Below are 104,745 nucleotides of genomic sequence, written 5' to 3' on the forward strand. Positions count from 1 at the left end.
CGAAAGCTCTGAGAAAAGTTGTTTGAAGACGTGCAACGACCTCAAACGGAGGTTCCTCAGGGGTGTTCGCAGGGGTCTATCGCGGTCAGAAAGTGGCAAAACGATGTTCGGCGCGTCGCTCCGCTCCCAAAAAGCGACCTCCTGGAGCCTCAGAATGACCAAAGCTACGGTTCGGTGGAGCAAAACCGGAGCCTGCCATCTCGTAATTGTCGGATGGCGCACCGACATTTTTGCTTTTCTGCCTCCTCTATACCCAAAGCAGCCCTCTTTACCCTGGTCTTGGTGGGGCTCAAGGGCATGGCGCAAGCCCAAGTGGAACGGACGTGGCTCACCCCTCAGACCCACACGCCCGACGCGGTGGTAGTGAGTTGGCAGACGGCCACGCCGACAGAATCTGTGATTCGATACAAGGCCGGGGAAGGAGCTACCCAGGAAGAAGCACGTCTTCCGGGCACAAGAACGCTGCACCATGTGGAGATCCCGGTGAAGAAGCCTGACACGGCCTACTCCTACACAGTGGGCACGGGGAGCCAGGTCAGCCAGGAGGCCCGTTTCCAGAGCCTTCCCGCACAAGGAGAGCTCCGAGTGGCCATCGTGGGAGATTGGGGCTATACGCCGGGACGAGATCTCTCCGCTCTTAAGAACGACAAGGTGCACCTGCTCCTGACGGCGGGCGACAATGTCCCCAGCTTGCATGAGGCCGCTGCACCCGGTCTGAAGGCGTTTGGAGCCTTGATCGATCAGCAGCCTGATCTGTTCCGCAGCACCCCGTTCCTTCCTATTCTAGGCAATCACGATCGCGAAGTCCGGCCTCGCGGCCCCAAACCACCGGCAGAGCCCGTCTATGATGTAGAAGCCACGGCCTATCGCGAATTCTTCGCCCTGCCTGGGGAGGAATGGCGCTGGCACTTTGACATCCCGGCCTTCGACGTGCGCTTTGTCGCCCTGGACCTGAACCACATCTCCGACTTTGGTACCACCTGGCAGACCTGCCATGCGTGGGACGAAAGTTCCGACCAGTTCCAATGGTACAAGAAACTCATGGCCGAAACCATCAGCGGCTACGTCTTCACCCTGAACAACGAGCGCCAGTCCTCGCTCGCGGGCAAGACCAAGGGGCTGTGGCATGAACAGTTCCGCAAGGGCAGCGCGCTGGTCACCGGCTTTGGTTATTTCGCCGAACGCGCCGAGTTGGAAGGGGGCCTGCCGTATTTCAACACCTGCCTCAAGGGCGACGGCTCGCCGTACAAGGATGCCAGGTCCGCCTTCTTTGCCAGCCAGGACAACTACCTGCTGCTGACTTTCACTGCGGGATCAGACAAGATGAAGGTGCAGATCAAGAACCTGAAGGGCGAGGTGCTGGACACCCGGGAAATCACGAAACGGGGGATGGCAAAGTAGTTTCATCGATCTGGCCTGCGGCCCTGAGCGTCATTCGGTCATCGAACCTTGGACACTGTCTAAGGCTGATATCACGCCGGGCCTTTGGCCCTCAGCTGCCGCCATGCCACAGCGGGTCAGAGTGACTTGCCACTACAACGCAGATTGCAGCCGCTGATGGGGTTGCCGCCGCACGGCGGAGGGCGGGCAGCCATAGCGCCGACGGAAGACCCGGGAGAAATAGAAGGGACAGACAAAGCCGCAGTCTTGCGCGATCTCCGCCACGGCGCGGGGCGAATGCATGAGCTGTTGAACAGCAAGTTGAAGCCGGCGTTCGTTGAGCCACTCCATGGGGCGGCGGCCGGTCTCGCGTTTGAAGAGGCGGCCAAAGTACACGCCCCCCATGCCGGCAGCAGCAGCCCAATCGGACAGGGTAATTTCCTCTGCCAGATGCTCCATGGCCCACCGCTGGGCATGGAGGATGGCATCCAGTCCGCGTCGAGCGCCGGCGGTGCCCGCACCCTTGTGAAGCGGCGCGTGCAGGTGACGCATCAGATACGCCACCCACTGGAGCACCGCGCCATGCAGGGCAAATCCCTGCCCCACGGTCGTGCCACCCAGCACTGACAGCACCTTTTCAAACTCAGAGACGAACTCCGTATGCGAATGCCAGGAGCAGCGCCGCGGGAAGGCCCGCTGCAGGAGGATATTCGGTTCACCCCCCTGGGAGATGGCGAGACTGGCGCTGAGGCTCACGTGGGGAGCCTGGGCGTCATGTCCAAATTCAAACTCATCGCCCCCTTTGATGATGACGAAGTCACCCGTGGCCAGTTCCAGCCGGGTTCCATTGATCTCCGCCCAGCACGAGGAGCTCTCCACAAAGAAGAAACTCATCATGTGCGGGGCGAGCCGACTGCGCTCCACCGCCCACTCGGGGTACCCAGCATAGCGGCCAAACCAGTGCATTTGCAGTCCAAAGTGCCCGTCAGCCAGCAAAGGCCAGTCGTGGTGATAGGGCAAAACGTTCATGGTTGAAAAAATGCAGGAAATCACCGGGGGCCGTCCATTCCCAAAAGGACGACGTCACGCTCACATAACGGCAGCAAAACCACTCTTGATTCCACACGAAGCATGAAATCCTCCACCTCCCCAGACCGCCCCAGTCGCCGCCAATTTCTTGCCACCATCGCAGCGGGGGCTGCCGCCGGCATCGTCCCCATAGGCAACGCTGCAACCACCCCAGGCAAGAAAGTCCGCCTCGGCATCGCAGGAGGCCGCTTTGGCGCGACCTTCCACTGGCATGAGCATCCCCAATGCGAAGTCGCCGCCGTCACCGATCTGATTCCGGAGCGCCGCGCCCATCTGGTGAAGACCTACCGCTGCGACAAGAGCTACGCCTCCCTGGAAGAAATGGTGAAGGATCCCAACCTGGACGCCATCGCGGTCTTCACTGATGGACCCAAGCACTATGAGCATGCCGTGCTCGCGCTGAAACACGGCAAACATGTGATCTCCGCGGTGCCGGCCGTGATGGCCGCTACCGTGGCCGAAGCCCTGGACCAAGCCAACAGCCTGGAGGAAACGGCGCGAAAAAGCGGCCTGACCTACATGATGGCCGAGACGAGCTACTACCAGGACTTCACCATCAGTGCGCGGAAGTTCCATGAAGACGGCACCTTGGGCAGCCTCGTTTCCTGTGAGTCCGAGTACCTGCATCCCGGTCTACGAGTGCTGTACGGCTCCGCAGAAAAGCCCACTTGGCGCTACGGCGTGCCGCCGATGTTCTACCCCACGCACTGCACCGCCCACCTCGTGAGCGTCACCGGCGAACGGCTCGTGGAGGTGACCTGCTCAGGATGGGGCAATGATCACCCCGTCTGCAAGAAGAACGCGTTCGGCAACAACCCGTTTTGGAACGAGACCGCCCACTTCCGCAGCGACCGGGGCACGCCGTTCCCGGTGCGCATCTGGTGGGAAGGGCCCGTGTGGGGACGGGAGAGCGCCAACTGGTACGGCACGAAGATGAGCTTCGCAGCTAGTCCGGGACAGGGGCATGTGATCTGGCAGCCGGGCAAGGAGCAGGGGCACGATGACGCCGGCTTCCCGCTGGTCACGGCCAAGTTGACTCCTTATGAGCAGCCCGACTGGTGGAAGACCGACCTGCTCCCGGAACCGCTGCGCCACAACAGCGGGCACCACGGCTCCCATACCTTCCTCACCCACGAGTTCATTGATGCGCTGGCGAACGCAAGACGACCTACCGTGGACCTTTATGAAGCGCTCGCCTATACCGTGCCGGGCATCATCGCCCACCAGTCTGCCTTGAAGGGCGGGGAGTCACTGAAGATCCCGCAGTTCACCCGGCCCGCGTAAGCACCAAACAGGTCACCGGCCTGCGTTTCCCCAATCATTGGGGAAGCGCAGGCTCAATCACAAGTCTCGCAGAATCACGCCGGATAAGCCTTCACCACGTAGGGTGCGCGGTACTCACGCGTGAGCAGCTTGCTGGCGGCGGCGTTGCCGGAGGCGGTTTCGGCCGCAGGATCGAACTTCAGCACCGGGCCCAGCGTGAGCGGGGTGGCGCTGAGATCCACGGCATTGGCCTGGAGGTGCTGGAGCATGCGATCCAGCGTCTCCGTCGCACCCTGGCTGGAGGCGACCGCCTGCTTGATTTCCTCGATGCTCTTCTTCTCGCCGAGCTGGTAGGAGATGTTGCCAGTATGGCAGATGGCGGCGCTGAGGTGCCCATCGAGCAGCGGCGCGTTCAGCTCCGCAGGCTTGCGGCTGCGCACGGCCTTGATGAAGTTTTCGTAGTGGTTGTCCGCGCCTTCCCACTTCTTCACCTCCTTGCCCTCTTTGTCATAGGCGATGGCGCTGTAGTAGTCGGGCACCAGAACGTGACCATTTTCGCAATGGATGATGACGCCCACTCCAGCTCCCATGAACTTGTCCATGCCTTCACCCGCGTCCTTGGCGGTGGGGAGTCCGCGAACCTCAAAGATCAGCGGTGCCTTCTCATAGCCCTGGTACACGAGCTGGGTATTCGGCGTCTGGCCATCGTCTTGATATCCGAGGCGACCGCCCACGCTCCACGCCGTGGGGGCAATGGCGGTCTCACCAAGGAACCAGCGGGCAATGTCCATCTGGTGGACGCCTTGGTTGCCCAGATCGCCGTTGCCGTAGTCCCACTGCCAGTGCCAGTCATAGTCCAGGCGCGGACGGCGGATGTCCACAATGGGGGCAGGCCCGAACCAGAGATCACGGTCCACCTCTGCCGGCACGGGAAGAGGCGTCTTGCGCACCTTCATCGCGGGGCGGCTCTTGTAGCAGAGACCGCGGGCGAGGGTGATCTTGCCCAGATTGCCCGCCTGCACCCAGGCCACGGCCTCGCGGATGGCAAAGCTGCTCCGGCTCTGAGTACCGCCTTGGACAATGCGGTTGAGCTTCTTCTCCGCATTCACGATCTGGCGACCTTCCCACACATTGTGAGAGACCGGCTTCTCCACAAAGACATCCTTGCCCGCCTCCATGGCCCACTGAGTACCTAGGGCATGCCAGTGGTTTGGTGTGGCGAGGCTTACGGCATCGATGTCTTTGTCGGCTAGCAGCTTCCGGTAGTCCTGGTAGGTCTTCACCTTCAGGCCCTCCTTCTCCAGGCGGGCCGCCTCATCAGCGAGGTACTTCGAGTTCACATCGCAGATCGCGGCGATGCGCACTCCGGGAATTTTTTTGTAGCTCGCCAGATGGTCGCCACCACGACCCTTGAGACCCACCACGGCCACGTTGATGGCGCCGTTGGCCTTCCCTCCGCACGAGGTGAGACGGCTGCTGATGAAGAAGGCCCCGCCGGCAAAAGTGGCTTGGGAGAGGAATCGACGGCGGGAGGAAGGGGACGAGGGAGGCATGTGAAAGAGAGGAGGGGAACGACGCTGGATAAAACAGTTAAATGTCGAAAGGAGGGACTATCGTGACGCAAAGATCGTGTCCGCATCCAGATACGGCATTCCGTGGGCGTCGGCCACAGCGGCATGGGTCACCTGTCCGTCGAAGACGTTGAGACCATCAAGAAGATTGGCATCCCGCTGGAAGGCTCCGGGCACACCATGGTCTGCCAGCAGTTCGATGTAGCGGTAGGTCACATTGGTCAGGGCCTGGGTCGCCGTCCGAGCATAGGCCGCAGGCATATTGGCCACGCAATAGTGGGTGACCTCTTCCTCCACATAGGTGGGCTGGTCATGCGTGGTCGCGCGGGAGGTCTCGCAGCAGCCGCCCTGGTCAATCGCGATATCCACGAGCACACTGCCCGGCTTCATGACCTGCAGCATCTGGCGGGTGATGAGCTTGGGCGCCTTGGCCCCGGGCACCAGCACGGCTCCGATGAGCAAGTCCACGCTGGGCAACATTTCCAGGATATGGGCATGGTTGGAGTACAGCGTGTGGGCGGTGTGGAGAGTGATGTCGAGGAAGCGCATGCGTTCTACATCCACCTCCAGGATGGTGACATCCGCGCCCAGGCCCGTGGCCATGCGAGCGGCATTCACCCCGGCCGTGCCACCACCGATCACGACCACCTTGCCCGGCAGCACCCCAGGCACGCCACCGAGGAGAACCCCTTTGCCCCCATGATGCTTGGCCAGGAAATAGGCACCCACCACGACGCTCATACGACCAGCGATCTCACTCATCGGCTCCAGCAGAGGCAGACGGCGGTTCACTTCCACCGTCTCATAGGCGATGCCGGTGCACCTGGAGGCCAGGAGCGCCTCCGTGAGCGACTTGCTGGCGGCCAGATGCAGGTAGGTGAAAAGGATCTGTCCGGGCCGGAGCAAGGGATACTCCTGGGGCAGAGGTTCCTTCACCTTCACAATCATGTCCGCCTGGGCAAAGATGGCCTCATGCGTGGACAGGATTTCCGCCCCGGCATTGGCATATTCTTCATCGGGGAAGCCTGATCCTGCGCCTGCCTGGGTCTCCACCACCACCCGGTGCCCGCGCTTGACCAGTTGATAGGCAGCAGAAGGGAGCAGCCCGACGCGGTTTTCCTGTGCCTTGATCTCTTTGGGAACGCCGATGATCATGAGCCTACTTTGCGGCGACAGCGGGCGGTGGCGAGGAAAAAAGCGTGACGGATTCCAACCGGCGTTGCGTGGTGGTCCGCAAATCAGGGATGACGTTCAGCAGCGGCTGCCCTTGGAAATGGGCGATGAGGTTGTCATGGACGATGCGCGCCATCTCTTCGCGGTTCTCCTCGGTCCGGCTTCCCACGTGGGGAAGCAGCACCACTTGAGGCAGTCGGGTCAATTGATCAGGGACCAGCGGCTCCCGCTCGTACACATCCAGCCCTGCGGCCCGGATGGTGCCGGTTTCCAGGGCGTGCACCAGAGCGGATTCGTCCACCACCGAGCCGCGCGTGATGTTGATCAAGGTGCCGTCTGGCCCCAGCATCTCCAGTACGGAGGTATCCACCAGATGCCGGGTGGCGGATCCGCCCGGGCAGGCGATAATGAGGAAGTCGCTCCAGAAAGCCAGATCATGCAGCGACCTGAAGAACGGATAGCTCACCGTGAGATTGGGTCGCCGCGCCGCATAGCCCACCCGCATGCCGAGCGCCTCCAGCCGCCGGGCGACGGCCTGACCGACCCGGCCCAGCCCAAAGATGCCCGCGCGTTTGCCCCCTGGCTTGAAGCCCAAGGGGAAAGACATGGCTGGCCAGCCTCCGTCATGTAAAAAGCGATTGGCCTCCAGCAGGCGGCGGGAGGTCATCAGTACCAGAGCCAGAGCCACGTCCGCCATGTCCTCGGTGAGGACGTCTGGCGTGTGGGTCACACGGATCCCGCGGGAACGGCAGTAGTCCACCGGCACGCCCTCGTAGCCAGTACCAAAGACGGAGATGATTTCCAGGTTGGGCAGGATGTCCAGAAGGCCTTCTCGATACAGAGCATTGCCAGACCCCACCAGGCCCCGGATAGAGTTCTCCTCACCATCGTTGAGACTGGTGTGGCAGACAAACCGCTCCGCCAGGGCATGCGACAACCGCCCCGGGAGAGGAGCCAGGCAGAGAAGATGGGGACCCTTCGGCGCAGGCATGATCGCAAATTGAGGAGGGGAAACCCGGAAAGCAAGAAGGGTTGCAAGATTGCGATTTACTTTCGTATGGAGGCAATCCGAGGGGAAGGAATCCCCGTTGCATTTGAAGACGTTACGTTTTGGTTGGTGGTTACCCTTTTAAGCCCTTCATGAACCTGCCTGCCTCGCTCTCTGTCCCGGTGACCCGACTCTTTCGCGGGCAGCCGGACGAGCTGCTGCAAGACGAAGTGGCCGCAGAAGAACCTCTCGAACTAAGGGTGGAGGGGAAAAGTGTGGCAGTCGTCATGCGGACGCCTGGCCACGATGAAGAGCTGGCCGCAGGCTTCCTGCTGACCGAGGGTGTCATCACCGGGCCACAGGATGTGTTTGAGATCTCCATCTGCCCCAGCCGGTCCGAAGGCTATGGCGGTGTGGTGGACGTGTTGCTGGCCAAGGGAGAGGTGGACTGGTCCAGGCTTACCCGGCACGTTTTTGCCAGCAGCAGTTGCGGCGTTTGCGGCAAGGCCACCATCGAATCAGTGTTTCAGTCCTTCGCCCCCCGGGCATGGGACTGGACGGTGCCGCGCGAGTTGGTGTGGAGCCTTCCGGACAAGCTGCGGGCAGCGCAGCTCACTTTTGAAAAGACCGGGGGGCTGCACGCCAGTGCCATCTTTGACCTTGAGGGTCAGCTCGTGGTGGCACGGGAGGATGTAGGCCGCCATTCCGCTCTGGACAAGGCTCTCGGGTTTGCCCTCCGGCAGGACCGGCTGCCCCTGGACCGCCATGTGTTGCTGGTCAGTGGCCGCGTTTCGTTTGAACTGATGCAAAAGGCACTGGCCGGCGGCATCGGCCTGGTGGCCGCCGTCTCTGCCCCCAGCAGCCTCGCAGTGGACTTTGCCCGGGAGTCCGGCCAGACGCTGGTCGGCTTTCTGCGGGGTGGACGCATGAATGTGTACGCCGGGCAGGAACGGATCAGCTGGGATTGAGGAAACACCATGCGCGGCTACTTTGACTATAATGCGACCACGCCCCTGCACCCCGCAGCGCGGGCGGCCTGGCTGGAGGCGACGGACCGCTGCTGGCAGAACCCCTCTTCCCTCTACCGCGAAGCGGCTGCGGTGAAGCACCGCCTGGAAGAAGCACGGGAACGGCTGGCCGATCTGCTGGGCTGCGACCCGGGCCGCGTCATCTTCACCTCCGGCGCGACGGAATCCAACAACGCCCTGGTGCGATGGCTGGCCCAGAAGTCAGGGCCGGAGGGAAGGGTAGTTTCATCGAGCATGGAACACCCCAGCCTGGCGGAGCCGCTGGAGCATGAATTTCGCGGTCGCGTGATCAAGGTGCCGGCGCATGCGGACACCTCTCTAAATCTGGAGGCAGCAGACCGGCTGATCCAGCCAGAGAACACTGCCCTGGTGACCGTGATGGCCGCCAACAATGAAAGTGGCACCTTGAACCCGTGGCGGGATCTCGCCGCCCTCTGCCGGGCGAGACAGGTGCCCTACCACTGCGACGCGAGCCAGTGGATTGGCAAGATGCCTCTGATGGGCCTCGGCGAATGCGACTACCTCACCGGCAGCGCCCACAAGTTCGGCGGCCCCAAAGGCACCGGCTTCCTCGTGGTTCGAGATGAAAACGAGCGCCTCCATCTGGCCAGGGGCGGTCCCCAGGAGGAGGGGCGCAGGGCCGGAACGGAAAACTATCCAGCCATCGAGGCGACGGTGGCAGCGCTGGAGGCGGTTGAGGAAACCCTCGCAGCCGTGGCCCCGCAGCAGAAGGCTTTTCGTGATGCATTTGAAACAACGCTGTGTACGCTGATCCCAGGTACACGGATTGTGGGGCGGGAGGTGCCACGCCTCTGGAACACGAGCCTGATGGTTCTGCCCGCTCATGATCACCGGAAGTGGCTGGGACGTCTGAGTCAGGCTGGGTTCGCGGTGTCAACGGGGTCCGCCTGCAGCGCCGGGGACAAGGGCGCCTCATCCGTCATGCAGGCCATCCACGCCCCTGTGGAAGAGTGGCGCCGCGTACTGCGGATCAGCGGCGGCTGGGAGACGACGGAAGAAGAATGGAATGGCCTGGCAGACGCCCTCCAGAAGGTGGGGGCGGGACTCTGAGAATCGGCTCAGGGCCAATCCCTGCCACGCAACGGTGCCCCAAACCCCGATCCGGGGTTATGAACAAGAACACCAAGACCATCCTGACGTTGGCGCTGCTGGGTTTCGCAACGCTGGCCCAGATCAGTTGTTCCGCCAGCGGCTCGGGATCGATGCGCCACCACGGCCATTCGCATGGGGCTGGCGGCTCTGCCTCAGCGGGTGGCGGCAGCGCCTCGGCTTCCGGCTCGATCCACTGAAGACGGATTTGATCCTATCTGACCCAACGGGTCTGGAGTGAACCGCAAGATTTTGGGTGCTCCGGACCAACTCACACTGGTACGATGTCGGCCATGCACCGGCATCGTACCTTTTCACTGTTGATCACAGCGGCAGGCGCGCTGCTGTCGTCGGTTTTCCTCTGTGAACGCTCTCCGGCATTCGAATGGAAGCAGTCCGCCGTGGCTTCGGTGCATCCCCTGGCCACGGCTGCAGGAATCAAGGCCCTGGAACAAGGTGGCAATGCCGTGGATGCCGCGATCGCCACCGCCATCACGCTGGGAGTGGTGGATGGCCACAACTCCGGCCTGGGCGGGGGTTGTTTCATCCTAATCCGCGCCGCAGACGGGACGGTAGCCGCCATCGATGCCCGCGAGACGGCGCCCGCTCTGGCCAGCCGGGACATGTACCTGAAACCGGGCACCACTGAGCCACGCGAAGTAAATGCGGAGGCCAGCAAAACCGGAGCGCTGGCTGTGGCCACCCCGGGAGCCCTGGCTGGCTATGCCCTGGCGCTGGAGCGGTTTGGCAAACTGAAGCTGGCCGACGTGGCGCAGCCCGCTGCCCAGATCGCTGAAGAAGGATTTGCCCTCGATGCCGTGTACGCCCGCAAGCTGGCCGCCACGAAGAAGGAGCTGGCCTTGTTTCCTGCGACCAAGGCCCTCTTCTTTAAAGACGACGGCAGCGTGCTGAAGGAAGGGGACATCCTCAAGCAACCTGATCTGGCCACCACCCTGCGGGCTATTGCCGCCGGAGGGAGCCGGGCCTTCTATGAAGGCGACTTCGCCAACCGGGTGGGGGAATGGATGGCAGCCAACGGTGGCGTGCTGCGGAAGGGTGATCTCTGCGCCTACGCGCCCAAGCTCCGCGAACCGCTCCGCACCACCTATCGCGGCCATGAGATCATCGGCTTCCCACCGCCCAGCAGCGGCGGCGTGCATGTGGCCCAGATCTTGAACACGCTGGAGGGTTTCGATCTCGCGGCATTGCCACCTGCCGATCGAGTGCACACCACGGCGGAGGCGATGAAGGCAGCGTTTGCCGACCGCGCCTACTGGCTGGGGGATCCGGACTTCGTCCCGGTGCCCACCGGGCTCTTGGATAAAGAATACGCCAAGACTCTGGCCAGCCGCATCCAGCCTAGCGGCTCGGCCGTGACGGTGCCAGGGCATGGGACACCACCCCGGGCTGATACGGATGTGTTTGGCGACCTGCTCAAGCACACCACCCACCTGTCCACCGCGGATGCCGAAGGCAACTGGGTGGCGCTGACCCAGACGGTGAACACCACCTTTGGCAGCAAGGTCATTGTGCCGGGCACGGGCGTAATCTTGAACAACGAGATGGACGACTTCGCTGCAGCCCCCGGTGCGCCCAATGCCTTCAAACTCGTGGGTTCAGACGCCAACGCCGTAGCGCCCCGCAAACGACCGCTCAGCAGCATGAGCCCCACGATCGTGGTGAAAGACGGCAAGCCCTTCCTCAGCGTGGGTGCCGCCGGCGGGCCCACCATCATCAGCCAGACCCTGCAGAATCTGGTGAATGTGCTGGATCTCAAGCTGAGCCTGCAAAATGCCATCGCCGCGCCACGGATCCACCACCAATGGTCACCCGACGAACTGCGGATGGAGCACGCCTTCGGCCCCGAGATCCTGGACGCGATGAAACAACGCGGCCATACCGTCAAAGAAGCCGGCAGCGTCGGTATTGGTGTCAGTCAAGGGGTACGATGGGATGAAGTAAAGGGCGAGTTCGAGCCCGTGCATGATCCACGGGTGCCCGGAGCAGTGGGAGGGAGGTGAGGGCGCTGCGCAGGAGACACAAGACTGGAAGACGCAAGACTCAAGACCTGAGGTGCGGGCTGGTCCGCAGGCCGGTACAGGAGGCGGGGGTTCCCAGCCCCGCTCAGTCGCGCTTCTGGTGACATGACATGCCAGCCAATGGGTGGAACGGCCGTTGCTGCGACCCCTCCGGGGTCGGCGGAATTCTTTGACAATACCGGAGGTATCAGTCGCCACGCTCCTTCAACCATCCGGTTAATAGCTGGGATGCCTTCGGCATCCGAACCCCGGCGGTGACAGCCAGAATCAAGTATAGCCTGTAGATCGAATCCCGATGCTACCGATGTGGGGCCTCCAGGTTCAAACCATAGGTAACACCTGTGGGTCAAAACATGGGTAACACATAGCGTAGCAAAGGTGACTGACACAAGACCAGCGGACAGGTTTCTGCCGACAAGCCCGGCATCGGGCATGGGATGCCGAAGGCATCATAGATGGTAGCCGGGGGTCGAGGGAGCGTAGCGACTGATACCCCCGGTTGTCTGAGGGCATTGCATCCCGGATGGGATGCCAGCAACGGCCGACGCCGTGAACAGCTCCCAGCCATCCTTTGCAAGAGATCACGACGCGATCCCATTTCATCAACGCATTTCAACCAGCGTAGCGTCTCAACGGCCGCTTGCGGCCCCCGCCCCTAACGCCACAGCGCCTTCCAGAACTTGCCGAGTTCCGTCGGCCATTCTGCGCCCCACTTGCTCTCTGCCCACCAAACAAAAGCGACGGCCGCACCGGCCAGGATGCAGACAAAAAAGAAAACGCCCGCGAGACGGTCCGGGGAGAAGAACCGCGGGGAACCACCTGTCGCGAGGTGGGTGGTGGGTGTGGCAATGAGCCGGGCCGTGGGGGCATTCGCATCCACAGGCGGGCCGGGCGCAGGGCCAGCCGGCCTCGGGGGCACGAGCCGCGGTACCACGGGGCGAGGTGCAGACGCCTGAGCGCGACGGTTGAGCACCTCGGTGGCTTGAGACACCCAGCCCGGCCGATCCCGGGAATCGAGTTTCAAGAGCCAACCCAACCACTGAACAAAGGCGGGATCCACATCTGCGCGGAACGTGGTGATGGAGGCAGGATCAAACTGCTGCCAGGAGGCCAGCAGGGCCTCGCGTGTCCTCCCCTCTACCGGTTGCTTCCCGGTGAGAAGATACCAGATGGTCGCCCCCAGGGAGAAGAGATCGCCCGACACGGTCGCCGGTCCGCCCATGAGCCGCTCGGGAGCCATGAACTGCAGCGTCTCCACCGGCGGATTGGCCCGGCATTCCGAAAGGCCCCAATCCAGCACCAGCAAACTCAACCCTGCTGTGCCCTGATCGGTGATGATCAGATTGCTGGGCTTCAAATCGCCATGGGGCATGCCCGACTTTTCCCCGACCATGATGGCATCGCACAACTGCCGCGCCACCTCACGGGCTTCATCCGCATCCGCCAGAAGGCGCTGGGTGGGGAAGGCATTGCCCGCCCAACCAGCCTGATAGGCGTACACTAGCACGCACCCTTCAGGATCATCATAGGCATCCAGCAGAGTGGCAATGTGGGGATGCCGGATCTGCTTGAGCAACGGAGCCCGCTCCAGCACCCAGGCCGGGTCCATGGGATTCGACGTTTCCCCCGAGAGCAGCTTGAAAAGCACCTGCTGACCGGTGGCCGTCTCTATGGCCCGATACACGATCCCCGCGGTGCCAATCGCCACGCGTTCCTGCACGACGTATGCTTCCGTCGTGGGCTGCTCGGGCAGGGCATTTTGAGCCAGGGATTCGGGCATCATGCCGACTTGGGAGGGGATTGATGGTCCAACGGAACGCTAACCCGCTTCGCGAGAGACGCAAGGGCCGGGAGGTTCTCACTTTCAAGTTTTCGACCCCCGTTTTTTGGCACCCTATCCGCGATACGGCAAAGAAAAAACCGCATCCACCCAGAGGTAGATGCGGTTTGAAGCGGGATCTTGCGGAGACCTGCCGTTACGCCGCGGCTCCGGGAGCCTTCACGGACGAATCGGAGTCGTCCAGCGCATGGCGCTGGAGGCCGCGACCGGTGACCCGGCCATACCACAGCACCAGGGAGGAGGCGATGTAGATGGAGGAATAGGTACCCACCACGACGCCGATGATGATCGGCAGAGCGAACTCCTTCATGGAAGGACCGCCGAAGAAGTACAGCACGATCATGGACATGAGCACCGTCAAGCTGGTGAGCAAGGTACGGCTCAGGGTGGCGGAGATGGCCTCGTTCATGATGTCGCGGATGCTGCCACGATGGGTGCGGAGCATTTCGCGAATACGGTCGAACACGATGATGGTGTCGTTGATCGAGTAACCCGCCACAGTGAGGATGGCACCGATGTGAATGACCGAGAGCTGCTGGCCAAAGAGCACCGAGAGGCCGATGGCGATGACGCAGTCATGGAAGAGGGCTACGATGGCCGCCACAGCGAAGGCAAACTCATAGAAGACCACCAGGTAGATGAAGATGGCCAGCATGGCCAGGCCATAGGCGATGGAGGAGCGGATGGCCAGTTCCTTGCCGACGATGGAACCCACACGATCCGTCTGACCGCCGGAGAGTTCACCCTTGTACTTGGACTCCAGGAGTTCTTTCACCTTGGTCCCGTCGTCATACTCGCTGCGAACCGTGATGAGGTTGGCCGTGGCGTTGGAGCTGGCCTGGACAAAAGCACCCTGGATGTTGGATTCCTTGAGGAAGTTCTCAACGCTCTCGGTTTCCACCGTTTTGCCAGCAGTCACTTCAAAGCGGGTGATGGCACCACCACGGAAGTCAATGCCGATGGAGTCCTTGCCCTTGATGGGGAAGACCAGGAGGGACACGGCCGCGAGGCCGAAGGAGCCAATCACGAAGGGCTTGGACCACTTCAACATGTCGAACGTGCGGTTCGGGATGATGTGGGTGACGGTGATCTTCTTGAGGAGATTCGCGTCAATGAACCAGTTGAAGCACACGCGGGTGACGATGAGAGCGCCCAGCATGGTGCCGACAATGCCGACCGTGAGCGTGACCGCGAAACCCTTCACCAAGCCGGTGGCGAGGTAGAAAAGAATGACCGCTGAGAACAGGGTGGTGATGTTGGCGTCGAAAATGGCGGAGAAGGCTTTTTCAAACGCTGCTTCGAGCGCGGCGCCGAGTGTTTTACCTGCGACCATTTCCTCACGGAGACGCTCGTAGATCAACACGTTCGCATCCACCGCCATGCCGATGGTGAGCACGATACCGGCGATACCCGGCATGGTGAGGGTGAAGTTGAAGAGGGCCATGGAGCCGAACACCAGGAGCATGCAGACTACGAGACCGATCAGGGCGATGAGGCCCGCGAAGCGGTAGTAGATGAGCATGAACAGCGCGACGAGGATGGTGGAGACCCAGCCGGTCTGGATACCCTGCTGGATGGTCTGCTCACCGAAGGCGGCGGAGACGTTGCTCTCCTCAATGATCTTCATGGGGTTCTTGAGGGGGTTCTCAAGACCAGAGGCGAGTTCCTGGGCCTCTTCCTGCGTGAACTTGCCGGAGATTTCAGCATTGCCACCGGTGATCGCGGAGCGAAGCGTCGGGGCGGAGAGCACTTCACCGTCCACGATGATGGCGAGGTTCTCACCGATGTGGGCGCTGGTCAGGTCAGCGAAGGTCTTGCTGCCAGCGGAGTCCAGCTTGAGGTGGATGACCCAACCTTCGGGATTGAGAGCCGGCCAGGCCTGCACCACGTGCTCGCCTTCGAGATCCGCGCGGCTCTTCACCAGATAGCTGGCGACTTCGCGCTTTCCTTCCTTGTCTTTCTTACCAGGAAGCTCGGTGTAGCCGATGACCGGCTGGCCGGTGGCTTTCATCTGGGCCAGGGCTGAATCGCCCTGAGGATGCACGAGGCGGAATTCCAAATGTGCCACCTTCTGGATGGTCTCGCGAATCTTGCCGACTTCATCAGGATGCACGCCGGGCATCTGAATGAGGATGCGGTCCGTGCCCTGAGGAGCGGTCAGAAGGTCCTTGCCGCCATCGGGGTTGAGGCGCTTCTCCAGGATGCCAATGGCCTGCTGGACGGCAGCCGGAGAAAGGGGCACCGGCTGGCCTTTGTCATCGATGGAGGGCTGGAGCTGCACCGTGAAGGAGCTACCGCCCCCAAGGTCGATCCCCTTTTTGATGCCCAAGCCCGCGAACGCCCAGATGCAGAAGGCACTGACCCCGATGGTCAGAACCGTACCGATGATCTTTTTGGTCCGGTGAATGGTCGTGCCCAGATAGTAAAACAGCAGGAAGAGCAGGACGGCGCCCCAGATGAAGGTGATTTGCGGTGTATTCATGGCACTGACTTTGAGGATGCGGGATGAAAAACAAAAGGCGCCGCCCGGCGGGCCGTAGGGCCTGAAGGCGGCGTCATGAGACGGTGCAAAAGCTTATTTCTTATCGTCAACCAGCGTGGCTTCGTCGGCCTTGGCTTTCTTGAGGGCAATGGCGGTGCGGTCGAATTCGACTTTTCCTTCCGCGAACTTCACCACCACGGTCTTCTCTTTGACGGTGGCGACCACACCGTGAGCCCCGCCGATGGTGACGACTTCATCTCCAGCTGAGAGGGCCTTCTGAAGGGTTTCCTGCTCCTTCTGCTTTTTGCGCTGGGGGCGGATGAGGATGAAGTACATCATCACCATCATGAGCACCATCATGATGATCGTGCTGGAGCCTCCACCTGGCTGACCTGCGGGAGCTGCTTGGGCGATGACGATGATGCTTGAAAAACTCATGATTCCTTGTGGGGTTGGTATTTGGCGGTAAACTCAGTTCGAAACTCGTTGAAGTAACCCTCCTCGATGGCGGTACGGGCACGCGACATGAGGGACAGGTAGAAATGCAGATTGTGGAGGGAAATCAACCGCAATCCCAGGATTTCCCCGGCCTTGATCAGGTGACGGATGTAGGCGCGGGTAAATCCGCGGCAAAGTGGGTGGGTATCCTCGCTGATGGGACGGAAATCCCGGGCAAAAGTGCTGTTTTTGAGGTTGAGAGTGCCCTCGTCCGTAAAAGCCGTGCTGTGACGGGCGAGACGGGTGGGCAGCACACAGTCGAACATATCGATCCCGCGGGCGACCATCTCAATCATCTGGGGCGGGGTGCCCAATCCCATGGCGTAGCGGGGCTTGTCCATGGGCAGGTGGGGGATGCTGTGCTCCACCGCGGCCATCATCTCCGGCTCTGGCTCACCCACGCTGACGCCTCCGACGGCATAGCCGTCGAAGCCGATGCCGACGAGTTCCCGGGCGGACTTGGCCCGCAGTTCGGGATAGCTGGAACCTTGAACGATGCCGAAATGAAGCTGGGGTTTCCCATTGGTCATGGGCTGGTTCTTGTCCACCCAGTCGCGGCACCGCTTGGCCCAGCGCAGGGTGAGATCCAGACTCTTGGCCGCATACGCCGCATCACAAGGGTGGGGCGGGCATTCGTCGAACAGCATGGCAATGTCTGAGCCGAGGATGGACTGAATTTCCATCGCGCTCTCCGGGCCCAACATCATCGGTGAACCGTCCACATGGTTCTGAAAGTGAACGCCTTCCTCCTTGATCTTGCGCAGCTTCCCCAGGGAGAAAACCTGGAAACCGCCCGAGTCCGTGAGGATGGGCTTGTTCCAGTTGGCGAAGGCGTGCAAACCGCCCGCCTCACGCATGACTTCCATACCCGGCCGGACGGCGAGATGGTAGGTATTGCCCAAAATGATCTGGGCTCCGATGGCCTCCAGCTCCACCGGATGAACCGTCTTGACCGAACCCTGGGTGCCCACGGGCATGAAGATGGGCGTTTCGATCACCCCATGCGGAGTGACCAGCCGACCGCGACGGGCGAGGCTGTGGGGATCAGTACCAAGGAGGGTGAACATGCGGGGCGCACAGGCTGGCAAGGTAAGGGCGCGGCGCAACCGGGAAAAATGACACCAAGTGGACAACGGAGGACATGAGAGAAAGACGGGGCGGCCCATTTCGCAGAGAAATCGGGGTCGGACCGTCGTTCCCAGTCTGCACCGAGAACTCCTGTCATGCTCCGTCCCTTCCTCCTCCCTGCCGTCCTGCTCCTCCTTACCAGTCTGGCGGGGGCCGCCCCACCCAGGCAGCCGAATATTGTCTTCTTCCTGGTGGATGATCTGGGCCAGCGAGACCTCGCCTGCTACGGCAGCAGCTTTTACGAGACGCCTCATCTGGACCAGCTGGCGAAGGAGGGGGCGCTTTTTACAGATGCCTATTCCACGTGCCCGGTGTGCTCGCCGAGCCGGGCCAGCATTCTCACGGGCAAGTATCCCCAGCGCACAGGGATCACCGACTACATCGGTGCGCCCATGAAGCCCGAGCAATGGAAGCGCAACACGAAGCTGCTGCCCGCCCCCTATGGCGACAGGCTGGCGCTGGAGGAGGTCACGATGGCGGAGGCGTTGAAGACAGCAGGCTACGCCACCTTCTTTGCTGGCAAGTGGCACTTGGGTCCCGAGGGCTGGTTTCCAGAGGACCAGGGGTTTGACATCAACAAAGGCGGGATTGACCGCGGCGGCCCCTATGGGGGCAACAAGTACTTCTCTCCCTACGGCAACCCCCGGCTGTCCGACGGGCCGCCCGGAGAACATCTCCCTGACCGCCTGGCAACAGAGACGGCCAGCTTCATTGAAGCCCACAAGGACAAGCCGTTCTTCGCTTACTTCTCATTCTACTCTGTGCACACGCCTCTGATGGCCCGGCCGGACCTGGAGACAAAGTACAAGGCCAAGAAGGAAAAGCTGGGACTGAAAGCGGAGTGGGGCCAGGAGGACACCCGCCAGGTGAGGCAGGTGCAGGAACACGCCGTCTATGCGGCCATGGTGGAAGCCATGGACCAGGCGGTGGGCAAGGTGCTGGCCAAGCTGGACGATCTGGGGTTGAAGGAGAACACCATCGTCGTCTTCACCTCGGACAATGGTGGGCTTTCCACGAGCGAGGGGTCCCCCACCTCCAACCTGCCCTGGCGCGGCGGGAAGGGCTGGATGTATGAGGGCGGCATCCGCGAGGCCCTGCTGGTGCGCTGGCCGGGAGTGGTCCAGCCCGGTAGTGTGATTCATGAACCGGTGAGCGGCGCAGACTTCTACCCCACCCTGCTGGCGGCGGGAGGTGCGGCTCTGCCCAAGGGATATCCAGGAGACGGCGTGGATCTCAAGCCGGTGCTGAAACAGGAGCCCCAGGCGGCCGATGCGACGCCCCGCACGCTGTACTGGCACTATCCGCACTATGGCAACCAGGGCGGCGCGCCCGCCACCGCCGTGCGCCAGGGGGACTGGAAGCTGATCCACTGGTTCGAGGAAGATCGGTATGAGTTGTACAACTTGAAGATGGATCCGGAAGAGAAAACCAACGCGGCGGCAGCGCAGCCCGAAGTGGTGATTAAGTTGAAAGCGGCGATGGAGCGGCTCGTCAAAGAGACCGGGTCGCTGTTGCCGACGACCAATCCTGCCTATGACGCCAGCAAGCCAAGCGGTCGTGGGGCTGGCGGCGGGGGTGGTGGGAAGAGGAAGGAAAAGGAGAAAGCGAAGGAGGAGTGAGCGGAGGCGCAGATAGGTACCCGCTTGCCGCGCCCCCCTGACTGAGGCAACCGAGGCGGTCGCCCTACAACCCAGATCGTTGTTCGCCAGGAGGCAAGAACGTCTCCACTTGGTCCAAGATCCATTCTCCTCCCAAGGCCTCATTCTGTAGGGCGAGCGCTCCGCTTGCCGCGCCCCCCTGAGTAGGTCAGCCACCCAAAGAACCGGGACGGTTCTTCTACCTTGTCCCCTTCGCCGAACGCATCGTCCGAAACAAAAAGTTCTGTTGCCCCGTCACTCGGACTCCGGTTACGATCCCGCGAATTCTTCCGGCCATGATCTCTCCCTTTCCTGATCGCCCGCTCCGCGTCCGGAGTTCCTTCGCCACCAAGAAAACTCTCGGCGGTATCGCGCTGCTTCTGCTGGGGATTGGATTCCTGGCTCTCTTCGTCTTCGTAGAGAAGGAATCCATCACTCAGGTCCTGGAAGACAAGAAGATCTGGGACACCGGGGTGCCGGCCAGTTTCTCGGAGGTTCAAGGCAACGAACGGACGAAGAACTTCATCTTCCACGAGTACGATCTGGTGGTGCGGTATGGGGACAAGGAGATGCAGGCCCGTAGCGCCAAGGTGAAGTTTGACACGTTCCTGACAAGTGTGGATCAGGAGGGCCGGCAGGAGTCCCGCTATCTGGAAAGCGATCCCACCAAGGTCGCCCACTCCTGGGCCATCGATGCCCTGACAGGCCGGTGGCTGGCGATCAGCTTTATGGGAGTGATGGGGGCTTTAATCGGAGGGTTTTCTGCATGGAGCGGGTTCGCCCTGTTCGGCCAACTCAGTCTGGCCAAGCGCTGCGGCGAGCGCTCTGAGGTCGTGAACCTGGAGATCACAAACGTGACGCCCAACGTCGTGAACGGCAAGCAGGTGGGACTCGTTTACAACTACCAGGGCACGGATAGGGATGGCAAACTCCACCAGGGGAAGGCAGTCTTCACCATGAAGGAGGAGCCGCTCTTTGCGGACGAGGAGCGCAAATACCTCGTGGGTCTGCACAGCCCGGCGGCACCAGGGAAGTTTCTGGTGCCGCGGAGTGACCTCCATCCCTTCGTGTCGCCAGTGCGCCTCTGATCTGACCGGGGCCCGGAGGAACATCATCCCCAGAGGCCCTGGAGCCGCTCTGCGGCGGGCACGGTATAAGGAAACTGAGCGCTCAACCGATGGTCGGCGATGCCGGCCAGTTCGCGCAAGGCTCCATGAATGTGCTCCGGGCGCAGGCGGATGCCATTCCCGGCATCCGTGGACAGGGTGGCAGGATTCACGGGCACGCAGAACTGTTGATCATCCGTGGCACCGATGACGCGATTCCCCTGGATGCCGCGCCCCATGAACATGACGGAGCCGATGGACCAGTGGTCCTTGCCGTTGCCCTTGTTGTACTGGGGCGTGCGGCCCATCTCACTCTGGATCACCACCACCAGCCGGTCGCGGATCTTGAGATCCTCCGCCCGGCGCATGAGGTGGGCAATGCCGGCCAGGAACTCCGGGATGAGTTTCATCTGGTCCTTGTCGTTGTTCGCGTGGCTGTCGAACTGGCCGATGGTCAAGTTCGCGGAAACGCACACGCCCGCCTTGAAGGAGGCGAGGGCGATCTCCACCTGCTGGGCGAGACGGGCCTTGGGGATCTCCGCCGGGATGTATGGCGTCACCCGCTGAAGGGCCTTGGAATTGAGCTGGGCAGCGTAGAGCATGCTCTCGGCACGCTCCACCCGCGGCAGCACCTGACGGGAGAGCCGGGCATCGGTCTGCGCCTTCAGGGTGCGCTCGATGCGGTCCAGCACAAAGTCATCGTGATAGGGCGACCGCTGCTGGCCCTCCACGCTGTCCGCATTGGCCACCCGCTGGAGGGAGGGCAGGTAGGGGATGCGCGACATGGGCACGAGGTTGCCGGTGTTGGAGTAGTTGCCAAACGTGAGGTAGGCGAGGGGACACTGCGGCCCCCGACAGGCGGCGACCAGCGCGGCGAAGGTGGGGTAGGCCAGACTGTCGAGATGCCCGGTGGCCATGTAGCGAGCACAAGGGGAGTGGTTGTTCACCGAATAGTCCAGGCCGTTCACCACCAGGAGTTCGCTGCCGAACTCGGCAAAGAAGTCCTCATTGCTCATTCCAGCCCCGGCTTCCATGTGGGCCGCGTTGGGCGCAAACTTCAACTGGCCGCGGGTCTGGATGTCGCCGTTCCCATAGAGACGGTTGATGCCGTCGGTGCCTTTGGGATCCATGAGATAGGTCGTGTCCCAGCCGCCGGAGGCATTGAAGACCACGTAGTACGGCCCTTCAAAGGCGTCCGGGTTGGCGGAGGCACTGCGGGCTTCCTCTGCGGCGAATCCCAACCCGGGAATCGCCACGGGTGCCGCCACGCCCAGACCGGCCAGGCCGCACAGTTTTAGGAAATCACGTCTCATGTCATGGTGCTGGGTGGCTATTCGTAGAGGAAGTCCCGCTCCCGGAGCAGGCAGGTGACGACGGCGCGCCAGGCGCGCATGATGTAGCGGGGGTCCCTGATGCGGCCCACGCCCTCCACCCGGCAGGCGTAGATATCCAGCGGCTCCAGTCCCTGGCGCTCCCGGGCATCGCTGATGACGCCGGCAAAAAGATCGTAGATCCGCCCAACCTCCGGGGAGTCCGGGGCATCGTCCCGCCCGAGAATGAGGCGGTGCAGGTGCACAATCGCCTCCCGGATGCGGGCATCGGACTCGGGCGAGACACCGGGTTCGACATCCGGCTCGATCCCAGGAAACAACACTCGTGCGACAGGTGCCCTGGCGAAATCCACCGGCACATTCCGGCAGGCCACATCATTGGCCATGGCCCTCTGGATGGCCCCCATGGCACCGCTGGGGTCCGTGGCACGCTCCGTCACCTCCTTGGAGTCAATGCCACCGTACAGGAGCGCAAACTGCGGGTCTCGCAGCCGACCCCAGTCGCGGCCAAAGATGGCCGTGACTTTGCGCTCCAGCTGCTCTGGCATGAGCAGGCGGACCAAGCCCACGTCGGCCAACTCCGCCTGGCGATCAGCGTTCACCGCCAGATCCTGGGTGGCGAGCCCGTCCGCCCGGTAGAAGGGCGAGACGGCCCAGCCTTGGAGGATGGATTTGAAATTGTGGCCGGACTTCACAAACTCCGCGGCGATGCGGGCCACCTCCCGGCGCTGGGCCTGGTGGGCGTGCAGTCTGGCCTCATAGTGTGGCTCAGCAGGATCCTTGGGCGGCAGAAGGGTCTTGCGCCCTGTCAATACATAGAACCCATGTTCCACCATGGTGGTGGCGAAGCGCGGATCGCGCACCGTATGCTCACCCAGCCACTGCAAGGCCCGCCACCGCTGGTCGCCAGGCAGATCCTCGCCTTCAAAGCCGGGTGCGAAGACATCTTTGAACCAGCCATCCTTCCGCGGACCAAACACCCCCTCCAGGCTGTAGTAGTCCTGAAACACACCCGCTACGGGATCCAGTGTGCGATGGCACACCACGCACTCCGAGGCCTGCATGACGGGCACCTCAAACTTGGCCGACACCGCAGCAGCGTCTTTCACCCGAGCCGCCAGTTCCATCACGTCCACGCCCAGGAAATGCTGGTAGTACATGCGGGCCCGCAGGCGGTTCCGGTTGGTCTCCGTGGTGGGGTAGCGCCGCAGGTACTGAAAGAGGCTCATCATCCCGGCATGCGGGTAGAAGCCGGTGGGCGATTCCTGGTGGTCACGACCTGTGCGATTCTTCAATGATGGCAACCGGACCGGCACATACTCAAAGGGGTCCTCCACGTTTTTAAACCGGTCCTTCACCTCCTCAAACAGACCATAACCCCGCGCCGTGTACGGCGAGATCATGATGTAGTCTGCCGTCGCGAGCTCGGTGAAAGGCCGGTTCTCCCGCACCATGTGCTTCACCAGCTCCATGGGTTCGCGGAGTAACGCTTCGCGGTAGTCATCGGCCAGCTTGTACCGCGCCTTCTGGCGGGCTTTCTCATCGGCGATGCTCGTGAGATCGTGCTTCTGCGTCCAGTGCCGGGTGGTGCTGAAGTGATCGTACGACAGGGCACTTTCCGCCCCATCGCCATAGCCCCGCGTGAGGAAGATATCATTGAATGCCTCGGCCAGTCTGTCGTAGAAGGCCTCCTCCTTCATCACTGTCTCAAGCACAGCAGGCAGGGCTTTGAGCCCACCCTGACCGATCTGCCTGTCTTCGTCGGCAGTGGGCAGCCGTCCTGCGAGGGAGAGGGTCAGTCTTCGCAAGAGGCGGCGGTCGTCCACCATGGTCACGCCCGCAAAGAAATCAGTCTCCGGACCGGACAACTTGGCGGGCACCGACAAGGCAGCCTGCCAGGTGCCAGCTTGCACCCGCTGGACGAAATGCTCCAGCACCTGGAAGCGCGGCGAGCCCGGCTTCAGCACATCTTCTCCGCCATGGTCCAACCCTCCACTGGCCTTCATCAGGAGACGGGAGCCATCCTTTTCCCGGACACCTGCCATCTTCTGAAAGGTGGTTTGATTGTGCTGCCAGGACTCCTGCTGATGGGGGCTGGAGTCCTTGGCCGGATCGTGCAGAATGAACTCGCTGTCCTCCGCATCGCCCCCCTGCTTGTGACACTTCAAGCAGGACTGGGCTCCCACTTGAAGCCAGACCGTCTTAAAGGGATCGACCCCTTTTGCGGGGATCACTCCGGCAGCGCAGGGCGTGGCCTCCGCGGCGGCACTGAGAGGGTACACCGGCAGGCCGGCCAATGAAAGCATACCCGACCAGACCAGCAGGATCGACCTGGACCGGTTGAGTGAGAGCGGCAGCGGGGAGTCCATGGATCAAGGACAAGTCCGGACAAAATACGGCAAAGCTGGACATACGTTGCAAGTTCACAGGTATTGCATCCCGACTCCATCGTCAGGGCCTGGAAGCGTGTTTACCTCGCGATTGAGGCTTGAGCTTTCCAGGATTTTTGCTTTGTGGGAAGTGTTAACTCTTGCCCTTGAGTAAGTCCCTTTCTGCGATGGTGAATGAAGATGTCTGGCATCCCTCGCCCTCCGCCAAAACCCGCCCCCCACGATGAACTATCTAGTCCACAAGCACGGACAGCAGCTTGGTCCTTTTTCCGAAGCCACTCTGCGTCAGAAACTCGCGACCGGTGAATTCGCGCTGATGGACATGGCCTGGCGCGAGGGCCTGCCCGGCTGGATGCCGCTGAAAAACGTGCTTCCGCCGGAAATGGCACCCCTGCCAGGGACGCCCCCCGCTCCAGCGCCTCCGCCCCTGCCCCCGCGGCAGCCCGTACCGCAGGCCGCAGCGCCCCTGCCTGCTCCCGCAGACATCCCCCTGCGTCAGCCAGTGGCATCGCCAGCTCTTGACCGGACTTTCCCGGCGGGGGCAGGCAAGCCTGCGTTGAAGCGGCAACGCCCCCTCTGGCCGTGGGTGCTGGGGGCTGTGATCCTCTGCGGATTTGGCCTGCTCTTCACGATCGGTTTCCTCGTGCTGCAGAAGGTGAACAAGCAAGTCACTGCAGCCAGCAGCGCAGAGAAGTCTCTCTTTGAGGACCGGGCCGGACATCGCACGGTTTGGAAGAAGTCCTCGTACAAGGCATCGGGACCCGCCGAGGATCCACCTCAAGGAGTGTTTGAAAAAGTCCACTACCGGTCCGACGCAGGCTCCCTGGTGGCCTACATCACCCCCGACCCCAAGGATGGGAAGAAGCATCCGGCTATTGTCTGGGCCCACGGCGGGTTCGGCGGCATCGGCAGCTTTTTCTGGGACGATGCCTCCAAGTATGATGACCAGTCGGCCCGCGCCTTCCGCGAGGCGAGTATTGTGCTCATGACACCGTCCTGGCGGGGTGAGAACGACAACCCGGGAAGGTTCGAACTGTTCTTCGGCGAGGTGAATGACCTCCTGGCCGCCGTGAAACATGTGAAGACGCTGCCCTATGTGGACCCCAACCGCGTGTACATCGGCGGGCACAGCACGGGTGGCACGCTCACGCTCCTGGCCAGTACGGCCTCGGACCAGTTCCGTGCGGCGTTCTCCTTTGGCGGCATGCCGGATGGGCGCGAAGTGCTCTACGCTGGCGAGGGGTTTGGCAACACACCGTATGATTCGTTGAAGGAGCGCGAGAGCCTGCTGCGCAGCCCCATCCGGTACACCCGGTTCATCACGCGTCCCACGTTCTACTTTGAAGGTGAAGACAACCCCACCTTTGCCGAGAGCGCCCAGAAGATGGGCAGGCGGGCGGCCAACATCAACGTGCCCTTCCAGGCCTACACCTTGCCCGGCACCCACTTTGACATCGTGCATCCCGTCACTGGCCTGGTGGCGAAGAAGATCCTGGCCGACACCGGTGATACCTGCAATGTGACCTTCACTGATGCCGAACTGCGCACAGCGTACGATGAAGCGTTCAGTCACACGCTGGGCACCGTGCTAAGGGCCTGGCTCAAAGATGGCGGAGACCTTACCAAGGCGCTGAAGGATCTGAAGGCAGATGATACCGAGCCGCGCACGACCAACGATGTCAAACTGCTGACGCAGACCGTGGACAAGCTGCGGGGCGCACCCGCGAGTCCCGCCATCACCACCCAGATGGCTGCCCTCACCGAGATCTGCGACAGCGTAACAGACTCCGACATCTATGATGCCCTGATCGAGGAAGTGCTGCCTGGAGTTCATTCCTGGGCCAAGAAACGGCTGGGAGATTCGACCACGTTCGCTGCGGCCTCAGGCGAAGACCCCAGTGAGGCGGCCCAGTTCCTCCAGGTGCTGCAATACATCCTGGAGTATGGCGAGACAGGGAAAGCACGGCCCCTCGTTGTCGTGGCCGCCCGCAACGGGGTGGGACAGGAGGACTACACATGGACTTCATTGTTTAACACCTTCTCCGCGGACCCGGAGCAGATGACGCTGCTGATAAAGGATCTGAAAGGCAGCCTGCCACCAGGTTTCGCGGGGGTGGCGCTGCTTGACTCCGCGAACCAAGCCCGCCTGAAGGATAAGTGGAAGGGCGTCCACCCCTATGACACGGAAGCAGGCGTCACCCGGCTTCAAGAGTGGCTGGAGAGCCGCGATAAGGAAACCACCAGCTACGCCCACAGTACTGCGGTGGGACTGGCCTATCTCTCGCCGGCGAATCGAGCGAAACTGCTGCCGGTGGCCCTGGCTCATCCCGATGAAGAGGTGCGGCTGGAGGCCGCGTGGGCAGACCTGAAGAATGAGGGTACCACGGGCCTGGAAGTGCTCCAGAAGGCCTGCCTGGACGTCAACCGCTCCAGCACCGCCAAACGCTACCTGGAGGAACTCAAACACGCCGCTGACATCCCAGCCGCTGCAAAGGAACCGGAGTTCGCCGCGAAGGCCACGATGTCTGAATGGCTGCAACATCCCAACGAGCTCGGGTCCCCGCCGCTGAGCCTGGAGGTCTATGACAAAACGGAGCTCTACTGGCCCCCCCGGCAGAAGAAGATTCCGCTGTGGCTGTTTAAGTTCACCTATCGCTTCGACAGCGACGAAGGCGAGGCTGCCAAGGAGGTCAAAACCAGCTACGGCATGGTGGGCACCATGACGTGGTCCTTCTTTGCTGAAGACGCCGCCGCGCCCACGCCCGGGCACCTCTACGTCAAACACTGCGCCCTGGAACTGCAGCACCTGGCTGAAGACGATGAGGACGAAGAAGAAGAAAACAAGCCAGACAAGAAGAAACTGACCTCCGAGGAGTGGCAGGCCGAGGCGCGGAAACAGTTGGAGAAAGGCAATCCGGGCAGGAGTTTTGAATGACGGCGTAGGTTCGAAAGCGAGCGGGGGATGGCATTTGCGCGGTCCCTGCTCCGACCTGCCAAATATTTTTCCAAACTCATTCAACATTCACGCCGGTGGATGTTCAATGCTCTCCACTGACTGTTTGGTCTTGCTCACACGATGTGGAGTGTCCGGTCCATTTTATTCGGGACGATTGTCTCCTGGTTTGCCCTCGCTGGTGCCTGGCTATGCATCGCCGCAGGGCAGCCTGATGCTGTGGAGGCATCGCCCCCGCCCGCCTGGTGGGTTTGGAATCGCACCACATCGCTGACGGCGGAGGAAGCCGCGACGATCCAAAGGCACGGGGTCAAAGAGTTGCAGTGGAACCTGGGCACGCTGACGCGCAAAGGCACCCAGTGGACTGGCGCGGAGAAGTTGTACCTGCCTGCACGGGTGAAGGAGGTGTCCATCATCCCGGTGGTGCGTCTCCATCATGCACCTGCCACCATCGCGGAACCGGCGGCGGATGAAGCACTGGCCGAGCTGCTTTCAAGGCTCTGCGGACGTCTGGACTGCAAAACGCTGCAGTTGGACTACGACTGCCCTGACCGCTTGCTGTCCCGCTATGCGGAGGCATTGAGCAAGATCCGCAAGCGCATCGCCCCGGTGCGTCTGAGCGTCACCGCCCTGGCAGGCTGGCCCAGGGTGGCAGGGTTCGAGGAACTGTGCGCCAGCGCAGATGAACTGGTGCCCATGTTCTACGACCTGGAGGAGGACGCTGTCGCGGAGCGCCGGGCACCATTGCTCTCCGACACCACGGTGCGCGAGCAGATCCCGCTCTGGGCACGCTGCACAACGAACTGGAGGGCCGGGCTCCCCAACTTTACCCGTGTGACGGTGCTGGATGCGGAGGACAAAACCCTGGGACACGTGGACACCTGGCGCTGGGAGACGCTGGTCTATGATCCCGCGTGGGAGGTGCGGTCCTCCACCACCCAAGGCATGACGGAACTGCGCGCCAGATCCGCGAGCAAGGTGGGGCGCAATCCAGTGGCCCAGGGTGGCGGACTCCTGGTACGGTGGCCGGACCTGAAGGTGCTGCAAGCTGCCAGTGAGTCTGCCCGCGCCGCAGGGGCGCGTGGCGTGGTCCTGTTCAAACTGCCGCAGGCGGATTCCCCCAGCGGATGGAGTTTGAGCACCGTCCTTGGAGCTTTGAATGACAAAGCACTGAAGGAATTGCGGCCCGCGCCACAAGACTTCCGACTGCTGCAGGAAGGATCCCGGCTTACGCTGGTGCATCAAGGAAGCATGGATCTGCCTCCGCGATTTGGGCCAGCTTCACATGACTTGGATGCAGACTCCGCCCGGTCTGGCTGGAGCCTTGAACTCGACCTGCCTCCTGCCGCACTCGCTGAGTTCACCGCCGGTGACTTCGCAGGTCGCGACACGCAGCAGGAACAAAAGACCGGGCACGTCGTGGTACAACTTCCCCATCTGCGCAGCGGCGGCAGCCTCAGTTCTGGTTATTTCCAGTATCTCCATCCGCCGGCCGTGTTGCGCTGGCGCATTCCCCAGCTCTCACCTCTATGGCAAACCGCCGCTCCCTCCCACTAGCCTTGCTTGCCGCGGGCACCTGTCTGGCTGTTCCAGGCAAGGTGAACTCCTGTGGCCCGATGTACTATGCCGCTGCCCCAGCGCTGGCGGCGTTTCCCGAGCGGCATCCGGTGAAGACGATGCTGGATCTGTTTGCTGAGTCACAGAAGGCTGGCGCTTCCCCAGATCAGGAGCCCGTGCCATTGCTGGTGCGGCGCCTGCTGTCTCAAAGCAGGGAGGAGGCCATTCAGGCCATCGACCATGCCATGACGGTGAATCGCACGCCCGGATATTATCAAGCCCGCATGGCCAATCTGCTGTGGGATCTGCGCGACCTGCGTTTTGCCTGGGAAGGAAACTTCAACGACGAGGCCAAAGCCTACGTGGAGTGGCGGGTAAAGCAGTACGAGAGTGAAAAGCGTGGCCTTCCGCCCAGCATGGCGGCAGAGCATCGCAAAGTAGAGGAGGGTTGGTGGTTGTCTCCCCAGCAGAAGGTGGAAGAGGAGCGCAAGCTGGCGATGGAACAAGCCGCCATCAAAGCGGGAATTGAAGAAGGGGAACGCGCCATTGCCCAGGCATCGCCCGCGCTGGCCCCTCACTGGATGGTGGCGAGAGGTGGAGCAGCCTTCCGCCGTGGAGCGCTGGAAGAAGCGGCGGGATGGTTCGAAAAGGTGGTGCAGCAGCACGCAGGGCATCCCCGGCGGGAGACTGCGCTGTTCATGATAGCCCGCCTGAAGATCGAGGAAGCCCGGCGTATTTCGCGGAAACAACCCGAGGCGGAAGCGGGGCCTCATGACCTGCCCGAGAGGCTGTCCAACGCCCTGGAGGAGGCCGAACACGCTCTGGATGACTACGCCAAGGAGCATCCCAAAGGGCGCTACTCTGTCGAGTTGGCCGGTTGGCGGGGAGCCATACACACCCTGGCCGGGCAACACTGGCTCGCCCTCGGTGACTATGTCACGCAACTGGATCACGCAGACCATTCAGAAGTGCGTGAATCCGCCGGGCGTGAGATCGAACGCTGTCTCAAGGAGCTGTTGTTGTCGGACAAGGTCGAGGATGATCCAGAGGGCATCCAGACCGTGCTGGTTCTGCTTGCCGCCAGCCCACCAGCAACGCTCCGGGTCATGGGGTATCTTCTGGATGGTCCGGCCAATCTTGGCTATGAGGCCCGTTATTGGGACGAAAGCTATCTGAACCAGGAGAAGCTGGACAGGATCAAGACCATGCTGAACCGGTCCCGTCATACGGACATGCTGCAACAGCTGGCGGGTGCGGCCATCGACCACGAGAAGGCATTCAAGACAGCGAAGTGGCATCCTAAATTTGTGGCCTTGATGGCCTGGGCCGCGACGGAAGGAGGCGAACATGCCCAAGCCCTCCGCCTCTGCGAACGCCAGCCCGAAGCTCTGGCGGACAGCGACGACCTCCAGTACTGCCGCGCTGTCGCCTTGCAACGCCTGGGAGACGACGCCAGGGCTGCTGAGGCGTTGCAAGCCCTGCGGGCCCGCTTTCCCGGAAGTCCGCTCTCCAAAGGGCTGGCACTCCGGCAGGCCCAAAGTCTGCACCGGCTGGGACGTGATGGCGAAGCCATCGTGGTCCTGAACGTAGCCGTCGCGGCCATCGAGTCGGCGGAACGGGAGCCCCTTCCAGACGGTGAAAAACCCCCTGTCTTCCTGCACTCCTACGAGGAACTCCGCCAGTACTTGGACGTGCTGGAGCAGTTCTGCCCTGTGCCGCAACTGGAAGCAGCGCTGCAATCGCCACAGCTGACTAACCCCTCCGCCTTGCGCCTTCATCAGCTCACGGTGGCCCGCCTGCTGGCGGCTGAGGACTGGACCTCCCTGCGCCGGGTGCTGGACCATCCTCCCGAAGGAGCGGGTGCCCTCCAGGCAGATGAACTGGACCGGCTGGAACAAATCTACGCAGACTGGGAATGGCGCCAGCCCTCGCCGATGTATTTCTATGCCACCAGGAGTTTGCACGCCGGCCTTGGGCGGGCGTTTCTGTTATTGCATGAACCCCTGCGTGACAGCATGGAGCCTGGTCAAAAAGCCCTCTGGCACTGGAGCCTCGCCACGACTTGGGAAGCCTGCCGGGGCCAGCTGATCCTGTCCGCCGTCCACGCAGGCCCGGGCAGCTACATGGCCAGCGATCATCGCCAGATGGAGCTCCGCCTTCGCGCAAATGCCCTGGCCTTGGGATACCGATCCGACACCGTCAATCGAGAGCTGGAGTCGCGCGATGAACTGCGCCACTCCTACGATCACTGCCTTCAGGCTGCAGATGCAGCTCCAGGCACGCCACTGGCCGCCCGGGCTCTGTTCAAGGCTCTCGAAAGCCTGCGGCGGATGGCCGAAGTGACACCGTATGCCCAGGGACGGGCATTCGAAGCGGATTGGGGGAGCGTTTCCCGGCAGCTGTATGATCGCCTGCTCAAAGAATGCCCACAGTCACCCGAGGCCACGCGACTCGCCGCGTGGTGGGACTTTGCCGCCACTCCTGAGCTTCATGACTGGATGCCAGGAAACGGCTATCCGGCCGGGGAAGACTATACGATCCGCGATATCCTGGTGCCCGATCCGTCGGTGAAGGGCCGTGAACGTTGGGACCAGCAAACCTGGCAAAGAGAATCCGAACGCAGACGCCAGTTCGGTGTCCTGCGGGAGCGCATCCAGAAGCTCGGAAACTACTTAGAAAGCCGCGGTCTGGAGGCGGCCAGAACGGAATCCAAGGCCATCCGGGAGGCCCTGATCCCGCTGGCCGATGTCCTGGAATGGACGGAAGCCATCAATGCTTTGGATGGGACGGACCTCATGTTGAACCAGGCTTCACCAGACCTGGACGCTGTGAAACGTTATTTCCTCCACACCAGTGGTCCTCCGGTTGAGGAGCCCCCTGTCATTGCTGGCATTCCCGTGCGGACAACAGCGTCGGATGGAATGGAAGACCTTCGCGCCTACCAGACGGCTACGGTGGGCATGGAGGAGGATCGGAACAAGCCGGACCGCTGGAGCCTTCAGGAGACACGCTGGCAGAGCTATCTGGCCGCCTATCCCCAATCACTGAAACGTGAGGCAGCCCTGTTCCAACTGGCTCGTGCCGTGACCCGCCAGTACCGGACCTGGACTCATGTGCGAAATCGCAACTGGCCGGATGCACCGTTCATGGGAAGGTATGTCCACCTCGTGGTAGAGCGTGAAAAGCCGTTCGAAGCGGCCCGGCCCAATGCGGCTCTGGATGAATATCGCAAGGCCTATCCCAAGGGCCGCTATCTGGCCGATGTGCATCTGCTCCGGGCCGGTGTGGCGGTGGATGCCGGGGACTATCCTCTCGCCTTGCGTCTGCTCTGTGCTGCCCTGGCCGATGAGAACCACAAGGAACTGCATCTGGATGCTGCCCTGGCGCTCGCGCAATGCTTTGAGCTGCTGCACGATCCTGAACAACGTCGCGCCCTGGCCATCGCCATCGCGGCGGATCCCCTTGCCTGGGACCGGTTCACTGCCTTCACCCACAGTGCCAGCTGTGGCCAGCGGCTGAGGGTGTATGAGAATTGGGTGTCGAGCTTGAAGAAGTGAGGGGGCGGATGAGGGGAGGTACGGGCGATATCGGAGTTTTGGGAGATCATGAGCGGCTGAGCTTCTTTCAACCTGGCCCTTCCTCCTCACGCCAGTGTCTTGAAGTGCTGGCGGCTCGACGCCGCTTTCGCCTGCCGATGAGACGTTCTCTCCATCTCAATGCCATCGCCAGCAGGCAAAGGAGGCGGGGTCTCCGGCCCCGCTCAATCGAACGGCGACTGAGGGGGCACACGTGTTGAGCGGCTAGCCGTCGCGGGCCTTGAGCAGATCCATCCCTCCGCTCACCCGCGGGGCTGGAACCCCCGCCTCCTTTGTCCTCCCTGCTCCAGCGTCCGGGTTCTAGCTCATCACAAGGGGTGCCACGGCGGTGTCGGGCCACACGCACTCCGAAGACGCTTCGCGTGGCTGTCAGCGTTGGAGCATTTGAAGCTGGGCGACGGCTGGTCACTCTTCCGTCTTGCGCAATCCACATTCCTCTGCGCAAAATCGAGATCCTGCTCCCCCAACGATCTCGATGAAAAGGACGTCCTCCCCCAGACTCCCCGTCGCCATGCTCTGCCTCATTGCTGCGGGGCTTCTCACCATAGCTCACGGTGAAGAACCTGCCGGGTGGGTCACCAAATCCTTCCCCATGCGGTGGGAGGATGTCGCCCCTCCTGTCACGCCGGAAGGTGAAGTGCCACCACTTGTCCTTCCACCTCTGCCGGTCGGTCAGACTTCCGGCATGGAGTGGGAAAGGGTGATCAAGACATCCTCAGAGATGCTCACACGGATCATGCAAGACTACCTTCCGGTATTTCCGGCAGGCACCACGATGCTTTATGATCCTGCTACAGAGACACTCGCAGTTCGGACAACACAAGAGTCGATGCAAGTGGTTGAGATTCTAGCGCGGGAGCTTCTGCGAGGGCGTCCCTGGCAACCTGTACTGAGGGTCTTTGTTTACGAACTCGATCAGCCTGTGATGCGCGATCTGCTACTGGAAACTGCGGTCGCAAACGATCATGTCCAAGCTTGGAACAAGGTTGAGGCTTTGACTGCAAACAAGAAGGCAACGCTCCTAGATCAAATCCGGCTACCCGTGCGATCCGGCTTTCGCGCTTCGGCTGATTCGGGGTGTGAAAAACTGTTCCCTGAGGACAAAACGCCATTTAGAGGGCTGTCTTTTGAGATGGAGCCAGTGATCAACTCTGAAGGAAGGCTACTGACCTGCGACTATCGCCTCACTTGGAGTCCTCCACTCTTGGGTGCTATGCGTAAAGAGCATCCTTTGGTCACTTGGGATTCCTACACTTCCATGATTCCCGGACAGGTGCAATTGATTGGAGCCTGGAACGAACAAGCTGCTGCTTCAAAAAAAAGTCAGTGCGCTTTTCTTCTCTGCGGCAGGCATCCGGGGGTTCCCAAAGTGAACGAGGCGATACGACAGGTGCTCATTGATCACTCACCCCCCCCCTTGCCGGTTTCAAAAGCGACTGCGCCTGAAGCCGCACTGGGAATGAAGCTGGGCACTTATCGCGTACCTCGAAGTTACCTGGCACTCGATCAGGATCCAGTTTCGCCGCCGATGGACCCCTTTGCTACGTCTTCGACGACCGACAGCCTACGGCCAAAGACAACACGAAAACGTCCCCCAATCAAGGCCGCACAACATATCCTTGAAATGCAGGGCATCTTGTTCCCAGCAGGATCATTCGCAGCATTCCACCCGGGCGCGGGAGTGCTGCTGGTAAAGAATCAGGCAGCCAACCTTGATCAGGTTGAGGCTTTCGTATGGTCTCATCCACGTGTCTCTCCCACATCCCGGTTCACGATTCACCTGGTTGAAGCAGACAGCCAGCCATTGCGTGAGTTGTCCAGCGAAGCGGCCGAAGGTGGGGATCACACGGTTCTTTTGCAAAAGCTATCCAAGCTGCCAGACTTTCGATGGATCGAGTCTATCTTTGTGGACACCATGGCCGGCAGACGCGCGGGTTTCAGTTCGGGCTGGTTCAATGAGCCAATTGCAGCTGCTCCGCTCCCTGAGTCAAAAATTACCAGCAACGGAGAGGGGAATACCTCCGATCAGCCTGTCAACGAGAAGAAGCTTCTGCACTCTGGCATCCAAGTGAATCTGGATTCCGTTCTGGGGCCAGACGGAACAACCACCAACATTATCCTGGAGTTGGAGCAACGTGACGAGGAAGCAATTTCGCGATCAACTTCTGCAACAGGAGTCAAGTTGAATGTGTCTACCGTGATGACGGCTGGCACCACCCGATGGATCGCCACATGGCGCCCACCGGCGGGGAGCAACGCACCAGCTCGCGACAAACTGAGAGCCGTGTTTCTTACCTTGAACCAGATTTACTTTGACTCCGGATCGGACTTCTGATGAAACAATTCCAATTCTTCATGCTGAAACTGGGCCTCTTTGCCCTGGCCGTCGGCTCCAGGTTGGTTCACGCAGCTGAATCTGCTGAAGAAGACGACCCATGGGTGACCGAAGTTCTACGGGCGGATTTTTCGGCTGGATACCATCGCGACCTCGCAGCAGATCCTTTCACCTCCCCACCCTCGCCGGACAACATGCTCCCGCGTGCGGATGACTCGGAGGAAGCCTGGCAACGCTACGCAGTTGGGTCTACCAGAAGGCTCAGCCCATTTCTTCAGGAAATCGGTTGTCCCGTACCTGTTGGCACAGTGCTGATTCCGGATGCGTGGCAAGCCACGCTGGCTGTGCACACGCGACAAAGCGCCCTGAGCAAGCTCCGGCTCCACAGCCGAAGGCTTCTTACCCGTTTCCCTGAGACATTCGATCTGCGCGGAACGCTCTATGCCGGAGATGCGAGTTTGCTTTTTCCACTCGTGAACCAGGTCAGCTCTCAGGCGAGCCATAGTGAAGCGGTCGCACAATTGGAGACCCTTCTTAAAGGAGGGAAAGTCCAGTTGCTCGATGAGTGGCAATTGTACGCCAAACCGGAACAATCAACCAAACTCGAAAACCATACCGACAGGTCACACAGAAAGGAAAATGAAACAAGTGATTCTGATGCCGTTGCCATCGGGACCACCGTGGAAGCGAAGCTTTCCAATACCGTTGGTGACGGAGGAATAGCACTGTCTCTATCCTTCTCACACGCCGCAAGAACCGAAGTGTCCAATCCTGAAGACAAGACACGCATCGACCTCGCGGAAGCTCACGCGTCCAGCGTGAAGCTAAATATCTCGTCGATTCTGGCACCGGCAGAGCCGCACATTGTAGCGGCCTGGACGCCTCCGGAAACTGTACAAACGTCCGGTCAGAGGCAACTCCACCTCCTTGTTGTCAAAGCCCACATGAATAGAGTTTTGCCGCCAGGAAACGACGCGTTGAAGACCAAGCTGACCCAGGTGCTTCCCAAAGCAAAGGCCGAGTTGATCAAGACTGAAATGCAAAGTGCCAGTGAGGCAGAGCCCCCCAAACGGACACCACCTCCGGGAATGGAGACGCGTGTCATCAAGGTCCCGCCAAAGTTTCTGGAGAAACACCCGCCGGAACAGATTCTAAACGCCAATATCCCATTGCCAGAAGGTTCATCGTGCGTTTTTCATACACACTCCCGTACCTTGGAACTGGTCAACACTCCGGCTAATCTCGATGCCATTGCCAGGCTTGCTGCGGCACCTGAGTTCCAGAATGATCCGGTAATTCGCAAGACGGTGTACTTGGTTCGTGGTGACCGGCAGATGATAGGAAAGTGGGTGGAAGAGTTGGACACAAATCTTCTGCCTCAGTTGAAGTGGAAGGAGTTTCTTGAAGTCATAGCCCGCCTTCCTGAGCAGGCGAAGGTAGTGGAGGTGGCAAGCCTGGAAAGCAGGCCTGGGGAACGCAATGAACTCTTTGTGGAAGGGGTCGAACACGATTTGGCATGGATGAGCGACAGTGTCGCCGCCCGAACTGGCACCACCATGGACTGCAACCTGCTTTTTAACTATGCTCGAAAACTTCCGCTCCATGCAAAAGAGAGTCATAACAACCGATTGATGACCTCACTCATCTTGATACAGGGTACTCCATGTGTGATCGGAGAATGGATACCCGTGGCAGACACTGGTGCACCGGCAAGGGACCAACTACAGATAGCGGTGTTGAAGCTGGAAGCGGTGAGAAGACCAGTGACTGATGAATGAATCGCGGAGTTTTGCCCCGCTGAACGCCTGCTTTGGAGGCACTGTTTGTAGTTCAAACTTTTGTTTGCTCAGTGCACTATGTCTTAGCTCGACTCAGGCAAACTAAAGTTTGAACTACAAACGGCTTCCAGCATCGTGAACTCACGGCACCGAGCCATGCACCTGCCAGAGTGTCAGGGGTGCATCATCGACACCTCGCTTGGCAAGTTCCTTCAAGACCTCGACAGACACGTCTGGGTTGCCCGCCAGTTCACTGTCCGCAGTTCCTTCAGGGAGCTTCAGCAGATATTGACGAAGCTGTTCGGCCTCGGGCGAATCCGAGCCAAGTTGGGGGCTCCTGGCCACTTCCTCCAGCGAGTACTCGTCTCCCTCCAACCCCTTGGCGTGTTTCAACAACGCCTTGACCGGAGTCAGGCTGTGCATGCGGGCGCAGGATTTCAGGTAATCACTTTCGGTTTCCAGAAAAGCGGCCAGCACGGGGCCGCTGTCACCGCCGGGTGTGACAGCGGCTTGTTTCCATTTCTCAAAGCCTGGTGCGAACTCCACGCTGGCGCTGTCGATCACGGCGCGCTCAAGGATGACATCCAAGGGCATGTTCCGGCGGGGTTCCAGACGCCACACGCGTGGATAGACTTTGGCAATGATGCGCACGGCTTCTTCCGGAAGACGCGGATGCTCGAGCAGATCATGCACATCACCGGCGTGGTCGAGGTAATTTTCTGAACTGGTGTTCCACCAGTCTGCCGGCGCGGCTGCGACCCGGCGGGCTTCCTGGATGAGGAGAGCGGGCGGGACCGCCAGATTGTCTAAGGCGAAACGCCGCACGTACTTGTCCGTATCCTTCGCCAGCGTTTCCAGGGACTTCTCGTCCCGGACCGCAGCGGCCAGCGTCCGGCGGATCTGGTCCGACTTGTCTGTCAGGAAGCGCTCGCGATTCTCATTGAGGAACGCAAAGAGCCCGGCAGGCGCACCTTTTTTCAACGCTGCCTCGCGCACGGCCAGGCGTTCATCGGTGAGGTCCTTCTTCCAGTCGCCCGGCGTCATGGTAGGGTCGGATGAAACGGCCTCGTCGCCCTCATGCTGCACCGCCCAGGCGACGAGATCCTCATCCTTGGCCTCCCGCAGTTCCTTTACCCACGCAGCGGTGACGGGCAGGTACCGCAGCGCACGGAGCCGCACCGGCTTCTCCTCATCCTGCAACAGCTTGCGCCGCTGGGTGTCTGTCAGGGCGGGATGGGAGCCGCAGGCCCGGCGGATTTCAGGAGAAGGGTCCACCACCAAGGCATCCAGGAAAGGGGCACCATGAATCGACGCCGCGAGCTGGCGTCGCACGCCGGCATCTTTGTCTGTGGAGAGGGCCGCGGCCTCCTTCTCAGGCAACGCTGCCTGATGCACTAGCGCCCGTCGCACCGCCGGCTCTGGATCAGCCGCGAGACGCACCATTCCTTCCGCAGTAAGTCGGGGATGGCCTGCTGCAACGATCCGATCCTGGACTTCCGTGCTGGAAGCATGGTCTGCCACAACTTTGACATTAGCGTTTGCATCAAGCCGCCAGTCCGGCTTTCCGGCTGGAGCAGTCACAAAAGGTGAATTCCCCGCCCAGCAGACTGTGGCTATTTCCTCGATCGATGCCGGAATGGAGCGCACGACTTTGAGCTTCTTCGCTGTGGCGGCATCCAGGGGCTCTCCATCTTCGTCCAGCCAGCGCAACTTCCCATCCTTCTTTTCACGCCGATAGACATTCGCGTCTTCATCCTGCCACCGAACGAGGGATTCCAGAAACACCTTCTCCGCCGCCCCTTTGCCATCGGCCTCATCGGCATTGTACAGATACTCTGCCAGATGTTGAGGAAGCGAAACTGAGCGGTCCGTGATGACCAGGGCGCGACTCTTGAAAGCGGGTCCCCAGACTTCGAACGCGAAGTCGTTGTAGTCAGCACAGATGACGCCACTGCAATGCATGGAACCCAGCACGACCAGCAACTGCTTGCTGAGAATGTGGTGGGCAAGGACATCTCCCGTCACGACCAGGGAAGTGGAGTCCCCCATGTCGCTCAGCGTGCCCCGCACGATCAGGTTGCCCTTCACCACCAGGTTGAGGTCGCTGTGAAAGTCCCCATCGATCATGAGGTCGCCCTCATGCACGTACCAGGATCCTTCAAAGGTGTCGGCCAGCTGGGAAGAAGATCCGCCATTGCGAGGAAAGCTCTGAAGCAACTCCTGGCGGGCCTCCTTTGGAAAAGGCAGGAGCCGGGCGGCCATGTCCCGGGTCTTTTGTGACTTCATGGAGCCGGGTGCAGGAACTGCAGTCTGGACCTGGGCCGAGAGGGGCCGGGGCATGAAGATACCTTCGACGGCCAGGATGCCAAGGGTGAGCGCGCAGGCACCGACGGCGAGGGAGCGGCGGCCGGGGGCCTTCCCAGATGGAAAGTCCGGGTGCTGGGGCTGGCGGCGATTCGACCAGAGGCGAGGGGGGCAGGGAGGAAAAAACATGGCTTTACCCGTGCATGTCAGAGCCGCCCGCCCTGTGACAAGGGCCTGCCCGGGCAGTCAAACCGGGGCAAACACGCGCACGCTGGCATGGCGGCCCTTGACCGTGCTTTCCGTGATTTCCTTAAACTTCAGTTCCGAGCCTGCGCGGTCCCGGGTCTCGCTGGAAAGCAGGATGTCCTCATTGTGCACCTTCGTGAGCTGCTCAATGCGGGCAGCAAGGTTCACGGTATCGCCAATGGCGGTGTACTCCCGCCGATGCGGGGCGCCGATGCTGCCAATGACGGCCATACCGGTGTGGAGCCCCACTCCCATGCGCAACAGAGGCTCACCCAGAGCGGCCCGCCGGACATTGATGTCCACAAGCGCGGCCTTCATGGCGAGCGCGCATTGCACCGCGCGTTCGGCATGGTTGGGCGTCGCGAGCGGCGCGCCAAAGTAGGCCATCATGCCATCGCCGATGTACTTGTCCAAGGTGCCGCCATGCTCGAAGACGAGGTGCACCATGTGCTCGAAGTACTGGTTGAGCAGCTTCACAATGTCGTGGGTGTCCAGCCGCTCGGAGAGGGTGGTGAAGTCGCGGAGATCGCTGAAGAGCACTGTCACCTCGCACCACTGGCCGTCGCTGAGGCCGGAGGTGCCTTTTTCGATCTCGATGGCCACCTGGGGAGAGAAATAGCGGCCGAGGCGCTCGCGCCGCACCTGCTCGTGGTAGAGGGCCTCAATGGCTGCGAGACGGTTGCGACGGGCAAAGTCGCACATGGCCGCCGCTACGAGGATGACGACCGTCCCGCCAAGGGTGCCGAAGGGTCCCTCGCCCGCGGCCCGATGCAGGGTGAACTGCAGACCTGTCGCGAGAACGCCCGCGAGATAGATCTGCCACCGCTCCAGGGAGCTGGCCGCCAGCATGATGAGCGAAACAAAGATCCCAATGGTGAAGTTCCCCGCGATGCGTGGGTCCGCCGCCATGGTGGCGATCAGATTCCACTGGCAGAAGAACACCATGGGCATGTCCAGAAAAGGCACCGCCAGGCTCCCGAGCCGGCCGATACGGGGCGAGTAGATGGTGCCCACCAGCAAGACCAGGACAAGGCCCCAATAGGCCAACAAGATGGCAAACGTGGAGGCCCGACCCTGCTCCGTCCAATGAATGCCATTGAGCCAAAGCTCCAGGACGAGAAACCCCGTCACGGCCACAAGACGGTACCAGTGGAAGGAGCGCGCGTTCTTCAATTGCTCCTGACGGAGCACGCGCAGATAAGCCCCACCCTCGATCGGGCCAAGCGAGGCATCAACGGCTGGGCCGCCGCCTTCCGGGGATGCGTTGTCCTCTTCAGACATGGTGGGGTGTTGCAATGCCAGTTCCCATCGGTTTCAATCAGTGACCGGCTGCGGTCCGTCCGGCCAGTCAGACGCCAGATCATCGGTGCCGCCGTTACTTCCATCAAACAGGAGCAGGATGCTGAATCAAGATTTCTTTGAGCGCGATGTGCTGACTGTGGCGCGTGAACTCGTCGGCATGGAGCTGGTATGGCATGGGTGCAGCGGCGTGATCGTGGAGACGGAAGCCTACGCCGTGGAGGGGGATGCCGCCTGTCACACGGCCACTCGTCCCAGTTCCCGGGAGTTCGTCCGCGTCATGCCAGCGGGAACGGCTTACGTCTATTTCAACTACGGGATGTACTGGCTCTTCAACCTGCTGGTGAAGGGCGGCAGACAGGACGGCTTGATCCTCATTCGCGCTCTGGAGCCCCGTGAAGGCATAGAGGTGATGCAGCAACGAAGGGGGCGTGAGAAAGCACGTGAACTCTGCTCGGGGCCCGGGAAGCTGGCCATGGCTATGGGCATCACAGGTGAGGCCCACGGCACTTTCATGGCAGGGCCTCATCGTCCTGACGGGGTGGGACTGCGACGGCCGGCCGTCCCACTGGCCCCGGGTCATGTCGTCGCAGAGGACATTCGGGTTGGGATCTCCAAGGCGGTGGATTTCCAATGGCGTTTCCTCGCGAAAGGACATGACCATGTGAGCGTGCCTCATGGTCGCGTGAAGGCTCCGGTCCCCGCATCCATGAACCCGAGGGGCAGAAAAAAGAAACCGCCGACCCGGAAGAAATCCCAGAGCGGCGGTTGAACAGACAACAGGGCATAAGCAGCCCTGCTGGCGAAGATGGGTTACTTCTTCTTCGCCTTCGTCTTGCTGTGGTCGTGGCCAGCGCCATCTGCACAGCAGGCGTCTTTGGCCTTGGCTTCAGCGGCAGGCTTGGTGGCACAGCAGGCGCTGCAGTCACCCTTCTTTTTCAGAGAGGCGCAGGAAGCAAGGCTCAGGGTGGCCACGGCTGCGGCGAGGGAGAGAATTCGGATCATGTTGGTGATGTCGAGTTGTTGGTTGTTTTGCATGTGCCTTCCTAACAGGACTGTTAAGCAGGCGCAAAATGAGACGCTTCGGGAACCGCAGTTATTCCAACTTGTGGACAGAAATTGCCCCGAATAGCAAAAAGGCGCGCTGGGTTGCCCCACCGCGCCTGATCAAAGTGCTAAACAAGCTGGATTACTTGCCGCTGTGCACGCCCATGTCCACAGGAGCGGGAGCAGGAGCGGGCTTCTTGGAAGCGCAGGAAGCCAGGGTAAGAGCGGCGGTAGCCAGCACGAGGGCGACGAGAGTGGATTTCATGATGATAATGTTGGGGTCGTTGGTGGTACTGTTTTGCGATGCCGGTTTTCACCATGCACCGCGCGGCGATATAACGTGAACTATTGCTTTTGCCAACTAGAAAGCAAGATCGCTGTGGGGACAGAAGGTCGCGTCTTTCCAAGGGCAACATCAACGGTTCGTGATTGCCCGGCGGCACGGTTGTCTTTTTCGGGGCATAGAGGTGTTACTTTTCGGAGGATTTGCATCCGGGCCGCAGTTGTGATAGGTGTTCAGGTGAGCAGCCCGTTTCAACTCAACTCGCACTACTCGCCCGAAGGAGACCAGGGCCAAGCCATCGCCAAGCTGGTGAAATCCGTCCGCGCTGGCAACCGGCACCAGACCCTCCTGGGGGTGACGGGATCAGGCAAGACCTTCACGATGGCCAACATCATCGCGCAGATCGGCAAACCGGCGTTGATCATGTCTCACAACAAGACGCTGGCGGCGCAGCTCTACTCGGAGTTCAAGAACTTCTTCCCCAACAACGCGGTCGAGTACTTCGTCAGTTACTTCGACTACTACCAGCCCGAGGCCTACATCGCGCGTTCTGACACTTACATTGAGAAGGACTCCAGCATCAATGAGGAGATCGAGCGGATGCGCCTCTCCACCATGGGTGCCCTGCTCACGCGCAAGGATGTCATTGTCGTGGCCAGCGTCTCCTGCATCTACGGCTTGGGCTCGCCCGAAGATTATGAGGGCATGATGCTGCCCGTGAAGGTGGGCGATGTGATCACGCGAGAGAGCTTCCTGACCCGTCTGGTGGACATGCTCTATGAGCGCAACGACATCGCCTTCGGCCGCGGCAAGTTCCGGGCTCGCGGTGATGTCATCGAGGTCTTCCCCGCCTACCTGGAGGACGAGGCCATTCGCGTGGAGTTCTTCGGCGATGAGATCGATCGCATGAGTGTGTTCAATCCGCTCACCGGCACGGCCACAGGCCAGCTGCCGGGTTATACCTTTTACCCCGCCAAGCAGTTCGTCACCCCGGCGGACAAACTGCGGCGTGCCATCAAGGCCATCCGGGAGGAGCTGGAGGCACGCATCGCGGAGTTTGAGCAGCAGGGCAAGCTGCTGGAGGCCCAGCGGCTGCGCATGCGCACCGAGTACGACATTGAGATGATGCAGGAGATGGGCTTCTGCCAGGGCATCGAGAACTACAGCCGCCACCTGGCTTCCCGCGAACCCGGCAGCACCCCGGGCACGCTGCTGGACTTCTTCCGCGATGACTTCATGCTCTTCCTGGATGAAAGCCACGTCACCGTGCCGCAGATCGGCGGCATGTACGAGGGCGACCGCTCCCGCAAGACGGTGCTGGTGGAGCACGGCTTCCGCCTGCCAAGTGCCATGGACAACCGGCCGCTGAAGTTCCCGGAGTTCATGAAGAAGATGCACCAGATCGTGTACGTGAGCGCCACACCCGCCACGTTCGAGGTGGAGAACAGCATCGTGGGCAACACCGGCTACATCCCGCACAAACGCGAACGCATCGGCGAGGACGAGGGTGTGCCCGCGATGGTTCCGGGTTCGAGGGCCAAACCCATCGCCCGCATCTCCGGCAGCGCGGAGTCGCTGGAGAAGTTCGACGTCAACGCGAAGGGACGCCATCTCATCGTGGAGCAGATCATCCGGCCCACCGGGCTGCTGGACCCCATCGTCACCATGCGCCCGCTCAAGGGCCAGATTGACGAGACCATCGAGCTCTGCCGCCAGCGCATCGAGAAGAACGAGCGCGTGCTGGTGACCACCCTCACCAAACGCACCGCCGAGGATCTTACCGACTACCTGCGGAACCTGGACCTGAAGGTTCGATACCTGCACAGTGAGATCGACGCCATCGAGCGCGTGGAGATTCTGCGCGCCCTGCGCGCCGGGGAGTTCGACATCCTCGTGGGCATCAACCTCCTGCGGGAAGGCCTGGACCTTCCCGAGGTAAGCCTCGTGTGCATCCTGGATGCGGACAAGGAAGGCTTCCTGCGCAGCGAGACCTCCCTGCTGCAGACGGCCGGACGCGCCGCCCGGCACGTGAACGGAGAGGTGGTGCTCTTTGCCGACCAGATCACCCAGAGCATCCAGGCCCTCATCAACATCAGCGCCTACCGTCGCGAACGGCAGGAAGATCACAACGAGAAGCACGGCATCACCCCGCAGACCGTGCAGCGCGCCGTGCAGGAGAGTCTGCACACCTACCAGGCCGGACGGAATGTTGAGGAAAGCATGGTCCGGGATGAAGCCGGCGGCTATGCCGTGACCGAGGTCATCCGCGAACTGGAATCCGAGATGGCCGAGGCCGCCGTGAAGCTCGAGTACGAACGCGCCGCCCTGCTGCGCGACCAGATCCGTGAGCTCAAGAAACAGGCGGGTATTGAAGACACCGGCATGATGCCCGCCCAGAAGAAGGTGAAGTATGGGGTGAAAAAAGGGTCAAGGGAGAAGGGAAAAGGGAAGAAGGGTTGAGCCGGTGCGTCAGTGGGCAGCAGGCAGTGCGTCAAGACGTTGGACCGTTGTTGTGGGGAGAACCTGGTTTCAGCCTCCGGGAACTGAATGCCGGGCGGGAGTTTGGGTTCGAGGAAGTTTTTAGCTGGATAGTGCATCTTGGAGGATGCGGCCTTGACCGCATCAATGCGGAACTCCAACCCACTCCGTTCCCGCTGCAGGGTCGGAGCTCCGCGTTTACGCGGGTCAGGAAATCTTGGTTGATGCGATGGCGGTGGTCGAGCGCTTGGGTGGCGGGATATCACAAGGGGTGCCAAAGCGGCGGTTCCCGCGCGCACTCCAAAGACGCGGCGCGTCCAGGTGTTGGAGGCGTATGGGTTCTAGGTGATTCTTTTGGGCCTGCAATGTCGAGGGGTGCACGTGACGAGAGCCTTGGAGAGGATGCGGGACGGTACTCCAACTCTCTCCGTTCCCGCTGGCAGGGTTGGAGTTCCGCGTTTACGCGGGTCAGTTCGCGAGCCCCCCTGAGGTTACAAGAATTGACCCTTCACAACGTCATCACACCTGAGATGTCATTCTGCCGTATGACATGATCGAAGCGGGTTGGAGTACCGACTTTAGTCAGCAGAAGCTTCGCAGTCGGTTCAATGAATCAAATAACCCTATCTCGCCCCAAAAGCGTGCCTGGCCCATGCACTCTTCCTCGCATCCTTCTGGTTGGTGACGTGAACCAGCAGTTTCTGTTTCAGTTTGGCGGGCAGCACGGCCAGTCTTGAGGTCGGCCAGCCAACCAGAAATCTGGCCGCGCCTTCGAGCTGGGCCGTTGTAAAATCGTCCCGCTGTCCAACGGTCACGAAATCCGCATCGCCGTACTCCTCCAGCATCAACTCGGGGGCTGACGCATAGTGTAAGTCCGATGCCCAGTCATCGTCCTGAGCATACCAGGTAAAGAGAGCCAGGATGCGGTTCTCTGCCTTGGGGAACTGCTTTGCCAGAAGCACCTGCAGCTTCTTCAGATCTCTCTTCTCGCCCTCCGCTTGCCAGGCCGCCCAAACTGGCCGGATTGACTCTGGCATACCTGCCAGCCACCGGGCTTTTCCTTCTGCAAAAAAATTCCTCTCCTTCTCCTCCATCTCATAGCTGCTATCCGAAAGAGGCACGCGGCCCGCTTTGAGCAGCGAGTTGAAGTACTCCGGTGAAGCCGTCAGCCCAACGGAGGAGAGCCGCTCCTGGTCACGATAAACGTCGACCCTTACACACTCGAAGCAGATCACGAGATCATAGTGATGCTCCCTTGTCGTGACTCGAAGGGCGTGTCTTGGGGCGAAGCAGAACGCCAGTCGATCGTGGCCTTCGGCAACCCCCTTTTTGATCAAACGGAATGCCGTCGCGGTTTGCTCCCAGGTCAGAGTGGTTTCACCCAGGACCCGTTCGTTGTGCAGACGCTCATGCTGCGGCAGCATCTCTCCCGTAGGTTCTAGGGAATACAGTTTCGTCGTCTTCGCCGCCTCGAAAGCCGCCACCACCTCGGCGGGAAGCGAGTCCGGGATCTTGATGTCTTCCGCATTTGCCGGGCGTGAAAACACGAGCCCCAGACAGATCCATCCACTGAGCTGAAGGCAATGCCTCACGATAGCTGACACATTCATAGGGCGGAGGGGTTGGGGGATGGAGACGCGCTTGCGCTCATCACATCAGTTTTTCTCCATGAAATCAAGCCTCGGATCCAACCTTCCCCCCAACAAAAAACCGGACAACCCTCTCGGGTTGCCCGGTTCTCAAATGATCTGTCTGTTGCCTGCTCAGGCTGACTCAGCTTACTGCGCAGCGGCCACGACGCTGTCGGCGGTGATGCCGAGCTCCTTCATGACGACATTGCCGGGGGCGCTGAGGCCGAAACGGTCGATGGCGATGATCTTGCCTTCGGTGCCGACGTACTTCCACCAGAGGGCGGAAACACCGGCCTCGATGGCGACGCGCTTGGTGACTGCGGGAGGCAGCACTTCATCGCGATAAGCCTGGGGCTGGCGGTCAAAACGCTCAAAGCAGGGAAGGCTGACGACGCGGACGCCTTCGCCAAGCTGCTTGGCGGCATCCACTGCATGCTGCACTTCGGAGCCGGTGGCGAGGAGGATGGTCTTCAGCGCGCCGGTTTCCTTCACGAGCACATAGCCACCCTTGAGGGTGCCTTCGCGGCGCACTTCGGCAGGGGTGCCGCCCTGGTTGGGCAGGTCCTGACGGGAGAGGGCCAGAAGCGTCGGGCCGTCATTGCGGCTGTAGGCAGCGGCGAAGGCGGCGGCGCACTCCTCGCTGTCGCCCGGGCGGATAACATCGAGGTTCGGGATCACGCGCAGACCGCTGACCGTTTCCACCGGCTGGTGGGTCGGGCCGTCTTCACCCACACCCACGGAGTCGTGCGTGAAGATGTAGGCCACCGGAAGCTTGGACAGGGAGGCCAGACGGATGCTGGGGCGGCAGTAGTCGGCGAACACCAGGAAGGTGGCACCGCTGATGCGGAAGAGGCCGTCATAGGCTACGCCGTTGCAGATGGCGCCCATGGCGTGCTCGCGAATGCCGAACCAGATGTTGCGGCCCTTCGGATTGGCGGCGGAGTAGTCGCCACCGTCCTTGATGTAGTTCTTGGTGGAACCGAAGAGGTCGGCGCTGCCGGTGATGACGTTCGGGATGGCCTTGGCGATGTGGTTCAAGATCTCACCACCGCTGTTGCGGGTGGCGGCCTTGCTCTCAGCCGGATACTCGGGGATGAGCTTCAGCAGCTCTTCGGCGGAGTGGTCGTAGTTCACGCTGTTGTCCAGCTCGGCCTTGAGCGCCGGGTTGGCGGCGGCCCAGGCGTCGAAGGTCGTGGTCCACTCGGCATGCGCGGCACCGCGCTGTGCCTTGAGGTCGGCAAAGTAGGCCTTCACCTCGTCGCTCACAAAGAAGTGCTGGTCAGCAGGAAGGCCGAGAGCCAGACGGGCGGCGTCGATGAACTTGGCACCGCCTTCACCGTGGGCCTTGGCCGTGCCGGCCACTTCCGGGATGCCCTTGCCGATGAGGGTCTTGGCGATGATGATCTTGGGCTTGCCATTGTTGGTGGCCTTGGCGGTCTCCACCGCGCTCTTGATGGCGTCAAGGTCGTGACCGTCGATGGTCACGGCGTCCCAGCCGAGGGCTTCGAAGAGCTTCTGGAAGTCTTCGCTCTGGGTCACCTTCGCCATGGCGTCCAGCGTGACGTCGTTGGAGTCGAAAATGAGGATCAGGTTGTCCAGGCCGTTGTGGGCGGCAAAAGCTACCGCTTCACGGGCCACGCCTTCCTGAAGGCAGCCGTCGCCGGCGAGGGCGAAGATGTGGTTGTCAAAAATGGTGTGCTCCGCGGTGTTGTATTTCGCAGCAGCCATCTTGCCGCTCAGCGCGAAACCGACGGCGTTGCCCACGCCCTGGCCGAGGGGGCCGGTGGTGCACTCCACGCCTACGGTCTCAAAGGACTCCGGGTGGCCGGGGGTGTGGCTGCGCAGCGCGCGGAACTTGCTCAACTCCTCAACGGGAAGGTCATAGCCGGAAAGGGCCAGCCAGGAGTAGATGAACATGGAACCGTGACCGGCGGAAAGGATGAAGCGGTCGCGGTTGAGCCACTTGGGGCTGGCAGGATCGCACTGCAGGGTCTCGCCGAAAAGCACGGCTCCTACTTCCGCGGCGCCAAGAGGCAGACCCAGGTGACCGGAGTTGCACTTGTGGACGGCGTCCATGGCAAGGCCACGGGCTTCATTGGCGGCTTTCGAGAGGATGGCTTTATTCATCGTGTTTTCTGCGGAGCAATAGATTCTGCAAAGGCGCGCTACATACCTTTCACGGGGCGGGATGCAAGGGCGAATGCTGGGCGGGGGCGACCGCTCCAGCGGACTTGTGAACAATCGGTCAAAAATGTGACTGAATTTCCAGTTCCTCGCAGGCGAGCAGGAATTCGCTGGCCGACCAGGCTTGCTTGATCTTGCCCATGGGGTTGCCAGTCCGGGCGTGCGCCCACTCGTTGAATTCCCAGTCGCCCAGAACGCCCCGCTGGTTCAGCCGGGCGAGTTTGAGCAACTCCTGCCGGGCCAGGACACGGAGGCCCAGACGGTTCACAAAGCGCACCCACGCTGCTCCGATGTACGGCCAGATGCCGCCGTTGTGGTAGTGGCCGGGGAGGTTGAGCAAGTTCACCGTGTAGTACGGACGCCAGTCGGGATCGCCCGGCTGCACCACCGGGTAGAGGTTGGCCACGGGGAAGGGGTCGTTTACCCCCACACCCCACATGAAACGGAAGGCGTGGCGGGCCCGATCCACATCCATGACGTTGAAGAGGAACGCGAGAATATTGCCGTACACGTCGCAGCGCCAGTTGAAGGCAAACGGGGTGACCTGGGCCAGCAGGTAGCTGGTATCACCCAGGCTGAACTGCATGTCCGCAAAGCTGCGCGGCGAGGCCTCCGGCACCGGGGCGGTGCTGGGCCAGAACCGCTGCATGATCACTGCCTTAATCGTCTGGGAGCGGCGCACATAGTCACCCGCACGACCAGAGACGCCCAGCATCTCCAGCAGACGACCAAAGGCAATGTTCGCCCGGTACCAGAGGACCTCGTCCAGCAGCACGTTGTAAGAGCGCCCGAAAAGGTCCGTCCAGTCGCCCGCCTCAGGGATCTCCAGGAGGCCGTCATTGTTGGAGTCATGCGCGCCAAGCCAGTCCATGGCCTTCTGCAGCGTGCCCACCCATTTCCTGGCAAAGGGAAGGTCCTTGGTGCTGCGCACGTGTTCATACGCGGCGATAACGACCCACAGACCGCTGTCGATGGCACAGATGCCGCCCACACCTGAATAGTCGGGCAGGCCGGTGTCGATGTTGACGTTGGCCGGGATCTGACCATTGGGCGAAACATTCGAGAGCAACGTTTCCAGGGTTCGCACCCGGCACTGGGCCACCTCGGCATCCTCCAGGCTCATGCAGCCGATCACGGTGATGGCACCGTCGCGCCCCCAGACGCTGCGGTAATTCGCATCCGTGCCGCGCACCTCGTTCTCCGCCAGGGAGCAGGCGGAGAAGCCCATGGGCGTGATGTTTTTCTTGAGCGTTTCCACCGCCTTTTGATAGGCCGTCTTGAGGAACTCCAGCTCCTCAGGTTTCAGCTCGTCCGTGGGAGCCTGCTGGAGCAGCTGCTGGATCTCCGGGGTGAACCGGTTGTGGCCAGGATCCTCGGGGACTGCTGCGGGCACCTCCTGGATGAGACCGTAGTGCTTCATGCCCTCCAGCACGCCGTCCGCGCAGATGGCGTGGGCCATGTAGGGGCGGGTGGCCAGCACCGCCTCCAGCAGCTCTGGCTGGGCATTCTCCACCACAATGCCGCGCACGTCCGGCAGGTGGAACATGGCGGCGTCGTTTCCTGTATCCCCGGCCACCAAGGTCTCCGCCGGGGAGATGTCCAGGTGGTTGAGCAGCCAGTCCAGCGAGTTGCCCTTGTCCGCCAGCATGGGCAGCACGTCCAGATCCCGGTCACTGGAGTACACCACGGTGGCCTGCAGACCGGCGGTTTCCAGTGCGGCGCGAAGGCCGTCGATGACCTCCATGGAGGCATGATGGAGATACCAGCTCGACTTGAACGGCGATTGAAAATGCGCAGGCTGCGGCACCGCATGCGTGGTCTGTGTGACCACCTCCACCGCCTTCGTGCGATTCCAGCCGCCACTCATGATTTCCGAGAACTCCTGCACCACCTCCTGCGTCTCGCGGCGGTAGATGAGGGTGCCGACGCCGCAGATGAGATAGTCAGGCGGCGGCAAATCCGTGCGGCGGAGCTGGCGCAGGCTGTCCGCCAGCATGCGGCCGGTGTTGTACACCAGCACGGGGCGGGTGTCTTCCGGCAGCGCCAGCCAGGCCCGCTGGAAGTTCAGGGTGGCGTCGGGCTTGCCCAGCAGGGTGCCGTCGAGATCGAAACAGGCGAGCCGGATGGGCAGGACGGGACTGGCAGGGGAGGTTTCAGTGGCGTCAGGCATGCAGAAGGTTCAAGGTCAAACAAACGAAGGCGTGGTGCCCCCCGGTACGAAGGAAGGGTGGGGATCCAGCAGGGATTCCGGTGAAAGGCGGTCCTCCAGTTCACGCAGCACCTGCTGGGCGATGCCCGTCCACGTGAAGAGGCTGCGAGCCCGCTGGCTGCCCAGGCGGCCCAGACGCTCCCGCAGGCGGTCGTACTTCGTGGCCTGGAGCAGGGCGATGCCGAACTCCTCCTTGTCCAGGGTGTCGGCATAAATCGCGTGAACCCCGAAGTCCAGCGCACGATAGAGCCCGCCGTGGGTGGTGACCACCGTGGGCGTGCCGCAGGCCAGGGCCTCGACCGCCGTCATGCCAAATGGCTCATAGCGGCTGGAGAGGGCAAACACGTCTGCCGCACGGTAGCGGTCCGCCAGTTCCTCATCGGACACGGAATCAGAAAGCACAATCCGATCCCGGTAGGGGCTCTGAGAAATAAGCCCCCGCATCTCCTCCAGCAGCGGGCTGTTTCCGGGGTCTGAGGAAACTTGCCCTACTGCGAGATGCAGCCACACATCGTCCTTGCGGGCGGCGGCCACCTCAAAGGCCGGGATCAGCAGATCAAAGCCCTTGTTCCGCGCCAGGCGGCCAAGCGAAAAGATGACCTTCCCCTGATAGCCAAATGACTCCCGCAGTGCCTGACGGCTCGCAGTGCTCACCGGGAAGAAGCGGGTGTCATCATATCCGGGCGGAATCATGCGAATGGTGTCCGCAGGCAGGTTGTAGTCAGAACGCAGGAGGTCGAACTGCTGCGGTGAGGTGGCCACGACCAGATCACAAGCCCGGTAAAGCGCCTGCTCCTCACGAATGCGCACGGGGAAGTTGTACTTCTTGTCGAGATCGGCCACCTCCTCTGGAGCATCGGCCTTCATCTGGCTGCGCTTCCATGCGCCAAGTGAGTGGGGGGTGTGCACATGCGGAATGCCGAGCGCCTCCGCCATCTTTTGCGAGGCCACACCAGCGTCCCAGTAGTGGCTGTTGATAAACTGGTAGGAATAATCATGCCTGTCAATATAGCGGAGCGCATGCTCCACCCATTCGGGCAGCTTGTTGACCAGTGTTTCTTTTGGAATGAAATCTTTCCCTCCGCAGGGCATCCGTAGAATGGTGACATTCTCATCCACCACCTCACGTTCAGGCTGTTCCTCGAACCTGCGTGTCCAGATGTCCACTTTGAAGCCCAGTTGGGCCAGCTTGCGGGAGAGCTCCAGCACATACACCACTTGCCCTCCCGTATCCGGTGCGCCCAGCGGTGGATTGGCAGCGACATAACCGTGGGTGGAAACCATGGCGATCCTCGGGCGGAGTCGTCGGCGACGGGCGGGCGTGGTCTTGGTGGTAAGTGTTTCCATTTCCATCATCATGGGGTACGGCCACCCTGTCCCCCGCACCATAAGCAAGGGCTTTAGAACCGCCTAAACGATCCTGTTTCTCTTTGCCAAGCAAGCAGGGGGCGCGCTGGCACAGAGGATCGTTTGCAGTGGGATAAGTGGATGTGTCCAGGCTGCATTCCTCCAAGACCGCAAGGCCTTCCGACACCTGATCCCACGCAGCTGAATTGGGGGACTGCGGTGAGAATCGCTTTGGCGCTCTTTGTGCTTTCCTATACCCTTCACCTTCCAGCAGGGCCAGGCATTGAACGTCTTCAGCCCCTCAGAGGCGCCATACAGCTTGCCACACCGTCATTCCCGGCAAGATGCCGGGAACAGCACGCAAGATGCGTGCGCTCCCCGAGCTTCTCGCAACCTTTCTACACCTTCTGCAGCCCCTCCAGCACCGACTTGACCTCGCTCCACGCCACTTCATGCGGGGCGCGTTTCGTCCGGGCCGCCACGGCAGCCGTGGCTCCCGCCGCTTCCCCCATGGCAACGGAGTTCCCCGTGACGCGGTAGCTCGCGTGGGCCGTGAAGTCGCCGCTGATGCAGCGGCCCGCCATGAGCAGGCCGTCCACGTCTTTCGCGATCAAAGCCCGCAAGGGGATGTCGTAGGGGTGGAACTTGAAGTCGGCGTGAATGATGGCCTTTTTGTCATTTGCCTCCTTGTCATGAGCGTGGATGTCCACGCCAAACGTGGCCTGGGTCACGGCATCATCATGTCGTGCACCTGTGGCCAGGTCGTCGCGGTTCACGGTATAACGGCCATGGATGCGCCGGCCATCGCGCACGCCGATCTGTTCTGGCGTGGCTACGATCTGCATACCCTCCCAGGGTCCACCGAGCTTGCGCAGGCCACGCACGACGTTGAACACCTCCGCACGGGCGCGGATGGTGGCCTCAGTGATCGCCGGAGCGTCAAAGGCCTTGATGCCATATTCGTGATTGATCATCACCATCACGAGGTTGTCCCGCACTTGGAAGAGCGTGGGCATGCCGTAGGAGGGTTTGAATCCGGCCCGGATGATTTCATTCTTGAAGCCCTCTGTGGCCTGGTGGTGCCAGTCCCACATGCTCTTGCGGTTCTCCGGGGTGACCTGGTAAAAGGAAATATAGTTCTTGAGCGCCTCCGCATCCTTCACCACGGCCAGGGTGTTCAGCGTCATGGGCTGGCAGGGACATTCCGCCCCACCTTGACCAATATCCCAGCCACAACGGGCCATGGCACCGAGGTCACCATCTCCCGTGGCATCAATAAAGACCGGGGCACGCCAGGCCTGACGACCCGACTTCGACTCCGTGATTACCGTGGTGAGCTTGCGACCATCCCGATAAGCGGCAGCGAGGCGGGTGTGCAGGTGAATCTTCACACCTGCCTCCACGCACATCTCTTCCAACAACACCTTCATCTCCTCCGGTTCATACACAAACTGGTCCGGCAGCTTGCTGCGGCGGGCATCCCGCTCGTCCAGTCGACGGATGATCTCCTGGGCGAGGCCGGGTTTGTTGAAGTCGAAGATGTAGGTCAGCAGCCCCGCAGTCCACACCCCGCCCAGGCAACCGTGAATCTCGATGAGGCGGGTCTTCGCCCCCGCCCGCGCCGCGGCCAATGCGGCAGCGATCCCGGCTGGCCCGGCCCCGCAGACGATGACATCCACGTCCTCACCTAGCGGCAGATCTTGCGCAGGCTCCGCAAAGACGCCCGTCTTCAACTGCGCCACCTCTGGAGTGGACGCCGCCTCGAGCCAGGGTCCCGAGGCCAGCGTAGCCGCCCCGGTCAGAGCGGAGCGCAAAAAGGTGCGGCGGCCATTTTCAGGGCGGTGAGGGGAAGAGGTGGATTCGGACATGGCAGAAGCAGTGAGAAGGGCGAACGCTGGTTTGTTCCCTAGAGTCCCCGATCCCGCCATGTTGGACAAATCGGTGCGATCGAGCACGCTGCTAAATTTTTAGCATTTAGCACTCGACAGTTGCACGTGACGAGTGCTAAAAAATTAGCATGAAGCGGAAATTGCATGAGCTCAGCCGACGCGAGCGGCAAATCATGGAACTCATATTGGTCAAAGGCTCCGCCTCTGCAGCCGAAGTGGAGGCAGGGATTCCCGATGCACCAAGCTACTCCGCCATCCGCGCCCTGCTGCGCATTCTAGAGGAGAAGGGCCATCTCAAGCACCGGGAGGAAGGGGGACGTTATGTGTACGAACCGATCGAGGCCCCGCAAACGGCGAGTCGGTCGGCCCTCCAACAGGTGGTGAAGACATTCTTCGGCGGCTCGTTGGCCGATGCGGTTGCCGCGTTCGTCGATGACAAGGACGGCAACCTCTCCAGCGATGAGTTGAAACGGCTGGAGGACATCATCAAAAAGGCAGGAAAGCCGGGCTCTGAGCCCCGGGCGTCTTGAGATCAACATCCTTTCACATCGGACTCACATCCCAAAACAGCGCCATGAATGCCATCACCCCCCTCATGATTGACCTTGGGCTGCGCAGCAGCGCCATTCTGATTGTCGTCTTTGCTTTGCTCGCTGTCTTTCGCCGTGCCTCCGCAGGCGCGCGCAGTGCCGCCTGGCGCGTGGGATTCCTGCTGCTGTCCCTGCTGCCCCTGACTTATTACTTCGAACCCCCGTGGTGTCTGACCGTGGCCGAAATGGCTCCGCCTCCGTCTCGAGAACGGTCGATCTTCAACGCACCGGAGGAGCTGGACCCGGCGAACAGCATCTATGGCGGGCGTTCCATGATGGAGTCCCTGGAAGAAACCAGCCCGGGAATCACGTGGATCGTCATCTGGATGGCAGGTGCCGGGGTCTTGCTGATGCGCCGTTTCATCTCCAGGCGGCAGTTGAGGAAGCTGGCGAGGCAAACCATGCATCTCACGCCCAAGTCACGGCAAGGACGCTTGTGCAAGCAACTGGCCACCTCACTGGGCATCTCACGTCGTGTCCGCCTGCGCCATGGTCCCACCTTGGCCGTGCCCGTCACCTGGGGCATTCGCAGACCCGTGATTGCGCTGCCGACGGCCTCGTCCGACTGGGATGAGGTTCGGCTTGAGGCCGCCCTGCTGCACGAACTGGGGCACATCCGAAACCGCGATGCCTTTTCCCGTCTCCTCGCCACAGCGGTGCAGGCATTCTACTGGCCCAATCCTCTGGTATGGATCGCCGCCAGGGCCTGGCGGACCGCCCAGGAACAGGCCTGTGATGATCACGTTCTCCTCAAAGGCACCCCAGCCGACACCTATGCCCACCAACTGGTGGAAGCCGCACGCAGCCTGGCCGTGGCACGTCAGCGCCTGGGCACAGCGCTGGCCATGGCACGCCCTTCCACTCTGGAGCAACGCATCACCGCCATCCTAAATCCCCGGGTGAACCACCAGCCCGTGAGCCGCAGCACCTGGTTCAAGATCTCCACAGCGGGAGTTCTGTGCCTGATCCTCCTGACCATGGTGCAGATTCGCGGACTCGCGGCACCCGCGGAAGACTCCAGCAAAGGCAATCCCACAGAAATACAAGATCTGGCTGAACGCACGGTGCTCCCCGAGCTGAAACTCCGCATGGCCTCCCTGGAGGAAGCGGTCGCCGCCATACGCCTCAAGATCGTCGAGGCATCACCGGAGAAGAGGCCGCTTAAGATAACGGTGACGCACCTGTCCGTGCGCGACAGACAAGCCAAGATGTCGGTAGATTTCATACAAATTCCCCTGCATGAAGCACTAAACTACATCACCCAACTGGCAGGGGTAAAGTTCCGCTACGTGGACAACGAGGTGCTGATTGAAGGGAACGAACCTGCCAGCGATTGACGGCATTCTCGCCCACGGTTCATGGTGACAACTCTTCCACCGGGAAAGAGTTGAACAGCACACACCAGTTCCACAGGGGATACGGTTGTCCGGCACGCGTCCCATACTCCCGATCTCCGAAGGCATAGACCGCCTTCTCGGGATCGGAATCCCGCAGGTTGCCGTAGGAAAACGCGCGATAGGCCACCAGCGTCTGCCCTTCCAGAAAAGGCACCTGATTGCGGAGTTCACGATTCTCAATCCGGATCACGATCTTCCCATCCTCATCCCGCAGATCCCGGATGGGTGCCCGGGTGGCGGCAGCAGCCGGGGCTTGGTTCGCGATGTAACAGGTGCCTTCGTCCAACTTCAAAGAGATCGATGAGCCCTCCCGTGCCACCGCCAGCTCCGTGGTGGCAGGCTGCCCTTCCACGACCGGCGTCAACCGCACGGCCGTGATGCGGCCGACCGCTCCAAGATAGGGGACACCGTAGCTGATCTTGATCTGGGCGCCCGGAGGCAACGGAGCCGCCAACTTGAGCCGGACTTGCGTAGCGGATGACAATTGCACGGCCTCAAGGGCGATGACCGCCCCTGATTGGTTGCGAAGCTGGAAGCCAGCCAGTGAGCCATACGTGCCCGGTTTTCCAGCAGCCGATTGCTGGCGCGGCAAAAACGCGTCATCCAGCACCAGGGGCGGACGCGGAACGATGAAGTCCACCAACACGGAGGAGCGTCCCGCCTCCGGTACGGCCCGCCGGGGACGCAGCGGCTGCCAGTCCTCCTTCTCGATCAGAACACGGCGCACCACCTTGGCCACTTGCTCGCCATACCAGCGTTCTCCATCTGCGGCCAGGTGAATGCCCTCCCCATGACGGCCCGCATAGCGGCTATTGATAGCGCTGGGCACCATGTAGTGCGGTCCCACCATGTACAGGTGCGGATCCTGGTCAGCAGCCATCAACTGGGCATGCCCGGCGGCCCCCAGTGTCTGATAGGTGAAGAGAGGGATCTCCCCGGCCTGACCGGTGATCGCCCGAAGATCATCCGACCATTGTTTCCGATAACTCACCAGCCGGTCGCGATACCACTCCTGTCCCTTCGGAGCCGGCAGTTCCGCCTCCCAACGGCTGGGCACGAGCCCGCCGGTGGGGCCGCCATTGGCCTCCCCCTGCATCCAGACCAGGGCGGTGATGGCGAAGTCCTGGCCCCGGGCTTTGGACAGGGCCACCGCCCGCCGGGCATCGTCCAGGCTGGTGACATAGAAGCCGCCGGCATGCCGCTTGGTCTCCGGGGAGCGCGGGTCTGCCGACTGGTTGGCAGAGGAAAGCTCATCGATGCCGCGGCCGCCCTGGCCGGCATAGGTCACGAGAAAATGCGGCGCCTCACCTGCCTGCGAAGCCACGCCGGGCAGGGTGGCCTTCAGGTGATCCGCCAGGCCATTGGCAATCGTCTCTCCGGTGCCGCCGTTCATGGATGCTTGCAGAGGCACCAGAGCAAAGTCCTCCGCCGGACGCCCCTCAGGCTTGGCCGACCACGGTCCATGCGCCCATGTACGCACTCCCCGCTGAAACATCCAGTTTCCCCATGGAGACGGGGTGGTGGTGACTAGGGGCAGGGACTCTGAGCCCTCGCACAATGACTGCCCCATGAGCCACAGGCCCTGCAGTGGGGGTGGGGGAGGAGGATCAGCATGACCTTGCATCGCAAGTCCCGTCATCATCAAGGCGAGGATCGGGCGAAGACAGATTCGGGGGGAAGAAGGAAAGCTCATGAAGGGGCAGGCTGGAAAAGGAACGGGGGACCGTCCTCATTCTTGCCAAACCGGTCTGGAGTCTGACAGGATCATTTTGTCCATCACGAGCTGGGGCTTCTTTGCAAGTTTGGTGCAAGCCGCCGCGTCTTGGCCTCACGCTTTCGCCCACCTTCTCCACCTCCATGCCCTGGCTTCAGAATTACGACCCCTTTGGCAACCCTTCCCTCTCCACCCTGGTCGCCGCCATTCCCGTGGGGGTCCTGCTCGGGCTGATCGCCTCGGGGAAACTGCGCATCCACCTCGCGGCGGTCGTGGCCCTCATCGTGGCGCTGGTCGTGGCCGTGGCCGGATTTCACATGCCTCTGACCGCCGCCACCGCAGCCGCAGGCTATGGCGCGGCCTTCGGCCTGCTGCCGGTGGGATGGATGATCCTGAACCTGATCTTCCTGTACCAGATGACGGTGGAGAAGGGATGGTTCGATGAACTACGGACCAGCTTCACCCGCATGGCACCGGACCCCGGCATCCAGCTCATCCTGGTGGCCTTCTGCTTTGGGGCCTTCTTTGAGGGCATTGCGGGCTTCGGTGCTCCGGTCGCGGTGACCTCGGCCCTGCTCATCCAGCTGGGGTTCCGGCCTCTGGAGGCCTGCGTGCTTTCCTTGATCGCCAACACCGCCCCGGTGGCCTTTGGCTCACTGGGCATTCCGATCGTCACCCTGAACAAGGTCACGGGCCTGGGTGAGCTCACCCTTTCTCAAATGGCAGGGCGGCAGCTGCCCTTCTTCTCAGCGATGATCCCGGCATGGATCATCGCCGTGCATGGTGGGCGGCCTGCTCTGCGACGCGCCTGGCCGGCAGCGCTGACCGCCGGCGTCTCGTTCGCCTTCATGCAGTTCATCATGTCGAACTATCACGGCCCCATGCTGGTGGACATTGTCTCCGCCCTCTTTGCCCTGGGGGCCATGGCCGTGCTGCTGCGCTTCTGGAAGCCCGCCGAAGCTCCCGCCAGCGCGCATGTCCAGAGCATCGCCGATACGGGAGCGCGCATCCGCAAGCGGGCCTGGCTGCCCTGGCTCATCCTCACCGGAGTGGTGTTTGTCTGGAGCCAGCCGGGCATCAAGGACAGCCTGGATGCCGCCTTCAGCCGCGATCTTCCGGTGCCCGGTCTGCACAACGAGGTGCTGCGCGTGCCGCCCGTGGTTCCTGAAACCCCGGCCGCGAAGCCTGAGGCAGCCCTGTTCAAGCTGAACCTGCTTTCCACCACCGGCACTGCCATCCTTCTGGCCGCCCTGGTCTCCGGTCTCATCATGGGATTCAGCCCGCTGCGCATGCTGCAGATCTGGCTGCGCACCATCATCAAGATCCGGCTCTCCCTCATCACCATCGCCTGCATGCTCGCTTTGGGCTTTGTCACGAAGTACTCGGGGGCCGACGCCACGCTGGGGCTCACCCTGGCAAAGACGGGTTGGCTGTATCCCTTCTTCGGCACCTTGCTCGGCTGGCTCGGCGTGGCTCTCACGGGCTCAGACACCGCTTCGAACGTGCTCTTTGGCTCCCTGCAAACGATCACGGCCCAGCAGGTGGGCGTGAGCCCGGTGCTCATGGCCTCTGCCAACAGCGTGGGCGGCGTGATGGGCAAGATGGTGGATGCCCAGAGCATTGTGGTGGCCAGCACCGCCGCCCAGGTCTTTGGCCAGGAGGGGGCCATCCTGCGCCGGGTCTTCTGGCACAGTTTGGTGCTGGCATCGCTGGTCGGCGTGCTGGTTTTCCTGCAAGCCTATGTCTGGCCGTTCACGGAGATGGTGGTGAAGTAAGCCTCGCAGAACAGCGTTGCCCCCCGGCCTTCACGGTCCGTCCAGGGCAGGCTTTGAATAATCATGATTCACTCAACGTCCATGTTACTCGACGTCACCACCTTCCTATGAAATCACAACACGTTCCCTCTCTGACATGGCTGGCTGCGCTTCTGATCGTAGCGGCTGATTTGCCTGTCTATGCACAGGAAGTACCAGCTGCGCCCGTCTCTGCGTCCGCGCCCGCACCAGCACCCAATCCCATTCGGCGACGGGTTACGGGCCCCGGATTCAACGAGGGGTCGGACATCCAGCTCAAGCAGAACTACCGGATTCACCTGACCATCGCGGGCGTCGGAGATAAAAAGCGCGAATGCTCCCTGCTCACTTCTTCCCGTCAGGTGAAGAGCAGCCTCTTCGCCGGAGAGCTGGGTGACACCTCTGCACAAAATGCCGCGACCCTGCCCTTGGGATTGCGCATCTCCTTCAGTGGCCTGCTGGATGAGGCGGATGAAGGCCTGCGCTTTCAGTACTCCCTCACCACTTCCATTCCCACACCCAACACCGTTCAGAATTCAGACAAAGGCACCACGATCACCTCCTACAGCTATACTGAGGAGGGCACGACCAGTTCCCTCCTGATGAAGCCGGGCAAAACCTACGAGGTGCTCAAGTCTGGCAGCCGCATCTACACGTTGAGCATTGAGGCAGTGAAGGAAGATCCGTAACAGGAGCAGGAGGGCTACCAATGGGTGTGCGGATTGCCACCCACGGGGGTAAAAGCAGGCATAATGCATGACCAAAGCTGCCTCGCGAATGCTCGATGAGATCGGGCACTTCGCTCAACGTGAGCACTTTATGCTGCCTTCGCACCTCCAGGCATGGGTTATGCGACTAACATGGGCAGCGCTGTGAGATGATCATCCGGGTGGATGACATCGACCAGCTAAAATCAAACCCATACCGCCATGCTTTCCTGGACTGTAACATTCTTGGTAGTTGCTCTGATCGCGGCTGTGCTCGGTTTTGGTGGCATCGCTGGTGCCGCTGCCGGGGTGGCCAAGATCTGCTTCTTTATCTTCCTGGTCTTCTTCCTGATCTCGCTGGTCACCGGTCGAAGAACAGCCCCGTGACGGGCCTGCCATCGGCCATCCCTGGCAGCGGGCCCCAACCCACATTTCATGATCAAACCCCCCGCGCAGGGCAGCCATAGGGCTGCCCTGGCTTGTTTGCAGGCTCAGGCCGGAGGGCCTGCGGGTTTGCTTTTCACGCATTCCGTGTTTTAATTGTCGGTTCGTTTCCCCCAGACCGCCTTCATGTCCAAGTTTCTGCTCATTATTGGCCTGCTGATTTTTGCCTACGCATGCCGCACTTTTCACAATCGCTACCTCAACAAGGCGGGTTGGGTGGCAGTGCTGGTGGCCAGTTATCTCGCTGCCTATTTCCTTACCGGAAGTCATGTCTGGGGCTGGCTGGCGCTCGCCCTGTGGTTCCTGTTCCCCTGGGTGGAGATCGTCGGCCGGGTGCGCAAGCTCCGCTTCCCCATTCACAGCCACGTGAAGCATCGTTTTCCCCCGTCCCGCGAGGTGTTTCCAGATCTGGACGAGATCACGAATGAAGTGGAAGAAGCGGGTTTCAGCAAGACGGATGACGCCGGCTGGAAGTGGGATGAGACTGACCATTTTGTCCGTCTCTTTTACAATGAGGAAAAGAAGCTCCAGGCCACCATCAGCGTCGCCCAGCAGGAGGCCTTTATCTTCTCCCACGCCAGCCTCACCACCCGCACCGCCGATGGTGAAACGCTGGTGACGACGAACTACCCCTTCAGCTTCACCATGAAGCTGTCTCCCCGTCAGCGTATGAACCGCTGCGACGACGCCGAGACCTTTGAAGACATGCTGGTGTCTCACGAGGCCTTCCTGGCCCGCCATGGCATCACCTCGGCCAAGACAGAAGCGCAGGATCCTGAAAACCTGCACACCGTCATCGAAGATGACCTCGTGCAGCAGGTCTCCCACAACCTCGATGCTGGCGTTATTGTCCGCACTGAAGGCGAGCAATTCCGCTATTCATGGAGAGGCTGCTTCTTCCTGTGGTGCCAGGTCGTGAAGGATATGCTCCGCGTATAGTTGACTCCAGCACCGTGCATCTTGTCTGGCGCATCTCGACGCCGGACCGTGGAAACAGATGCAAAAAGCAAGTATTTCGCCCGTTTTGACATGCAGTTTGCATGAAAACGGCCGGAGAACCAGGTTCGGCGCAATATGTCAACCCGTTGATAGCGAGCCAGTTATACACTGGCATCTCGAGTTGGAACCGAACCTGCAAGAGAGGGAAGGCAGTTGCGTGTCCCCGACGCGCCTCCTTCCATGAAATCGACTCTCTTCCATCCCATCGTCTCCATCATTGCAGGCATTTGCGTGCTGATCTTTCCCGCATTGCTGAACTACGTGGTGGGTATCTATCTCATTCTGACAGGAGTGCTCGCTCTGACGGGACGCCCTTCATGATTGGATTGAAGAAGTGAAGACCAAGCGAGCCCGTCATTTTCCGATCCCTTTCCCCAAGGCCTGAGATCAGATCAAAACAAAACCATCTACTACAAACCACACCCCTCCTTCTATGAAATACGACATGAAATCCAGCCTGTTGATCGCCGTCGCCCTCTTCCTCACCGGTGCTTCCGCCCTCTTGTTCACCAGTTGTGAAGAGAAGCCCCGCTCCGCCACCGAGGCGGTAAAGGACGGTCTCAATATTCGTGAAAACGAGAAGGCCAAAGACGCGGGCGAGGACCTCAAAGACGCGGCTAAAGACGCAGCTGAGGGCGTGAAAGATGCGGCCAAGGACGCCAAAGAAGCCGTGAAAGACGCCACCAACTGATTTGCAGGTCCATCCCGGTGCGCAGCCTCGAATCAGAGGGGCAGCGCGCCACCTGTCCCTCCTGGGGGCAGTAAAATGTGATCCCGGCCGCATGCCCGCCATGCGGTCGGGATCTCCTTTTTTTGACGCGGAAGCACCCACCTTCATCCCAATTTAGTTTCCATGATCCGCTCCTGGCATCGCTGGCTGTTCACCATCGCCGCCTTCCTGCTGCTGGTGGCCCTGGCCGCCAACATTCGCAGCGCCCGTCTCACCGAACAGAACATCACCAGCGTGCTTCACACGGATGAGGTCATGGCCCGATTCCTCCGTCTGCGTGCGCTGCTCAGTGAGACCGAATCCACCGCCCGGGGCTACGCACTGGCAGGCGACACCGTGAGTCTGGCCCTCATGGGGCAGAGTCGCGCCGACGCGCTGCTGGAGTTGAGGAGGATTCAGGAAATGACTCACGACAACCCTGTTCAGCAGGATCTGCTGCTCCGTGTGAGGGAGCTCGCCGAGTCCCGGTTCGCCGCGTTTGACCTGATGGTGACCCAACGGGGCAACGCGGTGGATCCGCGCACGATGATCCCGCTGGTGGACGAAGGCCGCGGCCTGAGCCGTGCCCTCCAGGCCCGCATGGATGAAGGCCTTGCGAGGGAACAACTGCTTTTTGACCGGCGCAACGCACGCACGTGGTGGCATCTGCATATGCTCCACCTCACGTCCATCGGGAGTGGGATCATGGCTATCATCACTGCCGCAGCAGGCCTGTTCCTCATGAAACGGGCCCAGAAGTCGGCACTGAAAGCAGCGGTGCTGGAGCTCGACAAGGCAAGGGTGGAACACATCGCGCAAAAGAAGAGCCGCTTCCTGGCCAACATCAGCCATGAGATCCGCAACCCACTGACATCTATCATTGGTCACGCCGAACTCCTGGCGAAGAGTCCCGACAGCAAGGCTGGACGGGAATCCCTGGTGGCCATTCAGGCGAGTGGCCGCTCGTTGCTGCGCCTGGTGAATGACCTGCTTGACCTCTCCCGCATGGAAGTAGGTCGCCTGAAGCTGGAACCTGGGCCGGTCAACGTGCGGGATGTGCTGCGTGAAGTGGCAGTGGTGCACGAGGGCGCGATTCGTGAAAAGGGCCTGGCCTTCATCTGCCGCACCTCACCCGAAGTCCCATCCCTGCTTGAACTCGATGCGGAACGCCTGAAACAGGTGCTGGGCAATCTGGTCTCCAACGCGTTGAAATTCACCACGGAAGGCAGCATTGCCCTGGAGGCCTTTGGCACGCGCGTGGCCGGCACCCATCCCAGGTTTGATCTTCAGTTCCGCGTGTCCGATACTGGCGTGGGCATCTCGGAAACAGATCAGAAGCGCATCTTCCGCGACTATGAACAAGTGGCGGAGAATACCGCTGGTCGTGGCACCGGTCTGGGTCTCAGCATCTCCCGCCAGCTCGTCCAGCTAATGGGCGGAACCATTGCATTGAAGAGTGAAACCGGCGAAGGCTCGTTCTTCACCATCAACCTCCCCGGCGTGCCCGTGGTGCCAGGGGGAGCAGTATCTGAAGGTGTTGAAGAAGATGTGAAGGCCGGGGCAGCAGCCGCGAGGTGAGGGGGGAGAGCCTACCGGTTTCGGTGAGTCCGCTGAAGCTCTTCCTCGAAGAGGATGCGGCGACAAGCCCAACGTTGGCGAGCTTCCAGCGAGTCTACGTTGGGTGCGTGGAAGAAGAAGCTCTACTCCGAAGGAGTTACGGCGGTCTGGATGGCTGTGGCGGCCACAAGGTGATCCCTCGTCCAACCCTGATCCCAGCGTACACCTTGGGCCTTCGTTCATCGGGTGAGCCACGCCGTTATATACAGGGAAATTTGTGCCTGCCAAGGAACCTGGGGGACTGACGTGGAGGTGTTGATGGCGGTGGGGAGAAAGCGGATTCTGTCGGCGTTCCCACCTGATCATCCTCCGCGGAGGTACCCAAGGTTGACTCGCTTAGGGCTCGTCCAACCTTGGGCTATGCTACAAATTCCTTACAGGGATTAGCTTCGGACTGAGCTAGAGCCGGTTCCTTGGCGGCCACCCCAAAAACGCGCGAGGTTGGTCCGTTCTCCTCACGTCGACAACTACGATCGGCGTTGTTTCTCATACCCAAATAGAACGTTTTGACGGCCAGCCAGTATCTAAGAGCGCGGGCCCGCTCCGCGGGGATCACCTGCCTCCATTTCCAGTCGCCCCAGCAGTTCCCCCTCTGCCACATCGCCTCCAACACCGGACGTAGTTGTTGACGTGAGGAGGCACTAACTGAAGCGTCTATGATGAGGATCTCGCGAATGAGGTCCGCGCCCCAGACCGCCGCAACTCCTTCGGAGTAGGCCCCAATCTCAGTCCACCCAACGTAGACTCGCTAGAAGCTCGTCAACGTTGGGCTTGTGGCCAGATCCTCTTCGAGGAAGAGCTTCGACTGAACCCGGGGTGATCCGGGCTCCTCCGCACTACCTCGAATACATGGTGCATTGCCCAAGCCTCACAAAGGATCCCTGTCCCAGAGGCGGCAGCACAGCCCCTGTCTACATCTTCCATATACTCCTAGAACTCTCTCCTCTCAATCCTCCTCACCCGCCTCCGCCTCCGCCTCCGCCTCCGCCTCCACGTTCCCGCCATCATCCAGATCCCGCAACCGCTGCCGTTCCTTCCGGCGGTCGGAGCGGTGCTCGATGGCACGGAGCTGTTTGGGCGTGAGCTCGTCCTTGCGGCGAATCCAGGGCGGTGGGCCAGAGTCGCCGGCCATGATGGAACCCAGAGGCTCAATCTCCGCCACCACATCCGCGAGCCCAAACTGCTCAATCTGCGCCTTCACCTGGGCCGCCGGCTTGTAGCCGAGCGGTGACTCGGACAAATCCGGTTTACCGTAGAACCAGCGGACCTCGATGCCGCGGGTGCTGTGCTCCAGCGCCTGCTGCACCCGTTTGGTATCAAGCTCGCCTTCATCGTTGCGATACTTCCGCATCATCGCGGTGCGTGACTGATTCCTCCCCGCACCATGCGGACAGAACGAAAGGTAGTCCTCGTTATCTCGCCCCAGCACCATGAGGATGGGGCTGGCCATGTTCAGTGGGATGAGCCCCAACAAGGGACGTCCTGCGTCATCTTTCCAGGCCGGGGTCGCCCCCTTGCCGTGGAGGAAGACATCACCGCGTTTCCAGACAAAGTTGTGCTCGTTGCCAAAGGCGGCCACGGCCACGCCACCCGTTCTTTCCAAGAACCGGGCGTGAATGCTCTCATGATTGGCCTTGGTCCAACGGGACACGTATTGCAGCGCCTCCCAATAGTCGCGCCCCTCCTGGGTGCCGTAGTCAAGCCACGCCGCCGGAGCGGGGATGTCGGCGGCATGACGCTTGACGTGAGCCAGCGCCGCCTTCTGCCCACGGGCATAAACCTTGGCCCCGAGCCCGCGGGAGCCGTGATGCGTTACAAGTACCAGACTTTCATCATGCCCTTCCAGCGCGGCTGCCAGTTCTTCATGGCCCGCTGTACGCAGTTGCTGGCGAACCTCATGGGAGATCCGGATCCTGCCCAGATAGGCAAAGTGGTTGCCATCGCCCTGGTCGGCCATGTGCTTGAGTGCGTCTTCCCGCAGGCCCTGGAGAAACGGATTCTGCCAGACATTCTCATGATTCACGGCGTGCGGCACATAGTTCTCCGGCCGTCGGCCCCCCATGCCAAAGCGGGTGGAAGCCATGAGGTCATCCAACATTTCCGTCACACCTTTTCCACATTGGAAGAACGTGGCGTGCATGGAGCAGCAAATGTCTGCGCTGTGGGCACTGGGGATGATGGCGTTCTGGACCGCCACGGCGCCTCCGACCGGAATGGTCGCGGGGACGGACCCGGCAGGACAAGCATCCGGCATGACCGCCCCGCGAGTCACCACCGGTGTTTGCAGCAGCTCGGTCATGTAGCGACGCACGGACTTGATGTTCCGCTCGTCCTCAGGGCAGGTGGCCTCGATGGCTTCTGCCAGGGGTGCGGCCGTCTCCCGCATGGTCAACTTGGGCGCAGTGGGAGGGAAGTCCCGACGCAACAGCTTCAGCAGATATGCCGGATCCGTGATGCCTTTGGCCTCATACTCGGCGGCTTTGACAAGGGCTTGTCCAATCTGCGGTCCGGGGGCCCATCCGGCCTCCAGAAAGTCTTCTCCATTTAACACTGACATTGAAGGAAACTGCCAGATGACGTGCGCCTTGTCGAGCGCCGTGGCATCAGGTGCCCTGACTCCCCAGTCAGGATGGTCACAATGTGAAATTGATGTTGCACTCTGTCCAGAATCCAACGCTGGAGTCGTATGGATATGCGACTCCCGCATGCCCGACCGCCCCGCGTTCCCACACAGCTTCTCCATCCGCCCGGTACGCCTCGAGGACGAGGCGGCGCTGGCGCAACTGCTGCTGACGTGTCGTGAAGACGCGTTTCACTGGCGGGCACCCGGCAGCTTCACGCTCGCGGACTTCGCGATAGAAACCGCAGGGGAGCGCATCTGGGTGGCGGAGGGGGACGACGGAACCGTCTGGGGGTTCATCTCCATCTGGGAGCCGGACAACTTCATCCACCACCTGTATGTGCACCCGGCCTGCCAGCGGAGTGGACTGGGAGAGGCGCTGATGCGCACCCTCTTCTCCTTCAAGGAAACAACGTGGACGTTGAAATGTGCGGCGGCCAATGGCCGCGCCCTCGCCTTCTACGAAAAGCACGGGTGGACCGTGGAGGGGCGCGGGGAGGATGTGGGCAGTGATTATTTCCTCATGCGATCTCCCGTCCCGGGACGGGAGGAGACGCCGGCCCCGGGGCCGGTGGCATGACGGGCCTCACTCGTGCCCGGGGCAATGCCAGTGGCGGCCGCGATGGTCGCACCAGTCGTGGCAGTGATGATGATGGTGACAGCCGCAGAAGCGGACGCCGCAGACGTGGCGCAGCTTCTGCATGAAGGTATCGCCCGGGGTGTTGGAGTTCACCGTGGAGGCTGCCATGGTGGCACCACAGGCAAACACAAGAACTGCAAGGGGGACAAACAGCATTTTCATGTTGGAGGCTTCTCGATGGAAGCAGCTGGAGGATTGAAGCAGTGCGGGTTTCAATAAACTATCCATGCCTCCGTCCGGCCGCCACCCGGCGGTCTCGTGAGGCAGGAGAAGAGCCAAAATCACCGACCGATCACGACATAGCCGACACCTGGAATGTAGATGGTGTGACCGCCATGGCCGTGTCCGTGGCCATGACCGCCGTGTCCGTGGCCATGACCGCCGTGTCCGTGGCCATGACCGCCGTGTCCGTGGCCATGGCCGCCGCCGTGGCCGTGGCCGCCGCCGTGGCCGTGGCCGTGGCCGCCGCCGTGTCCGTGACCGCCGCCGTGTCCGTGACCGCCGCCGTGTCCGTGACCGCCACCGTGTCCATGGCCGTGATCATGACCACCGGCAAAAGTCGCGGTGGGAGCAAAGGCAAGAGTGAGCGCGATAACGAGGGATGAGATGACGAGTTTCATTGGGTTTTTTGAGCCGCGCTGTTGCGTTGTGTTGTGCGTCGCGGTTCGTCAGATCAGACGAGGCTCATGAACCCTTATTCATCATTCCATGATCATTCTTAAAAATTGGCAGCCCCCTTCTTCGGGTCCTTCCGCCATGATCATTCCTGCAAACCGGTGGCGGCGAGAATGTCCTTCACGCAAAGTCCTTCAAGGTTCGAGTAGGCAACATCTGCCTGGCCCAGGCTCTCCAGCGGATGAGTGGTGGCCACCGCCACCACCTTCATGCCGGCCCGTTTGCCGGCTTCAATGCCGACATGCGCATCCTCAAACACCACACAGCGTGCCGGAGTGCGGGCGAGCTTTTCCGCCGCCTTCAAAAACACCTGGGGATCCGGTTTGCCGACAGTCACATCTTCCGCGCTGACAATGTGTTGAAAATAGCGATCCAACCCGGTCATGCCCATGATGGTCTCAATGTTCAGACGGGGCGTGGAGGACCCTACGGAGGTGGGGATGCCCAGAGAGAGCAACTCTTCCAGGAGCGTCACCACTCCAGGCAGCGGAACGATCCCATCCCGACGCAGAATATCGCGATACAGCTCTTCTTTGCGATCGCCCAGGCGGGCGATCTCTGCGTGATCTTCCGCCGCCACAAAGTCAAAGCACATGGGGATGATCTGCTGGTTGCGCATGCCAAAGGTGGCTTTGAAAAAGCCCTCTGGCATGGGACGGCCGAGCTCTTGAAACAGCAGCTGCCAGCTTTCCTCATGCTGCGCATGGGAGTCGATGATGACGCCGTCCCAGTCGAAGATGAAACCGGTGGTGGCGGAAAGGGAGATGTCGGGCATGGCACCAATGAAGGTGCCAAATGCCAAACTTCAAATCTCAATCTTCCCGCTTCAGTGACCCAGGCTGGAACGAAGTGTGTCAGCCTTTGACCCGCCGAGAGGCGAGGAGGCCGTGCCTTGGCGCAAAGACGAAGGCGAGGGCAAAAATCAGAGCCTGCACCAGCACCATGCAAGCACCAGGGGCGGCGTTCAGGAAGAAACTGATGTAAACCCCGGTCACACACGAAACGACCGAAGAGAGCGCCGCCACGACCAGCATGCGGTCAAAGCGATCCGTCAACAGATGGGCAATGCAGCCCGGTGTGATGAGCATGGCCACCACCAGCAGGATGCCCACGGCCTGTAGAGCCGCCACGATGGTACCCGCCAGCAGCGCGAGAAGCACATAGTAGAGAGCCTGCGTGTTCAGGCCAATGGTGCGCGCATGCGTGGGGTCGAAGCAGTACAAGAGCAGATCCTTTCGCAAAGTCAGGACTACGCCCAGCGTCAGCACAGCCGCCACCAGCGTCTGGATCTTGCTGCTGCGCTCAATGCCCAGGATGTTGCCAAAGAGGATGTGGTTCAGGTGCACGTCCGTCTGCACCTTCGTGAACATCACCAGTCCCAGGGCAAACAGTCCTGTGAAGATGATGCCCATCACCGTGTCTTCCTTGATACGGGTGTTGGCCTTCACCCAGCCGGTGGCGGTGGCGCAGAAGAGGCCGGTGACAAAGGCCCCCACGGCCAAGGGCAGGCCCAGCAGATAAGCACCCACCACACCAGGCAGCACTGCGTGGGAGATGGCATCTCCCATGAGGGACCAGCCCTTCAGCACGAGGTAGCAGGAAAGTACGGCACACACCGTGCCCACCAGGGCTCCGATGAGCATGGCATCCACCATGAAGGAGTAGCGGAAAGGTTCGAGCCAGTGCATGGGCAGGTCAGATTACGCAGAAATGGAGGACGAGGGCGGCTGCGACCCCTTGGCGGTAGAAGGTGCCAGGGCACCTGCGACGGCCCGGGCTTCCCGGCGACGGGTCCGTGCCGCGAGCAGCCCATGCTTGGGCGCCAGGACCAGGGCCAGAAGAAAGAGCACCGTCTGCAACACCACGATGCAGCCGCCGGTGGAGCCATCCAGGAAGTAGCTGGCATAGGCACCTGCAATACCGCAGAAAAGACCCATGCCAGTGGCCAGGAGAATCATGCGGCCGAACCGGTCTGTCAGCAGATACGCCGTGGCCCCAGGGGTGACCAGCATGGCCACCACGAGCACGGCGCCGACCGTCTGCATGGCTGCGACCGCCGTGGCGGAAAGGAGCGCCAGCAGGAGAAAATGGAGGAAAGTGGTGTTCATCCCCAGACTGCGGGCGTGGCTGGCATCAAAGCAATAGACGAGCAGGTCCCGCCACTTCACCAACAGCACCCCCAGCGAAAGTCCGGCGATGCAGATCACCTGGATGATGTCCTGGTCTGAAATACCCAAGATGTTGCCAAAAATGATGGTGCGCAGATTGATCGAGCTGGGAAACACCGAAAGCAGCAGCACCCCCAGCGCAAACCAGGTAGTGAACACGACGCCGATCACGGCGTCCTCCCGCAATCGGGAGCGGTGCTTCACCCAGCCCATGCCCACAGCCGCCAGCAGACCCGCCACAAACGCCCCCAACGAAAAGGGCAGGCCCAAAATGGAAGCCACGGCCACTCCGGGCACGATGGCATGCGAGAGCGCATCGCCCATGAGCGACCAGCCCTTCAGCGTGATGAAGCACGAGAGGAAGGCGCACACCGCCCCGATGAGCCCACTCAGAAGAATGGCCTTCACCATGTACTCGTACTGAAACGGAACGAGCAGGCTCTCCATCATTTCCGCGAATCCTCCACCAGCGGACCGGTTTTAGTGCCCACGCCGCTGCGTTTGGGGGCACCGTCCTGACCGAGGAGCAGGGGCCGTTCGTCATCCGAAAGCAAGAGAACCTCGTTCCGCGCAGAACCAGGCAGGTCCGTATGGTCAAACTTGAAGTGCCGCAACACGCCGCCGAAGGCCTTGGCCAGATTTTCCTCTGTGAAGATCTGCGCCGTAGGACCGGACGCCAGCACCGTGCGGTTCACGAGCACCACGCGATCACAGAACTCCGGCACGCTGCCGAGGTTGTGGGTGGAAACCAGGATGATGTGCCCGTCTTCCCGAAGTTCCTCCAGAAGATCGATAATGGCCGTCTCCGTCTTCACATCCACGCCGGTGAAAGGCTCGTCCAGGAGCATGATCCGGCCGCGCTGCGCCAGGGCCCGGGCCAGAAAGACACGCTTCTTCTGCCCGCCGGAGAGCTCGCCGATCTGGCGGTCCTTGTATTCCGACATGCCTACGCGTTCCAGACTCTCCCGCACGATGCGCCGATCTTCCTCCCGCGGGATGCGCAGGAAGTTCATGGAGCCGTACCGGCCCATCATGACCACGTCCCACACGCTCACGGGGAAGGTCCAATCCACCTCCTCACTCTGGGGCACGTAGGCCACCAGATTGCGCTTCTGGGCCTCCTTTACCGGCCGGCCCCCGATGCGCACCGTTCCTTTGGCAGGCTTCAGGAAACCCATGATGACCTTGAAGAGGGTGCTCTTCCCGCTGCCATTCACGCCCACCAGGGCGCAGACGGTGCCAGAGTGCAGGCTGAAGGTGGTGTCCCGCAGGGCCACATTGCCGTTGGTGTAGGCCACCGTGACATCGGTGACCTCAATCGAAAGCGGCGTGGAGGCGTCGGACATTGGGCGTTCTGGGGAGGGGACACCCCGCCGGAGCGACTGCGGTTCACCGCGCTCACCGTCCGGCAAAGCCTTGTACAATAGTGTCGGCATTGGTTTGGAGCAATTGAAGATATGTTGGGGCGGGGCCGTCATCGTTGGTCAGCGAGTCCACATAGAGAACGCCGCCGTATTTCGCCCCCGTTTCCTTCGCCACCTGGAGCATCGCCTTGTCACTGATGGTGCTCTCGGAGAAGACCACCGGGATCTTGTTGGAACGGACGCTGTCCACCACCTTCTGCACCTGCTGGGGTGTGCCTTCCTGATCCGCATTGATGGGCCAGAGGTACAGCTCTTTGAGTTCGTAGTTCCGGGTGAGATAGGAGAAGGCACCCTCGCAGCTCACCAGCCAGCGCTGGCCAGCGGGGATGGCCGCCAGCTTCTTTCGCACTGGCTCATCCACGGCCTTGATCTTGGCCGTGTAGGCAGCAGCGTTGGTGTTGTAGGTGGCCTCATTGGCAGGGTCCAGCTTGACCAGTGCCTTGCGAATGTTCTCCACATAGATCACGGCGTTGGCCGGCGACATCCAGGAGTGCGGGTTGGGCTTGCCGGAATACGGTCCTTCGCCAATCCCGACGGGCTCAATCCCGTCAGTCAACACCGCACTCGGCACACCCTTCACTTCCTGGAAAAACTTCTCGAACCAGCGTTCCAGGCCCATGCCGTTCCAGAGTACCAGGTCCACATGCTGTGCCTTCACCAGGTCCAGCGGTGTGGGCTCATAGTCGTGAATCTCGGCACCCGGCTTTGTGATGGATTCCACAATCGCAGCCTCACCGGCCACGTTCTGCGCCATGTCCTGAATGATGGTGAACGTGGTCAGGATGCGCTTGGTCCCAGATTTCCCGGAACCTCCGCCAGATGATGGCGGCCCGCAGGCGGTGATGCCGACGGCGGCAAATGCCGAGAGGGTCAAGGTGGTGATAAAGCGGCGTCGATAAGTCATGTCAGAGTTTTGGGGGTGCGGGTTGGAAAGAAAGGAGGATGCCAGTTGAATCGAAAAGTGGGCCGGGATTGCGAGGCTAGAACCTCATGGAAATGCCGAGGAAAGGGTTCAGATCATCTGCCGCGTCGGTCACCCCCACATTCACCCCTGCATCGAGTCGCACGTTTTCTGTGAGCGCATAGGTGAAGCCCACGTCCACCGTGCCGATCCATTCGCTGGTGTTTTCCGTCGGGATCTCGGAGAAAAACTCCACGTACATCCCCAGCTGCTCCGTCAGGTCATGACCAACCGTGATGGAATTCACCACATGAACCGAGTGACCGCTGCCGTCCTCATCATTCACAACGTCCAGCTCCGTCATCAGCCCAAGCGCCCAACCTTCCGCCAGCTCGATGGCGAGCGGGACGATGATGCCGGCCTCGGCATCCGGTACGCCGTAGTCACCGCTGGCGGTGGGGAGGGTGACAAAGGGCATGATCGCCAGCGCGGTGCGGCCGCCGTCGTTGCCCCAGACATTGAACTTCGTCCGCAGGGTCAGGTCACCGAAGCCTTCGTCCGTGCTCCGAACCTTGCCAGCGCGGGTGCGCTCGTAGTGATAGCTCTCCACCACCACCTGGAAGTCGATGGAGTTCGTGAGGCCGAGTTTGAGGTTCATGTTGGCCACGTCCAGGGCATCGTAGGTCACGCCGTGCTCCCGATCCCGGGTCCAGGTGATCAGGTCAGCCTCAATCTGAAAATGCCCGGCATCCACCGTGTAGGCACTCTCCGTCTTGTCCGGACGGTCCGTGCTCATCTCCCGCAGGGGTTTGGTCTGGCCGTTCGTGGCGAGGGCAAATGCGGGAACGGAGGGAACACCCCCCAACACGGTTGAAGCCGTGAAACTGGTGAACAGGAGAGCAGGGAGAAGAGCGGGTGGATTGAGTTTCATGAGTCGAGTTGCGCACACAGAAGGCTTTGCCTTGTCTATAAATCTTAGCCTGGACTAACTTCACCGGGAGCAACTTCACGTCAACAAGGAATTTTAGGTCAGGCTAAAATTGCTTCCTTGGGCTACAGCCTTTTCGGTTTCCCAGAATCCACTTCACTGCTAGGTTTCCGAGACCATGTCAGACCCCCGCCCCGTCCGATCTTCCAATGGTCAGTCCCGAGCTATCGAAGACTATCTGGAGCAGATCCATAACCTCATCGAAAGCAAGGGCTACGCCCGGGTGGTGGACATTGCCCAGAACCTGGGGATCTCCCAGGCCAGTGTGACGAACATGATCCAGAAGCTGGATGCGGAGGGCTACCTCGTCTATGAGCGCTACCGCGGCGTCACACTCACAGCCGAGGGCCGTCGGGTCGGCCAGGCCATCGCCAAGCGCCACGACGTGCTCACCCGCCTCCTCGCCGGCTTTGGCCTGGATGCGGAAACGGTGCATCGCGACGTGGAAGGCATGGAGCACCACATCAGCAAGAGCACGCTCAAGGTTCTGACGCTCATTCTGGAGGAACTGGAAGGGAATACGGAGCTGATGAGGCGGCTCAAGGAGAAGATGGAGTAGGGGCGGCGGAGGGTCCGTTTCTCTGTGCTACATGGCTCTTATGACCGGGCGGGACCAGTTGACTTTCCCGGCGCCACGGACATTCTTGCGGGGAATCCTCCACTCTCGCATGAAAAAACCCATTGTGGCTTTTCTTCTGAGCTTCTTCATTCCTGGAGCCGGCCTGGCCTACCTGGGAAACTGGAAGGGCGCCTTCATCAACTTCGGCATCGCCCTGCTGATCGGGATTGTTTGCGCCTTCCTGCTGCCGGATGAATTTTTTGCCCACTACGGTCGATACATCGGATTCGGCATTGCAGGCGGCTCCGGCGCGTTTGCGCGGCAGAAGGCGATCGAGTTCAATCAGACGGCCGGGGTTGTGACAGGCCGGGGCTAGAGCGCCGGACAAGCAGGGTGCAGTTTCATTATTTCACGGAACCTTCAGCTTTGAAGCATTCCTGCATGAAGCAGCTTGCGATATCGGAGGCCATCAGAATGGCCTTCCATGGAGCAACAGACACCCCCTGGATGCGTCCCGACGCGTCGGGATGGAGTGCGGCGAGAATCGCCGCTTTGGCTGTGCCTTGTGCCGGGCTAGAACCCTTCGCCACCCAACGAAGTCCCCGGCTTCCTTCGCTCCACCCAATCGGCCATTCTACCGGCACAGAACTCCCAAAAGCGGCGCTTCACGCACGCACTCCATAGTCCCGCATGCGGGACCCGTTGGACGTCACCGCCAGTTTATCGGCCAACCGGCTTCAAAACCACTTCTCCACGAGGCAGATCCACCCGAGTTCGTCCATCCACACCCTCTGCTGAAACTTCTCCATACAGCGCTGCGTTCCTCTGCACTCACCTCACCGATCCCTGCCATGCACCGCCTGCTTCCCGCGCTTCTCACCGGTTTGACCCTGCTCACTACCGTGTTCCCCGCACCAGCCGCCCAGCCCCTGGCCCAGGACTACACCCTCGTCTTCCGCAACCCCAACCCCGAATTCTATGTGGAAGGCCCCGGACTGACCCGGCTGGAGGATGGTACCCTTGTCGCGATCGTGCCCGTGGTGCCGCGCATGCAATGGAGTGAGGAAAGACGGGCGACCCAGAGCGTGGTGCACATCCTACGCAGCCAGGACGGGGGCAAGAGCTGGCAGGAGAGTTCCACGCTGCCCTATTATTCAGCCGCCCCCTTTGTTCACCAGGGCTCACTCTTCCTCTTTGCCAACAAGGGCGGCACGAAGTCCCGCAACGATGACCTGCTGCTGCTCAGGAGCCAGGACGGAGGCAAGACCTGGTCGGAACCCGTCACACTTTTCAAAGGCCACTACTGGAACTGCCACACGGGCATGGTGCAGCATCCTGACAAAATCTACTGGGCAGTCGATGATCTGAGCCTTGGCAAGAACCGCGGACCGCGCCTGGTGGCAGGGGATCTGTCCAACGATCCCATGAACCCCTCGGCCTGGCGCATCTCCGAGCCGGTGGCCTTCCCGGGCATCCCGGACATGATGTCCCTCCCGGAGATGGCGAATCTTGGCAATCAATACCTCGAACCCAATGTGATTGAAGTGGCCGGAAAACTGCGGGTGATGTGCGCGGTCAAGTTCCGGCGTCAGGCAGTCACGGGCATCAGCGGGATGCTGGAGGCCACGGACACACCGGAGGGACTGGGTCTGAAGTTTGGGATGTATCACGCCATGCCGGGTGGGCAGCTCAAGTTCTGCATCATCCGGGATGACGTGTCCAAGATGTTCTGGGCCACCGCCAATCTCCCGGTGGACAGCCTGGGCGTCTTCGACTGGTGGAAGGGGTTCAAGGAAAAAGGTGGCAAGCTGGTGGCCGAGCAGGCTCCGGGCGGCAACGACCGCCGCTTCCTCATGCTGCAGTACAGCATGGATGGCCTGAACTGGTTTCCTGCTGGCTGTATCGCCCAGGCCCCGAGGGTGACCCAGTCCTTCATGTATGCCCGGCCTGTGGTGGATGGAGAAGATCTGGCGATCATCGCGCGCTCCAACATCAACGGCCCCAATCATCATGATGCGGATTGCGCCACGTTCCACCGGGTGAAGAACTTCCGCAGCCTCGCACTGGATCTGGTGCCGGTGCCGGAGTAGCATTCCGGATCGCAACCACAGACATTAGGACACCCTCATGAGTTGGATCCCCATTGTTCTTGGCCCTGGAGAAGGGGAAAAGCTGCTGTTCAAAACAGGTCTGATGACATTCAAAGCCTCGTCTGCGATGACGGGTGACCAGTTCATGATTGCGGAGACCGAGCTTCCACCCGGCGTCAGCGTACCACCGCATTCGCACCCTGAGGCAGAAGTGTTCTACATCCTTCGCGGGGTGTTTGAATTTCTGGTGGGAGATATGGAACAACCACATGTTTGCACTGAGGGAGCCATTGTTTGCGTCCCACCCTATGTGATGCACTCTTTTCAGAATTGTCTCGATTCCAGCGGCAAGATTCTTGGAATGATGCTCCCTGGCGGCGGATCTGGTCTTGAGGGTTTCTTCCGCCAGATTGGCGTGCCAGTCAGGCCCGGGGATGAGCAGCCGAACATGAATCAACCTGCGGATCAACTCTTGCAGGACATCGCCCAAAGGCGCCTGTCGATCTCATGACCATCAGAGCTGGCACGATGAAACGACTGCTTTTTATCTGTTCCCAGAACAAGCTGCGCAGCCCCACGGGCGAGGCGGTCTTTGCAAACTCTCCTGGTGTCGAGACAGATTCGGCAGGCCTCAATCACGATGCGGAAGTGCCCCTCTCAGAGGAACAGCTGGAGTGGGCTGACGTGGTGCTGGTCATGGAGACCACTCATCGGAAGCGCCTGAACGAGCGTTTTGCTCATGCCCTTCGCGGCAAACAAGTGGTGGTGCTCAACATTCCTGATCGTTACGAGTTCATGGATCCTGACCTGGTAGAACTCTTAAAGGCAAGGTGCGCCCCGTATTTGCCGGGGTGAGAAAGTATCGGGCGGAGCGGTTCCGCATAGGACTAATCGATGCCCCTACATCTCAAACTAGACCTCCAAGCAGATGATGGATCCTGTGGCGCTGGTTGTGATCTTGGCAGTAGCCGCCGCATGGTGGGGTCTCCAGGTCTTGACCTGGATGCTGATCTTGCCAAGAGGAGGCGATTCTTCCCGAGTTCGAAGGCTTTTGCTGGTATTCGGCATCGCCGCACCCGTGTTCTTGCTTCTTGTGCTGGGAGCTGGGGACGTTCTTGGAGGACGGAAGATTGGAACCGAAACGTTGGTCATGCCGGCTGTTGCCTGTCTGGTAGTTTTCATATCCTGGCTGGGGCTCATCACTGCATCCAGGATCAAGCAATCTCACCGGTGACCCATCCCCTTCGCCATGGTCCACATCGTTCCAGTTGTAGAAACGCCACGGATAAAAGAGGGGGAGAAGGCCCCTTGGCCAGTGAGCGAGGTTCCGGGCTTGCAGTGGGCAACGCTTGAACCTTCAAACCTCGCATGTCTGGGAACTTTCATGCTGCAGCTCTGCTATGGGTTGGAGGTGCGCGGCGTGGATGAAGCCATCGAAGTCATTCGTGAATCCGATGAGCTCGGGGCGTACGGAGGTTTCCAGTTCACTCAGCAGGAGACGGTGATCAGCCCCTCGTGTTGCAGTGGTCTGGAGTATTGCCATGAGTGGCTCACGTTTTTGCATACCGGAGCTTCGCCCTGGATGGGGCATGAGCCTTTTGGCTGGGCTGAAAAGGTTGGCAACGAGGTCATCATCTGGAGCGACGGAAGCAGCACGTCACCCCGTCAGAAGCTGGGCCCTTCTATTGCGGCTCCCATCTCCGAGTTCGAGCTGGCATTGGCTTCCGCCGAACGGCTTCTGCAGGACTTTCTTAATAGCGTGCCAGGCTGGCTCTCTGCCGTAGGGCGAGCAGACGCCGCAGACATTGTCCCCAAGATCCTCGATCGTTTCTGCATGGATCCTGCGATTGCGGAAGCGCTGCGGCGCGATGTAGAATTGGATCGGGACCCATCTCTGGAAATGACTTTGGAAGAACTGCGGCGAAGTCTCGGGCGTTAGAAAAGTGGAGCACACCTCCCAGCCATCCAGCCACCCCTCCCGACCCCTTGACATTCAGCCCCCGGAGCCTGTATGCTCCGCCTTCAACCGTCATGACTTACACCGAACTCCACCGCCTCTACCACCAGCCGTTCTTTGACCTGCTCAAGCAGGCGCGTGCCGTTCATGAGGAGCACTGGCCGGAGCGTGAGGTGCAGCTTTGCACGCTGTTGAGCATCAAGACCGGCGGTTGCAGCGAAGACTGCGGCTACTGCGCCCAGAGCTCCCGCTACTCCACCGGGCTGCAGCGGGAGAACCTGCTGAGCAAGGAAACGGTCATGGAGCGCGCTCAGGCGGCCAAGGCCAACGGCTCCACCCGCTTCTGCATGGGTGCCGCCTGGAAGGGCGTCCGCATGGGGACCCAGAAGTTCGATCAGGTGCTCGATATCGTGCGGGACGTCAGCACACTGGGCATGGAAGTCTGCGTGACTCTCGGCGAACTGGGCCAGGACGAAGCTGTCGCGCTCAAGGACGCGGGGGTGACCGCCTACAACCACAATCTCGACACCTCCCGCGATCACTACAAAAACATCGTCACCACCCACACCTACGACGACCGTCTGCGGACCATCCGTCATGCCCAGGAAGCGGGCATGAGCGTCTGCTGCGGCGGCATCCTTGGTCTGGGCGAGTCCATTGATGACCGCCTGAAGATGCTGGAGACCCTCAGCAACTTCAACCCGCCGCCGGAAAGCGTGCCGATCAACAGCCTCATGCCGATCAAAGGTACGCCGATGGAGAACAATGAGCCGGTGGACGTGTTCTCCCTGGTACGCATGATTGCCGTCACCCGCATTGCCATCCCGAATGCCAAGGTGCGCCTCAGCGCCGGCCGCTATTCCCTCAGCAAAGAAGCCCAGGCGATGTGCTACTTCGCCGGAGCCAACTCCATCTTCTACGGAGACAAGCTGCTCACGACCGTGAACCCCCGGGCGAACGAAGATCTGAAGCTGCTCCAGGAACTGGGGCTGGTCGCTCAGGCTCCCAACCCGAGCATGACTTCCCCGGAAGTGGACCTCGACCGTCCGCTTTCCCCGTGCTGCCCCTCGGATGAGTGCCACGAACACGAGCCAGAACTCGTGGCCACTGGTTGTTCCAGCGGCGGCTGTGGGTGCTAGTTCCTTGAAACGCACAGTCAATCCTGTAGGCGGCTCTCCGGAGCCGCCTTTTTTTGGCCCTCATCGTCGGGCATTAGGTTTTCTTGTCAAAATGTCATGTTCTCTTGACGCCTCTTTATGTCAGGATAACATGACACCGAGTAAAGTAGACTTGACTATGAAAATGGAACTCACCGATATCCAGAAACCTCACCGTCAGTATGTGATCCGCACCGCGCTCTTCATGAGTGGCTATGTGGCTGTCAACGCAGCCGCAATTGCCGGGGCTTTTGATGATGTGAAAGGGAAGGGGGCCTGGGCCTTGGGGCTCGTCGTGTCTGCGCCTATTATTGGCCAACTCTGGGCTCTGCTCGCTTACATGCGGGATGCCGATGAGTACGTGCGGAGCGTGATGGCCCGGACCTTCATCATCGCCAGCGGACTCGCGATGGCGCTGTTCTGCACTTGGGGTTTTCTGGAGACCTATGCCAGTGCCCGCCATGCGCCAGCTTGGCTCATCGTACCCACCTTCTATGCAGCGTTTGGGCTGGTGACGCTTTTCACACGCAACTCCCGCTGACAGCCACCTATGAAGAACCGACTCAAAGTGCTGCGTGCAGAGCACAACCTGACGCAGGATGAGCTGGGGAAGATGCTGGGCGTTTCCCGCCAGGCAGTGAATGCCCTGGAGACGGAGAAGCACTCACCATCTCTCGATCTCGCCTACCGGATTGCGACCGTCTTCAAGCAGCCCGTGGAACAGATCTTCCAAAACCCGCATACCGTTGCGGAAGCGGAGGTTTGAAGTGACCGGGCAGGGGACATCTGACCTTCACAACTGACGCTTATGTTATTGTAGATCAGTTGGAAAATCCCTATGATCGGGCAGGCTTGGCCAGCAGTTTAACCCGATTCCCCGGAGAAGAAGATGGCTCTCCTACCTGACCGGCTTTCTCAAACCCTCCGTCGCTGCGAAGGCTACGGTGAGCTGGGCATGTGGCACCAGGCTTGGGAGGAGTTGGAGGACTTGCCAGATCAGGACCGCACCCGGCTGCCCGCCTTGATCTGGCGGGTGCGCACCCTGGTAGGCATGGGATTCCACCGCAACGCGGTCTCTCTGGGAGGCAGTCTGGTGAGGACGTTTCCTGCCAGCGTAGGGGTCAAGGGGGTCATGTGCGAGGCGCTGATCGCGCTGGCCAGATCAGAGACCCAGACGGGCGACCCGCAAGTGGCCAGAGAATGCCTCGCCCAATGCCTCGAAATCGACCCGGACCGCCGGCAGGGGATCTTGAGCATGCCGGAGTTCCGGCACTTTGCCTCGGCGCTTCTGGGCGACTGATGAACTCCGCCTCCGTCTGGCGGCTTTACACATCAATCTGTTGAACAAGGATCATCCCGTCACCACGGGTTTAAGGAAAGAACACAACGGGCATCCGCCTGAAACTTCAGGCAGGCTCCTCTGCATCTTTGACGGCAGTCAGGCCGCAATCCCCATGAAACAAGGCTTTCAAGCCATCACGAATCTGACAACGTGCGTGGAACACGCTGCATGAAGCATTCATCCACGATGTCGGATATTAGGAAATAATCTGTCGGCCGGCTCCATCCTCCCCGGAAAGACCAAGGGCCGGATTGTTGGAAACAACCCGGCCCTTGGTGGAGTATAGGAAACTATCTTTCCCCGCCTTAGAACATGCCCAGCACCTTGGCCACGACGACGTCGGGGTAGGGGAGCTGGAGCTTCTCGATTGGCGGGCTGTAGAAGGCCGGAGCGTCCAGGGAACCGATGCGCTGCACCGGGGCATCGAGGTCATCGAAGCAATGCAGGGAGATGCTGGCGGCAATCTGGGAGCTCACGGCGCAGAAGGGCTTGTTCTCATCCACACACACGGCGCGATGCGTTTTCCGCACGGATTCGAAGATGGTTTCTTCGTCGAGCGGGCGGATCGTACGAAGATCGACCACTTCGCAGCTGATGCCGTGCTCTTCTTCCAGGATGCGGGCAGCCTCAAGGCAGGTGTTCACCGCCCGGCCATGGGAGATAAGGGAGACATCTGTACCTTCACGTTTCACGTCTGCCACGCCGAGTGGGATGAAGAGCTCGCCATCAGGCAGTTCGGAATTTTCCGGCACCTCCCATTCCTGGCCGTAGAGCACGGTGCTCTCCATGAACATCACGGGATCATTGTCCCGGATGGCCGCCTTCATGAGGCCCTTGGCGTCATAGGCGTTGGAGGGGCACACGCACTTCATGCCCGGGAAGGAGGCCATGATGTTTTCCGGCGTGTGGGAGTGGGTGGCTCCCACGTTGGTGCCGCCGTTGGCAGGACCGCGAAGAACGATGGGGCAGTTGATCAAACCGCCGGACATATAGCGGACCATGCCGGCGTTGTTGATGATCTGGTCCCAAGCGACGGTATAGAAGCTCCAGAACATGAGCTCCATCACGGGACGAATGCCGAGCATGGAAGCTCCCACGCCCATGCCGATGAAACCGGCTTCGCTGATGGGAGTATCGATGATGCGCTTGTCACCCCATTTAGCCCAAAGGCCTTCGGTGACTTTGTAGGCTCCATTGTACTGGGCGACTTCCTCGCCCATGAGAACGACCATCGGGTCGCGGGCGAGTTCTTCGTCGAAAGCTTCGCGAAGCGCGTGGCGGTAAGAAAGACGACGCATGTCTTAGAAAGAGAAAAGGGTGGGAGAGAAGGGTTGCCGTCCGTGGATCAGGATCAGTCGTTGAAGAAGTGACGGCCGGTCTGGCCAGCTTCCGTCTGGTTGTCCACTTCCCAGTACACGTCGTCGAAGATTTCGGACGGATCCGGATAGGGGCTGCTGTCGGCGAAGTCAGCGGCGGCCTCGGCTTCTTTAAAAGCGGCCTGATCAATTTCCTTGGCTTGAGCCTCCGTCAAGACACCCTCGCGAACGAGGTGGCCCCGCCAGATGTTGATCGGGTCATGTTCCTTCTCGTAGCGCTCGATCTCTTCCTTGGTCCGGTACTTCTTATGGTTGGCGTCCGCCACGGAGTGACCGGTGTAGCGATAGGTTGCGACCTCAAGAAGGGTGGGCTTGCTCTGCTTGTGCGCGCGCTCGATGGCGGTCTGCACTTTGGCGCGAACTTCGTAGATGTCCTCGCCGTTGAACTGTTCCCAAGCCATGTCGTAAGCGACGGCGCGCTCAGCCAGGCAGGAAGGATAGGCGCTGGAGCGCTTCTGGCTGGTGCCCATCGAGTAACCGTTGTTCTCGATGATGAAGATCACGGGCAGCTCAAAGAGGGCAGCCAAGTTGAGGGATTCGTGGAAGGCACCCTGGTTCACCGCGCCGTCACCGAGGAAGGCCATCGCACAGCCGGTCAAACCTTTGTACTTCAGGCCAAAGGCGAGACCTGTACCAAGAGGGGTCTGGCCACCGACAATGCCGTGACCACCCCAGTAATTCTTGTCGGGGGCGAAGTAGTGCATCGAGCCGCCCTTGCCTTTGGAGCAACCGGTCTTCTTGCCGTAGAGTTCGGCCATGCACTCATTCATGCCCATGCCAACCGCGAGAGCGTGACCGTGATCACGATAGGCGGTGATCATGTGGTCGTTCTCTCCCATGAGGGAGGCACAACCGGCAGCCACAGACTCCTGACCGATGTACAGGTGGAGGAAACCACCCATCTTGCCCGCGTTGTAAAACTTCAGGGCAATTTGCTCGAAACGTCGGATGCGGCAGATGTCAGTGTAAAGCTTGATCTTCTGCTCCGCCGTCATCGAGGCGTTGATCGGAGCATCCGCGTATTTGAGAGGGGCTGTAGCGGTCTTTGCCATGGTAGGTAAGAGGGAGCGCGAAGTGTACCGAGAAAGGGGGGCAAGGCAAGCCCCGCTTCTCGGAGTCAAAAAAGACACACGAGGGTTTGGGTGCGAGGAGTTAGAAGTTGGGGATGAGGGACTCAGGAGAGGGGAGAACTGGCCAACCACCCCGCTTCTGACAAACGTCGGTCGAGGACCCGTTGCACCAACAAAACCGAGTTCGAATGGGGAAGTGGTCTCTCAGAATTCCCAACGCAAAGGAGAGTTGAGCGAACCCTCGAATATCACGCAGCGACCAAACAAGTGCCGACCAGTTTTCACGAGGTATGACGCATCGAGCTGGGAATTAAAGAAGTAGTCACAGGTGCCAACCTGTTCACTCATATGTCTCCTAATTCCCTCCGACTGCCGTTCTAAACAACCCAAGGCAGGCTGAGTCACAGTCCATCCGTTGTCCTGTGTTGACAATGGCTGTAGAGAATCTTCGCTCCAACGGCTTGGTACACAACAGTCCCACAGTCGCGAGGTCAGACCGCGAAGCGGTCACCACCCCGGGATAGCGATGGAACTCCAAGGGAGTTTTACCGACCGTTCAGAACACCCGGAGACGACTGTCCTGCATGCGGCGGACACCTCAGAGATGCGGTCGCGGGGTCAGACCGCGAAGCGGTCGGTTATCCCGCAAAGACGTTGAAACTCCAACGGAGCTCAATAAACCGTCCCATGCACGCTAAGACAACAACCCCGAATCTTCTCAGAGAATGACACCACGTTGAATGGATCTGCTGCCGGTCCACCCCCTGTGCTGGGAAGGGGGATGAGAGGCTTGGGGGGGAACCAGGCTGCCACCACCTCACAGGACGTTTTCATCCGTCAGCAACACCTCTTCTCCGTTAGCATTCATCAGAGACCTCATTACCTCCGCCCGAAATTGTTCCACGTGGAACAATCTCACCCCCTTCAGCCGCGCTGGAACCCCACCAAAAGCCATTCCCTTTATATAATAGGGGGGCATGCTATCTTTAGGGCTACCCATGAGCCTCTACACCTTTCCCAAAGTCTATGATGTCATTGTCTGCGGAGCCGGCCACGCCGGAGTCGAGGCTGCAATGGCGGCCGCACGATTGGGATGTGAGACCGCCATCCTCACCCAGAACCTGGACACCATCACTCAGATGTCCTGCAACCCCGCTATCGGGGGATTGGCCAAGGGGCACTTGGTTCGGGAGATCGATGCCCTGGGTGGGGTGATGGGCTCGAACACGGATGCCACCGGAATCCAGTTCCGGATGCTCAACGCCACCAAGGGTCCTAGTGTGCAGGCCCCTCGCGCACAGTGCGACAAGAAGGCCTACCAGTTCCGCATGAAGTGGTTGGTTGAGAACCAGCCCCATTTGGACCTGCACCAAGGGAACGCAGCCGAGATCCTGGTGGAGAATGACCAAGTCACCGGAGTCCGCACCAGCCTGGGACTGATCTATCGGGCGAAGTCCATCGTCATCAGTTCCGGCACCTTCATGCGAGGGCTTCTCCATGTGGGTCTGCAGAACCAGGCGGGAGGGCGTATGGGGGACGGGCTTTCCACCCTTAGTGACAGCCTCCGGCACCTGGGCTTCGAAGTGCAGCGTTTCAAAACGGGCACTCCCTGCCGTATCAACGGCAGAAGCATCGACTACTCCCAGTGCGAGGTGCAGCCGGGTGACAGCCCACCACCACGGTTCAGCTACCTTAGCGGGGTACTTCCAGACGATTCCGAGCTCTTCACCCTCAACAAATGGAGCCCAGAATTGTTCCACGTGGAACAATCTCCGTGCTGGATCACCTACACCAACCCCCGGACACACGACGTTATCCGGGCCAACCTCGACAAGTCTCCCATGTATTGCGGGGTGATTGAGGGGATCGGACCCCGGTATTGTCCCTCCATCGAAGACAAGGTGGTTCGCTTTGCCGAAAAGGAACGGCACCAGATCTTTCTAGAGCCAGAGGGGAGGCACACCCGCGAGTACTACGTGAACGGGGTCTCCACTAGTCTCCCTTTCGAGGTTCAATACGAGTTCATCCGCAGTATCAAGGGGCTGGAGAACGCCGAGATCATCCGCCCTGGGTACGCAGTGGAGTATGACTACTGCCCACCCACCCAGCTCCAGTCCACCCTGGAAACCAAGCGGGTCTCCGGCCTCTACTTCGCAGGACAGATCAACGGTACATCAGGCTATGAAGAAGCTGCCGGCCAAGGGCTTTGGGCAGGTACCAACGCCGCCCTCAAGGTGAAAGGGGAGGCCCCCTTCACTTTGAAACGGTCCGAAGCCTACATGGCCGTGATGGTGGACGACCTCATCACCAAGGGCACGACCGAGCCCTATCGTCTCTTCACGAGCCGAGCAGAGTACCGTCTGCTCCTCCGGCAGGACAACGCCGACCTCCGCCTGACGCCTAAAGCCGCTGAGCGGGGGATGGTCGATGCCTTCAGAAAAGCCCATACCGAATCCAAGATCGAGCAACTCGCCGAGCTGAAAAAGGTCGTGGCGAGCACCACCTACGAGAACACACGTCTCGCCCAATGGATCAAGCGACCCGAAAACGCTTTCGCCAGACTGCCTTCCGAACTACGCGGGACTTGGTCCAATGAGCTCTGGATGGTGGCCGAGAACGATCTGAAGTACGCTGGCTACATCACCCGGCAGGAAGACATGGTCGACAAGACCTCCCGGATGGAGGACAAAACCATCCCAGACTGGGTGGATTACTCCGCCATGAAGGGTCTAAAAAAGGAAGCCATGCTCAAGCTGCAGTCCATTCGCCCGGCCACTTTTGGACAAGCCGCCCGAATCCAAGGCGTCACACCTGCCGACTTGGCAGTCGTTTCAGTGGTGCTGAAGAAGGGTGGAGTGGAAGAAGCGAAGGCGGAGTAGGGGACGAAAGAGGGTGCGGAATGCTCGATGAGATTCCTCACCGGAGGTCCATCCTCCTCTCAGCCTTGGGCGCTGCCCAAGGGACGGATGGATCATAGGACATTGAGGCCACCAGGTTCGGCCTTCAATCTCTCAGATGCCCCAGGCAACTCTCGGCTCTTTCCCAAGTTGGCTTTCGGTTCCAAACCCCGCAGCTTGGGAGGGGAGTGAAGTGACTGCATCACTTGGCGTGGTCTCTGAACCTCCGCGAGAGCCTTGCCGCAGAAGATTCAGGTAGATCCTGCGAATGAAACCTTGGACGTGAAATGCGGTTAGACCGCCACAACTCCTTCGGAGTAGGACCCGCTAACACCCACACCCAACGTAGGCTCGCTGAAGCTCGCCAACGTTGGGCTTTTAGCCACATCCTCTTCGAGGAAGAACTTCGATTTGGTGACACCCCAAGACGCGCGCTGTGGGGGTCAAAGAACCACTTTATGGTGCCCGCCTCAGTTCGGAATTGATCCCCAGCGGGGATCTCTAGCACAGCCCAACGTTGGACGAGCCTAAGCGAGTCAACGTTGGGTATCCGCCACAGAGGGTGATCAGGTGGGAAGGCCGACAGAATCCGCTTTCACCACACCACCTTCAACGCCCCCATGGCATCAATGTTTTGTCGCACCTCGCGAGGCCACACGTTGACTGAAGTTCCCGGCAAGATGCCGAAAACAGCACGCAAGATGCGTGCGCTCCTCAAGCTTCCCTGGCACAAACCATTGTAGACCCGCCTCAAGATGGAGGGCATTTCAGACCATTTGCGGTAGGAGATCCAAGAGGCCCAGGCAATCTGGAACTACCAACAGTCTCGACTGACGATGCACACAACCTCCCTCTGCGTCAGATCGAAGTCCTTTAACCGAGCTTAGCTCACCGCACGACCACGCTGGCGAGGTCAGCGATAGTTCGCCTGCACCGCGGAGTTTGTCGCCGATCGTTGGAATGGATCCGTGCATAGACGAAGTGGTTGATCATTTGGCCGCGTATCCTGGTGGCGACTGAGCCGACGGGGACCGTCGGACTACACCGAAGCGCGACTCCGGAACATGTCACCACGTGCTGACTGCTTTGAAATCTGAAGAGGAACGCCCCGTGTTCGACGATGCCTCGACAAGATGATGCATCCAAGCCCCCAACTGACTGGCTTAAATTTCCTCGTATCCTGACCTGGGGTCATCCTACCTGCCGTCACCACCATCTGCCAACTGAATCCGAACCTCTGGGCACCGGCTCCGCAGCCCCGATTTCCTCAAGATTCCTTAGACAAAGTTTGTCCATACTACATCAAAAATCGCCTTTCAGAAACGCGTCTTTGGCGAATTCCAGCGCCCACACCCATGTCTAGAGTCATAAAAGGGCATCGACGCGTCAGAATCGATTTCTGAGCGATCTAGGGCAGGGGACTTTTGGCAAATTTCGCCAGTCCCCGCTTCAGGCCATCCCTCCCCCAATTTTTCAGGCGACCCGGCCCGGCCCCAAAATATTGTCCATCTTCACCCAATCTTGCCATTCCTATTTCACCCCTCCCGAACCGAGTGCGCCTCATACGCTTTTTGAAAATCGGCGTACGCTTCCTCAAGCCCCTCCTTCATTCCGATCTTCGGTCCCCATCCCAATGCCGACATGCGGGACACGTCCATCAACTTACGCGGCGTGCCGTCTGGCTTGGTAGTGTCGAACACAAGCTCACCTTCATAGCCGACCACTGATTTCACCAACTCGGCCAATGCGCGAATGGTGATGTCATCGCCGCAGCCGATGTTCACCCAGTCCGGAGGATTTTCCGACTCAAGCAGATGGAGACAACCGTCTGCCAAATCATCGACATGCAGGAATTCGCGCCGCGGGGTGCCGGTACCCCAAACGACCACTTCGGGCACTCCCTTTAGCTTCGCTTCATGGAAGCGGCGCAAGAGTGCGGGAATCACGTGTGAGTTCTCGGGGTGATAGTTGTCGCCTGGGCCATAGAGATTCGTCGGCATCGCCGAGTGAAACAGCACGCCATGCTGCGCGCGATAGTGCTGGCATAATTTCAGACCCGCGATCTTTGCCACCGCATAGGCTTCGTTGGTGAGTTCGAGCGGTCCCGTCAAAAGGGAATCTTCCGGCATGGGCTGCGGGGCCAGTCGGGGATAGATGCAGGAGCTGCCCAAGAACAGCAATCGCTTCACCCCGTTCTTGAAAGCCGCGTGGACGCAATTCGAAGCGATCATCAAATTGTCGTACAAGAAATCGGCAGGGTAGGTGTTGTTGGCGTGAATGCCGCCTACCTTGGCCGCTGCCACGACCACCACATCCGGTCGGTGCTTGGCGAACCAAGATTCCACACTCGCCTGGTTCACCAGATCCAGCTCGCTCCGTCCTGCCGTCAGAATCTTCTGATGCCCTTTTGCCTGGAGAGCCCGCACCAGGGCACCTCCAACCATACCGCGGTGCCCAGCAATGAAGACAGGAGAGGCCAGATCGAGTGAAGTCATGGGCAAAACCATGAACGGGGACGTTCTCGCGGTCAATCGCGACGCTTGTCTTGTCTCGAGTGCTTTCTCCCCAACGCCGACTTCCGTCGTTTCGCAATACCGCACTTGGCCTTCACCGAGGCTGACTCTTGCTCGCAGCGCAAAATGGATCCCTCTCCACCCGGATCGACTTGCATCACCACGCATTCGCATGACTCCGGTTTGAGCAGGTCCCCGACGACAGGACCGACTTCAAACTCATCGCGCCTTTCCCGGGCAGCGCGATACCTGTGACACCATTGATTCTTTCATTGAACCCACACCCATCAGGCCAAAGCCACGGCCCCTGTTCTCCCTGGAAAACGAGGGCAAAGGAGCCAACATCAACTCCCTGCCGAGGCCTGGAACCTTGGGAAAATCACCAGTGTACTGGTCTAGAACCTGACATCTACGTTACAGATCGATTCAGGAAACAACACTCAGCAGCAGCCGGTCACGGAAAACCCTCGAAAACACGCTTTGAAACTGCAACCGGACTGTTTCCTGGATGGACTGACCAAGGCAGCCCCCCCGGGGCTCTCCAGGCTTGTGGCATGAGAAGGTGAACCTTTGCGACCCTTCTGGACGCCGTCTTTTCAACCTGCCCATCTTGTTGCACTGGGCATCCCGGTTGTACCGCAAAACTGCCCAGAACGCCCATCCAGCCCCCAAATGCCGTCCTCCGGAGGAAATCTGCTCCTTGACTCCGTCAACTCCAACCATTCCGGCACCTTCTCCAGCCACTCTGCCAGCATGGCTGGCTCCTCAGGCAGGGAGAAACCTGAATCTGGACTCCCGGAAGATCCTCCAAACCTGGGACGAGAGGCGCTAGACAGCGAGGCCAGCACCTTTACAACACCCCTCTGCGGCCTCCCAGTCGGCCAAAATCACGTCGCAAAGACCGCGGGAGACCGCTCCCCGGCAGGCAACGCACCGTCCTCCCACACACTCTCTTCTTGCCCCGGGGCACAGCCGAGTCTAGGCTGCGCCCCCTCACTCCTATGGCAGATCGGCGTATTCTTGTAACCGGCGGCGCGGGCTTCATCGGCTCGAACCTTGTTCATTACCTTCTCGGCAAGGCCGAACAGGAGCACGGCATCACCGTCTCCAAGGTGGTCAACCTCGACAAGCTGACCTACGCGGGCAACCGCTCCAGCCTCGCCTCCCTGGTCGACGATCCCCGCCATGTGCTGGTGGAAGGGGACATCCAGAACAGTGAGCTGGTCGCCTTCCTCCTCAGGAAATACAATCTCAACGCCATCATGCACCTCGCTGCCGAGTCGCATGTGGACCGATCCATCGATTCCCCGGAGGAGTTCATCATGACGAACTTCGTGGGCACCTTTAAGCTGCTGGACACCGCCCGTGTTTACCACAAGGAGCGCCAGGCGGCCGGGCAGAGCGACTTCCGCTTCCTCCACGTCAGCACCGATGAGGTCTTCGGCTCCCTGGGCCCCAGCGATCCCGCATTCTCCGAGACGACCCCGTACGCACCGAACAGCCCGTACTCCGCCAGCAAGGCCGGCAGTGACCACCTCGCCCGGTCGTATGTGCACACGTTCCACCTGCCTGTTGTTACCACGAACTGCTCCAACAACTACGGCCCCTTCCAGTTCCCGGAAAAACTCATGCCCCTCATGATCCAGAAGGTCATTCGCGGGGAGAAGCTGCCTGTGTACGGCGACGGCTCCAACGTGCGTGACTGGCTCTATGTAGAGGACCACTGCCGTGGCCTCACCCTTGCCATGCTGAAAGGGGAGATTGGTGAGACCTACAACATCGGTGGCAAGTGCGAGATGAAAAACATCGAAGTCGTGCACGCGCTCATCAATGCCGTGAACGCCGAGCGCCCCGATCTCAACCGTGATCCGGCCGAGCTCATCACTTTCGTCAAAGACCGCCCGGGACATGACCGCCGCTACGCCATCGACTGCACGAAGATCGGTCGCGAACTCGGCTGGCAGCCCCAGGAAACCTTCGACAGCGGCATGCGCAAGACTGTCCGCTGGTACCTCGACCATGCGAACTGGATCGAGGAAATTGAGCGCAAGTACCAGCTCGAACGTCTCGGTCACGCCTGAGTCCAGCCAATCATCCTTCCCGTTCGATCATCCATGAGACGACCGATTCCAGGCGGATTGCTCATCGCCATCGAGGGCATCGACGGTGCGGGGAAGACCACGGTCTCCGCCACCCTCGCCCAATGGTGCGGGGAGCGGGGTCTCCTATGCGCCCTGTCCAAGGAACCCACCAGCCTGGAGTGGGGCCGCAAGCTGCGCGAGTCTGCCGCGAGTGGCCGTCTCACCCTGGCCCAGGAGCTCGACCTCTTTCACAAGGATCGCGAGCAGCACAGTGAAGGGTCCATCCAGCCAGCCCTGGATGAGGACGCCATCATGGTCCTGGACCGCTACTACTGGAGCACCGCCGCCTATCAAGGCGCCCGCGGGGCCAACGTGGATGATGTGCTGGCCTTCAACGAGACCAACTTCCCGCTGCCGGATCTCGTGCTGCTGCTCGATCTCCCGGTTGCTGCAGGGCAGGATCGCATCCGCGTACGGGGCGATCAGCCAAACTCCTTTGAGGATGTGGATGCCTTGACCCGCTGTCGGGAGATCTTCCTCCAGCTGCCTGGTCGCAGTCAGGCGCGTTGCGTCATTGTCGATGCCTCCCGTCCCTGGCGTGAAGTTTCCAAGGAGTGTCTCGCCCTGTTCAAGCAAGCCGCTCAGCAGAAGCTCTGGAAAACTGCCAGCCCGCGCTCGCTTAGCACGGAAGCCCTTGCTCTTTTTGGGGAGTAGAACTTGATCACCGCCTCGCGGCGGTGATCGCCAGCTCCCGTGAATCATGGTAATGTGGAGCCTCACCCGCACTGTCATGAAAGAGGTGTTCGTCCATCCCGATTCCGCTCGCGTCGGCTTGTGTAAATCCCTGCTGGAAGAGGCAGGTATTGCCTGCTTCATCCGCAACGAGCATACCAGCAGCGTCTTCGCCGGCATGCCGGTGCCCCTGTTCTATCCGGCCTTGTGCATTCACAACGACGCAGATCTCCATGCCGCACTTTCGATCGTGGAGTCCACCCAAAACATCGCTGAACCCGAGGGCAACGAATGGCAGTGCCCCACCTGTGGGGAGAGCGTGCCTCCGGGCTTCGACATCTGCTGGAACTGCGAGGCAGGCAGGCCGCTCAAGTAGCCTCAAGAACAAGGGGCAGGGGAGTTCTGGACACAACTTTTGCCAGGGTCCCCCTCAGCACGCCGCTTAGCAGTTGCACCACCCGCACTCCCGCGCACACTCAGCGCATGAGCGCACGCAAAGGCATTGTACTCGCCGGTGGATCCGGCACCCGGCTATTCCCCCTCACTATCGCCGTGAGCAAGCAGCTCATGCCGGTGTATGACAAGCCGATGATCTATTACCCGCTGTCCGCTCTCATGCTGGCAGACATCCGGGACATCCTCATAATTTCTACTCCTCATGATCTTCCTGGTTTCCAGAAGCTCCTCGGAGACGGCTCCCAGTTCGGCCTCAACTTTGAGTATGCCGAGCAGCCCAAACCCGAAGGCCTCGCCCAGGCTTTCTTGATCGGGGAGAAGTTCCTCGATGGCAGCCCAGCCGCCTTGGTTTTGGGGGACAACCTTTTTTACGGCACCCAGTTCCGCAAGGCCGTGGAGCGCGCGGGAGCCCAGACCTCTGGAGCCACCATCTTCGGCTACTATACCGCCACCCCCGAGATCTACGGCGTCGTCGAGTTCGACAAGGCGGGGAAGGCCATTTCCCTGGAAGAAAAGCCCAAGCAGCCCAAGTCCAACTACGCGGTGCCAGGCGTGTATTTCTACGACCAGCGCGTCTGCGAACTGGCCCGCTCCATCAAGCCCAGCGCCCGTGGTGAATTGGAAATCACTGACCTCAACCGCATCTACCTCGAGGCTGGCGAGCTTCAGGTGGAAGTGCTGGGACGCGGCGTCGCCTGGCTGGACACCGGGTCCCCCGACTCCCTCCTTGAGGCGGCCGAATTCGTGCAGGTCATCCAGCATCGCCAGGGCCTCAAGATCTCCTGCCTGGAAGAAATCTCCTACAACAAGCATTGGATCTCCAAGAGCCAACTCCTGGCTTCGGCGGAAAAGTTCGGCAAGACCGAGTATGGCGACTACCTTCGCAAACTCGCGCAGTACGATCACACCACGGCTTCGCACGGCCCCATTGCCTAGGCCGAAGCGCTCCCATCTCTTCCTCACGAGCCCATGCTGGACGATGGAAACCACCGCCCGGGCGTGACATGGCTCGCGGCTGCGACCGCGCTCCTGCCCACCTTGGTGGTGCAGGAGTTCACCCGCATCGTCTTGCTGCCCAAGCTCGACAAATTCTACGAAGTCGCCGCTGCCTCCCTGCAGAACCCGGAGCTCCACACCCTGCATCGCGCGGTGCATCTTGTTCTGGGCAATGCCGCGTCTGTCCTCCCTGCGCTGATCGTACTCATTCTGTTGCTGGAATGGATTGTAAAACCGTCCAAACGGGTGCGAAGCCTGGGCGCAGCCATGATCGCGGTGGCGTACAACACCGCTGTACTTCTTGGCGTGGTGGTCGTTGCCATCCTCTTCGCCGTTACGGGTCCCGAGACCAGCAGGTCTGAGCCGGCGAAAACACCGCCGACACCTGCATCGACCGGGGCTCCGGCTCCGTCGAACGCCCGCTGAGGCGTGCCTTCAGCAAAAAAACCTTTTTGACTCCTATTTCCATGAATAACAGCCTGCCCCCAAAGTCCACCTCCCGGCCCCCGGAAAAGGACTTCACCGCCGGTGGCATCTTTGACCTGGCGGAAAAGCCGAGGGGCACGACCGGCGATCACGATCTGGACGACCGGCTCAAAGATCTGGCGTCCACCTGGGTGGATGATGAGCGCAAGCGTGACCTCGTCGCGGGTCTGCTCATGACCAGCCTCAAGATCGGCCGTGACAACACTGGGATGGGTGACCTGAAGATGCTCCACCGCGCCCTGCGCGAGATGCGTCATGCCAACAAGGTCTTCCAGGCGTATCGCCACGTCCGCAAGGTCTCCGTTTTCGGCTCCGCCCGCACCCATTCGGGCATGCCTGCTTATCATTCTGCCGAGGCCTTCTCGCAGCGCATGGTCGAGGAGGGGTTCATGGTCATTACCGGGGCAGGGGATGGCATCATGGGTGCCGCCCAGCGCGGCGCCGGGCGGGAGCAGAGTTTCGGCCTCAACATCCGGCTGCCCTTTGAGCAGAGCGCCAACGACACCATCGTCGGCGATGAGAAACTCGTCACCTTCAACTACTTCTTCACCCGCAAGCTTTCCTTCGTGAAGGAGGCTGATGCTGTGGCGCTTTTCCCCGGTGGATTTGGCACCATGGACGAGATGTTTGAGAGCATTACCCTCATCCAGACGGGCAAGGCTTCCATCCTGCCCGTGGTCCTGGTGGATGAGCCCGGCGGCACCTACTGGTCCACCTTCTTCGCCTTCGTGCGTGAGCACCTCTACGGCCACGGCCTCATCTCACAGGAGGACATGAGCCTCATTCACATCACCGACAATGTCGATGAAGCCGTCCGCGTCATCACCACCTTCTACAAAGTGTTCCACTCCTACCGTCACGTAAAGGAGCGCACCGTCTTCCGCATCAAGCGCAAGCTCACTCCTGCGGCCGTGACCAAGCTCAACACCGATTTCGCAGACATCATCAAGGCCCCTCTGGAACAGGCCACCGCCCTGCCCGAGGAGCAAAACGAGGAGGGCATTTCCCACCTGCCCCGTCTCATCGGTACGATGAAACACGGCGAGTACGGCCGCTGGCGCCAGTTGATTGATGCCATCAACATGGCCCAGGTCATCCCTGCCAAGCTCTAAACCCTCCAAGCCGTCAAGCATCGTCATGGGAGCACTGGCCCGATTCCACCTCCATCCTTCCTCCTGGCAGCCGGCCACCGGCAGCCTGATGCTGGACGGCGATGAGGCCCGTCACTGCACCTCGGTGATGCGGCACACTGTGGGTGATGAAATAACCGTATTTGACGGTGCGGGGATCTCTGCCCGCTGCCGGATCGTCGCGGCCACTGGCAAGACGGTGGAACTCGAGGTTGTCGAGACCTCGTCCACACCTGCTCCGTCCGTGTCCATCGCCCTGGTTCAGGCCGTGCCCAAGGGCAGCAACATGGAATGGATCGTCGAGAAGGCTGTGGAGCTGGGCGTCAACGCCATTCACCCTGTGTTGACGACTAGAACCGTGGTGAAGCTCGACAAGAAGGAGGCCGCAAAGAAACAGGAGAAGTGGCAGCGGCTCGCGCTCGAGGCCTGCAAGCAGTGCGGGCAAAACTGGCTGCCTGTCATTCACCCGCCCGCCCCCTATGCAGAGGTCATGGTGGGATTGCCGCCGCATGATCTCCGTATCATTGCCGCCATCCAGGATGATTCGAGGCCTCTCAAGGAGATCTTGAAGGACCGGGCGGAGCAGGGGAGTGTGATTTCATCGACCCTGCTGTGCATTGGTCCAGAAGGAGACTTCACTCCTGCGGAATACCAGATCGCACGGGACCACGGCTGCGTGCCGATGAGTCTCGGACCCATCATCCTGCGCGTGGAAACCGCGACGATGTACGGGCTGAGCGTGCTGGGGCATGAGTTGAGGCAGGTGCCTGGTGCGTAGTGCATGGTTTCACTCGGCGGCGATCGTCGATTCGAGGCGAACAAACCAACCGTCTCGTGTTTTAAGCAGATGCCAAGGAACCTGCAAGGTCCCCCACGCTCTCAGTCGAAGCTCTTCCTCGAAGAGGATCCGGCTACAAGCCCAATGTTGACGAGCTTCCAGCGAGTCTACGTTGGGTAGGTGCGAGTATTGAATTTACTCCGAAGGAGTTTCGGCGGTCTGATGCGGGTTCTGTGAGTCAACAGAACATCCTGACCGCGTAAACGCGGAACTCCAACCCTGACGGCGAATGGGAGGTGGTCGCTTGGTAATCAGGGCCGGTGTGATGCTGCCTGAGGACGATCGACTGTGCGGGGTTGAAAACCCCCGCCTCGTTTGCCTGGGGCGGGATATCACAACAAAAAAGCGGCGCATGGGTCACATGCGCCGCCTTCAGAAGATTCTATTCTGCGAACTCCGCTTACACCAGCATGAGAGCCGGGTTCTCGATGAGCTTGCGCATCTCGGCGAGGAAGGTGGCCGCTACGGCTCCGTCCACCACGCGGTGGTCACCGCTCAGGCCCACCCACATGCGCTGACCCACCACAATCTGGCCTTTCTCATCCACCACCGGCGCGCTACGGATGCTGCCGATGCTGACGATGGCCGCCTGGGGCGGGTTGATGATCGCAGCGAACTGGTCGATGCCATAGGCCCCCAGGTTGCTCACGGTGATGGTGCCGCCAGCGAACTCATCTGGGCTGAGCTTTTTGTTCTTGGCCTTGCCAGCAAGATCCTTCACCGCCGCGCTGATTTCCAGCAGCGTCTTGGTCTCGGCGGCCTTGATCACCGGGGTCACGAGACCTTCGGGAATCGCGATGGCCACACTCAGGTTCACGTGCTTGAACTGCACAATGGCGTCACCGTCGAAGGAGGCGTTCACTGCCGGAACTGTCGCTGCGGCACGAACCACGGCTTTCAGGATGAAGTCGTTCACCGTGTACTTGTTCCCGCTGGTCTTCTCCGACTGCGCGTTGATGTGCGCGCGGAAGGTCATGAGAGGACCGGCATCCACCTCCATCTGCAGGTAGAAGTGGGGGATCTGGGTCTTGCTGGCCAGGAGGCGCTCAGCGATGATGTTGCGCATGCCCGTGAGGGGGATGCGCTGGTCATCTGGGCCCGCGACAGGGCGGATGGTCTGCACGGCCTTGGCCGGAGCAGCGGCGGCACTGGCACCGCCCTGGGGGGCGCTTTCCACGTCGGCACGCACAATGCGTCCGCCGGGGCCGGAGCCTTGGATCTTGGTGAGGTCCACGCCTTTCTCCTCAGCCACCTTGCGGGCCAGCGGGGAGGCTTTGACACGCACACCATTGGCCGTTGCAGCCGGGCGGCGCTTCTGCCCAGGAGCGGTAGGGGGGAGATTGCCGGCAAAGGCTTTGCCACCCGCTGCCTTCTCAGACTTGCTGGAGGACTCTTCCTTCTTGGCAGGAGCTGGCGCATCGCTGCCAGCGATCAAAGCGTCCAGATCGGCCGGTGCTTCTTCGCCTTCGGCAAGGAGCACCACCATGGTCCCGCCGAGGGGCACCTTGTTGCCTGCCTGAGAGATAAGCTTGAACACCTTGCCCTCTTCAAAGGCCTGCATCTCCATCGTCGCCTTGTCCGTCTCCACATCGGCGATCACCTTGCCCAACTCCACGCTGTCGCCTTCTTTGATGTGCCACTTGGCGAGGGTCCCCTCGGTCATCGTGTCACTGAGCTTGGGCATCTTAATGAGTTTTGGCATGACGGGAAATCGGTTGTGGTAGGTGACTGGCTGTGAAGTGCAGCGGCCGTGCCACCATAGGGATGATACGCGCTTTGTCTAGAGAGACGGCGCACCTGCTGGCCCCCCTCCGGAAAACTTCCCGGCAGACCTCACCAGCCCGGAGCAGCGGTGGCGCTCAGGAGACGCTGCCCAGCCCCCAAATCCAGAATCTGCAACCGGCCATCCTGCCCCGCTGCCAGGAGCTTCCAGCCGCTGTCATCCAGCGCCAGAGCATCGACACGCACTCCCAATGGCGTCAGATCCACGGCAGGCGCATCCAACTTGGCCAGATCATACTGGCGCAGCCGACCGTCCACGGAGGCGGTGATGATCTTCCCCGCGCCCAGAACCACTCGGGTCACCTCCTGGCGTCCCCCTTTCAGCAGCTTGTCCTTGGTCCTTCCGCCGCCATCCACGCTTTCATCCCACTTCCACCGGCGTACCTCTCCATCGGCTGCAGAGGTCGTTACCGTCGCACCATCGGCATCAAACACCGCACTGGTCACTGCGCCGCCGTGGTTGGCAAAAGTCAGCCCGGGACTGCCATCCTCGCTCGCCAACACCTTGGCGGTCCGGTCGCGGCTGGTGCTCACCACATGCTTCCCGTCAGGGGCGAAGGTCAGGGAAGTCACCCAGTCCGCGTGGGCCTCAGCCTTCCAGGCAAGTTTCCAGTCGCTCGTGTGGTACACCCGTACGGTGTTGTCGGTACCACCCGCCGCCAGGAGGTTGCCGTCTGGTGAAAACGCCACCGCCAGCACTGTGTCTTTGCTTCCGGGCAGACGCTTGACCACTTTCCCGGAGGCGCGATCCACCACCAGCAGCTCGCCACCTCTGCCTGGGGATCCACCCGCCACCGCTAGCAGGCGGCCGCTGCGCTGCAGGGCCAGCCCGAGCACCCGCTCTGGCAAGTTGCCGAGCCGACGCACCAACCGTCCCTCCGGCACCGACCATTCCAACACCTCATGATACCCGCTGGTGAACGCCGTCTGTCCGTCACCCGCCATCACCGCCGCCGTGATGGGTAGTGGCCGGGGATACTTCTCCGGGGCCTTGGCACTGGTCTTCCCGCTGGCAGCAGAGATCACCTCGTTGAGCGCCAGCCTGGCATCGCTGCCGTCGAACTTGCCGCCCTGCTCAATCCACCGTTTCACCAGGGCCACCTGTTCAGGGGGCAGGGGATCGTCGTTCGCGGGCATGCGCTCGTCCTCATCTGCGGTGACCAGCCGGGTGAAGAGGGTGCTGGCATCCGGCTTGCTGGCGGTCAGTGGAGCCAGCTCGCTGTCGCCGGCTTTCGTCACGTGCTCAAACGTGTCCACTCGATAGCCACCCTTGGCCTTCTTCTCCTGATGGCAGGTCAGGCACTTGTCCGCCAGGATCGGGGCGATGTCCTTCTGAAACGAAACCGGCCCCTCCGCCCCATGGGACGACTGTGCGAACAGACCTGCCATAACCAGCACCCAGGCCCCTGAGCGGTACCTGCACCGTGAAGTTTGCGGTTTCAAATCTGGCGATTTCATGCTTCTTGCCACCGGCACAGTACGACTCTGCCCGCTCCATCTTATCCTTCCTATCCCACTCGACATGTCCAACGCCACCGCCCAAGAAGCCCTCCTCGAGATCCTCCTAAAAAAGTCCGTCATGTTCGGCGATTTCACGCTGGCCTCCGGTGCCAAGAGCGACCTGTACGTGGACTGCCGACTGACCACGCTGGATGCGAAGGGGGCCTTTCTCGTGGGGCAGGTGATGTTCCCCATCGTGCGTCAGGCGGAGCAGGAGCTGGGCATCAAGGCGGACGGTGTGGGTGGGCTTACCATGGGCGCTGACCCAGTGGCCCTTGCCATCTCCATTGCCTCCCACCTGGCCGAACCGGAGTCACCACTCAACGCCTACAGCGTCCGCAAAGAAGCGAAAAAACACGGCCGTCAGAAGCTGGTGGAAGGCAACTTCAAAGCTGGGGACAGCGTCGTGGTGGTGGATGACGTGATCACCACCGGCGGATCCACGATCAAGGCCATCGAAGCCATCGAAGCCGAGGGCGGCAAGGTCGCCTTCGTCCTCGTCCTGCTCGACCGCGAAGAAGGCGGCAAGGCCAACATCGAGGCCAAAGGCTACAAGGTCTATCCCGCCCTGACCCGCAGCATGCTCATCAAGAAGTGATGCTCCCAACCCCGGAGGATGATCATTTCCTCCATCAAGTTGGCAGACTTTAGAGGTTCGACAATTCTGGCGGGATCGCCTACCATCCGCGCATGGCCACGATCCCCCAGATCGTCGAAAACCTTGAGCGCCTCACTCCGGAGGACCTTGAGGTCACCTCAAGCTTTGTCCAGTCCCTGCTGGAGGCTCAGCAAAAGAAGCTGCTGACCATCACGGAGGAGGTTGCCGCCAAACTGGTGCCGACGCTGCCCGATCCTCCCGCGACGGGTGTCTGGAAAAAGCGCAGCCTCGCCGACACCGATGATTGGTGAGGATCGGTAGATCGGTGATTCGGTGAACCAGTAATTCAGTAGTCCAGAACCGCGTCTCCACGCGGCACGGTGCCTGCCTAATTGACGTCCAAACGACGCCAACCAAGCACTACGAACCAAGACCCTCTACGCCATCTTGCCGCGGAGGATCTCGCCGACCACCTTCGGGTTGGCCTTGCCACCGCTGGACTTCATGATCTGACCGGTCATCCAGTTGATGACCTTGTCATTGCCGGCCTTGAACTCCTCCACCTTGGCGGGATTGGCGGAAATAACTTCATCACACAGTGCCTCCAGGGCGCCGGTGTCGCTGACCTGCTCAAAACCCTTGGCCTTGATGATCGGCGTAGCGGCTTCACCGGAGGCAAACATCTCGGCAAAGACCTCCTTGGCCTGGTTGTTGGAAATCTTGCCTGCCTCGACAATGGACACGAGCTCGGCCAGAGAGGCGGGCTTGACCAGGCTCTCCTCCAGAGGTGTGCCAGCCTCATTGAGACGGCCCAGCAGCTCGTTGATCACCCAGTTGGCGACCTTCTTGGCAGGCACCTTCGTATCGGCACCGGCCGCTTCCTCGAACCAGGTGGCCAGCGCCTTGTCGCTGGCCAGCACCCCAGCGTCATAGGCGCTGATGCCATAGGCCGCCTCAAACCGGGCGCGCTTCTGGTGGGGCAGCTCCGGCACGCGGGCACGGGCGGCTTCCACGAGCGGGGCCGTGCGGATCGGAAGGAGGTCGGGGCAGGGGAAATAACGGTAATCATGCGCGTCCTCCTTGGTCCGCATCATGATGGTCTCCCCGCGCTCGTCATCCCAGCGGAGGGTGCTTTGGATGAGCTTCTCACCCTTGTCCAGAGCCTCCGTCTGACGCGCCACTTCAGCGTGGATGGCACGACGGATCGCGCTCATGGAGTTCAGGTTCTTGAGCTCGATCTTCGCGCCCAGCTCCGTCTGGCCTTCCGGGCGGAGGCTGATGTTCACGTCACAGCGCAGGTTGCCCTTCTCCATGTCCGCATCGCTCACCCCGCCATAGATCAGGATCTGGCGCAGGCTCGTGAGGTAGGCAAAGGCCTCCTCAGCACTGTCGATGTCCGGATCACTCACGATTTCCATGAGTGGCGTCCCGGCACGGTTGAAGTCCAGCATCGTCCCGGCACCGGTATGCGTGCTCTTGCCCACGTCCTCCTCCAGGTGGATGCGGGTCAGCTTCACCACCTTGCCGGGATTCTTGATGCTCTTCTGCGCATCCTTGGGGTACGCCAGATCATACAGCGGCACCCCGCCACCGATGCACAGCGGCAGGTCGAACTGGCTGAGCTGGTAGTTCTTGGGCATATCCGGGTAGAAGTAGTTCTTCCGGTCCCACTTGGAGATTTCCGGCGTGCCGCAGTTCAGCATCAGGCCGGTCAGCAGCGTCTTCTCAATCGCCTCCAAGTTCAGCACCGGCAGCGCTCCTGGCAGCCCCAGGCAGGTGGGGCAGGTATGCGTATTCGGCTCGGCTCCGTATTCCGCCGGGCAGGGGCAGAACATCTTGCTGCGCGTGTTGAGCTGCGCATGAACTTCGAGGCCGATGGTGGTGATGTACTTGGGCATGTGCGGAACGGACGGAACGTCTCGGGAGCCCGTAACAACGGCACAATGCGGCTGAATTCAAGCAGAACCGAAACGCCACCGCGTCCCGCCTCTTCAAGAGGGGTCGTGCGACAGATAGGTCAGGATTTCGCGTCGGGCCGGTTGCTGGTCCAGCCAGCTTTTGATCTCCTCCGCACGCTCCATCACCTCGGGTCCCAGTATCCCTACAAACCGGGCCCGAAAGGCCGCCTCCAGCCCCCTGGGTTCATCATGGGCGGTTGCACGGCCCTTTTCCAAGGTCTGTTGCGCCGCCTGCTTCTCATGAATCACCTGTTCCAGCGCTTCCCGCCTCACCTTGGCCTGCCAGGGTGCCGTCATGATCAGGTGCACCTCATCATGAAAGTTCCGGCTCCGCAGCGCCTCCCATTCATTGAGGTCAAACCAGATCCCGGCCGCGGAGCGATCCACGGAGAATTCAAAACCATGGCCTACCTTGTATCGGGTCATCAGGGTTCCCGTCTCTGGGCAGATTTTCACCTTGTGGGAATCCTCTGACTCCAACTGGTAGCCCCGATCCTCGCCAGGAGGGAGGTGGGGGAGACGAGCTGGCTGCTGGCTCAACCATCGCCAGTAGTTTTGATAGGGCAGCCAATGTCCGCCAGAAACGGGGCAGCGGTAGGCTACCAATCCCGGTTGCAGCTCCACCCGGTTCATACGCGACTTGGAATCCACAGGACTGATCATGGGAGAGAACAATGGGGGTTGAGTCGCTCGGGCAGGGGAGGGGAGCCAGCCGGTCCGGGCACGACCTCATCGGTCGTACACCGTTTTACCGGCTGCACTGCGCCCGCTGCCGCAGCAGGTGGTCGCAGAGTACCAGATGCACCATGGCCTCGACAATAGGCACGGCACGCGGCAACACACAGGGATCGTGACGACCACGAGCCTTCAGCGTGGCTGCCTCGCCATCCTTGGTCACCGTGTTCTGCTCACGCAGCAAGGTTGCCGTGGGCTTGAACGCGACTCGGAAGATGATCTCCTCGCCGTTGCTGATGCCGCCCTGGATCCCGCCGCTGCGGTTGGTCCGGGTGCGCACGCGATCACCTTCCATGTAAAATTCGTCGTTGTGCTCCAGGCCGGTCAGCTGCGTGCCGGCAAAGCCGCTGCCAATCTCAAAACCCTTGGTCGCAGGCAGGCTCAGCATGGCCTTGGCCAGATCCGCTTCCAGCTTGTCAAACACCGGTTCGCCCAGACCCACAGGAACGCCACGCACCACGCACTCTACCACACCGCCCACGGAGTTGCCCTGCCTCCGGATTTCATCGATCAGCTCCACCATCTTCTCGGCGGCCACGGGATCCGCCGTGCGCACGATGTTGGATTCAATGGACTCACGGGTAATCTGCTCCGGTGTCGGATGGGCCTCGATATCGCGCACCGTCTTCACGTACGCCAGGCACTGGTAGCCTGCACAGGAGGCCTCGATGACCTTGCGGGCGATGGCACCTGCCGCCACCCGGCCAATCGTCTCACGGGCACTGGAGCGCCCGCCACCGGCCACAGCCCGCACACCGTACTTGGCGTCATACGTGAAATCCGCGTGAGAGGGGCGGTAGGCCGTCTCCATCTCCTTGTAAGCATCTGACCGCTGGTCCTCATTGGGCACCATGATGCTGATCGGAGTGCCCAGCGTCTGGCCGTCTACCACGCCGGACAAGATCTGGCATTTGTCACCTTCCTTGCGTTGCGTCACGATCTTGCTCTGCCCAGGACGACGACGATCCAGTTCCACCTGGATATCGGCCTCTGTCAGCGTAATCTGAGGCGGGCAGCCATCCACGATGCATCCCACTGCCAGGCCATGCGATTCGCCATAGGTGCTGACGCGGAAGAGAGTGCCAAAGCTGCTGGACATGGAAAAAAGGGGAGGCGCAGGAAGTGAGACGTGAACCGTCACCTTGGCGCGATTTCCCGTTGAACGCAAGAATGAGCACGTCCTGCTCTTGACTGTCTGCTTTTCCGTTCAAGGGCACTTCGCTGGTCCGGTTCCGGCCCGAAGTTCTTCCCAGCGTTATGATTCATTAAATTTTGAACCCCAACACTTCATATCCGTATAGGCTGTGGGTATGTTAACAACTGTGTTCTTCATCGGTGACAAACCCGTTCCACGGCGAACGACCCCGTGAAGAGTGTGGGTACAGGATGCGAGGCAAGTGACCTCCAAGTCTCGTTTGAGAACAAGGTTGAGATTGTTGGCTTGGTTCTTCGCAATTTTGTTCACAAGAATTGATCACGTCCTCATTAATGATAAATATATCTTAGTATTTAAGCAATATAAATTATCAAGGTTCGATGGATTGGGTCTTTTGGCAGCTGAAAAACTGAGAAACCATAATCCACTAGCACCTCCGCAACGCGTGGAAGCATGGATTCGCAAATCCGGGGTCGCTGGGTTCGGCCATGCAAGGGCCATATAATTTCCATGATCCGAGCCGTTCGGGCTGACAGATGAGCTCCGGTAACGTGTCAGCAGTAGGTTGGGTGGGGGGCCTGTCAGGCCTGACCTTCGCCAAGTGTCTTGGCCGTAAGAGCAATCAACTCCGGCAGAGCAAGCGCGGCCTGTGCGGCAGCCGTCTGGGCTTCTTTCTTGCTGCGACCGGTTCCCGCTGCCAGATCCCGGTCCTGCCAGACCACAACGGCTTGGAAGACCTTTTGATGATCCGGGCCCTCGGCCGCGATGATGCGGTAGGTGGGAGTGTTGCCACCTTCGCCTTGCAGAAGCTCTTGGAGTTGCCCCTTGGGGTTGAGCTCCACAGGTGAATGCTGCAGCGCAGCCAGATCGTGGCTCCAGTGATGTAGCACGAAGGGGCGCACGGCTTCGATTCCGCCATCCAGGTACACCGCGCCAATGACGGCTTCCATCACATCTGCCAGAGTGGATTCCCGGGCACGTCCCCCGTTGGATTCCTCCCCTTTGCCCAGCAGCAGATCTCTGCCCAGGCTCAGATGACGTGCGATGTGGGCGAGGGTGCGGGTCTGGACCAGCCGGGTGCGCAGCTTGGTAAGCAGGCCCTCATCATCCAGGGGAAACTGGTGGTAGATGGCCTCAGAGAGGACCAGCTGCAGCACGGCGTCACCCAGATACTCCAGGCGCTGATTATGGCGCTGCGGGTTCTTGCTCTCGTACGGGAGGCTGGGATGCGTCAATGCTTCCTGCAGCAGTTCGGGCTGCTTGAACTGATAGGCGATGCGCGATTCCAGCGAATCCATTTACGGGGTGTGGCGATTGCCACGAAAAGACGCTGTTGGGGTGACCGACGGGACTCGAACCCGCAACAACCAGAATCACAATCTGGGACTCCACCGTTGAGCTACGGCCACCATTTTAACAGCGGAGTCGCACTGTATTGAGAAATCCTCGGCTGGCAACTGAAAACTCGTCATGGGCTGGAATTGTGCAGGTGGGATGAGTGGCCATGCACCAGCACAGTTCCACACAATTTCGTATCTCTGCTCGCAATCCCCCTTCGGAATGCGTAGCTAAATTAACCCAACTACCAGCAAGCCCGCCTCACCGGTTCCATCGCATGTCCGACCTCACCCCTGAAACTTCCAGTTCCAACGCAGCCCCGGTCGGATTCAAAGAATGGGCCTTTGTCTGCGAAGCCCTTGGGCAAGGGGTGCAGACCCTGATCCTGCGCAAAGGTGGGATCCACGAGGGCAAGAAGGGCTTCCATTTTGAGCACGAAGATTTCTGGCTGTTCCCCACTGGCTTCCATGCCCAGGGCGACCAGCTGCTGTGGCTGCCAGAGGACGCAGACAAGGTGGCCGTTCCCCAGGATGAAGAACGCGAACTGGTGGATGTGAAGTACTTTGCCAAAACGCAGCAGATCTGGCGCATCACGGATTGGGACAAACTCGCCGCACTCGCCCCGTTTCACGTGTGGAAGGAAGAGGTCGTTCGTGAGCGCTTCGCCTGGAATGAGGAGAGCTGTCTGCACATCGCCCTGGTGCGGGTGCACAAGCTGCCCATCACGTGGTCTTTCCCGTACCTCAAAGGTTACGGCGGCTGCCGCTCCTGGGTGAAACTGCCGCCAGAGGGCAAGGACTTTGAACCCATCGTCACCCCAGTGCTGGCGGATGGGGTGTGGAACGAGACGGCTGAGAAAATCAAGGCTGTGCTGGGTTGAGTTGACTTTGTTTCGCTGAGCCAGGCTGTCCATGACCTCTCCGTCTGCTGCTGCTGTTACCGTCGTGCATCGTTGCTGGGCTGAAATCTCCCTCGCCGCGCTGCGCCATAACGCTGGGGTGGCCCGCACCCAGAGCGGACATGATCTCATGGCCGTGGTCAAAGCCAATGCCTACGGGCATGGGGCCGTCACGGTGGCTCGGGCGTTGCAGGATCAGGTGGCGGTCTTCGGTGTCGCTAATTTGCAGGAAGCGCTGGAGCTTCGCTCCGCTGGATTACAAACCCCCATCCTGCTGCTGGGCACCTGCCTGGCACAGGAGCAGGAACCCGCGCTGAGGGCGAGCTTTCATGTGTGCGTCAACTCCCTGGCCGAAGCCCGTGCCTGGAGCGCGCTGGCGGGGCGGCTGGGCACTATCGCACGCGGCCACGTGGTGCTGGACACCGGGATGGGCCGCATGGGTTTCATTGAACCCGAGTGGTCGGAGGACACGGTGAGGGCGCTGGTCGCTCTGCCCCACATCTCCTGGGAGGGCCTCGCCACCCA

Annotated in this window: 85 protein-coding genes and 1 tRNA gene; 48 read left to right on the forward strand and 38 right to left on the reverse strand. The window is 60.8% G+C overall.

Translation table 11 applies throughout. From position 1 onward, the window contains the following. Positions 1-297 precede the first annotated feature (297 nt). Positions 298-1,401, forward strand: a complete 1,104-nt coding sequence (locus tag BV034_RS00005) for a metallophosphoesterase (RefSeq protein WP_063768633.1) — start codon at positions 298-300, stop codon at positions 1,399-1,401. Between the two features lie 132 nt (positions 1,402-1,533). Here the strand turns inward: BV034_RS00005 and BV034_RS00010 are convergent, their stop codons facing one another. Then, complete coding sequence (locus BV034_RS00010; RefSeq protein ID WP_050022835.1) at positions 1,534-2,409, reverse strand: helix-turn-helix domain-containing protein; 876 nt, start codon at positions 2,407-2,409, stop codon at positions 1,534-1,536. A 102-nt stretch (positions 2,410-2,511) separates the two neighbouring features. Between BV034_RS00010 and BV034_RS00015 the strand changes: the two genes are divergently transcribed. After that, positions 2,512-3,753: a Gfo/Idh/MocA family oxidoreductase gene (locus BV034_RS00015; RefSeq protein WP_050022837.1), complete on the forward strand. Its 1,242-nt coding sequence runs from the start codon at positions 2,512-2,514 to the stop codon at positions 3,751-3,753. Positions 3,754-3,827: 74 nt separating this feature from the next. Here the strand turns inward: BV034_RS00015 and BV034_RS00020 are convergent, their stop codons facing one another. From BV034_RS00020 to BV034_RS00030, 3 genes are read right to left on the reverse strand one after another with little or no spacing between them, the layout of a single operon-like run. Further along, on the reverse strand, positions 3,828-5,285 hold the full coding sequence (locus BV034_RS00020) for a Gfo/Idh/MocA family oxidoreductase (protein ID WP_050022839.1): 1,458 nt from the start codon (positions 5,283-5,285) through the stop codon (positions 3,828-3,830). 57 nt (positions 5,286-5,342) lie between these two features. Beyond that, positions 5,343-6,458 carry an alanine dehydrogenase gene (ald, locus tag BV034_RS00025; RefSeq protein ID WP_050022845.1) on the reverse strand — a complete coding sequence of 372 codons (1,116 nt, stop codon included), beginning with the start codon at positions 6,456-6,458 and terminating at the stop codon, positions 5,343-5,345. Between the two features lie 4 nt (positions 6,459-6,462). Further along, complete coding sequence (locus tag BV034_RS00030) at positions 6,463-7,467, reverse strand: 2-hydroxyacid dehydrogenase (RefSeq protein ID WP_050022847.1); 1,005 nt, start codon at positions 7,465-7,467, stop codon at positions 6,463-6,465. A gap of 149 nt (positions 7,468-7,616) precedes the next feature. On the opposite strand from BV034_RS00030, the gene fdhD reads away from it, so the two are divergent. The 4 genes from fdhD to ggt all read left to right on the forward strand — a co-directional run bounded on the left by fdhD (position 7,617) and on the right by ggt (position 11,623). Further along, positions 7,617-8,432, forward strand: coding sequence for a formate dehydrogenase accessory sulfurtransferase FdhD (gene fdhD, locus BV034_RS00035; protein ID WP_050022849.1), 816 nt, complete (start codon positions 7,617-7,619; stop codon positions 8,430-8,432). A 9-nt stretch (positions 8,433-8,441) separates the two neighbouring features. Beyond that, positions 8,442-9,563 carry a cysteine desulfurase family protein gene (locus BV034_RS00040; protein WP_050022851.1) on the forward strand — a complete coding sequence of 374 codons (1,122 nt, stop codon included), beginning with the start codon at positions 8,442-8,444 and terminating at the stop codon, positions 9,561-9,563. Positions 9,564-9,622: 59 nt separating this feature from the next. Then, positions 9,623-9,802 carry a hypothetical protein gene (locus BV034_RS00045; protein ID WP_050022852.1) on the forward strand — a complete coding sequence of 60 codons (180 nt, stop codon included), beginning with the start codon at positions 9,623-9,625 and terminating at the stop codon, positions 9,800-9,802. A gap of 93 nt (positions 9,803-9,895) precedes the next feature. Continuing rightward, complete coding sequence (gene ggt / locus BV034_RS00050) at positions 9,896-11,623, forward strand: gamma-glutamyltransferase (protein ID WP_050022994.1); 1,728 nt, start codon at positions 9,896-9,898, stop codon at positions 11,621-11,623. A gap of 673 nt (positions 11,624-12,296) precedes the next feature. Here ggt and BV034_RS00055 read toward each other — a convergent pair. The 4 genes from BV034_RS00055 to tgt form a co-directional block, all read right to left on the reverse strand. Beyond that, positions 12,297-13,424, reverse strand: coding sequence for a serine/threonine-protein kinase (locus tag BV034_RS00055; protein ID WP_050022853.1), 1,128 nt, complete (start codon positions 13,422-13,424; stop codon positions 12,297-12,299). Positions 13,425-13,617: 193 nt separating this feature from the next. Continuing rightward, positions 13,618-15,963 (reverse strand): protein translocase subunit SecDF, encoded by a 2,346-nt coding sequence (locus BV034_RS00060; protein ID WP_050022854.1) that lies wholly within the window; start codon positions 15,961-15,963, stop codon positions 13,618-13,620. Positions 15,964-16,056: 93 nt separating this feature from the next. Continuing rightward, positions 16,057-16,401 carry a preprotein translocase subunit YajC gene (gene yajC, locus BV034_RS00065; RefSeq protein ID WP_050022856.1) on the reverse strand — a complete coding sequence of 115 codons (345 nt, stop codon included), beginning with the start codon at positions 16,399-16,401 and terminating at the stop codon, positions 16,057-16,059. Beyond that, entirely contained in the window at positions 16,398-17,528 is a 1,131-nt protein-coding gene (tgt, locus tag BV034_RS00070; RefSeq protein WP_050022858.1) for a tRNA guanosine(34) transglycosylase Tgt, read from the reverse strand. The genes yajC and tgt overlap by 4 nt, the downstream gene beginning before the upstream one ends. A gap of 156 nt (positions 17,529-17,684) precedes the next feature. Here tgt and BV034_RS00075 point away from each other — a divergent pair, with 156 nt between their 5' ends. Next, positions 17,685-19,208, forward strand: a complete 1,524-nt coding sequence (locus tag BV034_RS00075; RefSeq protein ID WP_265592468.1) for a sulfatase — start codon at positions 17,685-17,687, stop codon at positions 19,206-19,208. A 314-nt stretch (positions 19,209-19,522) separates the two neighbouring features. Next, the gene (locus tag BV034_RS00080; protein WP_050022860.1) at positions 19,523-20,314 is read left to right on the forward strand and encodes a hypothetical protein; all 792 of its coding nucleotides are present in this window, start codon (positions 19,523-19,525) and stop codon (positions 20,312-20,314) included. Positions 20,315-20,337: 23 nt separating this feature from the next. Here the strand turns inward: BV034_RS00080 and BV034_RS00085 are convergent, their stop codons facing one another. Beyond that, positions 20,338-21,645 (reverse strand): DUF1501 domain-containing protein, encoded by a 1,308-nt coding sequence (locus BV034_RS00085; RefSeq protein ID WP_050022862.1) that lies wholly within the window; start codon positions 21,643-21,645, stop codon positions 20,338-20,340. Positions 21,646-21,662: 17 nt separating this feature from the next. Beyond that, on the reverse strand, positions 21,663-24,032 hold the full coding sequence (locus BV034_RS00090) for a DUF1592 domain-containing protein (protein WP_265592469.1): 2,370 nt from the start codon (positions 24,030-24,032) through the stop codon (positions 21,663-21,665). A 244-nt stretch (positions 24,033-24,276) separates the two neighbouring features. On the opposite strand from BV034_RS00090, the gene BV034_RS00095 reads away from it, so the two are divergent. The 5 genes from BV034_RS00095 (at position 24,277) to BV034_RS00115 (ending at position 36,272) form a co-directional block, all read left to right on the forward strand. Then, complete coding sequence (locus tag BV034_RS00095; RefSeq protein WP_050022863.1) at positions 24,277-26,988, forward strand: alpha/beta fold hydrolase; 2,712 nt, start codon at positions 24,277-24,279, stop codon at positions 26,986-26,988. Between the two features lie 141 nt (positions 26,989-27,129). Next, a complete protein-coding gene (locus BV034_RS00100) occupies positions 27,130-28,563 on the forward strand; it encodes a DUF3142 domain-containing protein (protein ID WP_050022865.1) in 1,434 nt (477 codons plus the stop codon). Continuing rightward, positions 28,536-32,120 carry a tetratricopeptide repeat protein gene (locus tag BV034_RS00105; protein WP_050022867.1) on the forward strand — a complete coding sequence of 1,195 codons (3,585 nt, stop codon included), beginning with the start codon at positions 28,536-28,538 and terminating at the stop codon, positions 32,118-32,120. Before BV034_RS00100 ends, BV034_RS00105 begins: the two co-directional genes overlap by 28 nt. 550 nt (positions 32,121-32,670) lie before the next feature. Further along, positions 32,671-34,494, forward strand: coding sequence for a hypothetical protein (locus BV034_RS35505; protein WP_265592470.1), 1,824 nt, complete (start codon positions 32,671-32,673; stop codon positions 34,492-34,494). Next, the gene (locus tag BV034_RS00115; protein WP_050022871.1) at positions 34,494-36,272 is read left to right on the forward strand and encodes a hypothetical protein; all 1,779 of its coding nucleotides are present in this window, start codon (positions 34,494-34,496) and stop codon (positions 36,270-36,272) included. The genes BV034_RS35505 and BV034_RS00115 overlap by 1 nt, the downstream gene beginning before the upstream one ends. Positions 36,273-36,413: 141 nt before the next feature. Here the strand turns inward: BV034_RS00115 and BV034_RS00120 are convergent, their stop codons facing one another. Together BV034_RS00120 and BV034_RS00125 are read right to left on the reverse strand one after the other, a co-directional pair. Further along, entirely contained in the window at positions 36,414-38,765 is a 2,352-nt protein-coding gene (locus tag BV034_RS00120) for a hypothetical protein (RefSeq protein ID WP_050022873.1), read from the reverse strand. A gap of 57 nt (positions 38,766-38,822) precedes the next feature. After that, the gene (locus tag BV034_RS00125) at positions 38,823-40,103 is read right to left on the reverse strand and encodes an adenylate/guanylate cyclase domain-containing protein (RefSeq protein WP_050022875.1); all 1,281 of its coding nucleotides are present in this window, start codon (positions 40,101-40,103) and stop codon (positions 38,823-38,825) included. A 118-nt stretch (positions 40,104-40,221) separates the two neighbouring features. Here BV034_RS00125 and BV034_RS00130 point away from each other — a divergent pair, with 118 nt between their 5' ends. After that, on the forward strand, positions 40,222-40,893 hold the full coding sequence (locus tag BV034_RS00130; protein ID WP_050022879.1) for a DNA-3-methyladenine glycosylase: 672 nt from the start codon (positions 40,222-40,224) through the stop codon (positions 40,891-40,893). Positions 40,894-40,934: 41 nt separating this feature from the next. On the opposite strand, the gene BV034_RS00135 is transcribed toward BV034_RS00130, so the two are convergent. Both BV034_RS00135 and BV034_RS35510 read right to left on the reverse strand, forming a co-directional pair. Further along, a complete protein-coding gene (locus tag BV034_RS00135; RefSeq protein ID WP_050022881.1) occupies positions 40,935-41,159 on the reverse strand; it encodes a hypothetical protein in 225 nt (74 codons plus the stop codon). 151 nt (positions 41,160-41,310) lie between these two features. Continuing rightward, positions 41,311-41,433 (reverse strand): hypothetical protein, encoded by a 123-nt coding sequence (locus BV034_RS35510; protein WP_009966101.1) that lies wholly within the window; start codon positions 41,431-41,433, stop codon positions 41,311-41,313. A 255-nt stretch (positions 41,434-41,688) separates the two neighbouring features. Between BV034_RS35510 and BV034_RS00145 the strand changes: the two genes are divergently transcribed. Further along, complete coding sequence (locus BV034_RS00145) at positions 41,689-43,911, forward strand: excinuclease ABC subunit UvrB (RefSeq protein WP_265592471.1); 2,223 nt, start codon at positions 41,689-41,691, stop codon at positions 43,909-43,911. Between the two features lie 641 nt (positions 43,912-44,552). On the opposite strand, the gene BV034_RS00150 is transcribed toward BV034_RS00145, so the two are convergent. From BV034_RS00150 to BV034_RS00170, 5 genes are all read right to left on the reverse strand, one after another. Further along, positions 44,553-45,476, reverse strand: coding sequence for a hypothetical protein (locus tag BV034_RS00150; RefSeq protein WP_050022887.1), 924 nt, complete (start codon positions 45,474-45,476; stop codon positions 44,553-44,555). A 231-nt stretch (positions 45,477-45,707) separates the two neighbouring features. Beyond that, positions 45,708-47,687, reverse strand: coding sequence for a transketolase (gene tkt / locus BV034_RS00155; RefSeq protein WP_050022889.1), 1,980 nt, complete (start codon positions 47,685-47,687; stop codon positions 45,708-45,710). 118 nt (positions 47,688-47,805) lie between these two features. Then, complete coding sequence (locus tag BV034_RS00160; RefSeq protein WP_050022891.1) at positions 47,806-49,914, reverse strand: HAD-IIB family hydrolase; 2,109 nt, start codon at positions 49,912-49,914, stop codon at positions 47,806-47,808. A 15-nt stretch (positions 49,915-49,929) separates the two neighbouring features. Continuing rightward, the gene (locus BV034_RS00165) at positions 49,930-51,300 is read right to left on the reverse strand and encodes a glycosyltransferase (RefSeq protein WP_050023003.1); all 1,371 of its coding nucleotides are present in this window, start codon (positions 51,298-51,300) and stop codon (positions 49,930-49,932) included. A gap of 398 nt (positions 51,301-51,698) precedes the next feature. Beyond that, positions 51,699-53,168, reverse strand: a complete 1,470-nt coding sequence (locus tag BV034_RS00170) for an FAD-dependent oxidoreductase (protein ID WP_081887473.1) — start codon at positions 53,166-53,168, stop codon at positions 51,699-51,701. Positions 53,169-53,317: 149 nt separating this feature from the next. Between BV034_RS00170 and BV034_RS00175 the strand changes: the two genes are divergently transcribed. Then, a complete protein-coding gene (locus tag BV034_RS00175) occupies positions 53,318-53,719 on the forward strand; it encodes a BlaI/MecI/CopY family transcriptional regulator (protein ID WP_050022894.1) in 402 nt (133 codons plus the stop codon). A 44-nt stretch (positions 53,720-53,763) separates the two neighbouring features. Further along, on the forward strand, positions 53,764-55,116 hold the full coding sequence (locus tag BV034_RS00180; RefSeq protein WP_050022897.1) for a M56 family metallopeptidase: 1,353 nt from the start codon (positions 53,764-53,766) through the stop codon (positions 55,114-55,116). Between the two features lie 19 nt (positions 55,117-55,135). Here the strand turns inward: BV034_RS00180 and BV034_RS00185 are convergent, their stop codons facing one another. Beyond that, positions 55,136-56,746, reverse strand: a complete 1,611-nt coding sequence (locus tag BV034_RS00185) for a phosphate ABC transporter substrate-binding protein (protein ID WP_265592472.1) — start codon at positions 56,744-56,746, stop codon at positions 55,136-55,138. Between the two features lie 287 nt (positions 56,747-57,033). On the opposite strand from BV034_RS00185, the gene BV034_RS00190 reads away from it, so the two are divergent. The 7 genes from BV034_RS00190 to BV034_RS00210 all read left to right on the forward strand — a co-directional run bounded on the left by BV034_RS00190 (position 57,034) and on the right by BV034_RS00210 (position 63,120). Next, positions 57,034-58,665: an L-lactate permease gene (locus BV034_RS00190; RefSeq protein ID WP_050022898.1), complete on the forward strand. Its 1,632-nt coding sequence runs from the start codon at positions 57,034-57,036 to the stop codon at positions 58,663-58,665. Positions 58,666-58,772: 107 nt separating this feature from the next. Next, positions 58,773-59,372 carry a hypothetical protein gene (locus BV034_RS00195; RefSeq protein ID WP_050022899.1) on the forward strand — a complete coding sequence of 200 codons (600 nt, stop codon included), beginning with the start codon at positions 58,773-58,775 and terminating at the stop codon, positions 59,370-59,372. Between the two features lie 240 nt (positions 59,373-59,612). Next, the gene (locus BV034_RS34335) at positions 59,613-59,777 is read left to right on the forward strand and encodes a DUF1328 family protein (RefSeq protein ID WP_009966117.1); all 165 of its coding nucleotides are present in this window, start codon (positions 59,613-59,615) and stop codon (positions 59,775-59,777) included. A gap of 183 nt (positions 59,778-59,960) precedes the next feature. Continuing rightward, positions 59,961-60,773, forward strand: a complete 813-nt coding sequence (locus BV034_RS00200) for a hypothetical protein (RefSeq protein WP_050022902.1) — start codon at positions 59,961-59,963, stop codon at positions 60,771-60,773. Between the two features lie 240 nt (positions 60,774-61,013). Continuing rightward, on the forward strand, positions 61,014-61,154 hold the full coding sequence (locus BV034_RS34340) for a DUF3096 domain-containing protein (protein WP_081887474.1): 141 nt from the start codon (positions 61,014-61,016) through the stop codon (positions 61,152-61,154). Positions 61,155-61,278: 124 nt separating this feature from the next. After that, positions 61,279-61,524 (forward strand): hypothetical protein, encoded by a 246-nt coding sequence (locus BV034_RS00205; protein ID WP_265592473.1) that lies wholly within the window; start codon positions 61,279-61,281, stop codon positions 61,522-61,524. A 162-nt stretch (positions 61,525-61,686) separates the two neighbouring features. Continuing rightward, complete coding sequence (locus BV034_RS00210; protein WP_050022908.1) at positions 61,687-63,120, forward strand: ATP-binding protein; 1,434 nt, start codon at positions 61,687-61,689, stop codon at positions 63,118-63,120. Positions 63,121-64,105: 985 nt separating this feature from the next. Here BV034_RS00210 and BV034_RS00215 read toward each other — a convergent pair. After that, positions 64,106-65,716 (reverse strand): RtcB family protein, encoded by a 1,611-nt coding sequence (locus BV034_RS00215; protein WP_050022910.1) that lies wholly within the window; start codon positions 65,714-65,716, stop codon positions 64,106-64,108. Positions 65,717-65,864: 148 nt separating this feature from the next. Between BV034_RS00215 and BV034_RS00220 the strand changes: the two genes are divergently transcribed. After that, positions 65,865-66,359 (forward strand): N-acetyltransferase, encoded by a 495-nt coding sequence (locus BV034_RS00220; protein WP_050022912.1) that lies wholly within the window; start codon positions 65,865-65,867, stop codon positions 66,357-66,359. Positions 66,360-66,365: 6 nt separating this feature from the next. Here the strand turns inward: BV034_RS00220 and BV034_RS35515 are convergent, their stop codons facing one another. Continuing rightward, on the reverse strand, positions 66,366-66,581 hold the full coding sequence (locus BV034_RS35515) for a hypothetical protein (RefSeq protein WP_265592474.1): 216 nt from the start codon (positions 66,579-66,581) through the stop codon (positions 66,366-66,368). 173 nt (positions 66,582-66,754) lie between these two features. Here BV034_RS35515 and BV034_RS35520 point away from each other — a divergent pair, with 173 nt between their 5' ends. Further along, a complete protein-coding gene (locus BV034_RS35520; protein ID WP_050022915.1) occupies positions 66,755-67,024 on the forward strand; it encodes a hypothetical protein in 270 nt (89 codons plus the stop codon). A 155-nt stretch (positions 67,025-67,179) separates the two neighbouring features. Here the strand turns inward: BV034_RS35520 and BV034_RS00235 are convergent, their stop codons facing one another. The 6 genes from BV034_RS00235 to BV034_RS00260 form a co-directional block, all read right to left on the reverse strand. Next, positions 67,180-67,869: an HAD family phosphatase gene (locus BV034_RS00235; protein ID WP_050023010.1), complete on the reverse strand. Its 690-nt coding sequence runs from the start codon at positions 67,867-67,869 to the stop codon at positions 67,180-67,182. Between the two features lie 79 nt (positions 67,870-67,948). Then, the gene (locus tag BV034_RS00240) at positions 67,949-68,782 is read right to left on the reverse strand and encodes a metal ABC transporter permease (protein ID WP_050022916.1); all 834 of its coding nucleotides are present in this window, start codon (positions 68,780-68,782) and stop codon (positions 67,949-67,951) included. Positions 68,783-68,794: 12 nt separating this feature from the next. Next, entirely contained in the window at positions 68,795-69,712 is a 918-nt protein-coding gene (locus tag BV034_RS00245) for a metal ABC transporter permease (RefSeq protein ID WP_050022917.1), read from the reverse strand. After that, positions 69,709-70,608 carry a manganese/iron ABC transporter ATP-binding protein gene (locus tag BV034_RS00250; protein ID WP_050022918.1) on the reverse strand — a complete coding sequence of 300 codons (900 nt, stop codon included), beginning with the start codon at positions 70,606-70,608 and terminating at the stop codon, positions 69,709-69,711. The genes BV034_RS00245 and BV034_RS00250 overlap by 4 nt, the downstream gene beginning before the upstream one ends. A 52-nt stretch (positions 70,609-70,660) precedes the next feature. Next, positions 70,661-71,590 (reverse strand): metal ABC transporter substrate-binding protein, encoded by a 930-nt coding sequence (locus BV034_RS00255; protein WP_050022920.1) that lies wholly within the window; start codon positions 71,588-71,590, stop codon positions 70,661-70,663. 76 nt (positions 71,591-71,666) lie between these two features. Beyond that, positions 71,667-72,518 carry a transporter gene (locus tag BV034_RS00260; RefSeq protein ID WP_050022922.1) on the reverse strand — a complete coding sequence of 284 codons (852 nt, stop codon included), beginning with the start codon at positions 72,516-72,518 and terminating at the stop codon, positions 71,667-71,669. A gap of 175 nt (positions 72,519-72,693) precedes the next feature. Between BV034_RS00260 and mntR the strand changes: the two genes are divergently transcribed. The 10 genes from mntR to BV034_RS00315 all read left to right on the forward strand — a co-directional run bounded on the left by mntR (position 72,694) and on the right by BV034_RS00315 (position 79,638). After that, positions 72,694-73,134 (forward strand): transcriptional regulator MntR, encoded by a 441-nt coding sequence (gene mntR / locus BV034_RS00265; RefSeq protein WP_009966139.1) that lies wholly within the window; start codon positions 72,694-72,696, stop codon positions 73,132-73,134. A gap of 109 nt (positions 73,135-73,243) precedes the next feature. Further along, positions 73,244-73,510, forward strand: coding sequence for a hypothetical protein (locus tag BV034_RS00270; RefSeq protein ID WP_050022931.1), 267 nt, complete (start codon positions 73,244-73,246; stop codon positions 73,508-73,510). Between the two features lie 475 nt (positions 73,511-73,985). Continuing rightward, positions 73,986-75,224, forward strand: coding sequence for a sialidase family protein (locus BV034_RS00275; protein ID WP_050022933.1), 1,239 nt, complete (start codon positions 73,986-73,988; stop codon positions 75,222-75,224). A gap of 37 nt (positions 75,225-75,261) precedes the next feature. Then, positions 75,262-75,735, forward strand: coding sequence for a cupin domain-containing protein (locus BV034_RS00280; protein ID WP_050022938.1), 474 nt, complete (start codon positions 75,262-75,264; stop codon positions 75,733-75,735). Positions 75,736-75,752: 17 nt separating this feature from the next. Then, positions 75,753-76,079, forward strand: coding sequence for a low molecular weight protein tyrosine phosphatase family protein (locus BV034_RS00285; RefSeq protein WP_050023011.1), 327 nt, complete (start codon positions 75,753-75,755; stop codon positions 76,077-76,079). A gap of 529 nt (positions 76,080-76,608) precedes the next feature. Continuing rightward, positions 76,609-77,163 (forward strand): hypothetical protein, encoded by a 555-nt coding sequence (locus tag BV034_RS00295; RefSeq protein ID WP_050022944.1) that lies wholly within the window; start codon positions 76,609-76,611, stop codon positions 77,161-77,163. A gap of 92 nt (positions 77,164-77,255) precedes the next feature. Then, positions 77,256-78,320 (forward strand): biotin synthase BioB, encoded by a 1,065-nt coding sequence (bioB, locus tag BV034_RS00300; protein ID WP_050022946.1) that lies wholly within the window; start codon positions 77,256-77,258, stop codon positions 78,318-78,320. A gap of 163 nt (positions 78,321-78,483) precedes the next feature. After that, positions 78,484-78,879, forward strand: coding sequence for a hypothetical protein (locus BV034_RS00305; RefSeq protein ID WP_265592475.1), 396 nt, complete (start codon positions 78,484-78,486; stop codon positions 78,877-78,879). Between the two features lie 9 nt (positions 78,880-78,888). After that, a complete protein-coding gene (locus BV034_RS00310; RefSeq protein WP_050022951.1) occupies positions 78,889-79,104 on the forward strand; it encodes a helix-turn-helix transcriptional regulator in 216 nt (71 codons plus the stop codon). Between the two features lie 123 nt (positions 79,105-79,227). Beyond that, positions 79,228-79,638: a tetratricopeptide repeat protein gene (locus BV034_RS00315; RefSeq protein ID WP_050022955.1), complete on the forward strand. Its 411-nt coding sequence runs from the start codon at positions 79,228-79,230 to the stop codon at positions 79,636-79,638. Positions 79,639-79,985: 347 nt separating this feature from the next. On the opposite strand, the gene BV034_RS00320 is transcribed toward BV034_RS00315, so the two are convergent. Both BV034_RS00320 and pdhA read right to left on the reverse strand, forming a co-directional pair. Next, positions 79,986-80,978 carry an alpha-ketoacid dehydrogenase subunit beta gene (locus BV034_RS00320; protein WP_050022957.1) on the reverse strand — a complete coding sequence of 331 codons (993 nt, stop codon included), beginning with the start codon at positions 80,976-80,978 and terminating at the stop codon, positions 79,986-79,988. A gap of 53 nt (positions 80,979-81,031) precedes the next feature. Beyond that, positions 81,032-82,108, reverse strand: coding sequence for a pyruvate dehydrogenase (acetyl-transferring) E1 component subunit alpha (pdhA, locus tag BV034_RS00325; RefSeq protein WP_050022958.1), 1,077 nt, complete (start codon positions 82,106-82,108; stop codon positions 81,032-81,034). Positions 82,109-83,124: 1,016 nt separating this feature from the next. Here pdhA and mnmG point away from each other — a divergent pair. Continuing rightward, positions 83,125-85,005: a tRNA uridine-5-carboxymethylaminomethyl(34) synthesis enzyme MnmG gene (gene mnmG / locus BV034_RS00335; protein WP_050022961.1), complete on the forward strand. Its 1,881-nt coding sequence runs from the start codon at positions 83,125-83,127 to the stop codon at positions 85,003-85,005. A 1,553-nt stretch (positions 85,006-86,558) separates the two neighbouring features. Here the strand turns inward: mnmG and BV034_RS00340 are convergent. Beyond that, complete coding sequence (locus tag BV034_RS00340) at positions 86,559-87,518, reverse strand: GDP-L-fucose synthase (protein ID WP_050022962.1); 960 nt, start codon at positions 87,516-87,518, stop codon at positions 86,559-86,561. A 1,019-nt stretch (positions 87,519-88,537) separates the two neighbouring features. Between BV034_RS00340 and rfbB the strand changes: the two genes are divergently transcribed. From rfbB to BV034_RS00375, 7 genes are all read left to right on the forward strand, one after another. After that, positions 88,538-89,617, forward strand: a complete 1,080-nt coding sequence (gene rfbB / locus BV034_RS00345; protein WP_050022964.1) for a dTDP-glucose 4,6-dehydratase — start codon at positions 88,538-88,540, stop codon at positions 89,615-89,617. A gap of 33 nt (positions 89,618-89,650) precedes the next feature. Further along, on the forward strand, positions 89,651-90,331 hold the full coding sequence (gene tmk, locus BV034_RS00350) for a dTMP kinase (RefSeq protein ID WP_081887476.1): 681 nt from the start codon (positions 89,651-89,653) through the stop codon (positions 90,329-90,331). Positions 90,332-90,377: 46 nt separating this feature from the next. Next, on the forward strand, positions 90,378-90,725 hold the full coding sequence (locus BV034_RS00355; protein ID WP_081887477.1) for a DUF2007 domain-containing protein: 348 nt from the start codon (positions 90,378-90,380) through the stop codon (positions 90,723-90,725). A 107-nt stretch (positions 90,726-90,832) separates the two neighbouring features. After that, on the forward strand, positions 90,833-91,741 hold the full coding sequence (rfbA, locus tag BV034_RS00360; RefSeq protein ID WP_050022970.1) for a glucose-1-phosphate thymidylyltransferase RfbA: 909 nt from the start codon (positions 90,833-90,835) through the stop codon (positions 91,739-91,741). 33 nt (positions 91,742-91,774) lie between these two features. Next, entirely contained in the window at positions 91,775-92,227 is a 453-nt protein-coding gene (locus BV034_RS00365) for a hypothetical protein (protein ID WP_050022972.1), read from the forward strand. 41 nt (positions 92,228-92,268) lie between these two features. Further along, positions 92,269-93,399, forward strand: coding sequence for a TIGR00730 family Rossman fold protein (locus BV034_RS00370; RefSeq protein WP_050022973.1), 1,131 nt, complete (start codon positions 92,269-92,271; stop codon positions 93,397-93,399). A 25-nt stretch (positions 93,400-93,424) separates the two neighbouring features. Next, positions 93,425-94,195 (forward strand): 16S rRNA (uracil(1498)-N(3))-methyltransferase, encoded by a 771-nt coding sequence (locus BV034_RS00375; protein WP_050022975.1) that lies wholly within the window; start codon positions 93,425-93,427, stop codon positions 94,193-94,195. 460 nt (positions 94,196-94,655) lie between these two features. On the opposite strand, the gene BV034_RS00380 is transcribed toward BV034_RS00375, so the two are convergent. Next, complete coding sequence (locus BV034_RS00380; RefSeq protein WP_050022977.1) at positions 94,656-95,957, reverse strand: pyruvate dehydrogenase complex dihydrolipoamide acetyltransferase; 1,302 nt, start codon at positions 95,955-95,957, stop codon at positions 94,656-94,658. Positions 95,958-96,088: 131 nt separating this feature from the next. Next, positions 96,089-97,426: a c-type cytochrome domain-containing protein gene (locus BV034_RS00385; protein ID WP_265592476.1), complete on the reverse strand. Its 1,338-nt coding sequence runs from the start codon at positions 97,424-97,426 to the stop codon at positions 96,089-96,091. A 133-nt stretch (positions 97,427-97,559) separates the two neighbouring features. Between BV034_RS00385 and pyrE the strand changes: the two genes are divergently transcribed. Then, a complete protein-coding gene (gene pyrE / locus BV034_RS00390) occupies positions 97,560-98,135 on the forward strand; it encodes an orotate phosphoribosyltransferase (RefSeq protein ID WP_009957900.1) in 576 nt (191 codons plus the stop codon). A 92-nt stretch (positions 98,136-98,227) separates the two neighbouring features. After that, positions 98,228-98,446 (forward strand): hypothetical protein, encoded by a 219-nt coding sequence (locus BV034_RS00395; RefSeq protein ID WP_050022982.1) that lies wholly within the window; start codon positions 98,228-98,230, stop codon positions 98,444-98,446. Positions 98,447-98,572: 126 nt separating this feature from the next. On the opposite strand, the gene gatB is transcribed toward BV034_RS00395, so the two are convergent. The 5 genes from gatB to BV034_RS00420 form a co-directional block, all read right to left on the reverse strand. Further along, positions 98,573-100,033 (reverse strand): Asp-tRNA(Asn)/Glu-tRNA(Gln) amidotransferase subunit GatB, encoded by a 1,461-nt coding sequence (gene gatB, locus BV034_RS00400; RefSeq protein WP_050022985.1) that lies wholly within the window; start codon positions 100,031-100,033, stop codon positions 98,573-98,575. A gap of 93 nt (positions 100,034-100,126) precedes the next feature. Further along, on the reverse strand, positions 100,127-100,756 hold the full coding sequence (locus BV034_RS00405; RefSeq protein ID WP_050022987.1) for a hypothetical protein: 630 nt from the start codon (positions 100,754-100,756) through the stop codon (positions 100,127-100,129). Positions 100,757-100,841: 85 nt separating this feature from the next. Further along, complete coding sequence (gene aroC / locus BV034_RS00410; protein ID WP_050022988.1) at positions 100,842-101,927, reverse strand: chorismate synthase; 1,086 nt, start codon at positions 101,925-101,927, stop codon at positions 100,842-100,844. Between the two features lie 638 nt (positions 101,928-102,565). Beyond that, positions 102,566-103,282, reverse strand: a complete 717-nt coding sequence (gene rnc, locus BV034_RS00415) for a ribonuclease III (RefSeq protein WP_050022990.1) — start codon at positions 103,280-103,282, stop codon at positions 102,566-102,568. Positions 103,283-103,318: 36 nt separating this feature from the next. Continuing rightward, a tRNA-His gene (locus tag BV034_RS00420) sits at positions 103,319-103,393 on the reverse strand. Positions 103,394-103,599: 206 nt separating this feature from the next. Here BV034_RS00420 and BV034_RS00425 point away from each other — a divergent pair. Further along, positions 103,600-104,202, forward strand: a complete 603-nt coding sequence (locus tag BV034_RS00425; protein WP_050022992.1) for a DUF1802 family protein — start codon at positions 103,600-103,602, stop codon at positions 104,200-104,202. 31 nt (positions 104,203-104,233) lie between these two features. Further along, on the forward strand, positions 104,234-104,745 hold a 512-nt coding region (locus BV034_RS00430), incomplete at its 3' end, for an alanine racemase (RefSeq protein ID WP_265592477.1).

It is taken from the genome of Verrucomicrobium sp. BvORR034 (assembly GCF_000739635.1).
GTDB lineage: Bacteria > Verrucomicrobiota > Verrucomicrobiia > Verrucomicrobiales > Verrucomicrobiaceae > Verrucomicrobium.

What these genes read in the sequence shown, in the direction of transcription:
- BV034_RS00005 (WP_063768633.1), top strand. Translation starts at nt 298, where the DNA reads ATGGCGCAAGCCCAAGTGGAACGGACGTGGCTCACCCCTCAGACCCAC.
- BV034_RS00010 (WP_050022835.1), bottom strand. Translation starts at nt 2,409, where the DNA reads ATGAACGTTTTGCCCTATCACCACGACTGGCCTTTGCTGGCTGACGGG.
- BV034_RS00015 (WP_050022837.1), top strand. Translation starts at nt 2,512, where the DNA reads ATGAAATCCTCCACCTCCCCAGACCGCCCCAGTCGCCGCCAATTTCTT.
- BV034_RS00020 (WP_050022839.1), bottom strand. Translation starts at nt 5,285, where the DNA reads ATGCCTCCCTCGTCCCCTTCCTCCCGCCGTCGATTCCTCTCCCAAGCC.
- ald (WP_050022845.1), bottom strand. Translation starts at nt 6,458, where the DNA reads ATGATCATCGGCGTTCCCAAAGAGATCAAGGCACAGGAAAACCGCGTC.
- BV034_RS00030 (WP_050022847.1), bottom strand. Translation starts at nt 7,467, where the DNA reads ATGCCTGCGCCGAAGGGTCCCCATCTTCTCTGCCTGGCTCCTCTCCCG.
- fdhD (WP_050022849.1), top strand. Translation starts at nt 7,617, where the DNA reads ATGAACCTGCCTGCCTCGCTCTCTGTCCCGGTGACCCGACTCTTTCGC.
- BV034_RS00040 (WP_050022851.1), top strand. Translation starts at nt 8,442, where the DNA reads ATGCGCGGCTACTTTGACTATAATGCGACCACGCCCCTGCACCCCGCA.
- BV034_RS00045 (WP_050022852.1), top strand. Translation starts at nt 9,623, where the DNA reads ATGAACAAGAACACCAAGACCATCCTGACGTTGGCGCTGCTGGGTTTC.
- ggt (WP_050022994.1), top strand. Translation starts at nt 9,896, where the DNA reads ATGCACCGGCATCGTACCTTTTCACTGTTGATCACAGCGGCAGGCGCG.
- BV034_RS00055 (WP_050022853.1), bottom strand. Translation starts at nt 13,424, where the DNA reads ATGATGCCCGAATCCCTGGCTCAAAATGCCCTGCCCGAGCAGCCCACG.
- BV034_RS00060 (WP_050022854.1), bottom strand. Translation starts at nt 15,963, where the DNA reads ATGAATACACCGCAAATCACCTTCATCTGGGGCGCCGTCCTGCTCTTC.
- yajC (WP_050022856.1), bottom strand. Translation starts at nt 16,401, where the DNA reads ATGAGTTTTTCAAGCATCATCGTCATCGCCCAAGCAGCTCCCGCAGGT.
- tgt (WP_050022858.1), bottom strand. Translation starts at nt 17,528, where the DNA reads ATGTTCACCCTCCTTGGTACTGATCCCCACAGCCTCGCCCGTCGCGGT.
- BV034_RS00075 (WP_265592468.1), top strand. Translation starts at nt 17,685, where the DNA reads ATGCTCCGTCCCTTCCTCCTCCCTGCCGTCCTGCTCCTCCTTACCAGT.
- BV034_RS00080 (WP_050022860.1), top strand. Translation starts at nt 19,523, where the DNA reads ATGATCTCTCCCTTTCCTGATCGCCCGCTCCGCGTCCGGAGTTCCTTC.
- BV034_RS00085 (WP_050022862.1), bottom strand. Translation starts at nt 21,645, where the DNA reads ATGAGACGTGATTTCCTAAAACTGTGCGGCCTGGCCGGTCTGGGCGTG.
- BV034_RS00090 (WP_265592469.1), bottom strand. Translation starts at nt 24,032, where the DNA reads ATGGACTCCCCGCTGCCGCTCTCACTCAACCGGTCCAGGTCGATCCTG.
- BV034_RS00095 (WP_050022863.1), top strand. Translation starts at nt 24,277, where the DNA reads ATGAACTATCTAGTCCACAAGCACGGACAGCAGCTTGGTCCTTTTTCC.
- BV034_RS00100 (WP_050022865.1), top strand. Translation starts at nt 27,130, where the DNA reads ATGTGGAGTGTCCGGTCCATTTTATTCGGGACGATTGTCTCCTGGTTT.
- BV034_RS00105 (WP_050022867.1), top strand. Translation starts at nt 28,536, where the DNA reads ATGGCAAACCGCCGCTCCCTCCCACTAGCCTTGCTTGCCGCGGGCACC.
- BV034_RS35505 (WP_265592470.1), top strand. Translation starts at nt 32,671, where the DNA reads ATGCTCTGCCTCATTGCTGCGGGGCTTCTCACCATAGCTCACGGTGAA.
- BV034_RS00115 (WP_050022871.1), top strand. Translation starts at nt 34,494, where the DNA reads ATGAAACAATTCCAATTCTTCATGCTGAAACTGGGCCTCTTTGCCCTG.
- BV034_RS00120 (WP_050022873.1), bottom strand. Translation starts at nt 38,765, where the DNA reads ATGTTTTTTCCTCCCTGCCCCCCTCGCCTCTGGTCGAATCGCCGCCAG.
- BV034_RS00125 (WP_050022875.1), bottom strand. Translation starts at nt 40,103, where the DNA reads ATGTCTGAAGAGGACAACGCATCCCCGGAAGGCGGCGGCCCAGCCGTT.
- BV034_RS00130 (WP_050022879.1), top strand. Translation starts at nt 40,222, where the DNA reads ATGCTGAATCAAGATTTCTTTGAGCGCGATGTGCTGACTGTGGCGCGT.
- BV034_RS00135 (WP_050022881.1), bottom strand. Translation starts at nt 41,159, where the DNA reads ATGCAAAACAACCAACAACTCGACATCACCAACATGATCCGAATTCTC.
- BV034_RS35510 (WP_009966101.1), bottom strand. Translation starts at nt 41,433, where the DNA reads ATGAAATCCACTCTCGTCGCCCTCGTGCTGGCTACCGCCGCTCTTACC.
- tkt (WP_050022889.1), bottom strand. Translation starts at nt 47,687, where the DNA reads ATGAATAAAGCCATCCTCTCGAAAGCCGCCAATGAAGCCCGTGGCCTT.
- BV034_RS00160 (WP_050022891.1), bottom strand. Translation starts at nt 49,914, where the DNA reads ATGCCTGACGCCACTGAAACCTCCCCTGCCAGTCCCGTCCTGCCCATC.
- BV034_RS00165 (WP_050023003.1), bottom strand. Translation starts at nt 51,300, where the DNA reads ATGGAAACACTTACCACCAAGACCACGCCCGCCCGTCGCCGACGACTC.
- BV034_RS00170 (WP_081887473.1), bottom strand. Translation starts at nt 53,168, where the DNA reads ATGTCCGAATCCACCTCTTCCCCTCACCGCCCTGAAAATGGCCGCCGC.
- BV034_RS00175 (WP_050022894.1), top strand. Translation starts at nt 53,318, where the DNA reads ATGAAGCGGAAATTGCATGAGCTCAGCCGACGCGAGCGGCAAATCATG.
- BV034_RS00180 (WP_050022897.1), top strand. Translation starts at nt 53,764, where the DNA reads ATGAATGCCATCACCCCCCTCATGATTGACCTTGGGCTGCGCAGCAGC.
- BV034_RS00185 (WP_265592472.1), bottom strand. Translation starts at nt 56,746, where the DNA reads ATGGGGCAGTCATTGTGCGAGGGCTCAGAGTCCCTGCCCCTAGTCACC.
- BV034_RS00190 (WP_050022898.1), top strand. Translation starts at nt 57,034, where the DNA reads ATGCCCTGGCTTCAGAATTACGACCCCTTTGGCAACCCTTCCCTCTCC.
- BV034_RS00195 (WP_050022899.1), top strand. Translation starts at nt 58,773, where the DNA reads ATGAAATCACAACACGTTCCCTCTCTGACATGGCTGGCTGCGCTTCTG.
- BV034_RS34335 (WP_009966117.1), top strand. Translation starts at nt 59,613, where the DNA reads ATGCTTTCCTGGACTGTAACATTCTTGGTAGTTGCTCTGATCGCGGCT.
- BV034_RS00200 (WP_050022902.1), top strand. Translation starts at nt 59,961, where the DNA reads ATGTCCAAGTTTCTGCTCATTATTGGCCTGCTGATTTTTGCCTACGCA.
- BV034_RS34340 (WP_081887474.1), top strand. Translation starts at nt 61,014, where the DNA reads ATGAAATCGACTCTCTTCCATCCCATCGTCTCCATCATTGCAGGCATT.
- BV034_RS00205 (WP_265592473.1), top strand. Translation starts at nt 61,279, where the DNA reads ATGAAATCCAGCCTGTTGATCGCCGTCGCCCTCTTCCTCACCGGTGCT.
- BV034_RS00210 (WP_050022908.1), top strand. Translation starts at nt 61,687, where the DNA reads ATGATCCGCTCCTGGCATCGCTGGCTGTTCACCATCGCCGCCTTCCTG.
- BV034_RS00215 (WP_050022910.1), bottom strand. Translation starts at nt 65,716, where the DNA reads ATGTCAGTGTTAAATGGAGAAGACTTTCTGGAGGCCGGATGGGCCCCC.
- BV034_RS00220 (WP_050022912.1), top strand. Translation starts at nt 65,865, where the DNA reads ATGCCCGACCGCCCCGCGTTCCCACACAGCTTCTCCATCCGCCCGGTA.
- BV034_RS35515 (WP_265592474.1), bottom strand. Translation starts at nt 66,581, where the DNA reads ATGAAAATGCTGTTTGTCCCCCTTGCAGTTCTTGTGTTTGCCTGTGGT.
- BV034_RS35520 (WP_050022915.1), top strand. Translation starts at nt 66,755, where the DNA reads ATGGCCGTGTCCGTGGCCATGACCGCCGTGTCCGTGGCCATGACCGCC.
- BV034_RS00235 (WP_050023010.1), bottom strand. Translation starts at nt 67,869, where the DNA reads ATGCCCGACATCTCCCTTTCCGCCACCACCGGTTTCATCTTCGACTGG.
- BV034_RS00240 (WP_050022916.1), bottom strand. Translation starts at nt 68,782, where the DNA reads ATGCACTGGCTCGAACCTTTCCGCTACTCCTTCATGGTGGATGCCATG.
- BV034_RS00245 (WP_050022917.1), bottom strand. Translation starts at nt 69,712, where the DNA reads ATGATGGAGAGCCTGCTCGTTCCGTTTCAGTACGAGTACATGGTGAAG.
- BV034_RS00250 (WP_050022918.1), bottom strand. Translation starts at nt 70,608, where the DNA reads ATGTCCGACGCCTCCACGCCGCTTTCGATTGAGGTCACCGATGTCACG.
- BV034_RS00255 (WP_050022920.1), bottom strand. Translation starts at nt 71,590, where the DNA reads ATGACTTATCGACGCCGCTTTATCACCACCTTGACCCTCTCGGCATTT.
- BV034_RS00260 (WP_050022922.1), bottom strand. Translation starts at nt 72,518, where the DNA reads ATGAAACTCAATCCACCCGCTCTTCTCCCTGCTCTCCTGTTCACCAGT.
- mntR (WP_009966139.1), top strand. Translation starts at nt 72,694, where the DNA reads ATGTCAGACCCCCGCCCCGTCCGATCTTCCAATGGTCAGTCCCGAGCT.
- BV034_RS00270 (WP_050022931.1), top strand. Translation starts at nt 73,244, where the DNA reads ATGAAAAAACCCATTGTGGCTTTTCTTCTGAGCTTCTTCATTCCTGGA.
- BV034_RS00275 (WP_050022933.1), top strand. Translation starts at nt 73,986, where the DNA reads ATGCACCGCCTGCTTCCCGCGCTTCTCACCGGTTTGACCCTGCTCACT.
- BV034_RS00280 (WP_050022938.1), top strand. Translation starts at nt 75,262, where the DNA reads ATGAGTTGGATCCCCATTGTTCTTGGCCCTGGAGAAGGGGAAAAGCTG.
- BV034_RS00285 (WP_050023011.1), top strand. Translation starts at nt 75,753, where the DNA reads ATGAAACGACTGCTTTTTATCTGTTCCCAGAACAAGCTGCGCAGCCCC.
- BV034_RS00295 (WP_050022944.1), top strand. Translation starts at nt 76,609, where the DNA reads ATGCTGCAGCTCTGCTATGGGTTGGAGGTGCGCGGCGTGGATGAAGCC.
- bioB (WP_050022946.1), top strand. Translation starts at nt 77,256, where the DNA reads ATGACTTACACCGAACTCCACCGCCTCTACCACCAGCCGTTCTTTGAC.
- BV034_RS00305 (WP_265592475.1), top strand. Translation starts at nt 78,484, where the DNA reads ATGGAACTCACCGATATCCAGAAACCTCACCGTCAGTATGTGATCCGC.
- BV034_RS00310 (WP_050022951.1), top strand. Translation starts at nt 78,889, where the DNA reads ATGAAGAACCGACTCAAAGTGCTGCGTGCAGAGCACAACCTGACGCAG.
- BV034_RS00315 (WP_050022955.1), top strand. Translation starts at nt 79,228, where the DNA reads ATGGCTCTCCTACCTGACCGGCTTTCTCAAACCCTCCGTCGCTGCGAA.
- BV034_RS00320 (WP_050022957.1), bottom strand. Translation starts at nt 80,978, where the DNA reads ATGCGTCGTCTTTCTTACCGCCACGCGCTTCGCGAAGCTTTCGACGAA.
- pdhA (WP_050022958.1), bottom strand. Translation starts at nt 82,108, where the DNA reads ATGGCAAAGACCGCTACAGCCCCTCTCAAATACGCGGATGCTCCGATC.
- mnmG (WP_050022961.1), top strand. Translation starts at nt 83,125, where the DNA reads ATGAGCCTCTACACCTTTCCCAAAGTCTATGATGTCATTGTCTGCGGA.
- BV034_RS00340 (WP_050022962.1), bottom strand. Translation starts at nt 87,518, where the DNA reads ATGACTTCACTCGATCTGGCCTCTCCTGTCTTCATTGCTGGGCACCGC.
- rfbB (WP_050022964.1), top strand. Translation starts at nt 88,538, where the DNA reads ATGGCAGATCGGCGTATTCTTGTAACCGGCGGCGCGGGCTTCATCGGC.
- tmk (WP_081887476.1), top strand. Translation starts at nt 89,651, where the DNA reads ATGAGACGACCGATTCCAGGCGGATTGCTCATCGCCATCGAGGGCATC.
- BV034_RS00355 (WP_081887477.1), top strand. Translation starts at nt 90,378, where the DNA reads ATGGTAATGTGGAGCCTCACCCGCACTGTCATGAAAGAGGTGTTCGTC.
- rfbA (WP_050022970.1), top strand. Translation starts at nt 90,833, where the DNA reads ATGAGCGCACGCAAAGGCATTGTACTCGCCGGTGGATCCGGCACCCGG.
- BV034_RS00365 (WP_050022972.1), top strand. Translation starts at nt 91,775, where the DNA reads ATGCTGGACGATGGAAACCACCGCCCGGGCGTGACATGGCTCGCGGCT.
- BV034_RS00370 (WP_050022973.1), top strand. Translation starts at nt 92,269, where the DNA reads ATGAATAACAGCCTGCCCCCAAAGTCCACCTCCCGGCCCCCGGAAAAG.
- BV034_RS00375 (WP_050022975.1), top strand. Translation starts at nt 93,425, where the DNA reads ATGGGAGCACTGGCCCGATTCCACCTCCATCCTTCCTCCTGGCAGCCG.
- BV034_RS00380 (WP_050022977.1), bottom strand. Translation starts at nt 95,957, where the DNA reads ATGCCAAAACTCATTAAGATGCCCAAGCTCAGTGACACGATGACCGAG.
- BV034_RS00385 (WP_265592476.1), bottom strand. Translation starts at nt 97,426, where the DNA reads ATGGCAGGTCTGTTCGCACAGTCGTCCCATGGGGCGGAGGGGCCGGTT.
- pyrE (WP_009957900.1), top strand. Translation starts at nt 97,560, where the DNA reads ATGTCCAACGCCACCGCCCAAGAAGCCCTCCTCGAGATCCTCCTAAAA.
- BV034_RS00395 (WP_050022982.1), top strand. Translation starts at nt 98,228, where the DNA reads ATGGCCACGATCCCCCAGATCGTCGAAAACCTTGAGCGCCTCACTCCG.
- gatB (WP_050022985.1), bottom strand. Translation starts at nt 100,033, where the DNA reads ATGCCCAAGTACATCACCACCATCGGCCTCGAAGTTCATGCGCAGCTC.
- BV034_RS00405 (WP_050022987.1), bottom strand. Translation starts at nt 100,756, where the DNA reads ATGATCAGTCCTGTGGATTCCAAGTCGCGTATGAACCGGGTGGAGCTG.
- aroC (WP_050022988.1), bottom strand. Translation starts at nt 101,927, where the DNA reads ATGTCCAGCAGCTTTGGCACTCTCTTCCGCGTCAGCACCTATGGCGAA.
- rnc (WP_050022990.1), bottom strand. Translation starts at nt 103,282, where the DNA reads ATGGATTCGCTGGAATCGCGCATCGCCTATCAGTTCAAGCAGCCCGAA.
- BV034_RS00425 (WP_050022992.1), top strand. Translation starts at nt 103,600, where the DNA reads ATGTCCGACCTCACCCCTGAAACTTCCAGTTCCAACGCAGCCCCGGTC.